This window comes from Bradyrhizobium sp. AUGA SZCCT0105, assembly GCF_018129565.1.
Lineage (GTDB): Bacteria > Pseudomonadota > Alphaproteobacteria > Rhizobiales > Xanthobacteraceae > Bradyrhizobium.
In genome coordinates, this window is the sequence record NZ_JAFCMK010000001.1 from 1,594,427 (window position 1) to 1,707,863 (window position 113,437).

Genomic DNA, 113,437 nt, shown 5'->3' on the forward strand with positions numbered 1-113,437 from the left:
CGCTCATAGGTGTCCTTGCAGGCCTGCAAATCGGTCGGCTCACCGCCCGAGATGTCGTCGCGCAGGTTGATGATCGACCGCACCGTCGACCATGACAGGCCCGAGACCTTGGCCAGGATCATCACGCCCTCGGCGCGGGTTTCGATCATCATGTTCTCGGCGATGCTGACCGAGACATTGGCGAGCGCGGCAAGCGAGGCATTGGTCTCGTCGAACTTGCCGGCCTCGGCGAAGGCTGCGAGCTGGAATTCGTCGAGCCGGCCGTCCTGGTAGAGCGACTTGACCAGCGCATGCGCGATCGTGGTGTCCGGCGTCACGGCGGCGGGCGCCGAGCGCGCGCGTCGCGTCGCCTCCTTCACCGCGATCGGAATCTCCTTGGCCTGCTGCGGATTGGCAGCCTCGAGCCGCTGCCTGACCGTGTCCGAGGCCTTGGCGACCAGCTTGAGATAGAGATGCCGCGGGATGCTTGGGCGGAGCCCGACGCAGGTCGACAGATTGTCGTCGCCCTCGGCGCGGCTGACCAGCCGGGTGAAGCCGCGCTCGGTGAATTCCGCGCCGGGATTGTTGACCGCGCTCTGGATCACCTCGTCGTTGCCGCGCAGCACCAGCACGTCGGTGACGGCGCCGCTCAGCGTCTTCCGGTTGGAGATCGCGAGCAGATGCGCCTGGCTCTTGCTGCGCGCCGTTTCGATCAGGGTGTCGTCGTCGAGCCGCGGCGACAGCGTCAGCACGGGGCCTGCGACCTCGATCAGGTCGTCGAATGCAAGGGTACGGATGGTCTGCGGCGGCGCGGTCTCGATCGGGGCGAGGCGGTTGGCGAGCAGCGCCTTGGCCGAGTTTTCGATGTGCTCGAGCAGGCATTGGAAAACGTCGTCGAACAGCACGATCTGCTGGTCCGAATAATTAACCGATCCGTTGATGAAGAGGTCGGTCACGCGGCGCAGCGTCTCGACACGGCGTGCGACGGTGCCGTGTGCGAGCGTCGTCTGCAGCTCGTCGAGCAGACTTTCGGGGGCGGTCTCGGGCTTCGAACTCATGACTCTGTCCTGGAGCGGTGGCGACGGATTCTCCGGCGCCGAATAGCGAAATAAAAGGTTGTTAGGCACTGGCGATGCGGTTGCGTCCTCTCGCCTTGGCTGCGTAAAGCGCGCCGTCGGCGCGGGCGAGTAACGTGTCGGAGTTTTCGTGCGGCTTGAGCGTCGTGACGCCTGCGGAGATCGTCACCTGCATGCCGGGCGAGAATGCACTCCAGTCGAGACCGGCGATGATCGCGCGCAGCCGCTCGAGCGCGCGCATCGCCTGATCCTGCGACAGGTCGGGCAGCACCAGCAGGAATTCCTCGCCGCCGTAACGGCCGAAGCGATCGATGCTGCGGAGATTGGCGAACATGCCGATGGCGAAGGTGCGCAGCGCCTCGTCGCCGATCGGATGGCCGTAGACGTCGTTGATGCGCTTGAAATGGTCGAGGTCGATCAGCGCCACCGCGCAGGAGCTGCCGTTGCGGGCGCAGCGCGCGATCTCCTCCTCGAGCGTGCGCATGATGCTGCGGCGATTGGAGGTGCCGGTCAGCTCGTCGAGCTCGGCGAGCTCCTCGATGCGCCGGTAAGCCTCCCTCAGCTTCACCCCGCTCTGATACAGCGATTGCTGCATCGAGCTCGAGAAGATGCCGAGACACATGCAGCGCCCGATCGTCAGCGCGAACACCAGCATGGTGGCGAGGCGGTCGATCCTGGTGCCGGTCGGCATCCCGATCGCCTTGTCGGTTCCGAGGAACAGCGCGGCGAGGCCCAGCACCATGATGGTCCAGACGATCGCAGTCTGGCGCGCCGAGGTACGCAGCGCACCGAAGCCGAACACCACGAACAGGTTGCAGAGGAACAGCACGCCGACTTCCGGCGCGATGTAGGTGAACACCAGCAGGTTCACCATGTTGACGGCCGATTGCGGCGCGACCAGGTAGTGGTCGCGGAAGCGCTCGTGAAAGCCGCGCTCCGAAAGCAGCACATAGATGGCGACGAGGGAGAGGCCGGTCAGGGCATAGCCCGCCGCCACCAGGACCGACGTGGTGCCGGCATGCGCATAGATCAGCAGCACAACGGCATCGAGCACGAAGCAGGCGGCGATCATCGATTGGATCTGGCGGCGCTGCCTGGCCCGGCGCGCCAGGCGCTCGCGCGTCAGCCTGGGACGGCCGCTTTCCGATGCACCCGCGATCGGGCTGGGAAGTGACGACGCAGCGCTGCCCATGGTCTCGCCATTGCTGAAATCCGGCGAAAATCTAAGTGGGAAAGCCTTTAGGTTTGGTATCTTTTGGAACCGAATCTGCTCCGGTGAAACCCGGTCATCACCCTTGTTTCGTAAGGGGAATCCGTTCACGGAGGCGGGTCGGAAGCGGTCGGGACGGGGGCTTCCGGCGGCGCCCGCTTCGCGACAGCGCTGGCTTGCCGGCAAAGCCTTGGTATGGTCGCGCCGGATGGTGCGAGTCCGTGAGAGTTTTCACTATTATGATACCGCTTACCGAGTCTCCGACGATTTTTGCTCATTGGGATCGTCGACTGTGTCATAGATCACACATGCGGTGCGCACATTGCCGTAATGTGAAGAATCTTGCCTCTCGCGTCGAACCACGCGCCACCCCCCTCAGACCAACTTTGCGAGACGGCCATTGAGCGCGACACAGGCGGCTTCAGACGAGGTTCTGATCGCTCGGATCGCTCAAGGCGACCGGCTCGCCATGCAGGTGCTGTACGGACGGCATCATGTCAGGGTGTACCGCTTCGGGCTTCGGCTCGTGCGGGACGAACAGGTGGCGGAGGACCTCATTAGCGAGGTCTTTCTGGACGTGTGGCGTCAGGCGGGCAAATTCGAGGGACGATCCGCCGTTTCAACCTGGCTTCTGGCGATTACCCGGTTCAAGGCGTTGTCTTCGCTGCGGCGAAGGAAGGACGCCGAACTGGACGATGAGGCCGCGAACGCGATCGAGGACACGTCCGACGATCCGGAAACGGTGGTGCAGAAGAAGGACACGGGTGACACGCTGCGTAAGTGCCTGACGGGACTATCGGCGGAACACCGGGAAATTGTCGATCTTGTCTACTATCACGAGAAATCCGTGGAAGACGTCGCAGAGATCGTCGGGATTCCGGAGAACACCGTGAAGACGCGCCTGTTCTATGCGCGCAAGAAACTTGCCGAGTTGCTGAAGGCAGCCGGTGTCGAGCGAGGTTGGCCATGATGGCTGCGAGCAACAAGAAGGTGCAGGGTCAAGATCCTGACGATGTCGAGATGCTGCTGCCCTGGCATGCGGCCGGCACGCTGAACGCGCGTGACGCGCGCCGCGTCGAGGACGCACTCGCTTCCGATCCGGAGCTGGCCAGGCAGTATGCCGTCATCCGCGAGGAATATGCCGAGACCATCGGCCTCAACGAGAGCCTCGGTGCGCCGTCTGCGCGTGCCATGCAGAAGCTGTTTGCCGCGATCGATGCCGAGCCGGAGCGCAAGCCGTCGGCGGGTGCGCGCATGTCGGGCTCCGTCGCGGAGTTCTTTTCGAAATTGTCGCCGCGGACGCTGGCCTGGTCGTCCAGCCTCGGGGCGATCGTGGTGCTGCTGCAGGCCGGCGTGATCGGTGCGGTGCTGATGCGCAGCGAGCCGGCCTCGTTCCAGACCGCCTCGCTTGATGCCGCCGAACAACGCAGCGCCCCCAGCGCACCGAGCGCGGCCGTCGCACCCAGTGCGCCGATCACCCGCGACCTCGGCGCCAGCGTGGCGGCCGCGCCGACGCGGCTGTTGGTGCGCTTCACGCCGGATGCCAGGGTCGCCGACATCACGTCGCTGCTCGACAATTACCAGGGCGCGATCATCGACGGGAAGGGCGGGATGTTCCTATTGCAGTTCCGCGCGATGGACAAGGATGGCGTCGCATCGCTGATTGCCCGTTTGCAGAAAGAGAAGATCGTCAGCCTCGCGGTCGAGACGCCGTAAACGGTAGCTGACGGTCCTGCGCCGAGTTGAGGTCACCATGACCGCCAACGGCCGGACCAGATCGACGAACCGAGCGGCCATTGCTGCCGCCGTGTTGTTGCTGGTGTCTGTTGCCGGCTCGGCCTACGCCCAGAATTTCGTGAGATCACCGATCGGCGGCAGGCCGCTCTCCATCGGGCCGCGGGTCAATCCCGGCATCGGCGGGGCCGGTGGCGGGCTGGCTGACCGCGCGCCGCTCCACGGTCCGGCTACGTCGTGGACCGGCGATGGACCGCGATCGGGCATGCCGCCGCCCCGTGTGCATGACGCCCCCCGTTTCTCTGCCGACTGCGATGACGGCACGCGCCAATGCTCCGGCCGGCCGGTCTCCGTGAACGGTGGCGGCAAGGGCGCTGCGAGGAAGGGAAGGGCCGGCGGTGGCGGCAGCAGCCGCGCGCAGGACGTGGCGGCCACGCGAACCGTGCCGAACGAGCTCGTGGCGGAGATCGACGGCGCATTGACCGAGACCCAGACCGACGCGCTGGCGCGTCGCCATGGTCTGAGGCGGATCGCCTCGCAGAACATCCCGCTGCTCGGCGCGACGATCGGCCTGTTCCGCACGGCCGGCAATCGCTCCGCCGACGCCGTGGCCCGCGACCTCGCCAGCGACAGCAGCGTCCGCTCCGTGCAGCCGAACTACCGTTACGCGCTGCAGGACCAGAAGCCGGCGGCGGGCGGCAGTGATCCGGCGCAATACGCCCAGACGCAGCTGCATCTGCCCGAGGCGCACCGGCTGGCGCGCGGGATGAACGTCACCATCGCCGTCATCGACTCCGGCATTGATGCCGCGCATCCGGAACTGGCCAACACGGTCGCGGATACGTTCGATGCGCTCGGCAGCAAGGATGGCCCGCATGCCCACGGCACCGCCGTCGCCGGGGTGATCGCGGCGCGCGTCAGGCTGACGGGGAGTGCGCCGGAAGTGCGGATCTTGGCGATCCGCGCCTTCGGCGCGGCCGCCGGCGGCGCCGAGAGTACGTCCTATGTGATCCTCAGGAGCCTCGATTACGCGGTGGCGCACGGCGCGCAGATCGTGAACATGAGCTTTGCCGGACCGCAGGACGCACTTGTCGCGCGCGCCGTAGCCGCCGCCGCGGCGAGGGACATCGTGCTTGTTGCCGCGGCCGGCAATGCCGGCCCGAAGTCGCCGCCGCTGTATCCGGCCGCCAATCCCGATGTGATCGCGGTCGGCGGCATCGATGCCGGCGAGCGGCTGATGGCGGCCTCGAACCGCGGCAGCTACGTCGCGTTGGCGGCGCCGGGCGCCGATCTCCTCGTGCCGGTGCCGGACGGCAAATATCAGCTGATGTCGGGCACCTCCTTTTCGGCCGCGTTCGTTAGCGGCATCTCGGCGCTGGTGCTGGAGCGCAATCCGGCATTGAAGCCCGCCGAGGTGCGCAAGGTCCTGACCGGCACGGCCCGAGATCTCGGGGCATCCGGACGTGATGATCTGTTCGGCGCCGGGGAGGCGGACGCGCTTGCTGCGGTGACGGCGGCGACCAGCGCGCCGGTCGCGGCCACTGTGGACGAACCGCCGCAGCCTGCAAAGGCAGCGGACGGCAATAACACTTCCGTGAGCCGCGCGTTGAATGAACCCGCGCCGTCGATCGCAGCGGACGATTCCGCGGCAAATCACCGTGCTGCGCAGTGATTTCCGGTGCCGGACGCCCGCAGCGGTGCGATGGAACCGGGCGGCGAAAAGGTTAAAAAAATCGCCGGCGATTTGAACGTCCGCCGTCCTCTCACGACTTATGTGTGTGGGAGCGGTTTATCCCTCCCCGGCTGTATCAGGCGCGAGCGCCCATCCACCCCAAGCGCCCATATGGCTTTGACCCGTCCGGTTGTCCCCCCGGACGGGTCTTTCATTTTGGGGGCACCCTTGCATGACGGACTGGCCGGACGCGGTCGCGCTGCGTGATCGCGGTGGGATGCGCGCTGCGGCCGCGGCTGTTTGCTGTGGATCGTTCGGCTGCGCAGCGTTCGGGAGCGACGCACATCGCCACCATGCAAGTCGATGACGTGACGATGCTTCGGGGTAGAAACTCCGTAGTCGAGCGGACTTCCTTCATCGCCCGTCCGCGATTAGGAATTTGGTTAGACTTTATTTACCTTTTCCACAGAATATCAGTGTCGCGTCCAGTTGATTCGGTTCGGTTGCGTCTGCGTCCGTTTCTTTCCCTGCGGGCAAGTTGAATGACACATCGGACCGACGTGGCCAGAGGCCAGGAGATCGTTGCACGCTGGTGCAACCTTGCCGAGCAAAGGCTGGAGCACCTCAACGAGCTGTTCGAAACCGGACGCTGGCGCCGCTATCACAGCGAGCAGGCCTTTCTCGAGAATGTCAGGGAAGCGCGGGCCGCGGTCGACATCTGGCGCGAATTGCTGACCCGCGAAGCTTCGCTCGACAATTCGCCGGTCGATCTGTCCTGGCTCGGACGCGGCAAGTCGAAGCTGCCGCCGCCGCGCGATCTTTCGCCGGCGCAGCAGCGCCGCTCGGAGGCTGCGACATTGGCGGAGGCGGCGATGACCGCGGTCGCGGCCGCGATGGAAACGGCGGCCGAGGTCCTGGAGCAGCCGCCCGTTGTGGCCGACGCGCCGCCGCTGGAGATCCCCCCTCCGGTCATGCCGCCGCCGGTGCTCGATCTCGACACCATCCAGCGGCGCTATCCGTTGCTGCGCAACGCGCTGTAGGCCGAAGGTTAGCGCCGCACCGCGTTGGCGCCGACCACGAGCTGCGCATATTGCTGGGCGCCGCCCACTGACAGGTCGGTGGTCACAGGGCGGGCGTGATCGAGCCCGACCACCGCGCCGCGCGGGGTTTCCGAGATCATGTTGTTGTTGATCAGCGCGGTGCCGGCGCCTGGCACCACCGAGACGCCGATGCCGACGAACGCCTTGCGCACGACATTGCCTGAGATCGCGACGTCGCGCAGATACTTGCCCCAGCCCGCGACGATGCCGAAGGTCGGTGCGTTCTCGATCACATTGCCGGTGACGGCGCTGTCGGCCTCGACATAGATGCCGATGCCGGCGCCGTCGTTCGGGTCGGTGCCAACAGGGCGCTTCGGCAGCAAATTGCGGATGATGTTGCCCTGGACCACCGCGATGCGGCCGCCTTCGTTGAAATTGCACACGGAGACGCCGATCGCGGCGCCGTCGACGGTGTTGTTGGCGATGACCGCGGCCTCGAACGCGAACTCCGAATAGAGCGCGACCTCGCGGACATTGCTGACGCTGTTGTCGGTGATGTGGATGTTGGAGGCCGAATTGCCGCGCACCGCCGAGAAGTCGCAGTTGCTGATGCGGTTGCCGCGCACGATCACATTGCCGGCGCGGAAGGCGTTGATGGCGTTGCCGTACTGCCCGGAGCCGCCGGGACCGGCCTTGATGTCCTCGATCCGGTTGTCGGTGACGATCGAGCCGTCGTCGCCGATCGCGGTGCGCAGGATCTCGATGCCGTTGTCGTTGGTGCCCTTGATGGTGTTGCGCGAGACGATGAGGCCGAGCGCGTCGAACGACACCAGCGCCGTCGACGCGATGCCGGTGAAGATGTTGTTGCTGACGTCGCCCGACATCTGCTCGAACCAGATGCCGCAACCGCCGCTGTCGGTGAACTGGCAATCGGTGATGCGGATGTCGCGGCCGGACAAGCAATGGACGAGGCCGCGGCGCGCCGGCAGCGGAACGTTGCCGCCGTCGAAGGTAAGGCCCATCAGGACGATGCCGCCGGCGCCTTCGCCTTCCAGCAGCGAGGCGCCGCCGTTGAAGACAAGCCGGCTGGCGCCGCGGACGCCGATCAGCTGGCTGCCGGGCGCAAGCCGCAACAGGCCGGTGCGATAGGTGCCGGGCGGGAACGCCAGCGGCACCTGCGCGCGCGCGGCATCATCGATCGCGCGCTGCAGATTGCGGGTCTGGTCGTCGGGGCTGCCGGGACGGACGCCATATTGCGTAACGTCGCGGCCGAGCGAGCCGGCAGATTGCGCGGCAGCGCGCGCAGCATCCGGCGACATCGCAAGCGCGCCGGCGACGGTTGCTCCGATCAGATGGCGGCGGTTGACGTCCATGGGCATGGCCCTCGCTGAAGGCGCGAGCAGTGACCTTCGTTGCCGATTAGGTAACGCGAAATGCGCCGCTGCCTGGTGAACATGCCGACGCAGCCGGCTGTTTGTTGGCGGTAGGGTTAATCTCGGGTGCAGCAGGTCAGCGCGCGTCGTTAACGAGAGGTGGCCTGCCTCGCAACTGCGGGTGGTGGCGAAGGAATTCCCGGCCGCAGCCGTGCGCTGCCAAAATATCGAAAACAACCCCATGCAAAGTAGGCTGCGGCTGCCGGCGTTCGACGAGGCAACTTGACACGTCGGGCAACTCAGGGATATTCTTCCAATATTCCGAAATCATGCACGCTCCTCACGCGCGACGGGTTGTGCGTGGAGGTTCCGCTATGCGTCGACGAGGATGCGCAGTTGTCCGCAGCCCATGAACCACTCGAACCCGGCACCGCTCATATTCCTCGCTATGATCCCCATGGGCGTGGTTTTGTTTGGGGGCTTGCAGCTCTTTTCCCATTACCTCTGCGAGGTTAGGTTAGGAGCCGCGGCCGTCGAATTTGTCATCCTCAAAAGATTTGTTGTTTGGGCGATCCCGCGCGATGAGATCATGAGATTTGAAAAGATCTCTTTTTGGGAGGCAGGTTTCACCTGGACCATTAATCTCGTGAACCGTCCGTTCGGGCCGTATGTTCTCCTTCATCGCGACCGGGGCATTTTTCGGAAAGTCATTGTGACGCCGAGGGATGCGGACGCATTTTGCCACGCGTTTAGAGAGCAGTGGGCAACAACAGCTTGAGCCACGTTGGCGCTTACGGTCTTGTCACTCCGGCACTTCGCAAGGGGCGAGCGCCGGTTACCAATATCCTCAACATGTCGCGCCTGACCGTCGTGCCGGGAATCCGAGCTAACCCAACGAGCGCTTCTCCAGAGCCACCGCGATCTTCTCCAGGGCGGCGTTCTTGCGCTGCATTTCGGCGACCTCCTGTTCGCAAATCTCGACCATGGTCCGCCCGGAGAACCGTCCGCGCGCCTGCATGCCTAGTCGGCGACAGAGCCATGCCGCGGCCGCTAGAAAGACAGCAGTAGCAAGCCATGACGACACCTGACCCGGATCGGAGTCCGCGATGGCGTGACGGAAATCGCCCTTTGACCAGTACGCCTTGGCGCGATTGCTGCGGGCGTCGTTGTCCTTCGGATCGAGCGCGGTCATCTGATCGTAGTCGGCGATGGCGCGCTCAAGGTCCCCCTTGGCTTGGTAAGCGTAGGCGCGGTTATAGTAGGCGTCCCTGTATCTTGGTAGGTCCAACGAGGCGCATGCTATCACTGGTTGATCGACGTTTCCCATGCCTGGCGGGGCAGCCGTTGCCGTGTGGTTAGCCGTTCGTTGCAAGATCGATGAAAAGCTGTTCGAGGTCTGTCCGCGCTCACGCGCGTGCGGCGTGCCGCGTCAGTTTCACCAGCTCCAGCAGCATGGCTTCGCCGGCATCGACGAGCGCTTTCAGCGTGATGGATGATTTGCCTGATGCGGCCGTGCCGTCATGGGCGAGCGGCGGAACATGGACGAATTGTGCGAGGCGTAACTCGTTGTCGTCGTCGACGGCCTCGATCGCGCGCCAGCTCAGATAGTTGCAGAGATAGCTGCCGGCATCGCGCGACATCCGTGCATCGATGCCGGTGGCCAGCGCGGCGCGCCGCAGCTTTTCGCTGTGCGGCCCGAACACCTGCGCATCGGCGCCGCCTGCGATCGATCCCTTGCGCGCGTGCTGGCGGCCGGCATCGGGGAAGCGCGTCGTCACCGCGTTGCGGGCGCGGCTTTCGATCCGCAGGTGCGAGGTGCGGCCGGCGAGGCCGAACATCAACAGCGCCTGCGGGCGATGTCGTGCGATCAGCTCGGGCAATTCGCGATCGACGGCTGCGTAGGTGACGTCGAAGATGTGGCTCGTCAGCACGACGCTGTCGAAGGCCGGCCGGCGCAACCCGGTCAGCCGCTTCACGAGCGCCATGGTCGGGTTGAACGGCGCACCCGGGAACGGCCCGAAGCCGGTCACGAGGATGCGCAGATTGCCGCTCAATGCAGCATCTCCGCGATCTGCTCGGCGGCGACCGCGGGCGAGATGCGGCCGCCGGCGACCTCGGTCTCCATCTTCTTGACCCTGGCGCGGATCGCAGCGTCCGAGCGCAGCCGCGCCATCATCCGGCCTTCCAGCATCGACCACATCCACTTCACCTGCTGCTCGCGGCGGCGGGCCTCGAATTCGCCCGAGGCGTTCATCGCGGTGCGGTGGTCGAGGATCTTCTGCCAGAGCCGGTCGAGCCCGGCGCCGGTCAGCGCCGAATAGGTCTCGACCGGCGGATGCCAGTGTTCGGAGCGCGGCGCGAGGATATGCAGCGCGCTGCGATAATCGGCGGCGGCGAGGTTGGCGCGCTTGAGGTTGTCGCCGTCGGCCTTGTTGATCGCGATCATGTCGGCGAGCTCGACGAGGCCCTTCTTGATGCCTTGCAGCTCGTCGCCGGCGCCCGGCAGCATCAGCGCCAGGAAGAAGTCGGTCATGTCGCAAACCGCGGTCTCGGACTGCCCGATGCCGACGGTCTCGACCAGCACGACGTCGAAGCCTGCGGCCTCGCACAACAGCATCGCCTCGCGGGTCTTCGCCGCGACGCCGCCGAGCGTGCCCGAGGACGGCGAGGGGCGGATAAAGGCCTGGTCGGAGACGGCGAGCCGCGCCATCCGCGTCTTGTCGCCGAGGATCGAGCCGCCGGTGCGCGCCGAGGAGGGATCGACCGCCAGCACCGCGACCTTGTGACCGCGCTCGATCAGGAACATGCCGAGCGCATCGATGGTGGTCGACTTGCCGACGCCGGGCGAGCCGGTGATGCCGACCCGCACCGCCTTGCCGGTGTCGGGCAACAGCGCCTGCACCAGCTCACGCGCCGCCGCCTGATGATCGCCGCGCCGGCTCTCGACCAGCGTGATCGCCCGCGCCAGCGCGGCGCGGTGGCCGGCGCGGAGCTGCTTGGCGAGGGCGTGGATGTCGGGAGAGGCGGGCTTCGGCGAGGTCATGGCCTTGGTTTACAACGGCTGCCGGTTGCAGGCGAGGGCGGAGTCCGCACTCGTCCCCGATCAATCGCGAGATCGGAAATCGGGTGGGCGCGCCCGCCGCCGTGCGGTTGATCAGAGCCCGTTCCGCATCACTGCGGACCAACATCCGGAGCCTGCCATGACCCGAGCCTATTACAGCACCGTCCTCGACCATCCGCTCGATACCGTGTGGTCGCTGATCCGCGACTTCAACAATTACCCCGCCTATATCGAGGGCGTCAGCGAAAGCGTGATCGAGGACGACAAGCGCGGCGACCAGATCGGTGCTGTCAGGCGCTTCTGCTATCTCGGGCTCTGGGTCAGGCAACGCCTTGCCGGCCACTCGGACACGCAGCATTCGCTGACCTATGCCAGCATCGAGCCGCTGCCGTTTCTGGCGGATGCCGGTTCGGACGCGCCGCAGCCGACCCATTACGAGGGCACGATGCATCTGCTGCCGGTCGTCGAAGGCAACCGCACCTTCATCGAATGGTCGGTCAAGCTCGACACGGCGCCTGCTGACGCCGATCGCTGGCACAGCCAGTTCCAGGCCTGGATTCCGGACTGGACCGGCTCCCTGGTCAGAGCGCTGGCGCGTCAGCCAGGCTGAGGCCCCTGCTGAAGCGGCTATTGCGGCTGATCGTCTGCGTCCGCCTTCGGCCTTGCCCCGCCGAAGATCTTCGCGCCTTCCGCCGTCAGATACGGCTTCAGCGTCTCCCACGGCAGGAAGACGACATACTGGCCTTCGGCGTAGGGGCCGACGGCATAGGGCGGGTAGTGGAAGTTGAGGCCGGAGCTCTTGCCTGACACGGTCGATGGCGCCAGCGTCACGGCGCCAATCTTGAGCAGGGTCGGCTTCAGCTCCTTGTACCACTCGGCGGTTGCGGTCTCGCCGGCACCGCGCCGCTTCTTCTCGGCGTTCAGCGCTGAGACGATCGCGTTGCGCATCGCCGTCAGGGTAGGGCCGTTGTCAGCTGTCTCGGTGAAGAAGGGACGGATGCTGATGCGCTTGTTCGCCGTCGTATCCCACAGGATGGTGTTGACGTCGGTGTTCGGATGCGCGCCGAGCGTGTCCATGTAGTCGTCGCGCAGCACGCTCACATAGCGGCCGTCGACGACGGAGCGCACCGAATATTTGCGTTCGAATGAATAGCCGCCGCGGTCTTTGAAGAGCTCACGCTCGTCCTTGCGCGCGGAAGCCGCCTCCGCGGCGTTCTTGTCGATCCATTTCCGGCCCTCGGCGAGGCAATCGGCCGCCAGCGTGCTATTTGCCTTGATCTTGTCGTCGAGATAGACGTTGGCATCGATGCTCGCGTTCTTGATCGTGGCGTCGGGCTTGGGATCGGCGGCGCGCGCAGGGAGGCAGAGGCAAGCCAGCAGGCCGGCAAGGCCCATGATGCGGGCAGGCGTCATCGAGCGAGCGGCGCGCATGAAAACTCCGAGTGAGGGAGGGCGAATGCGGCAGCGCTACTCCGCCGCCTCGCTGTGGCCGAGCCGCGTGTTGAGCTTGTGGATCAGCTCCTCGGCGGCATCCGAGATCACGGTGCCCGGCGGGAAGATTGCCTCGGCGCCGGCCGCATAAAGCGCGTCGTAATCCTGCGGCGGCACCACGCCGCCGATGATGATCATGATGTCCTCGCGGCCGTGCTTCTTCAGTGCGGCCTTCAATTCCGGCACCGCGGTGAGATGGGCTGCGGCGAGCGAGGAGACGCCGAGAATGTGGACGTCGTTCTCGACCGCCTGCCGCGCGGCTTCGTCGGCGGTTGCGAACAGCGGCCCGATATCGACGTCGAAGCCGACATCGGCGAAGGCGGATGCGATCACCTTCTGGCCGCGGTCATGGCCGTCCTGGCCGATTTTTGCCACCAGGATGCGCGGGCGGCGGCCCTCGGCTTCCTCGAAGGCGTCGATCAGCGCCTGCACCTTTTCGACCTTGTTGGACATGGCCGCTGCCTCTCGCTTGTAGACGCCGGTGATGGACTTGATCTCGGCACGGTGGCGGCCGAACACCTTTTCCATCGCGTCTGAAATCTCGCCGACGGTGGCTTTGGCGCGCGCGGCGTCGATCGCCAGCGCCAGCAGATTGCCGTTGCCTTCGCCCGCCGAGCGGGTCAGCGCGGCGAGCGCCGCATCGACGTCCTTCTGGTTGCGCTCCTTCTTGAGCCGCGCCAGCTTGTCGATCTGCAGCCGCCGCACGGTGGAGTTCTCTACCTTCAAGACGTCGATCGGCCGCTCGTTCTCCGGCTTGAACTTGTTGACACCGATCACCGCCTGGCGCCCGGCATCGATCCGCGCCTGGGTTTTCGCGGAGGCTTCCTCGATCCTCAGCTTCGGCACGCCGGCCTCGATCGCCTTGGCCATGCCGCCGAGTTCCTCGACCTCCTGGATGTGACCCCAGGCCTTGGCCGCGAGATCCCGGGTCAGCCGCTCGACATAGTACGAGCCGCCCCAGGGATCGATGATGCGGTTGGTGCCGCTTTCCTGCTGCAGGAACAGCTGCGTGTTGCGGGCGATCCGCGCCGAGAAGTCGGTCGGCAGCGCCAAGGCCTCGTCCAGCGCATTGGTGTGCAGCGACTGGGTGTGGCCCTGGGTTGCCGCCATCGCCTCGATGGTGGTGCGCATCACATTGTTGAACACGTCCTGCGCGGTCAGCGACCAGCCCGAGGTCTGGCAATGCGTGCGCAAGCTGAGCGAGCGCGGATCCTTCGGGTTGAACTGCTTCAGCAGCTTGGCCCACAGCAGTCGCGCGGCGCGCATCTTGGCGACTTCCATGAAGAAGTTCATGCCGATCGCCCAGAAGAACGACAGCCGCGGTGCGAAGCGGTCGACGTCGAGGCCCGCGGCAAGCCCGGCGCGCAGATATTCGACGCCGTCGGCCAGCGTATAGGCGAGCTCGAGGTCCTGCGTCGCGCCGGCTTCCTGCATGTGATAGCCGGAGATCGAGATCGAATTGTATTTCGGCATCCGCTGCGAGGTGTAGGCGAAGATGTCGGAGATGATCCGCATCGAGGGCGTCGGCGGATAGATGTAGGTGTTGCGCACCATGAACTCTTTCAGAATGTCGTTCTGAATGGTGCCCGACAGCTTCTCCGGCGGCACGCCCTGTTCCTCGGCGGCGGCGACGAATAGCGCGAGGATCGGCAGCACGGCGCCGTTCATGGTCATCGACACGCTCATCTGGTCGAGCGGGATGCCGGCGAACAGCGTGCGCATGTCGTAGATGGAATCGATCGCGACACCGGCCATGCCGACGTCGCCAGAGACGCGCGGATGATCCGAGTCATAGCCGCGGTGGGTGGCGAGGTCGAACGCGACCGACAGGCCCTTCTGTCCGGCCGCGAGGTTGCGGCGATAGAAGGCGTTGGAGTCCTCCGCCGTGGAGAAGCCGGCATATTGCCGGATGGTCCAGGGCTGGTTGACATACATGGTCGGGTAGGGGCCGCGCAGATAAGGCGCGATGCCCGGCCAGGTCTCGAGAAAGTCGATGCCTTCGAGATCGGCCTCGCCGTAGACGGACTTCACCGGAATGCCCTCGGGCGTCAGCCACGGCTCGGTGCTCGCTGGCGGCATCGCCGCGGCGACGGGTTGGAAGGCGACATCGGCGAAATTGGGAATGCGGGTCATTCCTTGGCTTCCTTAGTCATGGTCCGGGTGCTGATGGCTGACGATGGTCGCCATCTTCTCCGGTCCGTAATTCTGCATCGTGGTCTGGCTCGGCAGATTGGCGATGCCGACCACCCAGCCGTGGCGGGACTCGGTTCCGAATTGCTGCGTCGGGATCACCCGGTCGGGCCGGTCGAAGGCGCCAGTCATGATCTCGATACGGGGACCGTCGATCCGCCGGAAGCTGAGCGGCGTGCCGCAGGCGGCACAGAAGTCGCGCTCGGCGATCGAAGAGGATTTGAACGCCGCCGGCTTGCCCCGGGTCCAGGCGAAATCCTCTTTGTTGATGTCGGCGAAAGAGGCGAACGGCGCACCAGAGGCCTTTTGGCACATCCGGCAGTGACAGATGCTGACGCGGTTCGGTGCCGCGGACACCGCAAAGCGCACGGCGCCGCACTGGCAACCGCCGGTCAGAACGGGTTTCGCTGGTGTCTCTGCCGTCATGCCTGCTCCATCCGCCGATAGGCGTCGCGCAATGTCGCCAGCGCATCACCGCCGGCGAAGACGAACTCACCGATGCCGGCCGCCCGCAGCGCCGCTTCCTGGTCGCCGGGTCGCCCTGCCAGATAGATATGCCTTGCTCCGGCGCCGTGAAGGGCCTTGGCGGCCTCAATGGCGCTGGCGGCATAGACCTTATCAGCGGAACAAAGGCATGCCATCGCGGCGCCCGAGGCCTTGAAGGCTGCGGCAAGCGCGGCCGCGTCGGCAAAGCCCTCGCTGTCGATGGCCTCGATCCCGCCGGTCTCGAAGAAGCTTTTTGCAAATGTCGCGCGGGCCGTGAAATCCGCTGGCGTGCCGAGATTGGCGAGGAAGATCTTGGGCCGCGCGCCACGCGCCTTCAGCGCAGCGTCGGACTTGTCGCGCAGCGCCTCGAACGGTTCGGCGAGCCGCATCGGCGCGAGGGCGTCGAAGGTGACCTTGGCACCTGCCGCGGACACCGGCGCCGCCGGCTTCACATCCAGCACTGCGAGGACCGCCTCGTGCAGGTTCGGAAATTCGCTGGCGCCGGTCAGCACGTCGCGGCGCTTCGCCACATTGGCTTCGCGCTGCGCCCGCGTCGCGGCGACCTTCTGTTGCAGCAGTCCCTGCTCGAGCGCGGCGAAGACGCCGCCGGCCTTCTCGATCTCCTGGAATAGCGTCCACGCCGCCTCGCAAAGCTGCGCGGTCAGCGTCTCGATCCCGCCGGCGCCTGCCGCGGGATCGGAGACCTTGGCAAGGTTGGACTCATCGAGCAGCACGAGCTGCGTGTTGCGCGCCACGCGGCGGGCGAAATCGTCCGGCAGGCCGAGCGCCAGCGTGTGCGGCAGCACGGTGATCGCATTGGCGCCGCCGAGCCCGGCCGCAAAGGTCGCGATCGTCGCGCGCAGCATGTTCACGTTGGGATCGCGCTGGGTCAGCATCCGCCAGGCGGTCTGCGCGTTGACGAAGATCGGCTTCGGCGCGAGGCCGCAGGCCTCTTCGATCCTTGCCCACAGGCGACGCAGCGCGCGGAATTTCGCCATGGTCAGGAACTGGTCGGCATCGGCGCTGAGCCGGAACGACACGGCTGCGCGCGCCGCATTGAGGTCGAGCCCCGCGGCTTCCAGCATGCGCAGATAGGCGAGCCCGGTCGCGAGCGTGAAAGCGAGTTCCTGCACCTCGGAGCCGCCGGCATCATGCACCGGCCGGCCATCGGCCAGCACGAACGGCCCCTTGAAGCCGCGCTTGATCAGTCCGTTGACCACCTGGCCGAACGACTTTTCGTAATTGGGCCAGGCGATGGCCGCGGCACCGCGCACGGCCATCGTGCTGAGCGCCTGATAATTGAAATGCAGGTCGAGCTTGGCCGGATCGAGCTTGCGGGCCTCGACCATGTCGGCAAACGTCTCGCCGGCGTTCTCGCGTCCGATCACCGGGTTGAGCGCGATCATGATGCCGGCATCGAGATGGACGCCGCCGCAGGCCCGCGCCAGCGTCTTCTTGCTGGCATCCGAAAGACCGAAGCCGCGCGCGCCGGGACCGCCGGCGAACTCGAATTCGAGGCCGGTCGCTCCGTTCTCGAGATCCTGCAAGGCCTGCGCATTGGCCGCTGCGGCGTCGGGGTGGTCGACCCGCTGCAGGATCTGCCAGGGAGTGGCGGCGGCGCGGCCGGGAAGCGGGCTCAGATTGGTCGCGCGGCGATAGATCGGATCGATCCTCAGGCCATCATAGGTCTTGCCGACCAGTTTCTCGAACGGCGCGCCCTTCAGCACGCCGTCGACCAGCTTGCGCCAGTCGTCATAGGTCGCCGGTGCGAAATCCGAAGCCAGAGCCAAATCGTCAGTCGAGGTCGTCATCCGCCCAAATCGTCCTTCATCGGCCCCGCGACGGGGTCCCTTGATTTGGCCGGAAATTGCCACGGGCGGGCGGCCAAGCCAAACGGTTGTTTGAGGTCGTGCGTTTTTTAATCGAGGTCCGCTAGACGGAAAATACCGTCCGTCGAGACCCCAGCCAGCGCATCCGCGACGCGGCGCCCGGCGATGACGCGGTCGGGAACGATCTCGGCCAGCGGCACCAGCACGAAGGCGCGCTCGAACAAACGCGGGTGCGGCAGCGTCAGTTCCGGCTTGTCGAGTGTGACGTCGTCATAGGCGATCAGGTCGAGGTCGAGGGTGCGCGGTCCCCAGCGCTGCTCGTTCTTGCGGTCGCGGCCGAATTTGCTTTCGATCTTGTGCAGCGTGAACAGCAGCGCATGCGGATCGAGGCTGGTGTCGATCTCGATACAGGCATTGATGAAGCTGTCCTGCTGCTGCTCGCCCCAGGGCGGCGTCGAATAGTCCGACGAGCGCGCCACGAGCGCGGCCTGCGTCATGCCGCAGATATTGGCGATCGCCTTGCGAAACGTCGTGCGGACGTCGCCGACATTGCCGCCGAGTGCGATCAGGACGTCAGCCATCAGCGTTCAACCTTGGGCGTTCAACTCTGGGACGGCGGATGCCGCGAGCGGGTCAGCACCACGCCGACATCGTCGAAGATCGCGGCGATCGGCGCATGCGGCTTGTGCACGGTGACCTTGACCGCCCTGACACGCGGGAAGGTGGTCAGGATGTCATCGGCCACCGCGCCGGCGGCGCGCTCCAGCAGCTTGTAGTTGGTGTTCTTGAATGCCGATGTCGCGGTCGCCACCACGTTGGAATAGGACACCGTATCGGAGAGGCGGTCGGTGCGCGAGGATTCCGAGAGGTCGGTATAGAGCTCGAGGTCGATGACGAAGCGCTGCCCGACTTCGGTCTCATGTTCCATCACGCCATGGCGGGCATGGATGACGATCCCGGTGATGAAGATCGTGTCGGTCATTGCTGTCCCTCGATTGCCGCGGCCACCCGCAGCGCCTGAACGGTTTCGGCGACGTCGTGCGCACGGATGATGCGGGCGCCATGCTGCGCGGCGATCAGATGCGCCGCGATCGAGCCGCCGATCCGCTGTTGCGGCTCCGAGGCCACGATGGTGCTGATGAAACGCTTGCGCGAGGCGCCGACCAGCACCGGCAGGCGGAACGCATTGAGCTCGGCGAGCCGCGCCAGCGCGATCATGCTCTGCTCCGGCGTCTTGCCGAAACCGATACCGGGATCGAGCACGATCCGGTCGGGCGCAATGCCGGCGCGCGTTGCGATCTCGAGCGAGCGTTCAAAGAACGCGGCGATGTCCTGCATGATGTCGATCGCCGGATCGGCCTGCTCGCGATTGTGCATGATGATCACGGGTACGCCGCGCGCGGCGACGAGCGGCGCCATGCCGGCGTCGCGCTGCAGGCCCCAGACGTCATTGGCGATCGCAGCGCCCTGGTCGAGCGCCCAGGCCACGACCTCCGACTTCATGCTGTCGATCGAGACCGGCACGCCGAGCGCGACCACCTCGGCCAGCACCGGCTTCAGCCGCGCCATCTCGGCCTCGGCGGTGACCGGCTGCGAGCCGTAGGGGCGGGTGGATTCCGCGCCGATGTCGATGATGTCGGCGCCCTCGGTGATCAGCCTGCGGGCCTGCGCCAGCGCCTGTTCGGCTGCGATGAACTGGCCGCCGTCGGAGAACGAGTCCGGCGTCACGTTCAGGATACCCATCACCGCCGGATAGGGCCTCGACAGGAGCGCCGGCAGCACCGCTGATGCGGCCGGGCCGGTCACCGCCGATGCTATGAGCCTGGTTGCCATCATGCGCAGGCTTTGCGCTGACCGCAGCGGCAAGTCAAGGTGTGGCGATGATGGCCGGCGCCGGCGACCGCGGGCGCGGTCAAGGCAGGCCAATAGTAATGCTAGTAGGTGATTTTGAGCGGCAGCTTGCGTGCCTGTTCGATCAGCAATTCGACCGATTTCTCTGACGGCATCACACGGACGAGCTTACGCCGCACATTGGCGTCCTTCATGCTCTGCGCCAGCCGCGACGGGTTGCGCTGCGCGAGCTCCCGCACGGTAGTGACGCCGGCGGCGCGGACCAGCCCGACCTTCGCCTTGCCCATGCCGGGAATCCGCATGTAGTCGGAGATGTTGGCCCATTCGAGCAATTGTTGTTCGCTGATCCCGGTCTTGGCGGCGAGCGCCTTGCGTCCCTTGACGGTGCGGGCGGCTTCAAGCAATGCGTCGGTCGTGCGGATACCCTGCGATTTCAGTTTGGTGGCGCAATAGGCGGACAGGCCTTCGATCTCGGAGAGGGGATATGTCATGATACTCGTATGCAGGTAACAGGTAGAAGGGAGCGCGCGCAGGGGCGTTGGGAAAGTGCTTCAGGCAAACTGGCTGAGGCCCGGCGTCCCCGAGATGATCTCGCCCATTTGATCCGCTCCGATTTTGTCGCGGCCGAACCTGAAAAGTTCACGCGCGACGTTTTGAATTTCACCCATGCTCAGGCCAAGCGCCATCAGCCGGGTGCCGACAGCCATCAGGCCGCCGCCCATCAACCGCGATAGGCCACCGCTGTTGTTGGAGGCGGCGATTGCCGCTTCGGCGCCGGGGATTTGGTCGATCAGAGTCTGAACTTTGTCGGAAGGTCCCTCGTTACGGAGGAAACCCAGAACGATGCCGATGGTTTTTTCAGCGACAGCGCCGTCGATGCCGGCCTTCGCGGCCAGCTGTCCAACCAATTCATCCATCTTGCCCCGCCTCAACCGGACTTTGCCGGGTCGTTCTTGAAGATTTATCTTGAGCGCCTGTGTCACGAAATACAAGCGATCCGCGCATTTCAGTTCGTTTTCTTTTTCGATCGCGTCGTGACTGTGGCCTCGCTGCAAGAGTGAGCGGCGGATTCACACCATCTTGTCGCATTGCGCAATGCCTTTCGTCACTCGCCGGGAATAAAAATATGAGGAACTACGGGAGCGACAAATACGTCAGCATGCGCTGACGGTTTCAATCGACCGGCAAGATGCAATATGATGCCACTGGTTCGGTAGCGAACCTGGCTCTAGGTTTCGAACCGGGCTCGACGCATCGAACCGGGTTCGATGATCGAAACGATCTAAATTTGCGTGAAGAGGCGAAGTGATGGCGACCTCCGACAACAAGTTGGCCGATACCGACGAGCGAATTTTTATCGGCAAGGGTGAGGAGACGGCCTGGCTGACGCTGGCGCTGGCCAACCGGCATGGCCTCGTCACCGGTGCAACCGGAACCGGCAAGACCGTCTCGCTTCAAGTCATGGCTGAAGGATTTGCGCGCGCCGGCGTTCCGGTTTTCGCCGCCGACATCAAGGGCGATCTCTCCGGTATCTCCGAGGTCGGCGAGGCCAAGGATTTTATCCTGAAGCGCGCCCAAGAGATGGGCTTGACCTTCCAGCCCGATCAATTCTCGACCGTGTTCTGGGACGTGTTCGGCGAGCAGGGCCATCCGGTGCGTGCCACCGTTACCGAGATGGGACCGCTGTTGCTGTCGCGGATGCTCGATCTGAACGACGTGCAGGAGGGCGTGCTCAACGTTGCCTTCCGCGTCGCCGACGAGAATGGCCTCGCGCTGATCGACATGAAGGATCTGCGCGCCCTGCTGGATGCCATCGCGCCCGACAGCAGCAAGAAGGGCGCCGACGACGGCGAAGATCCGCTGGCGTCGATCCGCAAAGCCGCGCAGGGCTACGGCAACGTGTCCAAGGCGACGGTCGGAACGATCCAGCGCCAGCTGCTGGTGCTCGAGAACCAGGGCGGCGCGAAGTTCTTCGGCGAGCCCGCGCTGACGCTGAAGGATTTCATGCGGACCGACCGCGACGGCCGCGGCATGGTTAATATCCTCGTCGCCGACAAGCTGATGCAGAGCCCGCGGCTTTACGCCACGTTCCTGCTCTGGATGCTCTCGGAATTGTTCGAGGAATTGCCGGAGGCCGGCGACCTGCCGAAGCCGAAGCTGGTGTTCTTCTTCGACGAGGCGCATCTGCTATTCACCGACGCGCCAAAGGCGCTGATGGACAAGATCGAGCAGGTGGTGCGGTTGATCCGCTCCAAGGGCGTCGGCGTCTATTTCGTCACGCAGAATCCGATCGACGTGCCGGACAAGGTGCTGGCGCAGCTCGGCAACCGCGTGCAGCACGCGCTGCGCGCCTTCACGCCGCGCGACCAGAAGGCGGTTGCCGCGGCCGCGCAGACCTTCCGGCCCAATCCGAAGCTCGATACCGCGCGGGTGATCATGGAGCTCGCCAAGGGCGAGGCGCTGGTGTCGTTCCTCGAGGGCGGCGGCACGCCGTCGATGGTCGAGCGCGTGATGGTGCGGCCGCCGTCGGCGCGGATCGGGCCGATCACGCCGGAGGAACGCAAGGCGATCATGGATGCGAGCCCGGTGAAGGGCAAATACGACACCGCGATCGACGCCGAGTCCGCCTACGAGATCATCCAGAAGCGTCTCGCCGGCACGGCGACGCCGGCAGGCGGTACGGGCGGCGAAGGCGGCGGCATCCTAGGCCAGATCGGGGCCATCGCCGCCACGATCTTCGGCACCAATGTCAAGCGCGGCCGGCTCTCGACCGGACAGGTGATCGCGCGCAACGTCACGCGCTCGGTGACCGACAAGGTGGTCGGCGGCGTGGTCGCAGATCTCGGCAAATCGGTCGGTGGTTCGGTCGGCGGCTCGATCGGTCGCGCATTGGTGCGCGGTGCGCTCGGCGGAATCCTGCGCAGGTAGCATCGCGATCATCCGGCCGGAGGAATGGGCAGCCGGCTTTGCCTCCAGCGGCCGGCGCGCTACAACGTCGGCAATGTCCAAACAAAAAGGATATAAGCGATGTCCAACGCCAAGCTGCAGCCTGTCCTCGACCGCATCGACGCCGATTTCGACAACAGTCTCGAGCGGCTGTTCACGCTGCTGCGGATCAAATCGATCTCGGCCGATCCGGCCTTTGCCGATGACTGCAAGGCGGCTGCCGATCACCTCGCCAAGGATATCGCAACCCTCGGTTTCAAGACCGAGGTGCGTCCGACCGCCGGCCATCCGGCCGTGGTCGGCAAGCTGAACGGCGCGACCGACGGGCGCCCGCATGTGCTGTTCTACGGCCACTATGACGTGCAGCCGGTCGATCCGCTGAATCTCTGGCACCGTCCGCCGTTCGAGCCCGTGGTGACCGACCATGCCGACGGGCGCAAGATCATCGTCGCGCGCGGCGCCGAGGACGACAAGGGACAGCTGATGACCTTCGTCGAGGCGTGCCGGGCCTGGAAGAATGTGACGGGATCGCTGCCGATCGACATCACCATCGTCATCGAGGGTGAGGAGGAGATCGGCTCGAAGAATTTCGTGCCGTTCCTGGAAGCGAACAAGGCTGAGCTCAAGGCGGACTTCGCGCTGGTCTGCGATACGGGCATGTGGGATCCGAACACGCCCGCGATCACGACCTCGCTGCGCGGCCTGGTCTATGACGAGGTCAAGATCAAGGCCGCCAATCGCGACCTGCATTCCGGCGTGTTCGGCGGCGGCGCGCAGAATCCGATCCGCGTGCTGACGCGGATCCTCGGCGGCCTGCATGACGAGAACGGCCACATCACCATCCCCGGGTTCTATGACGGCGTGAAGGACCTGCCGCCGGACATCCTGGCGCAGTGGAAGCAGCTCAATCTGACGCCGGACAGCTTCCTCAAGCCGATCGGTCTGTCGGTGCCGGCCGGCGAGAAGGATCGGCTGCTGATCGAGCAGGTCTCCTCGCGGCCGACCTGCGACATCAACGGCATCGTCGGCGGTTATACCGGCGAGGGCTCGAAGACGGTGATCCCGGCGGAGGCGTCGGCCAAGGTCTCGTTCCGGCTGGTCGAGGGGCAGGACCCCGAGAAGATCCGCAAGGCGTTCCGCGATTACGTGAAGGCGCGCGTGCCGGCGGATTGCAAGGCCGAATTCATCGATCATTCCTCCGCGCCGGCGATCGCGCTCGACTGGAACATGAAGCCGCTGGCGGCCGCTCGCCGCGCGCTGACCGACGAATGGGGCAAGGAGGCGCTGCTGGTCGGCTCCGGCGCCTCGATCCCGATCGTCGCCGACTTCAAGCGCGCGCTCGGCCTCGATAGCGTGCTGGTCGGCTTCGGGCTCGACGACGACAACATCCATTCGCCGAACGAGAAGTACGACCTCAAGAGCTACCACAAGGGCATCCGCTCCTGGGCGCGGATCCTGGCGGCTTTCGCCGACGCCAAATAGCGCAAGGCGCGTCGAACGCCGGATGCGGTCGAAGCGACCGTGTAGCCCGGATGCAGCGAAGCGAAATCCGGGACGGTCGATCCGCGGATACGTTGCCCCGGATTGCGCTGCGCTGCATCCGGGCTACGGAAGGAGATGCTGCACGTAAAAACGCCGCCCGGAATTGGGCGGCGTTTTGATTCAGGTCGTGTAGAGGGTGTTGGCGGCTAGCTTACCCGAAGATTGTGAAATTTCAATCACGGTAGCCGGGATTGACGCGGTCGAGCTTGCGCAGCAGCGGCGGCCAGACCAGCTGCGTCGAGCGCAGCTCGGCGCGATCGGGGTTCGAGAGCAGCTCGGTGTTCTTGTCGATCGCGTGCTGGTCGACCGGATAGGCGCTCCCGCCGAGCGCGCGGGTCGCCACCTGCATCGAGCAGGCGCGCTCCAGATGGTACATCCGCTCGAAGGCGGACGCGACCGAGCGGCCGACCGTCAGCGTGCCGTGATTGCGCAGCAGCATGTGGTTCTTGGTGCCGAGATCGCGCTGCAGGCGCGGGCGCTCGTCATGGTCGAGCGCGATGCCTTCATAGTCGTGATAGGCGAGGTCGTGGGTGACGAGCTGCGCGGTCTGGTTCAGCGGCAGCAACCCATCGGGGCCGCTCGACACCGCGGTGCCGTCGACCGTGTGCAAATGGAGCACGCAGCCGGCGTCCTCGCGCACCTCGTGGATCGCCGAATGGATGGTGAAGCCGGCCGGGTTGATGCTGTAGTCGCTCTTCGAGAGCTGGTTGCCGTCGAGGTCGACCTTGACCAGGCTGGATGCGGTGATCTCGTCGAACATCAGCCCGTAGGGGTTGATCAGGAAGTGATGCTCGGGTCCGGGCACCCGGGCGGAGATGTGGGTATCGACGAGATCGTCCCAGCCATAGAGCGCGACCAGCCGGTAGCAGGCGGCGAGATTGATCCGCTGCTCCCATTCCGCCGCACTGATATTCGACGGGACTTCCTTCAGGCGCGCTTCCGCTGGCGACATGGCCGATTGCTCCGTTGATGGCTGTTGCTTGGCGTGAGCCTAGCGCCGCTGCCGGATCGCAGCAAGGCAGCGTAACGGCGTGACAGTCATGCCGGCATGCGGCCCACGACCCGAACCGCAACGGCCGGTGGGCAGCCGCAGGATCGATCTTCCAAGGCCGCGATAGGGGAGAGCATTTTCGGCTCCGATTGACGCGAACCGGCGTCTGCTTCGATCGAAAACGCGTTACGGTGCCGGGATCGCGAGCAGGCTTGAAATACTGCGGCCGCGGATATCGTAGACGCGGGCGAATACGACGTCGTCGCGCTTGATCTCGACCATCACGGGGGCGGCCAGGCCCTTGCAGTAGAACTCGCCGAGCGTCATCGCGAAGTCGGCGGCATGGCTGTCCCAGCCGATCGTGAAGTCGGGCCCGAGCGCGACCTGCGCGGGGCGCTGCGGTCCGCACACCGCGACCTTCCATTTGCGGTGCTGCGGCGGCACTTCCTGCCGCTCCGCCAGCTGCTCGCGCAGCCCGTCGGATGCCTGCTTCAGCGCCAGGCCCCAATAGTCCAGCATGAAGAAATTGTCGGCGGTCCGCACCGTGCCGGCCATGTGGTTGAAGTGCGTGTACTGATACGGATGCAGGCGGATCATTTCGCTGAGCGGCAGCAGCAGGCCGAACGCGAACACGGCGAGCGCCGCGGGCTGCCAGGCGCGGCGGTTCTCGCCGAGCCAGTCCATGCCGCGGGCGAAGGCGACGCCGCCAAGCACCGCCATCGGCGGGATCACGAAGATGAAGTGACGGATGCCGTTGTAGAGCGCCGGCCGCTTCACCATAGCGATCACCAGCGGTAGCGTCGCCGCCAGCGTCAGCATCAGCATGATCGACTTGCGCTTCGCCGCCACATCGGTGCGCGACAGCGACATGAAGGTGGTGATGACGGCCGCGCTCAGCAGCACCAGCAGCACCTCGGGAAGCTGCAGCGCGAACAGCGTCGGCAAATAGGACCACGGCATGTCCGGCACCGAGACCAGCGCGCCGTCGAACATCTCTTTCCACGGCTTCTCGAAGAAGTGCGAGAAATAGGTCACCGCTTCCAGCGGATGGCCGGGCTCCATGATCGACCACGGCCAGATCAGGCCCATCACGAGATAGCCCAGCACGAGCCCCGGCAGCAGCACATAGATGGCATGGGCAAAGCGATGGGTCGCCTCGCGCGGGCCCTGCTTGCGGAATTCCTCAATCCAGAGCGGGATGAAGCCGACCACAGCGTAGATCAAAGCGAGGCCGCCAAGGACGCGGCAGCCGATCGACAGGCCTGCACCGAGGCCGACGATCAGGATCGTGCGCGGCGAAGGCGCCGGATATTCCTCGATCAGGCGGACGAGGCCCATGATCAGGACCACCATCGCCACGGCGAACGGTGCATCCTTCGGATTCATGAACATGTGACCGTAGAAGGTCGGGCACAGCGCGAGCAGCAGCAGGGCCGCCAGTCCCGCCAGCGGGCCACCGACGCGGCGCGCCAAGCGCCAGGTTACGGCAAGCCCGATCACGCCGACGATCGCGCCGAGCAGGCGGCGCGTCTCGAACAATTCGAGTGGGATGACCTTGTGCAGCAGCGCTGCGGCCATGTCGAAGCCGCCGCCGTACATATAGAGATTGGCGAACGAGAGCGCGCCGGTGTCCTTGAACCCGGACCCGTACATGCGCAGCAGGAGGTCGGCGTATTCAGCGTGGGTGTAATCGTCCCAGCCCAGACCGTAGTCGCGGAATGTGAGGCCGGCGACCACGGCGACCACGCCGAGGACGAGGAATGCGAGATCGTCGCAGGTCTTCTCCACCGAGCGCCGTGCAGGCGCCTCGAGGGCAGACGTCGTAATCGATGACATAGCTAGTGATACCGGCGTGCCTGTGGCCCAGTTTGGCGCTTTAGGGCCTCATTCCCCGGCATCCATAGCGCAGTTCCGTTTCCGAGTAATTGGTAATTGTGGCGTAATTTCCCAGATGCATTGCAATATATTGGCAGCAATTCGTAGCCAGTAAATCTACGGGAGACGGGGGCCTGCGCGTGGTTGCAGCCGCGATCAGGAAGCGCATCAGGCCCGGTTAAGCGGGATTTTAGGGAACTCCGTCTACAATTGGCGGTTGGCGGTGTGGGCAATATGACGGTATCGTGGCGTTGGTGGCCTGCGCCGATTTTCGGTCGGGTCTCCCGGGGGTTAGTTCGATGATGGTTGGTCTGTTGATCGTCGGCGTGGGCCTGGTTGTGGCGGGCTTGGCGGCGATCGGCTTGGGAATCCCCTACAAGGAATTCAGCGTCGGCGGCGCGTTGATCACGACGGGCGTAACCGGCGTCTGCACCGGCGTGATCGTGCTGGCGCTCGCCGCCATCCTCCGGGAACTCCAGGTCATCGCCAGCCGGCTCGATCCCGTTGCCGCGGGCGCCCGGGCCGAGGTTCCGCCAGCGTCTGCAACTTCCCCGCGCAATACCCCCGAGGATCCTGTTTTCCCGCCGCCGCGTGAGCCCAAGGTTGCCGCGCCTCCGCCGCCGGTCCCGCCATCCGCGTCCACGGCGTCGCCGCCTTGGCACGACGAAATCCCCTCGCGTGGCGCGCCAGGCGAGGTGCCGCCGCCCGTGCCTGGTGGCGCGCCCCCGGAGGGCGAAGCCACGCCCAAGCGGCGCAACCTGTTGTTTTCGTCCTCGCGGAAGGAACGCGAGCGGGCCCAGAGCCGTACGGCCGAGCCGCTGACGCCGGATCTGCTGTCGCCGGAGCTGCGTCCTGATCCGGCCGCGGCGGCCGAGCCCGCACCGGCAACGTTCGACGATGCCTGGCCGAAGGCCGAGCGGCCGCGGTCGGTCGATGTCGCCCCGCGGCGCACGCCCCGGCCGTCGACCTTCGGCGAGACCCAGTCAGCCAGCGCGGCGCCGTCATCAGGCCACCCGCCGCCGCCCCAGGAGCAGCCGCCGGTGACCGTGCTCAAATCGGGCGTCGTCGACGGCATGGCCTATTCGCTCTATTCGGACGGATCGATAGAGGCGCAGATGCCGGAGGGCATGATGCGGTTTGCCTCGATCGACGAGCTCAGGTCGCACCTGGAGCAGCGGCCCTAAGGTCGGCGTCAATACTTGCGAGCGGCCGGTTCGAGGCCGGAAAAATACGGCCGTTCTTGTCAGATTTGCTGTAATCCGCTCATATTCGCAAAGTAGTACGCGATTCCATTAATGTATTGCTGCACGTGGATACTGTCCGGTGGGCGCCGGGCCGTCGAGAGCACGGGGAAGATTGAGCCATGTCCGATACGTCAGGCAAAACGCCGGTCGAGCTGACCGCAAACATCGTTTCGGCCTATCTCAGCAACAATCCGACGCCGGCCTCGGACATTCCGAGCCTGATCAGCCAGGTCCACGCGGCGTTGCTGCGGGTGTCGAGCGGGCGCGCCGACACGCCGAGCGAGCCGGCCAAGCCGGCGGTGTCGATGAAGAAGTCGATCACGCCGGAATATCTCGTGTGTCTCGAAGACGGCAAGCGCTTCAAGTCGCTCAAGCGCCATCTGCGCACGCAGTACAACATGACGCCCGAGCAATATCGCGACAAATGGGGCTTGCCGGCCGACTATCCGATGGTGGCGCCGAACTATGCGGTGGCCCGATCGCAGCTCGCCAAGAAGATGGGGCTTGGCCAGCAGGCCCGGAAGCGGAAGTAAGAGGCTTACGCGGCGGACGCCAGCGCCTCGCGCGCATCGTTGCGGATCCGATCGACCATCGAGCGGAGGCCGTTGGAGCGCTGCGGCGTCAGATGGTCGCGGAAGCCGAACTCGTCGAACAGCGCGAGCGCGTCGGTGGCGAGGATTTCCTTCGGCGTGTGCCCGGAAAACAGCGTCAGCACGATCGCGACCAGGCCGCGCACGATGTGGGCGTCGCTGTCGCCGATATAGTTCAGGCGCGGTTCGCCGTTGGCATCGCGATCGATCCGCCTCGACAGCCAGACCTGGCTGACGCAACCTTGCACCTTGTTCTCGGCCGAGTGCTCCGCCTCCGACAACGGCTCCAGCGTGCGGCCGAGCTCGATGACATAGCGGTAACGGTCGTCCCACTCGTCCAGCAGCGCAAAATTGTCCCTGATTTCGTCGATCGTCGTCATCGTGGCCCGCGTCCTATTCTCAACGGCTTATATAGGAAGGCTGGCCGCGAAAGCGACGAAAATGGAACCGGTTCCCGGTTGTTTTGACGCGTTTTCTTCACGCGAACCGGCATCCGCCTCACGCGAACGCTCGATTGGCGCTTACGGCATCGGCGGCAGGCGGAATTCAATCGTCTGATCGTCCGCCGTCAGCGTGTCGCGGGACGCGCCCGGGTCGGTATCATCCTTGCCGATCGAGCCGGTGTGGTCGGGCGGCTTCTTGTCGGTGATGATCTGGTAGAGCTTGCGCGCGCCATCGGTCGCACGCTGGCCGATCGCGGTCGCGGCCTGGCCGCCGACTTCGCAGGCGGAAGGCTGACGCTTGCAGAACTGACCCATGTCGTTGATGGTCGCCGTCGCGGCCGACACCGCGTCCGATGCGCTGATCGGCGGCGTCTTGTCCGCTTCAGGTGTTTTGTCTCTCGGCAGCAGCACGAGCACAAGCCCGAGCCAGAATGCCAAACGCAGCAGGAAGAACATGGCGCGATCCCGGTCGTCTATCTTGTCTTTTGCTTCTTGTGCGGTCGATGCCGCTATTGCCCTCACGGTTAGCATCGGTCGATAAATCGGAAGTATCTGCATTGAAGTAAATCCGTCGAAAAATCGCGGAAAATTCGCCTGAATTGATTCGCCGTAAATTTTCGATTGATGGCGGCTGACGAGTGCCGGATACCCAAGATGCGCCGCGTCCACCATTTCGAAACCATAGTTAGTCGCACCCGGAAACCAGCCGTTCACCATCCCCGACAAATGACCGGTGAATGACAGCGTCGAAGCCTCGCCAATGCACAGTGTTTGGCAGCAGGCCGCCCCACCTTAGCGTTCGCTTAAGTTCGCTCTGACACGTTGGCCTGCAATCACAAAGGAGGCGTTCCGGCGCGTCTGTCTGACGATTAAGCCGAAGCGCGAGTGCTGTGAGTAGTTTGAGTCTGATCCGCGATTGCCTGGATGCGCTGCTGCATCCGTCGGCGCAATATGATGCGCTGACGCGTGCGCGCCACCGTGCCTTCATGGCGCCGCGGCTGCTCGGCAGTCTGGCGGCGCTGGCCTCGTTCCCGGCCTTTCTGGCGATGCGCGGGGCGCCGACGGCGATCGAGGTCGCGGCCTTCGCCTGGCTGATCGCGCCGATCCTGCTGTCCTGGTTCCTGTCGCGCACCGGCCGCTATGAAGGCGCGCATGTGTTGTCGTCGCTGGCGCTCGCCGGTCTCGTGATGATGATCGCGGCGTCGACCGGCGGCATCGCGTCGTTCGCGGCGGTGTGGCTCGTCGTGATTCCGATCGAGGCGGCGCTGTCGGCCTCGCGGCGCGTGGTGGCGTTTGCGTTCGCGCTGGCGATGATCTGCGCCGCGCTGCTCAGCGTGCTTGGCCATTACCACGTGCTGCCGGTGGTCGATCCCGCGGTTGCGTCGAACAGCACGCTGGTGGGGTTCGGCGTCGTGTCGGCGATCTTCTATGCGGCTGGGCTTGCCTTCGGCGCGGAGTCGCTGGCGCGCACCAGCGTGGCGCTGCTCTACGTCGAGGAAGAGCGCTACCGCCTGCTCGCCCATAACATGAGCGACGTGCTGTCGCGACACAGCCGCAACGGCGCGGTGCGCTTCATTTCGCCCGCGGTCGAGATCATGCTCGGCGTGCCGGCATCGCGGCTGTCCGGCCACGGCCTGTTCGACCGCGTTCATGTCGCCGATCGTCCGGCCTATCTCACCGCGCTGTCGGACGCCGCGCGCGGCGAATCCCGCAGCGTCGAGTTTCGCGTGCGCCGCGACGGTGCGCGTGGCGAGGCTGCCGCCGAATTCATCTGGGTCGAGATGCGCTGCCGTGCGTTCGAGCAGGCCGCCGCCGATGCCGAGGTGGTCGCCGTGATCCGCGACGTGACCGATCGCAAGGTGCAGGAGCACGCGCTCGAACAGGCGCGCCATGCGGCCGAGCAGGCCGATGCGTCGAAGACGCGCTTCCTGGCCACCATGAGCCACGAGCTGCGGACCCCGCTCAACGCCATCATCGGCTTCTCCGAGATGATCGCGCAGGAAGACGTGCTCGGCCTCGACGCGGCCCGCCGCAAGGAATACGCGCAGCTCATCAACGACTCCGGCCAGCATCTGCTGTCCGTCGTCAACGGCATCCTCGACATGTCGAAGATGGAGTCCGGCAATTTCGAGATTTCGCCGGAGCCGTTTGCGCCGCGGCCGGCACTGCTCAATTGCTGCAACCTGGTGGCGCTGAAGGCGCGCGAGAGCGGTGTCGACCTCGTCACCCGCGTGCCAGACGACCTGCCGATCGTGAACGGCGATTCGCGCGCGTTCAAGCAGATCGTTCTCAATCTGGTTTCCAACGCCATCAAGTTCACCGAGCGCGGCGGCAAGGTAACCGTGTCGGCCGGCGTCGAGGGATCGCGGCTCTTGCTGCGGGTCTCGGACACCGGCGTCGGCATCGCCGCCGACGACCTCAAGCGGATCGGCGATCCGTTCTTCCAGGCCGGCAAGACCTATCAGCGCCGCCACGAAGGCACCGGCCTCGGCCTTTCCATCGTCAAGGGGCTGGTTGGCCTGCACCATGGCGAGATGAATGTGGAGAGCAAGGTGGGCGAGGGCACCATCGTGTCGGTCGCGCTGCCGCTGTCGTTCACCCCGCCTGCCGCGGTCGAGCCGTCCAGCAATGTCTCGACGCTGAAGCCCGCGTTGCGGTCCGGACTGCAAGAACAAACCCAACAGGTGAAGAAGAGTGCCTAGACAGACTTTGGATGACGACGAAACGCCGCGCCGTCGCCGCGGCGCCAAGGCGGTGGCCATCGCGGCCGAGGAGGAACGTGGCCTCGTCCTGCGCCTGCTGCTGCATAGTCCGAAGGATCTGGTTGCGGGCGTGCTGGCGTTGTCCGCCATTGTTGCGATCCTGATCAACGCACTGTTCCTGCAGGCTGGCCGTCATCCGTCGCCGATGTTCGGCGGCTCGGTGGTGACGCTGCCGCCGCCGGCCCCTGTTGCCGCCGCCACCAGTCCGATTCCGCGCCCGCGTCCGGCCGAGGCCGCCGCCCGATCGATCGAGCCCGCTGCCGTGGAACCATCAAGGCCGGTCGACGTGAAGCCGGTAGAGACCAAGCCCGTCGAGACCAGGTCCGTTGAAGCCAGGCCGGCCGAACCTAAGGTCGAGTCCAAGCCGGTCGATCCGATGGCCAACCTGGTGCTGAAGTCGACCGTCGCGCCGGCACCGGCCGCGCCGTCCCCGGCCGCCGCGCCGTCCGGCGTCATTCGTCCGCCGGCGCCGATCCCGACACAACATCTGAGCCCGGCCGGCAAGCGTATCGCCGCGGTCCAGCGGACGCTGACCGAATATGGCTACGGTCAGCTCAAGCCGACCGGCACGATCGGCGCCGATACCCAGCACGCGATCGCGAAGTTCGAGCGCGCGCGCAAGCTGCCGGTGACCGGCCAGATGTCCGATCGCCTGGTGCGGGAGCTCAGCACGATGATCGGGCATTCGATCGACTAGGTCTTGTCCTCTCATCATGGCCGGGTGTTACCAGGCCATGACGTTTCTCCTCGACAGTCATCAGACAGCTTCGCCCAGCAGAACGTCCCGGACCTCGTCGGAGAACAGCTTCCTGCGGCCGGCCAGCAGCACCGCTTCCGGATCGTCGCGATCCGGAATGGCACGCGGCATGCCGTGATCGAGCAGGGCCTGTGCGCAGCCGGCCCAATCGCCGCCACTGACCGGTTCGTTGCAGGACGCCCACGACAACGAGCCGGACGCGTCGTCGCCGAAGCCGTGCTGCTCGGTCCACTCCGCACCGTGCTCGAGCAGGAAGCGTGTCAGCCCGGCGTTGCCGCGGAACACCGCATGATTGAGCGCCGAGGCATCCCAATCGCCGCCACGCACCGTGATAGGCCAGCCGAGCTCGACCATCAGCCGCACCGCATCGTCGCCGCCTGCCGCGGCGAGCTCGGGGAGCAGCCGCAGCTGCTGTGGTGAAAGCGAGCCTGGAAGATCGGACCGGACGGCCTGGATCCGCCGCGCCTCGCGCTCGTTGCCGCTGCTGCACGCCGCGACAAACCGCTCATCATCGGCAAGCGTCTCGTCGCCGGTGCGTTGCCGCAGCAGTTCGGCGACCTCGGTCAGTCCATACTGCAAAGCGTAGCGGTAGGCGCTGAGACCGTCCGGTGTCGTGACGTGTGGATCCGCGCCGGCGTCGAGCAAGGCCGCGATGCAGGTCCGCGATCGCCGCCGCCGGATCGCCCACATCAGCGGCGATCCACAATCCGTCAACGGCGCGTTGCGGGCCGGCTCGTTCGGATTGCCGCCATGCCGCAGCAGCAATTCGAGCGCCGCGACGTTCTCGTCGTCGAGCACCTTGTACATCGCGTTGGTGCCCGCGATCCGTGCGCCGTGCTCGAGCAGGGCGCCGGTCGTCACGGAGCCTTCGAGCGAGTGATACAGCGATTCATTATCGTTCGGATTGGCGCCCGCCTCGAGCAGCAGCCGGGTCAACGCGAGATCGTGATTGCGCCCGGCGGCACCATACAGTGCCGACAGCGGATTACTGTCATCGGGCGCGTCGAGCGATCCGGGCGGCCAGCGGCTGCTGATGTGCTGGTCGGGATCGGCGCCGGCCTGCAGCAGCAGGCGCGCGCAGCGATGCAGGCGCGCCTGAAATTCCGGAATCTGCAGCAGGCTGGAATGCGTGACCGCAACCAGCGGCGGCAGTTTTAGGGGACCGCCGGGACGGTTGACCCATGCGGGATCATGGGCTGCAGTGCGCCGTATCGTCTCCTCGTCGCCGATGGCGCAGGCGAGATAGGGATCATCGGCCACAAGATCGGGATCCTCGGTGAGCATCCGCATTGCGACGCGCGGATGGGCGCGATCGGTGGTACCGTCGACGTCTGCGGCATAGACCAGCTGCAGCCAGCGCCGCACCCGATCGTCCCGGCTCTTGCCTGATGGCAATTGGGCTTCGACATAGCGCCGCAGGTCCGGCCACGAGGCGAAGCCGAGATCACGCGCCACGCAGGACTGCGCGTCGTGGAGCCGCAGATCAAGTGCGGCGATCTGCGCGTCGCTGCGCCCTTCCGCGGCCGGAAGCGCCTGCCGGAAACGGGCGTAAGCCTCCGGGGCCTGTCGCCGGTAAAGGCGAAGGAGCTCCTTGGCCTGCTTCTTCAGATGTTCGAGATTCAATCGCGTGGGCGATCGGTCCATGGAAACCTCCGTGCATCAATCGCCGATGGTCCACAAAACCGGCTGCACAAAGGCTTGGTTGGCCGCATATCAGGTGCAAGTGGGTTCAACCCTTCCCGTGGACCCGGGCGCGGCTTGCACCGCAGATGCGAGGATATGAGCGACGGTTGTATCGGTCAACCCGCCGGTGCGTGATGTCATCTGTGACAATTGGACGTGGCCGCGGCGCTGGCCTATAGGTCGGCGCATGCGATTGAAAACCAGCATATGGGTCGCGGCGTATCTGCGCCGCTGCCAAACCGAAGGCGTGTTCGGCGCGATCCGCAAGAAGGGCGCCGAAGAGGCCGGCGCCGTGTTCGTCAAGGTGGCGCTGATGGACGGCAACGCGATGCTGTATGCGCCGGCGCCGCAGACGTTTTATGACGACAGCCGTCCGGCCGAGCGGCTGTTCGTGCCGACGGCGCAGCAGCCGGTGTCCGAGCCTTCGGTCGAGGAGCGATTGATCAAGGAGATCCGCTTCGATCCCGACGCCTGGATCGTCGAGACCGAAGATCGCGCCGGGCGGCACTTTCTCGATCTGGCGAAGGCCTAGCTTCCAGATTTCTGGTTGCGAATGCCGGGCGCGCTGCCGGGCTGCACGACGGGTCGTGTCTGCGACGACGTCGTGCGGACGCGATGGCGCTCGTCATCATAGAGCGACGAGCGGTACTTGGCGCGCGCCACCGCCATGGTCGAGCCGCGCCACGCCGCCAGCATTACCAGCGCGGAGCGCTCGCTCAGGCGATCGTAAAGCCGCGACAACCGATAGACGTAGTTGACCGATGAGCCGGCTTCCGGATTGAGGAACATCAGGATCCGCTGGAACGCGGCGCTCGAGACGTCAAGCGCCCGCATCGCGCAGGCGAGCGGCTCGCCGCCGGGATCATTGACGACCTCCGCCGCGATCCGCGACGGCAGGATCAGTGCCTCGCCGAGTTCGAGCGTGAAGTTGTCGAGGTCCTCGGCAAACGCTGCCATCTCCAGGATATGGATCGCGCGCGCGGCGCGGGCGGCGGGAATCCGCGCCGCGGCCTTCAGCGGCGTCTCCTGCAGATTGTGCAGGATCTGCGCGCGTTCCTTCGCGCTGGCCGCAAAGAACATGTCGGAGATTTCGGCGGCATCGTTCGGCCGCATCGCAAGGCTCGCGGCCATCCGCAGCTCTGCCTCGGTCGGGATCTTGGCGGGCAGCGCGGGCGCGGGAATTGGCGCGGCGGCCGGCATCGGCTGCTCCGGACCGGCGCGGCGCAGTCCGAGCTTGTCCATGATCCGGGCGGGCGTTGCCGGATAGATCGCAAGCCGCGCGCGGACGGCGGCGCGGGTCGCGTCGTCGACCTCGTCGATCAGGCGCGACGTCAGCTCGACGAACTGGCGCTCTTCGTCGGCGGAGTGCGCGCTCGCCTGCACATACAGGTCGGTCAGGACGCGCAGCAAAGTGGGGCGGATGTCGACTCCCTCGCGGCGGGAGAGCGTCATCAGCCCATCGAAACCAGGAAATAGCGGAGCTGCGCTCATCTCGGGCGTACGCGACTTGCCAATAAGACTCGGTTTGAAAACCTTGTGGCAGCGAGCCTACGCAGGCTGTTTTAAGACGCAGTTAAGGAAAACAAGCCGTGAAGGCGAACGCTCGAATCTGCGCGTGTCCATTAAGGCACAGCGCCACATCCGTAACCGTCCGTATCGGCAGCTTAAGATGTCGTTAACCATGCGCGTTCTTAACTCGGCGAGCGCGGGGCAAATCATGTCCGTGCGGGGCCAGAGAGAACGGAACATGGGCACCATCGTTGAGTTTCCGGCGGATGCGGCTGCACGGCGGCCGAGCGTCGTCGGTGCTGCCGGCGAAGGCATGGGGACCGTGCTGATCCTTCCCGTCGTCCGGATCGAGCGAACGACGGAGGAGACCGGCGGAGGTCGCGGACCGGAGCAGGGCACTGCGCAGGGCCGTCGTCGCCGACGCCGCTCCTGATCCAATGCCGGAACTTGCGCAGCGGACCGCCGCTCGGCGGTCACTCCCAGCGCTGATCCTGCTGCTCGCGGGCTCGGCGCTCGTGGGCTGCAGCGGCGGCGATTTCGGCCGCACCCGCGCGGACTTCCGCAACGACGACATGCATCGCTGGATGGGTGCCGAAGCGACCGGCAGCGTCGGCAAGAACGCCTCGCAATTCCAGCTCACCGAACACGAACGTCAGCTGCGCGATCTCGCCTATCAATTCATCGAGCCGCCGCTGTCGCGACCGGCGTGGAAGAGCGTGTACGGCGACTACCAGCCGCTGCCTTCGCCGTGGCGGCAGAAGGTCGTGTTCGATCGCACGGCGTATGGCCGCAATCTGATCGACGAGCCACATCGCTCGTTCGCCTCGCGCTACTCGCTGCTGATCGACCAGGTCCGCGACGACATCACGCGCTTCGAGCCGTTCTTCGCCACCGCGATCCAGGTGATCGAGCTCGATCGCAAGCGGAATGCCAGCCTCAAGATGATCGCCGACCTGTCGCCGCGCGAGAAGGCAGACGCGGTCGCGCGGATGGAAGAGAATACGCTGATCGTGCAATGGGTCCAGCAAAGCCTGGAGCGGCGGATCTCGTCCTATCGCTGGGCGCTGGAGCGGCTGGTGATCCAGGCGCCCGACGGCATGGCCGCCGACGCCGAACGCCAGATCAACGAACTGGCCCGGCTCACCGCCAACGCGCCGTTCGTCTCAGGACCGGTCACGGGCCAGGCCGTGGTGTCGAAGGGCTAGGCCCGTTTCATCTTCCTTGTTGTGGATCTGACGCGGCGACTGCTCGCCTGTCGCGGCAGGCTCGCAATGAACTCCTTCAGCGCATCGGAGGGCGGGTGGGCCGAGGGGTAGGCGAGGCCGACCTGGCGCGTCACGTCGACATCGATCGGGCGCACCGCGACATCCGGATTGCCGCGCGCCACGCCTTCGGGGACGATCGCAACGCCAACCCCGGCCGCGACCAGCGCCATCGCCCATTCCTCCGATTCAGCGATCGCCACCGGCTTGCGCGGCGGCGACGTGCGCTTGAAGAATTCCTGCTGCTCGCAATGGCAGCGATCGATCATCGGAACGCCCGCGAAGTCGGTGGTCCGCAGCGTCTCCTTCAGGGTCAGGGGATGCGACGGCGGCAATGCCGCGACGTAGCGCTCGCTCCAGAGCGGGATGAAGTGCTCGCCGGCGCCGATCATGGTCTTGGCGACGATCCGCGCATCGGCCTTCTCATTGGCGCCGACCAGCCGAAGCGCGAGATCGGCATTCGCCGTCAGCGGCTTCAGCAGCGCGATCGTCCGCGCCTGATCGAGCGTGCGCAACAGGCCGAGCGTCAGCGGCTGCCTTGTCGCGGGCTTGCGAAACAGATTCCGCGCCGCGTCCGCCTCGTCGATGATCCTGCGGGCGACGCCGTGAAACTGCGCGGCGGACTCCGTCGGCGCCATGCCCTTCTTGTGCCGGATGAACAGTGTGGTGCCGAGCTCGGCCTCGAGATGGGTGATCGCCGCCGAGATCGACGGCTGCGAGATGAAGCAGCGCTTCGCCGCGGCGGTCAGGTTGCGCTCGCGGTAGACCGCGGCGAAATAGCGGAGTTCGCGGATATCCATAGATCTGTCCTATCGTACAGATAGATAGACAATATTTTACCTATGATGAGGCGGGTGGCAAGCCTGTGCTGAACTCAGCGGAGGACTGGTCATGCGCATCCACCATCTCAACACCGGCACCATGTGCCCGATCGGCAAGCGGCTCGTGAACGGCAGCGGCAGCATCTTCCAGCGGGCGCGGATGGTCTGTCACTGCCTGCTCGTCGAAAGCAACGACGGCCTCGTGCTGGTCGATACCGGCATCGGGCTCGACGACATCGGCGACCCGCCGCGGCTCGGGCGTAAATGGGTCCGGCAGACCACGCCGCGGCTCGATCCGGCCGAGACGGCGGTGCAGCAGGTCAAGGCGCTCGGCTTCTCGCCCGACGATGTGCGGCATCTGTTGCTGACGCATCTCGATCGCGACCATGCCGGCGGCGTGCCGGACTTTGCGAAGGCCAAGGTGCACGTTCATCGCAAGGAGTACGATATGGCGGTGACGCATCAGGTCGCGCCGCCCGAAGGCCGCTACATCACGGCGCAATGGAAACACGGGCCGGATTGGGCGTTCTACGGCGCCGGCGGCGAGGACTGGTTCGGCTTCAAGGGCGTGCGCGCGCTCGGCGACCGCGAGCCGGACATTCTGATGATCCCGCTGCCGGGCCACACGCTCGGCCATTGCGGCATCGCGGTACGCGACAAGGACAAATGGCTGCTGCACGCCGGCGATGCTTATTTCCACCACGCGCAGCTCGATGCCAGGCCGCGGATCCCGCTGGTGCTCGGCATGTTCCAGCGCCGGGCGGACATGGATCGCGCGACGCGCATTCAGAACCAGGAGCGGCTGCGCCAATTGAAGGCGGCGCATGGCTCTGATGTTACGATCGTCAACAGCCACGATCCCGTCGATTACGAGACCTGCCGCTGCGGCGGGCACGCGCTGGCTGCGAGCTAGCGCTTGTTGCGCGCCGCGGGCGGCGGGGCGGGAGCGGGCAGCGGCGGCGGCGCTTCCTGCTTGGCCGCGACCGGCTCGGCCTGCAGCTTGCAGGACGAGGCCGCGAGCGAGGCCTGCGCCTGCGGCATCAGGCCGGGTTCCGGCGCCAGCGCTTTCAGCAGGATCAGGCCGGTCGAGGTCGGCGAGTCGATGATCAGCCGGTCGGCCGCCGTGACTTCCTCATCCTCCGGCAGCTCGTTGTGCTGCGCTTCCGTCATCAGGTCGAGCTCGATCACCTTCTTGCCGGCGGAACGGTCGTTGATCGCGTAATAGGCGACCTCGTTGCGGGTGTAGAACGACACCGACGTATAGGCCTGGCTGACCGGCACGGTGAGCTTGAGTGGCCCGGTGGAGAGATCGTAGCGGCAGATCGCCACCGCGAAGGCCGGATCCATCAGCGGCATCGGCGAGTTGCTCGGGTCGGCCAGCGGCAGCTGCGTCACCTCGTTGAGCTTGGTCATCGGCGTCAGCCGCGAATAGGCGTCCTGCGAGGCGATCCGCGGCAGCGCCAGCACGCTGACGAGATGCACCACGCCGCCGAGCAGCACGCCTGCGAGGATCGTGAACAGCACGCGGATCATGGGCAGCCCGTCGTTGCGATCGAGGGCATCGGCGCGTCGCGCTGGGTGCGGGTCGCGACCCCGACCGGCGTGTCGTAGAGGCGCAGCATCAGCGCGTAACGCTCGATGCCGCCGGTCGGCAGCCAGTTGCCGGCGCGCGAGCGCGAGGCGATGTGGATCTCGAACGTGCCGTCGGAGGCGCGCATGATCTCCTGGCTGGTGAAGCCGTAGCGCTGCAGCGAATTGGCGACGAGGTGGCCCTTGCGGTCGAACAGCGTCAGCGTCCAGAACCGCGCCGCCGGCGTCACGCCGCTGACCACGATATCGCAGCGGCCGTCGAGCGGCTTGTTCTTGTCGTCTGATGTTGCCGAGAACGCGATGCCGTCGCCGGTGCCGATCGGCAGCTCGCCGCTGCGCGCGATCGTGGCGCGCGAATAGGGGTCGACGTCGGAGGTGCCGTTCTTCGGCCGCGCCGTCCAGGCGCCGATCTTCAGCGTGCCGAGATCGGTGCCGCGCGTCGCCGTCGCGTAGGTCAGGCCGAGGCCGACGGCCGTGGCGATGACGAGTGCCAGCAAGGTGGTGAGGAGGAGCCGCACGTCAGTTCTTGCGTGGCGCAGGTGCTGTCGTGCCGTCCGGTCCGGCCGCGGCAACGTAGTTTTCGGGGAACGCCAGCGCGCTCGAGGACTCCGGCTTGCCGGTCTTCGAGGGCTCGTTCAGCGTGGTCTTGTTGGTCGTCTTGGCGGCTTCGTCGAGCAGCTTCTCGACCCGCACCAGGATATCAGCGCCACGCTTGGTCAAGACCGGCGGCGGACCCGGCTTGGTCTCCAGCACGCGCGGCGCCGCGTTGGCCTGGGCATTGGCCTGCGCCGGCTGCGGCGGCAGCTTCTGGCCCATGCCGACGCCGACGAGTTCTTTGACTTCCACGCCCTGATGCGCGGCGACCATGATGTCGTGCCAGGTCTGCGCCGGCAGCGAGCCGCCGGTCATGCGGTTGGTCGGCGAATAATCGTCATTGCCGTACCAGACCGCGCAGGTGAAGTTGCCGGTGTAGCCGACGAACCAGGCGTCGCGATAGGCGTTGGTGGTGCCGGTCTTGCCCGCGGTCGGAATGCCGTCGAGCGCGGCGCGGCGCGCGGTGCCTTCGCTGACCACGTGGCTCATCATGCCGGCCATGTCGGCGGCGATGTTCGGCGGAATGGCTTGCCGCGGCTTCGGGCCGTCGCGGTCCCAGCGCCACACCAGGTCACCGGCGCCGGTGCGCACCTCGAGTACCGAATGCGGCGTCACCGCCTTGCCGCGGTTCGGGAAGGTCGCGTAGGCCACCGCGTGCTCGATCACCGTGACTTCGTCGGAGCCGATCGGCAGCGACGGCGTGTCGGGCAGCGGCGCCTTGAGGCCGAAGCGGCGCGCGACCTCGACGATCTTGGCGCGGCCGGCCTTCGGGCCTTCCTTGCCGCCCAGAGCGATCGAGAGCTTGACCGGCACCACGTTAATCGAGCGGGTGATCGCCTGCGTCAGCGTGACCTGACCCGAATAGGAATGGCCATAGTTCTGCGGGCACCAGTTGCCGATGCAGACCGGGCCGTCGACGATCTTCGAGTTCGGCGTGAAGCCGTTGAGCAGCGCCGTGGTGTAGACGTAGGGCTTGAACGACGAGCCCGGCTGCCGGTAGGCGTCGGTGGCGCGGTTGAACTGGCTCGCACCGTAGTCGCGGCCGCCGACCATGGCGCGGATGCCGCCGTCGAGATCGGACACCACGGTCGCGGCCTGGGTCGCGTGATAGTCGCGCCCGAACTGGCGGAGCTGGTTCTCGATCGCTTCCTCGGCCGCCTTCTGCACGTTCATGTCGATCGCGGTGCGGACCACGAAGACGCGCTCGGTGTAGGATTTCGGGAAGGTGTCGACCAGCTTGCGCATCTCGTCGAAGGCGTAGTCGAGATAGTAGTTCGGCGAGTTCTCGTCACGCCGGTCGACCGCGACCGCTGGATTGCGGCGGGCGCCGAACACTTGGCCCTCGGTCATGAAGCCTGCATCGACGAGGTTGTCGAGCACGACGTTGGCGCGGGCGCGTGCCGCGGGCAGGTTGATGTGCGGGGCATATTTGGTCGGCGCCTTGAACAGGCCGGCGAGCATCGCGGCTTCGGCGAGGTTCACGTCGCGCACCGACTTGTTGAAGTAGAAGTGCGCCGCGCCGTCGACGCCGAAGGTGCCGCCGCCCATATAGGCGCGGTCGAGATAGAGCTTCAGGATCTCGTTCTTGGTGAGCCGCGTCTCCAGCCAGATCGCAAGGAAGGCTTCCTTCACCTTGCGCTCGATGGTGCGCTCGTTGTTCAGGAACAGGTTCTTGGCGAGCTGCTGGGTGATCGACGAACCGCCCTGGCGGACGCCGCCGGCCTGCGCGTTGGTGACGAGCGCACGGGCGAGGCCCGGAACGTCGATGCCGAAATGGTCATAGAAGCGGCGGTCTTCGGTCGCGAGCGTCGCCTTGATCAGATTGTCCGGAAAGTCTTCCAGCGGGATCGAGTCATTATGCTTGATGCCGCGGCTGCCGATCGGGTTGCCGTAGCGGTCGAGGAAGGTCACCGCGAGGTCGGACTTCTTCAGCCAGTCCTCGTCGGCGGTCTCGCGGAAGGCGGGGATCGCGAGCGTCAGCATCAGGATCATGCCGCCGAGCCCGATCGTCGCGGCCTCCGACAGCGGCTCGATGAACACCCAGCGCTTCCAGCGGCCGACATAAAAGCGGTCCATGAAGGTGGAATAGCGCTCGTAGAGTTCGCGCAGGCCCTTGCCCGACGAGAACAGCGTCGAGTCGATACGCGCATCGAGGTCCAGGAAGAAATTCCGGACCTTCTGTTTCCAATGCGACGGCATGATCTGAAGGACCGGACCCTTGATCAGTTCGACAGCGCTGCGGGCGCCCGAAACGGGCACAGGCCAGCGTCTTGCTTCGATGTTGCGGCAATCCCAAGGCGCTTTTGCGTCGTTGGGGACTCGTTCGTTGTTCTATCCGAGCGGCTGCCATAAACCAATGGCGCAGCTCGTGAATTTAATGAAAGCCCTAACGCTGCCCACCGGCTTTTTCGACCCCGCAATATCACCCCCCTTGCGGAGGGAGCGCCGGCGTCCCAAGAAGAGCTTTACCGCCATGTCAGGGATATCATGACCGCACCGCCCAAGCGTTCGTCGGACCAGGAGGGATTCTTCTGGAAAACCAAGACGTTGGAAGAGATGTCCAACGCCGAATGGGAAAGCCTGTGTGACGGCTGCGCACGTTGCTGCCTGGAGAAGCTCGAGGACGAGGACACCGGCAAGATCTATTTCACCCATATCTCCTGCAAGCTGCTCGATTCCGGCCTGTGCACCTGCAAGGACTACCCGAACCGCTCCGACCAGGTTCCGGATTGCGTCCGCCTGACGCCCGAGAACGTCCGGACGCTGAACTGGCTGCCGCCGAGCTGCGGCTACCGGCTCGTGGCCGAGGGGCGTGACCTCTACTGGTGGCATCCGCTGATCTCCGGTGATCCCAACACCGTGCATGAAGCCGGGGTCTCGGTGCGCGGGCGGGTGGAGGGTACCGAACTCGACGTCAACGACGCCGATCTCGAGGATCACATCGTGCGCTGGCCGGCGCTGCTGCCGAAACGGGCGCAATTGAAGAAGCGGCCCAAGGTGCTCGACAAGACGACCAAAGGGTGACGTCGCCACAGCGTCCGCGATCACGTGATCGCGAGAAGGTCGCGGCGGGATGCACCCATGCGCTTGGGTGCCTGCCTCAGCAGCGAATTGCTGCATAAATTGCGGATCAGAGAATGATTCCATCGCGGCACGCGCCCGCGCAGCAGCATTACGCCCCAAATGAACAAGTATGAACGGCAGAGCCGGATTCCTGCCGACCAAGAGACATTGCCCGACGACATTGCCGAAGAGCTGTCCCGCCTCCCGAGCGAGGTGATCGAACTCAGCGATGCGCCGCCGCTGGCGCCGCCGGCACCGCTCAATCCGGACGAAGTCCGCACCATCGTGATCAGCCTGATGCTGACGATGTTCCTGGCCGCGCTTGACCAGACCATCGTCGCGACCGCGCTGCCGACGATCGGGCGCCAGTTTCACGACGTCACCAACCTGTCCTGGGTGATCACGGCCTATTTGCTCGCCTCCACGGCGGTGGCGCCGGTGTTCGGGACGCTGAGCGATATCTACGGCCGCCGCGTCATGATCATCACCTCGCTCAGCCTGTTCGTGGTCGGCTCGGTGCTGTGCGCGGTCGCGCCCAGCATGACCATGCTGATCATTGCCCGCGGCCTGCAGGGGCTCGGCGGCGGCGGCATCATGCCCGTGGTCCAGACCGTGATCTCCGACGTGGTCACCCCGCGCGAACGTGGCCGCTACCAGGCCTATTTCTCCAGCGTCTGGATGGCCGGCGGCATTCTCGGCCCAGTGGTCGGCGGCGTGTTCGCCGAGCATCTGCACTGGTCGATGATCTTCTGGATCAACCTGCCGCTCTCGGCGGCGGCGCTGGCGCTGCTGCTGCCGAAGATGGGCAAGATCCCGGTGTTCCACCGCAAGCGCAAGGTCGACTGGCTCGGCGGCGTGCTGCTGATGGCCTCGGCCGTCGTGCTGATGCTGGTGCTGACCTGGGGCGGCACCCGGCTCTCGTGGCTGTCGCCGACCATTACCGCGATGATCGGCGGCTCGATCGCGCTCGCCGGCGCCTTCGTCTGGCACGCGCGCCGCGCCGACGAGCCGTTCCTGCCGCTGTCGCTGCTCGGCGGCTCGGTGGTGCCGTTCGCGATGGGTGCCGGCGGCTGCGCGCTCGGCGCCATGGTCGGGCTCACCGTGCACCTGCCGCTCTATTACGAGGTGGTCTATCACCTCACCGCCAGCGAGGCCGGCCTTGCGCTGATCCCGCTCGCGGCGATCTCGACCTTTGGCGCAGCGATCGCCGGCCGGACCATGGCGAAGGCCAAGCACTACAAGCGGGTCGCGATCGTCGGCACCTCGGTCGCTGCGATCTGCGCCGTCGGGATGGCCGTGACGACGCTGCCGCTGTGGGGATTGCTGCTGTTGATGAGCGTGTTCGCGCTCGGGCTCGGCACCACATTCCCGATCAGCGTGGTGTCGCTGCAGAACGCGGTGGCGCGTCCGCAGGTCGGCACCGTGACCGGCGCGATGAACTTCTTCCGCGCGATGATGGCCTCCTTCACGGTCGCCGCCTTCACCACGATCCTGCTGATGACACTGGGGACCGACATCTCGCTCGCCGGCGAGCATCATGCCGCCTCTGCCGGCACCGTCGGCGCGATCCCGATGGCCGACATGATCACCGCGTTCCGCTACGTGTTCGGCGCCGCCGCCGTGCTGCTGACCACCGCGTCCATCTGCATGATCACGATGGAAGAGCGCCCGCTCGCCGGTCCGGCCGCGCAGCCGGTCGAGATGGCGGAGTAGGGCGGTCAGCCTCGTAAATCGCAGTCGTCCCCCGAACGAACGCGGGGACGTTTCCGTGACGACGCCAAATTCCCGCCGTCGTCCTGGCGAAAGCCAGGACCCATAACCACCGCACTCGGTGATGGATGGGATCGTGGCCCCAGCATCGCGCGACAATTCTCATTTGGGGTAATGGGTCCTGGCTTTCGCCAGGACGACGCTGAATGTGTCGGATCAAGCAAAACAAGTGGTGGAATGGATTCCGGGCTCTCGCTTCGCTCGCCCCGGAATGACGAATTGAGAGACCGGCACCCCGCGCTTTATTCCCGCGCTGCCTCATATTTATTCAGCCGCAAAACGCCGACCCACTACTTTAGTTGTCGTCCACGCATGGCGATCTGCGCGCAGTTTCACTTGCTGCGCGTTTTGTCGCAGCTATAGTCCGGCCCAAGAGCTCGAAGCAGCCGAACAAAAAGAGGAGAGAAACAGGGTGAAAAGAACATCGCGACTGCCTGTTCATGCGATGCGGCGACTTGCCGGAGCGGCCGTGTTGGGCCTTTTGGTAGCCAGCCCCGGCGGAGCGCTGGCGGCCGACACCCTCAAGATCGGCGTCATCGCCGAAGCGCAGGCGATTGCCGGGGCGTCGATCCCGCAGGCGGCGCAGCTCGCCGCCGACGAGATCAACGCCAAGGGCGGCATCGACGGCCGCAAGATCGAAATCGTCTCGTACGACAATCACTCGTCCTCGGCGGACTCGGTGCGCGCATTCCAGCGCGCGGTCAACGAAGACAAGGTCAACGTCGTCATCTCGAGCTACATCAGCGAAGTGGTGCTGGCGCTCGAGCCCTGGGCTTCGCGCCTGAAGACCCCGTTCGTCACGCCCGGCGCCGCCTCGAACGAGATCAGCAAGAGCGTCCACGCCGATTACGAGAAGAACAAGTACACCTTCCACGGCTATCTGACCTCGGCGGCGCTGGCGCTGTCGGTCTGCGACGCCGCCAAGGAGCTGCTGGTCGATCAGAAGCACATGAAGACCGCGGTCATCATGAGCGAGGATGCGGCCTGGACCAAGCCGCTCGACGTCGGCTACGAGGAATGCCTGCCGAAGATCGGGCTCAAGGTCGTCGACCATATCCGCTTCTCGCCCGACACCACCGACTTCACGCCGATCTTCAACAAGGTCGAGGCCGCCAAGCCCGACGTGATCATCACCGGCATCTCGCATGTCGGCGTGCAGCCGACGGTTCAGTGGAAGAACCAGCAGGTGCCGATCCCGATGTTCGGCATCTCCTCGCAGGCGACCAACGAGACCTTCGGCAAGGACACCAACGACGCGGCGGAAGGCGTGCTGTATCAGGGCGTGTCGGGCCCGAACGTCGCGGTGACGCCGAAGTCGGTGCCGTTCGCGGAGGATTTCAAGAAGCGTTACGGCAACTATCCGTCCTATGCGGGCTACACCGCCTATGACGAGGTCTACTACATCGCGGATGCGGTGAAGCGCGCCGGCTCGGTCGAGGCCGACAAGATGGTCGATGCGCTGGAGAAGACCGATTGGGAAGGCACCATCGGACGCGTCCAGTTCTACGGCAAGGACGATCCGTTCACCCATTCGATCAAGTACGGCAAGGGCCTGATCACCGGACTGATGCTGCAGTGGCAGGGCGGCAAGCAGGTGGCGGTCTGGCCGAAGGAGGTCGCCAAGAGCGATCTCAAGTTCCCGAGCTTCATCAAGCTCACCACGAACTAACTGATGATCATGCTCCCGGGCCGGTCCCGGGAGCATCCGTATTCAGTTCCGCGTCCTCCACAACAGGCAGCTTTGCTGCCGCGGCCGATTTGAGATGCTTGCCCTACAAATCCTGATCGATGGCTTTGCCATCAGTGCGCTCTATGCACTCGGTGCCACCGGCTTCACCCTGATCTTCGGTGTCTCCGGCGTTCTCAACCTCTCCCACGGTGCCATCATGGTGGCCGCAGCGGTCGCGGCCTGGGCCGCGGCGAGCGTGCTGCACCTCGACATCTACTCCGGCGCGTTGTTCGGTGTCGGCGTGGCGCTGATCATGGCGTTCGCGACCTATTTCGCGGTCGTGAAGCCGATCCAGAATTCCAGGCGGATCCCCAACGAGGAGAAGGAGATCTTCGTCCTCACCGGCACCCTGCTGTGGGGCATCATGATCCAGGAGCTGATCGCCTATTTCTTCACCAACAATGCCAAGACGGTGCTGCCGATCGTCGAGGGCGTCGTCGACATCTTCGGCAACCGCACGCCGCGCAATAATATCTTCACCGCGCTGGTGTGCTGTCTCGTGATCGGCCTGCTGTGGCTCTTGGTGAACCGCACGCGGACCGGCAAGGCGGTGCTGGCGGCCTCGATGAACCCGCGCGGCGTCACCTTGCTCGGGCTCGAGCTCACCCAGATCTATATCGTGGTGTGGGGCATCTACGGCATTCTGGCCGGCATCGCCGGCGTGCTGCTCGGCATGTTCCTCGGCGTCAGCTCCTACAGCGTCGGGCCGCTGACCGCGAGCGCGTTCTCGATCGTGGTGCTCGGCGGCCTCGGCAGCGTCTCCGGTTCGCTGATCGCGGCCTTCGTCGTCGGCTATCTCGAGACCATCACGGCCTACATGATCTCGCCGGCCTACCGCACCATTCCGGCGCTGCTGCTTTTGGTGTTCGTGATGTATATCCGGCCTCAAGGCCTGCTCGGGAGGCGCTGAGATGGCCAACTTCTTTACCTCGCGCCTGTTCTTCATTTCGCTGGTCTGCGTGGTGGTTGCCGCGACGCTGCCGCTCTATGTCTCGGGCTACATCCTCGGCCTGCTCACCGTCGCGTTCTATTTCGGCGTGTTCGCGATGGCCTGGGACCTCTTGTTCGGGTTCGCCGGCGAGGTCAATTTCGGGCCGACCTTCCTGATCGGCACCGGCGCCTACACGGCCGGCATCCTCAACAACCAGTTCGGCTGGTCGGTCTATGTCTGCATCCTGCTCGGCGCGCTGGCGTCGGTGGTTGCGGGCTTCGTGCTGGCGCTGCCGGCGCTGCGGGTGAGGGGACCGTATTTCGGCCTCACGACGCTGGTCGCGGTGCTGATGCTGCAGAATTTCATCGTGGTGTTTGCTGACCTGACCGGCGGCGAGATCGGTCTCACCATCCCCGATGTCATCACCATCAATGCCGGCGCCAATTACTGGATCGCGCTCGGCTTCATGACCGTGAGCGCCGCGATCCTGTACGGACTGTCGCAATCGCCGGTTGGACTCGTGCTGCAGGCGAGCGGGCAGGACCCGGTGCAGGCCGGCGCGCTCGGCTTCAACATCGTCAAGCACAAGCTCGCGGCTTTCATCGTCAGCGCGTTCTTCTCCGGATTGTCCGGGGCGCTGCTGGTGTTCTACTTCGGCACCGCCTCGGTCGGCACCGTGGTCGACGTCGCGGTCGGCGTGAACGTCATCGTCTCCGCCGTGCTCGGCGGCCGGCGCACGGTGCTGGGCGCGGCGCTCGGTGCAATCTTCCTGATCGTGGCCGGCGAATTCCTGCGTCCGACCGGCGAACTGGCAACCTTCATCGTCTCGGCGGTGGCATTGCTCGTCGTGCTGTTCTTCCCCGGCGGTTTCCTCGGAGCAGCCCTGTCACGCGAGGCGCGCTCCTAAATGGATCAGACTGTGACCACTACTCCGACACTTGCAGTTCGCGGCCTGACCAAGCGGTTCGGCGGCCTGACCGCGGTGAAGAATCTGAGCTTCGAGCTGCGCCCCGGCGAGATCCTCGGCCTGATCGGGCCGAACGGCTCGGGCAAGTCGACCGCGATGAAGAGCGTGATGGGCATCGAGCGCCCGACCGCGGGCGAGGTGCTGTTCGACGGCGAGAACGTGGCCGGGCTGCCGGCGCACAAGATCGCGCGCAAGGGGTTTGGCATGGTGTTCCAGCACTCGCGGCCGCTGAACCGGCAGACCGTGCTCGAGAACATCATGGTCGCGCTGTTGCCCGACAGCCTGTTCATGCTGTTTCCCGACAAGGCGCTGACCGAGCGCGCCAAGTGGATCGCCGACCGTGTCGGCCTGGGGGCGGTGATGGATCGCCGCCCGCCAACATTGCCGTTCGCCGACCTGCGGCGGCTGGAGCTGGCGAAAGCAATCGCGCGTGATCCAAAAGTGGTGCTGGTCGACGAGCCGTTTGCCGGGCTGACCAGCACCGAGGTCGGCGTGTTCTCGCAGCTGATCCGCAGCTTCCGCGACGAGGGACGCGCGGTGATGCTGGTCGATCACAACGTCAAGAGCGTCGCGGCGCTGGTCGACCGCGTGCTCGCGATGTATCTCGGCGAGGAGATCACGACCGGCCGCGCCGAGGACGTGATGAAGAACGAGACCGTGCGGCGAGTCTATCTCGGCGGCGCGATCGAGACCCATGCGCGGCCCGAGACCTCGTTCAAGGACAAGGTGCCGCTGCTGCAGGTCGAGAATGTCAGCGTGCATTACGGCAAGGCGCAGGCGCTGGAGAACGTCTCGATCCACGTCCATGAAGGCGAGTTCGTCTCGATCGTCGGCCTCAACGGCGCCGGCAAGACCACGCTGTTCAACACCATCTCGGGCTTCCTGCCCTACACCGGCGAGATCCTGCGCGGCGGCGAGAAGCTGCGCGGCACCGGGCCCGCGAAAATTGCACGCTCGGGCCTCGTGCAATGCCCGGAATCGCGCGAATTGTTCGGCGAGATGACGGTGCGGGAAAATCTCGATCTCGGCGGCCAGCATCTGGACGACGCGGCGAGGGCGAAGCAGCTCGCGTGGCTGTTCGAGCTGTTCCCGATCCTGAAGGAGCGTCAGGGCCAGATGGCGCAGACGCTGTCCGGCGGCGAGCAGCAGATGCTGGCGATCGGCCGCGCGCTGATGATGCAGCCGCAGATCCTGATCCTGGACGAGCCGACGCTGGGGCTTGCGCCTGTCATCCTCGAATTGCTGTCGAAGGCGCTCGAGAAATTGCGCCAGACCACCAAGATCACGGTGCTGCTCGGCGAACAGAACGTGACCTTCGCGCTGCCCCATGCCGACCGCGTCTATGTGCTGGAGCACGCGCGGATCGTCTGGGAAGGCGATCCGGGCCGGTTCGCAGCGGAGGCCGGCAGGGACTTTCTCTGACGCTCAAAGTTTGAAGAATAACAAGACAAGCAAGGGAGATCATGATGCCAGCATATTCAACCGCCACCCGCGTGAGCCTGTTGGCCTCGGCGCTGGCGCTGTGCCTCGCGGCGCCGGCCTATGCGCAGTCCAAGGACCCGATCAAGATCGGAATCATCGCCGAGGTGCAGTCGATCGCGGGCGCGGCAACCCCGGGCGGCGCGCAGATCGCCGCCGACGAGATCAACGCCAAGGGCGGCGTGATGGGCCGTAAGATCGAGATCGTCACCTACGACAACAAGAGCTCGTCGGCGGATTCGGTGCGCGCGTTCCAGCGCGCGGTGAGCGAGGACAAGGTTTCGGCCGTGATCGCGAGCTACATCAGCGAGGTCGTGCTGGCGCTGGAGCCGTGGGCCTCGCGGCTGAAGATGCCGCTGATCACGCCCGGCGCCGCCTCGAACGAGATCACCAAGGCGGTTCACAACGACTATGAGAAGAACAAGTACACTTTCCACGGTTACCTGACCTCGGCCGCGCAGGCGCAGCTCGTCTGCGACGCGGCCAAGGAGCTGCTGGTCGACCAGCTCAAGTTCAAGTCGGTGGCGATCATGAGCGAGGACGCGGCGTGGACCAAGCCGCTCGACATCGGCTACGAGGCCTGCCTGCCCAAGGCCGGCCTGAAGGTCGTCGAGCACATCCGCTTCTCGCCCGACACCACCGACTTCACGCCGATCTTCAACAAGATGGAGGCCGCCAAGCCCGACGTGATCGTCACCGGCATCTCCCATGTCGGCGTGCAGCCGACGGTGCAGTGGAAGAACCAGCAGGTGCCGATCCCGATGTTCGGCATCAGCGCGCAGGCGCTGAGCCCGACGTTCTGGGGCGACACCAACGGCGCGGCCGAAGGCGTGCCCTCCCTCGCGGTGGCGACGCCCGACGTCGCGGTGACGCCGAAGACAAAACCGTTCGCGGCCGCCTTCAAGGCCAAGTTCGGCACGCCGCCGGCCTATACCGGCTACACCGCCTATGACGAGGTCTACATCATTGCGGAAGCGATCCAGCGCGCCGGCTCGACCGATCCGGACAGGATGGTCACCGAGCTTGAGAAGACCGACTTCGATGGCACGATCGGCAAGATCCAGTTCTACGGCAAGAACGACGAGTTCACCCACGGCATCAAGTCCGGCCCGGGTGCCGTCACCGGCCTCGTGTTCCAGTGGCAAGGCGGCAAGCAGATCACGGTCTGGCCGAAGGCGATCGCGGAAGGGAAGCTGAAGTTTCCGGACTTTGTAAAGCTGTCGCAGTAATTGCGGCGCGACAGTGATCCACACACTCGTCATGCCCGGGCTTGTCCCGGGCATCCACGCCTCTGGTGCTGTCGGGAAGAAAGACGTGGATGGCCGGGACAAGCCCGGCCATGACGATTTGAGAGAGTGAGCCCCGAACTACTTCCGCGTCGGCGGTGCCGTCTGGATCGTCGGCGCGGCGGCCGCAAGCAGGGCGGCACGATCGCCGTTGCGCGGCGGATAGATGCGCTGCTGGTTGATGGTCTGCTTAGTGAGCTTGGCGGCGGCGCCTGTGGTGTGCACCTCGCGGTCCCAGCCGGTGGTGTAGAGCGCGCCCCAGGCGCCGAGATCGAGCACCGTCACATACCAATCGATAGTGAGCGGCAGCAGGGGCTCACCGAACAGATCCGCGACCACATTGTGCCCGGCAAACCGGCCCATCGGCCGTGCGAACTGGCACGACATCACGGTCGAATGCTCGCCGTCGATCAGGCAGGCGGCAACGTCGCCTGCGGCGAATACGCCATCGAGGCCCTCGACGCGCATGCAATGATCGACCGGGAGGCGGCCGAGCGTGTCGCGCTTTACCGGAAGCGTTGCGGCAAGCGGGCTCGCATGCATGCCGCCGCACCACACCACGGTTGCGGCCGGAATGATCTCGCCGCTATCAAGCGTGATGCTGTCGGTGCCGACGGCGCTGACCCCGACGTTCAGCCGCGTCTCGATGCCGAGCGCGGCCAGCGCCTCGTTGATGACGGGGCGGCCATGCGCGCCGAACGTCGCGCCGACCACCGGATTGGGATCGATCAGGATGATGCGGTGATCGCCGCTGATGCCGGCATGCGCGAGCTTGGCCGGCATCTCGGCCGCAACCTCGATCCCGGTGAAGCCGGCGCCGACCACCGCCACCGTCGCGCGGGCCGGCGAGGGCGGCTGCTTGCCGAGCGCGGCAAGATGCGCGTTGAGGCGCGTGGCTGCTTCGAAGGTGTCGACATCGAAGCCGTGTGCGGCTAGGCCCGATATGGCGGGGCGGACCAGCTCGCTGCCGGTCGTCAGCACCAGCCGGTCGTAAGTCAGCGTGTCCGCGCCGGAGCCTGTCTTGACGACGACCTCGCGCTTCGCCGGATCGATCGCCGTGATGTCGGCCACGCTATGCCTGACGCCGACCGGATCGAGCAGGTCTTGCAGCGGCAGCGCGATATCGCCGAAATCGACCTCGTAATTGCGCACCCGGATGTTGTGATAGGCGTTGCGATCGACGACGAGAATCTCGGTGTCCGCCGCCCGCGCGCCGATCTCGTCGCGCTTGCGGGCAGCACCGAGCGCCGCCCAGAGACCGGCAAAGCCGGCACCCAGCACCAGGATGCGCGCCATCTCTCCCTCCGATCTCGGGTCGGAGGGAGCTTGCCTGCGCAAGCGAGGTCAAATCAAGTGGGTGAGGGCATGTGAGGTGCCCTCACGTCCCCGGCCGCGACACCTCGGTCTCCTTGCTGGTGATGAATTCCAGCAGCACCGGCACGCCTTCCCTGGTCTTCTGGATGCCGCGCTTGATCGCGGGGATGATGTCTTCGGGCTTGGTCACCCGCTCGCCATAGCCGCCGAAGGCCCGCGCCATCGCGGCGTAATCGCCGGAGATGTCGGTCGAGCGATATTTCTCAGTCGAGATCGGCATCACCTTCAATTCGATCGCCATCGAGAAATTGTTGAGCAGGATCGACATGATCGGAATCCGCTCGCGCACCGCGGTCTCGAAATCCATCCCCGTGAAGCCGATCGCGGCGTCGCCCCAGACATTGATGCAGAGCTTGTCCGGTTTTGCCAGCTTGGCGCCCATCGCGAGACCAAGCCCGTAGCCGAGCTGCGTGGTCTTGCCCCAGCCGATATAGGACAGCGGCTCGACCGATTTCCAGAACGGCGACAGCTGGTCGCGCGGGCTGCCGGCGTCGTGGGTGATGATCGTGTTATGGATGTCGACCGTGTGCTGCAGATCCCACAGCACACGGTAGGGATTGAGCGGCGCATCGTTATGCGTGAGCTTCGGCATCCATTTGGCGAGCCATTCCTTGTGGGAGGCGGCGATCTCCTCGGCGACCGCGCTGGCGTTGCGGTCCGCGGTCACGGTCTTGCCGATCTCCTCCAGCAGCGCGTCGAGCACCAGGCCGGCGTCGCCGACGAGGCCGATCCTGGCCTCGACATCCTTGTTGATGTGGTTCGGATCGAGCGTCGAATGGATGATGGTCTTGCCCTTCGGCATCGCGATGCCGAACGATGTTTCGGTGAAGGAGCAGCCGATGCCGAAGATCACGTCGGCCTCAGCGAGGAATTTCGGCACCGCGCGCGGCACGGCAAGGCCGCCGGAGCCGAGCGACAGCGGATGCGTCTCCGGGAATGACGACTTGCCGCCGAGGCTCGTGGTGACGGGGATCGCGAGCCGCTCGGCGAGGCGCTTCAGCTGCGGCCAGGCCTTTGCGTAGTGCACGCCCTGGCCGGCATAGATCACCGGACGCTTGGCGTTGACGAGCAGGGTTGCGGCTTCCTTCACATGAACGGGATCGGCGCCGTAGCGGGTGCGCAGCACCGGCGTGTAGTTCAGGGGCTCCGGCACCTCCTCGTTCCACATGTCGGCGGGGATCTCGACGATCACAGGCCCGCCGCGGCCGTTCTTCAACTTGGTGAAGGCGCGGCGGAAGATGTTGCAGACCTCAGCGGCGATGTTGATCGGCTCCGAGGATTTCGAGAACGCCTTCATCGCCTGACTGGAATTGAAGTTCGGATCGATGTTGGCAAGCCGGCGCGCATAACCCATCGGCAGTACCAGGACGGGTACGGATTCGCCGTAGCACTGCGCGACACCACCCATCGCGTTCTCGGCGCCCGGTCCGTGTTGCATGCAGAACGCGCCGATCTTCTCGCCCGAGGTGACGCGGGAGATCGCGTCCGCCATGTGCACGCCGATGCGCTCCTGGCGCACCATCACGGGGCGGATGTCGGCACTGGCGGCGTATTCGATCAAATGGTTGACCGGGTAGCCTGTGAGGATCTCGATCCCCTCGCGCTTCATGATTTCCGCGATCGCGGTGCCGAGCTTCATGACGGTCACTCCCTTTGAATGCGGCCGGTTCGTTCCGGCCTCGTTATCGTCCTGTCCGATAAAGGAACAGGATTCCGCCGCGAGGGTAAAGCGCCGCCGGGGCCGGATCAGGTAGTCCTGATATGCGTTTACGCCCAATCGTGGCTTGCCGCCTCGCGGGGCGAGGTCACGCTACAGGCAGAACTAGCAGCGAGTTTCTCTGCAACCCTTAAGCGATCGTTCATCCTGTCCATCAATGCGCCGTCAACCAATGTGGCCTAGTTTTGCTGGAATATTACTACGGCGCGGGAGAAAAAGCCGCGGGCATCGGACAGGAGCTTTTCATGCGCGCGTTGCTTGCAAGATTTCTGCGCGATGACGTCGGGGCTACGGCGATCGAATACGCCATCATTGCCGGCGGCATCAGCATCGTGATCGTCGCCGGCGTCAGAGGCATCGGTACCACTGTGAGCGGCCAATTCACTGCCGTCAGTTCGGCATTCAAGTAGGCGCCACCAGACACGCTTCACGCTTTCTGATTCAGTCGCCTCCACCGTTTCCATTCAGCGCGCGCAGCATCGCGATGCGCGCGAACGTCAGCCACCCGCACCTCGTTCTGCCGCGTTGATCAGATGCGCATCCGGAACCTACCAGCGCGCCTGCTGCTGGGTGTGCTCCGATAGCTTGATGATGTAGCCGGCCGCCTGCTGCAGCGCCGCGACCTCAGCCCGCCTTCTTCCGCGCCGCGGTGCCTTGCGCACGCGCGGGCTTCTCGGCCTTCTTCGGCTCGGGCTTGACCGCCTCCTTGGGCTCGCGCTTGCCGCTGCCCGAGATCGGCAGCAGCATCTCGCGCTGGCCCTCGATGCGCTTCTTCGGCTTTTTGCCTTTCGCCGCCTTGGCCTCGGCCTTGGCCGGAGCGGCCTGCTTCTCGTTGGCGAGGCTCTTCTTCAGCGCGTCCATCAGGTTGATGACATTGCCGCCGGCCTTCGCCGCGGGCTTGGCGATCTTGATGCCGTTGCGCTTCTGGTTGATCAGGTCGATCAGCGCCTGCTCGTAGCGATCCTCGAAATCCTCCGGATCGAACTCGCCGGACTTCTGCTCGACGATGTGCTTGGCGAGATCGAGCATATCCTTGGTGATCTTCACATCCTGGATGTCGTCGAAATATTCCTTCTCGCTGCGCACCTCATAGGGGTAGCGCAACAGCGTGCCCATCAGCCCGTTGTCGAGCGGCTCGAGCGCGATGATGTGCTCGCGGTTGGTCAGCACGACGCGGCCGATCGCGACCTTGTCCATGCTGCGGATGGTCTCGCGGATCACCGCGAAGGCGTCGTGGCCGACCTTGCCGTCGGGAACGAGATAATAGGGGCGGATCAGATAGCGGCTGTCGATCTCGCTGCGCGGCACGAATTCATCGATCTCGATGGTGCGGGTCGAATCCAGCGCGATGTCGTCGAGCTCTTCCTTGGTGACCTCGATATAGGTGTCCGTGTCGACCTTGTAGCCCTTCATGATGTCGTCGGTGGAGACTTCCTCGCCGGTCTCCGCGTCGACCTTGGCGTATTTGATCCGGTGGCCGGTCTTGCGGTTGATCTGGTTGAAGGAGACCTTCTCGGTATCCGACGTCGCCGGGTACAAGGCAACCGGGCAAGTCACGAGCGAAAGGCGCAAAAAGCCCTTCCAGTTGGCGCGGGGGGCCATAGGGAAAACTCCGATTACGCAACCGACGGAACGGTCAAGGATAACACCGGGAACCCCGGTTTGAAACAACGCGGCCCGGTGAATCTGGCAACGGCGTTAACCGTGGCCTCGAGCCTCCGCCCGTTTGACGCGGCGGCTGCGTTGTCCGTTGGCCAGCCGTCAAGCGGCCCGGAACACCACGCGTTGGCCTTCAGAAGGGGGCGGCAATCGCCGGAATTTCAGGCACTTAACCAAAGAGGTCGCCACGGCAGCGGAACGACACGGTCAGATCATCGAAACCCCGACCGAGGCGCGCCAGGCCGAGCCCGGATCTTCGGTTCCCGCGCTGCTCACGGCCTCCACTGGGCTCGCAGTCTTGATCCCCGGAATTGTCTGGTTCGCCTTTCCCGGGTGACGCTGCGATCGCGGCCTCTCGCATGCGAGGTCTTGATTGTTAAACTGAGATACACGCAGAGCGGCCACCATGCGCTTGCGGGGTGTGCGGTCGATCACGCATGCGTCTCGCCACGGCCGTCGCGCGTGCGGTCGCAGGGCAGTCGCCGCCCATTCTCTGGCTCGACGGTCGGTTTGACGCGCGACGCGCATCCGCGGCGCAGATCGCAACATCACGCAACTGAAAATTCCGGCGCGCGGACTGCTGAGGTCGCGGGAGCCGATCACTGACCACGTCACGCGGAATTTTCTTGAGCCAAGACTTTGTCAGCCAAGACTTTGTCAGCCAGGACGTGAGCCAGGAATCGTCTTCGATGGCCCGCGCCTTCACGAGATTTTGCAACCGAGATCTGTGACATGCGAAGCGAATTGCTGCCGTGACGCGTCATGAGATCATCGAAATTGGCTGCTAGCTGATTTGAATCAGATGCGTCTTGAGCTTGAGATGTTCTATCCGCAAGAAGAAAAAAACTCGCTGTTGGCGCGCCTCAAGGAGAAAAGCGTTTCAGGTGCCTTCGTTGGATTGACGCTGCTGGCGATGGCGGGGTGGATCTATCTGCTCAGCTCGATGTTCCTGAAATTCATGCTGTGGTGGTTCTCCTGAGGCGCCTCGCGCGCGAGAACAACCGATGTGGGGGCGCCGGGTCATTATTGCGCCGTTCGATTGCACAAAAAATTCCAGCGGCTGAACATTCTTTCGGCGCGCGCAATCATGATGTCGTCACAACTCCGAATGTTAATAACACCGAATCTAACATGGACGAATGTGATGCTTTCCCCTGTCCTCATCCTTGCGGCGGCGTTCGTCGCCGGCTTCTTCTCCGGTTTCGCCGCGCGCGCGTGGCGATCGCGCAAGCGCCGCGCGCAATATCGGATCTATGCGCCGTATGTGGCGCCGCCAGCCGCCAAATCGGCGAGGCGGGAACAGCCGCTCACCGCATTCGGCCACATGCGCCGCGCGTTCTAGCGGGCTAGCCCGGCAGAGGTAGCGCGACAGTGGCGTGAGTTGGGGTTGGCGGGCGACATGCAATCGGTCATCTTGTCTTCGTTGCGGCAGCCGGGCTGGGTTCGCGTGCCGGCGGGGTGTTGCCGCTGGCCCGCGCATCGTGAGGGAACTTGCACGCATGAGTGATCTCAGGGGGCATTCGCCAAGGCGGTATGTCGTCGATGTCAGTGGACGGCGCGTGCTGGTCGGTCTCACGCTTGAAGAGACGTCGGAATTCGAAGGACTGGACGCCTCCCTGCCGGTGCTGGGCGGGCAAGCCCACGGTGCGGAGCTGATGCCATCAGCCGTCGAGGGACGGTGGGTCGAGCTCTATGACAAGCACGACAAGGCCTGGATCAAGTGGAAGGCCGACCTGAGGGCCGGGCAACAGGATAATTCACTCTTTTTTAACTAAGACCGGGCGATTTTGAGCGATACTGCCTGAGTGGGCCCGAACCGGATACTGATAGATGTTTCAGCTGTTTCTGCGGGCTCGCGCGCATGACCTGATCAGGTCGCGGCGGAGCGAGGAAGGTTTTAAGGCACGCTCGGCCGAGCGCGATGCCGAGACCGATCGCGCCCGAATCGGATCGATCATGGCCGCGATCGAGGCCGCGTTGCAGGCCGCCGAAAGCGAGCAATCCGGCCTTGGCCGCCGTGTCGACGATGTTCTGGCCCGCGCGGCGGTGACGCTGGGCAACGGCACCGACGAGTATCTGGAACGCGAGGCGCTTGACAACTATCATCAAGACCTGTTTGACGCCGAGATCTCCAACGGCCAGCGTCGGCTGAAGGAATTGGCGACCGAGATTGCGCACTTCAAGTTCATGAAGGCCGCGGTACTGAGCCGCTTTCCGGACTACAAACCTCCGGCCGCCAGCAACTGACGCGCCCCGCGGCCGCAGCGCGAAGCCAGAATCTGCGGCCCGCACCTGACGGCGTATGCGGCCTGGTCCGGCGCAAGGCGAAAGGCACAGGCGAAACGTGGTGATCGCAGGCAATTTACTCGTCACGGGCTGTGCCGGCTTTATCGGCTTCCATCTGGCGGAGCATTTGCTGCGGGCAGGGCAGCCGGTCATCGGCATCGACAATCTGAACCAGTATTATGATCCGGTGCTTAAGCACGCGCGGCTCGATCTGCTCAAGCAGCACCGTGGCTTCACCTTCCTGGAACTCGACCTCGCCGACCGCGCCGGGATGAAGGCGCTGTTCGAGCGCTATCGCTTCGAGGTCGTGGTGCATCTCGCTGCCCAGGCCGGCGTGCGCTACTCCCTGCAGAACCCGCAGGCCTACGTGGATTCCAATCTGGAGGGCTTCGTCAACGTCCTCGAGGGCTGCCGGCATACTGCGTGCCGCCACCTGCTGTTTGCGTCGTCATCGTCGGTCTATGGCGCCAACACCAAGCTGCCGTTCTCAGTCCACGACAACGTCGATCATCCGGTCAGCTTGTACGCGGCTACCAAGAAGGCCAATGAGTTGCTCGCCCATTCCTACAGCCACCTCTATCGCATCCCGACGACGGGGCTGCGGTTCTTCACCGTCTATGGGACGTGGTATCGGCCGGACATGGCGCTCTATGCGTTCGCGGACGCGATCACCAAGGGGAAGCCGATCCAGTTGTTCAACAACGGCAACATGCGGCGCGACTTCACCTATGTCGATGACGTGGTCGAGGCGATGGTGCGGCTGATCGGGCGCGCGCCCGAGGGCGACGTCAATTGGTCGGGCGTGCATCCCGATCCGGGTTCGAGCAAGGCGCCGTGGCGCGTCTACAATATCGGCAACTCCAGGCCGGAAGAACTGATGCATGTGGTCGCGCTGCTCGAGCAGGGCTTCGGCCGGCAGGCCGAAAAGCAGTTGTTGCCAATGCAACCTGGGGATGTTCTGGAGACCTCAGCCGATGTCTCCGATCTTGAGCATGAAATCGGCTTTCGGCCGCAGACGCGGATCGAGGACGGCATTGCTAAATTTGTCGTTTGGTACCGGGCTTATCACAACGTCGATCGGACGTAGCGCGCTCGTTAGCGAATTCCGGCTCGAGAAAAACCTGGCTCGGCGTGGAACGGAGTGCGGCACTGAGAGTTGTCAGTGGTTTTGCGTTCGCGTCAGCCGTGATCATCATGTCCAGTGCAATCGTTCCGGCGCACGCGATCGACGCCCAGGTCGCACGCGCCTGCGATGCCTTGGTCGCGAGGGCGTTTCCGCCGCGAGAGCCCGGCAACTCTGCTTCCGGCAGCGCGAGGGGCGGGGCGAGGGATCAGCGCGACTATTTCAACCCATGCGTCGCCAATGGCGGCAAGATGGGCGACCACACGCCTCCCAAATCGAAATAGCGCACGGTCGCGATGCGCGTTGCGAATTAGCGATGCTTATGGCGGTTGGTCGAATCCGCTGCTGTCCGCCGTGGCAATCGTGCAAGCGCCTGTGAGAAAGTGAAGGCATTCGCTGCCTCTGCTGAAGCCGAAATGCCTCATTACCGCTCATTTCGAATTCGAATAGCATTGTCGCATTCGGCCAGGTCGAGGTGGATATCTTGCATGATCGAACGTGTGGCGTTGATTCCCTCCGCCGCATCGTCAGGGCGGATCAGAATGCTCAGATCCGCGGCCTCGAGATCCGAAACGGATCGAAACATTCTGCGATCAATGCAGACGACGCGGAGTCGGTTCGCTGCATCCATGCTGCTCGGTTCAACCTGTTATGCGCGGCGAAAAAACTGATTGATCGAAAGCAGCAGATTTAGTGTGTGCACGCGGTGTTTGGTGGAATATCTGGTTCGAGGCTGGAACACCTCATCACGTCCCGAGCCATTGGCGCGGCGACATTGTGATAGCCGGCAAGCGTGTCGCCGGTTTCGACGCCGATCGCTGCGATCAACGATCGTCAAATGATTTCATGCTCTTGCTCGCGCCTCACGGTCAGTGCCGGCTGCGCTCTTTGGCCGCGCGCCGCGTCGCTGCCGCTGACATCCCATCGCGACGACACATATAAGGCCATCGATCGAACGTTTCGCGATCAGGTTGTGGAACCTGATTGAGAAAATTTAACGCGGAGCCACGTTCGTCGCAAACCTGCCCCATTAACCGCATTCCATATGTGTGAACTAAAACTCTGTCATTGAAACTTCAATCACATCGCTCATACCCTTAACCGCAGAGCGAGGGCGCGCCATGAAGCAGCACAAAGTACAACATTCGCATCAGCCAATCGAAGAGGCGTTGCTCGCGACCAATCAATCGCTGCGCAACGAAGTCGTTGCGCTGATGCTTGATATCGCCGCGTTGCGTGAAATCCACGAGCGCCCAGCTGCGTCTCGTTCGTTCGGCATGTCGCGTGAGCAGAACGCTCCGCGCGTCGCATTGCGCCGGGTTCACCACAGCTGAAGTCCGTCAGCCTATTTCTCACTGAGCAGAATTTGCGGCCACATCCAAGCCAGTCCGGCGAGGATGTCGGCGCCTGCTGCTATGGACAATTCAATTTTAAATTGAATGTTGTCCCGCCCGATCCTCGTTTTGGGCGATCTGGCGCGATCTAGCTGTGGTTGCCGTGTGGACAGTTTGTGGTCGTGAGGGCAGGGCAGTCAGTGCTCTTGCCGCACCGGCTTGTGCGCCACGACGTAGGACAGGCGCTCGCGCAGGATCCACGTCTGCAACACCAGCTCGACGGCGGTATGCCGGAGCTCGGAATTCTCCGCGACGAGGCGTTCCAAGGCGTCGGTCGCCTCGCTGGACGCGGATTGCTTCCCCTCGAAGACCTTGAGACGCGCCATAGTGTCGATCCTCGTAAGATGTGTCGATCAGAGGCTGGCTCTGACAAGCGTCAGCACAGAATAGTTCGCGGATTGTCGGGCGGTCGTGGTTCCGCCTGATGGCCTCGGGTGGGAAAGCGCCTAATTGATAATTCGCGGATCGAGCTATGAGTGTTAGGTTTCCTGAAAATGATCCTCAAATATGTTGAAACTCTCATGACACTTAACGTCCTAGTAACTACCGCTGCGCGTGCGTGCCCGCAAGCTGCCGGACGCGAAGGTCGCGGGATTAATTTGTTAGAATGTTGTGAAACTCTCGCTTTATCGGCGGCGTAGCTATCGCGGAGAGGCATGGTGCACTCACAATCTGTCGCAGGACCGATTGGATGTTCTCATTTGCTTCTCATTCAGGAATGCAAACGGTGCGCCAATTATCCCGATCAAATTGTCATACGTAGAAAGTCGTATAACTTTTTATGTGAGATCGTCTTCCGGCGGGAATATTGCTCATATATTCCGGTAAACACCTTGCAGCTTCGGTGTTTCTTCGCACAATGCGGCGCTGCCTACGGCAAGTTCGAGGCTCCCGAAGGCCCCCCGGGAAATCCTCAATTTGAATTTCCTGTTGCATTTACATAGCTTATAGGCCATGCGATGATTGCTAATCTAGGGGGCAATGAGATGACCAATGAGGCGTCATTCAACTGACGAGATCAGTTCCAAGGTCAAACAAGCCGAGGAACTCATGGCGCGGGGGCAATCACAAGCCCAGGCGTGCAAGGTGCTGGGCGTTAGCGTGATGACATTTCACCGCTGGCGCAAGCAGGAGGCTGCTCGCGGCCATCACCCGAATGGTACTGTGACCGAGCTTGCCGCTCGTTCCGATGATCGAGATGGTATTCCCCACGTCCACAACCGTATTGACGAATTGCGGCTGGAAAATGAACGGCTGCGTCGGATTGTGACCGACCTGCTGCTCGAGAAAATGAAGATCGAGGAGAAGCTTGCGCTCAGATCCAGCGGCGGAAACGGTTTGCCTCGCCGTGGTGAAGTCCAGAGCTGACGTAAGCTGACCCGCTAGTGGATACGCGAGGGCCTGGGAGCCAGCAGCAGCTGGTCGCTCAGATGCGCTTTCTCCGATCTTGCGCGCAGCTCCTCGAGGATCGGACGCAGTCTCGCCTGTGCGAGGTCCAGACCTTTGACAATGTCCTGATTCGGCATTTCGGCCGGAAAACGGGCCGAACGCAGCTTTGTTTCGACCGCCTTGACCAGCAACTCGACGTCGTCGCGGTGCTGGCCGGCGACCAGTTCGGCGCCCATCAGGCGGATGAGATGGAGCAGGGCCAACAGCGCGGCCTCGGTTTCGCCAGCCGATGAACTCATGGAAGCTCTCTGCATGATATTGCCGGCAGGTCTTGCGAGCTCACGACCTGCCTGATATTAAACATGTGAATTGTTAACACGAATGTTAATTCCCGATGACGGACCTTTCGGACGCTCGAATAGCGAAGGTACCGGTTAGCTTCGGCGCCTTCTCGTTCGCTTTTGCCTCGCTCGAGGCGTTTGCTGTCGTCGTCGAGATGATCATCGTCGTGCTGTCCAGTATCATTGGCGGCGCGGCCTATCACCTGTTTTACTACCACACGGTTTATAGCAACAGCTTCGAGGGTTTTCTAGGGATCGGGGTCCTCGCCGCAATCCTTCACATGTTCGTGGCGAAGTCGCAGGGCCTCTACAATGCGCAGGTGCTGGCCGGTCTCGATCGGCGCTGGAGCAGCCTGCTCGGCGGGTGGCTGCTGGTGGTCCTGCTGATGACCCTGATCATCTTCCTTCTGAAGGTTGGCTCCGGCGTCTCGCGCGGGTCGGTGATGTCGTTTGGCCTGATCGGCGGCCTTGGGCTGGTGACCGGACGGATGCTGCTGCAGGCGCCGCTGCAACGCGCGATCGACCGCGGCATGCTGGCGACGCGCCGCGCGATCGTGGTCGGGATGGCGGACGAATTGTCCCGGGTGCGGCAATCGAGCCTGCTGCGCGATTTCGGCCTCAGCGAGGTGCGACGGATCCAGTTGTCCGGCCTGTCCGACAACGCGGGCGACCGCGCCGCCGTCGCGTCGGCCATCCGCGCGGCACGGGAGTGCGGCGCCGACGAGATCACCCTGGCGATGCCCTGGCAGGAGGAACCGCGCATCCAGTTCCTGTGCGATCAGCTGCGGGCGTCACCGCTGCCGGTGCGGCTGCTGCCGGATCGGACGGCGGAGCGATTCCTGGCGCTGCGGATGGTGGCGTCCGGCCCGATACCGACGCTGGAAATGCAGCGCTCGCCGCTGACCTCGGTCGAGCGTGCCGGCAAGCGGCTGTTCGACATCGTGGCATCGAGCGGCCTCCTGGTGCTGTTCGCGCCGCTTTTGATCGGGACGGCGATTGCGATCAAGCTCGACTCCAGGGGGCCGGTCCTGTTCCGGCAGCGCCGCAACGGGTTCGATGGCAAGCAATTCACCATCCTCAAATTCCGCTCCATGCATGTGCTCGAGGACGGCGATGTCATCACGCAGGCTCGCGCGAACGATCCGCGGCTGACCGGGATTGGCGCCACGCTGCGCCGCCGCAGCATCGACGAGCTGCCGCAGCTGGTGAACGTGCTGCGCGGCGACATGTCGCTGGTCGGGCCGCGGCCGCATGCGCTGGCGCATGACGACAAATATTCGAAGCTGATCGCAAGCTATGCGCAGCGCCAGCACGTCAAGCCGGGCATCACCGGCCTCGCACAAGTGCAGGGACTGCGCGGCGCGACGCCCGCGATCGAGGACATGCAGCTGCGCGTCGCGCACGATCTCATCTACATCAAGAGCTGGAGCTTCGTGCTCGACCTGCGCATCCTGTTGCGCACCGTCGGCGCGGTGCTGCGGCACAAGGGAATCTAGCGGGTCGGGCATCCGGCGGCTGCCCGCGTGCCGGCGCGCGCTACTCCGGAATGCTCTGGCCGGCGTCCTTGAATTCCGCCTCGATGATGCGCCGGTTGGCATCGATGGCCACGCGATAGGCCTGGCCGAGCGCGCCCTTCAGCTCCGGCGCACGGGTGAGGATCAGGCGGATCTGCCGCTGCAGCAGATCGACCAGCTCCACATCGCGCGTGGTGTCGACCTGCGCCAGCAGGATCAGCCGCGGCGCGATCAGGTCGCTGCGGTTGAAGCCGGTGTAGTAGGACATCTTCAGCGCCTTCGATGCGGTCGGGTTCAGCCAGTCGAACCGCCCGGTCGCCGAGGCGAGGCCGAACCAGCCGCCGGCGTCCATCGGCGAGAGCCGAAGCGCGCGGGTGAAGGCGGCTTCGGCCGCCTCGGGCGAGGTCTGCAACTCGCTCCAGCCGTCGGCGAGCCAAAGTTCGCTCCTGACCACGCCGACATCGGCGGCGAGCCAGGGTTTGCCGCGCAATGCATCGGCGGCCAGCCACCAGATCGACAACGCCAGCGTCGCGGCGCCGATCGCTGCCGCGGCCGGCACGAAGGCCGGCGACAGCTGCCGTGCGTCTGCCTTCGCGCTAGCCATGGCGCGCTGCCCGGTTGCCGGTCATCAGCAGGGTTCGCTGCGCGCCCTCCAGCTTGACGCAGGTCAGGCGGCCCGTCGCATAGGCGCCGGTGTCGACATTGATGCGGTTGCGCAGCAGCTCGGCTTCCTGCACCGGCGTGTGGCCGTGGACCACGACCTTGCCGAAATCATCTTCCGACACCAGGAAGTCGTCGCGGATCCAGAGCAGGTCCTCCTTGCGCTGTTGCTTCAGTGCGACGCCGGGCCTGACGCCGGCATGCACGAAGAAATAGCGGCCGCGGGAATAGCTGATCGGCAGCGAGCGCAGGAAGGCGAGATGGGCCGGCGGCATCTGGCGGACCAACTGCCCGGCGAGCGCCCTGCGTTCCGCGGCGTCGGGATTGAGCGAGGGCGTCAGTCCATAGGACATCAGCGTCTGCAGGCCGCCGAATTGCCGCCATTGCGAGAGCATGTCGGGATTGACGAGAAACTCCAGCAGGCAAGCCTCGTGATTGCCGAGCAGGCAGACCAAACTTTGGGTCCGGCGGCGTTGATCGAGCATCGCGATCACATCGCGCGAATCCGGTCCGCGATCGATGTAGTCGCCAAGGAAGACCTGGATCGGCCGCGCGGGCCGGAACTTGCGGATATCGGCGTCGATCCGTGCGCAGATCTCGTGCAGCAGGTCGGCGTGTCCGTGGATATCGCCGACGGCGTAAATGCAGGTCTCGTCGCCCTCGTCATGTTCGAGGTCGCCGGTCTGGCCGACCATACGCCGGAGGAGGCTGCGCATCTGCGGTCTAGCCCGCCTGCAACGGTGAACGGCTGATCCGCTGTGCCAGTCCTGTTCCGATCACGGCTCCCAACACGATCACTCCGGGCAGCGCCGGCAATTCCGGCAAGGTAAAGGCGGCGAGCGCCAGCATCAGCAACACGGCTGCCGCCGCCGCTGGATAGGACCAGTCACGGCCGCGATTGCGTGCACCGGCCATGAACGCAGCGATGCCCACGATCGTAACCGCGAGTGAAGTCCAGAACATGGCGGAACCGAACTGCGCGATCAAGGCGGCGGCACTGGTCGCCACCACAGGCCGCGTGGTTGCGCCTTGCCAGTCCATGTAGGTCGATGCCAGCTTTGCCGTGGTGCCGGCGCCGCCGCCGAGCGCGGGCAGGTCGGCGAGCAGATTGTGGGTCGACTGCACGAGCTCGTCCGGCGCATGGGTGAAGGCTATGGCAAGCGCCACGTCGGGATGACGGTTGGCGATCGCCGTTAACAGCGCGATCAGCGCGATCGCAGCCGCAGCGGCAGCGCTGCTCCAGCGACGCAGATGAAGTTTTCGCGCGGCGAAGGTCATCAGGACGAGCACGATGCCCGCTGCGATTGCGATCGCGGCACCGCGCCTTCCGTACCAGCAGGCGCTGGCGGCGCAAAACAGCGCGCTGGCGGCGAGCAGCCGGCGCAATCGGGCCGACTGGGCGGCCGTGCGGCCGCCAATATGTCCGCCGACATCGAGCGCGCGCGCAAGGCTGAACGGGACGCCCATGAGAACGACGACGAGGAATCCGTTTGCCGTCCCGTCGTGCGCAGCGTCGGCCGCGCCAAGCCAGGCTTTGATCGGATCGCTATACAACAGCAGGATCAGCGCCGCGACGGCCGCGGTCGCTGCAATGCTGCGGGCCACCATGTCGGCGCGGCGGGCATCGATTGCGATCGCCGCGGCGGTGATCATGACCGAGAGGAGCGACAGCCAGAGCAGCAGCGCGCCAAGGCTTGCACCGGTATCGATCGTGATGCTGCCGCGGAGCGGTGTCTCCAATGTTTCGCCGGCGAACTTCCACACCGGATGCGCCCAGAACGTCAGCGGAAGCATCTGCAGGATGATCCAGAGCATCGGCACCAGCGCTGCCGCCACGGCGGGCCCGGCGACCCGCTTCAGGAAAGACAGTTCACCTGGCCGGATCGCCATCAGGCTTGCCAGCAGTCCGAGCGACGTTGCGGCGCCGACCAGGCCAATGGCGAGCGACGCATCGATGAGACCCACCGGTATCGACGCCCCGATCAAGATGCAGATGAAAGCCGTGACGTTCCACACGGGAGGGGCAAATCCTTGGGAAACAGGTCCTGCGGAAGATCAGAACGCAAGGCAGCGGGATGCCCCGGGCTCGCCGCAAGGTCAATGGAAATCGGGCGGGCCAGATCGCACGACCGCGTAGCGCGCTACTGCGGACGGCGCGCGGCGATGAGCGGCGGCGAGGTGCGGGACCGGAGCAACGGTGTGAGGGCGCTCGCCAGATATCCGCCCTGCAGCGATACCATGGCGATGATCATGAGCAGCGCAGTCTCGGACCACGAGAGGCGCGCTACACCGATGGCGGCCAGCAGCATCAGTTCGGCAAGCATCACCGGCACCAGCACCAGACAGTGCTGGCGCAGCCCGAGCACGGCGCCGCCGATCAAATTGCCAAGCAAAACAAATAACATAACCAAACCCTGTGCCCGCATATTATCGGGCCGGGTCCTAAGCCGGGGTTAACCCGGTCGTCGCAAATCGTCGGAAGGTCACACGAAATCAAAGCCCAAGATCAAAGCCCAGGCGATGTCGCGCGGGGCCGCTTGCCTCACGGCGCCGCGCCGGTGCTGCTGAATTGCCTCATCTTGCTAACATTTTTTATCAATTGCGTGCAATATATCGCGGATTATTGTGATTGTGGCAGTCGGCGCGTTACGGCTCCGCCGGAGTATTTGAATGTCGCGTGCGCATTTCATTCGAGCAATGTCATGCATCAGATCCGTAACGCTGAACGGTCCGATCGTGGCCGCCTACAACGCAACTTTACTTCGTAATTCAATCAAGCTTGCGCCCTGATACTGGGGCGTGAGCCGGCCCGGCCGGCTTCATGACACGCTTACGATCACCTTCCGGCTCACGCGGGGCGACGGCATTGCCGTGGCCGGTGCGATGGTCGTCATGGCTGTTCTGCGCCGTCGTCGCTTTGGCTCCACTGCCGCTCGGCTCGGTCGGCGGCGTCGCGTCCGCGATCTGGTCGGTTCTGCTCGGAATCGCCTTGCTCGGGGTGCTGCCGATGCGTTTGCGCGGCAGCCAGCTCGCAATCCTCGCGATGACGGCACTGCTGACGGCGCTCGCCATGCTGGTGTTGCACGAGCAGTCGGCGGTGCGGCCCTGGTTGGGCGTGGCGCCGAACGCGCTGTGGGCGGAGGCCGGCAAATTGCTGCCCGCCGAGCTTCCGCCAGCCGTGACGATCGCGCGCGATCAGCCGTTCTATTCCGTGGGCGTCGGGATCGTCTGCCTGCTTAGCTTTGCGATCGGGGTCGTGCTCGGTGCGAACCGCGCATTGGCGCGCGGGTTGCTGCGGGCGGTGGCTGTAGCCGGCCTGGTCTATGCGATCCTTGGCATCGTCACCTTCGTGATCGATCCCACCCGGAACTACCTGCTTTACGAAAAGCAGGCTCATCTGGAGTGGTTGACGTCTCCCTTCGTCAACCGCAACACGGCGGGCATCTATTATGGCTGCTGTGCGCTGATCTGGCTGTTGTACGGCTGCGAATTGATCGAGCGGCATTGGCCGTCGCGTCGGACCAGTCTGCCACGCCTGTTGACGCGCTTCGATATGCCGGCACGGCGCCGGCTCGCCGGCCATGCATTCGGCTGGCTCACTTGCCTGCTGGCGATGTTTCTGACCGGATCGCGCGGCGGCGTCGGGATCTCGCTGCTCGCTGCGGTCGTAGCCGCTGCGATCTTCTTTCGTAACCGGATGCCGCGCCGCTACGGCCTGATCATGGCGCTTTGCCTCGGCAGCCTGGTCGCGCTGGCGCTGCTGCAACTGCTCGGTGGCGGCGTCGGCGCGCGCTTCAGCACGATCGGCCTGTCGGATGAGGGACGATTCTCGACCTATCGCGCGACGGTGCGGATGATCTGGGATCATCCCTGGCTCGGCGATGGTTTCGGGTCCTTCGAATGGGTCTATCCGGCCTATCGCACCGACGACATCTCGTTGCGCGGGACCTGGAACCGGGCCCACAACAGCTGGCTCGAGCTGGCGTCCGACGGCGGAATGTTAATGGCCGGCGCGGTCATGATCGCGCTGCTCGCAGCCTTCGGCGTGCTCGCGCATGGCGTGCGGACCCGCCGCCGCGACGTGATCGTGCCGCTCGCGGCGCTCTGCGCGTCGGCTGCCGGCGCACTCCATGCGATGATCGATTTCCCGCTCCAGATCACCGGCTACGCCGTTGTTATCGCGGCTTTGCTCGGGGCAGGCCTGTCACAATCGTTCCGCTCCGGCAGGACCACAGGCAGTGGTCGCGGCGAGAATGACGCCTGTATTGTGGCGGGTTCGCCAATTAACGTTGAATTCGCGGGCCGGCCCGGGGGCGCGGCGGGGCAGGGGTTTTGATTGGCGCGATAACTCTGACTATGCTAACGAACTGTTAGTATTCGTTAGGGAGATAGCAGTGTTCACATTTGAGCGGTCCGGCGGTCTTCCCGCTCCGCGCCTGGCGGTATTGGCACGCGCGGCGCCCGGCGGCGGCGCGCTCGAGGCCATCAATGGCAACAACGTGAACACCGGCATTTTCAGCTTCACCTCGTCGGTCACCGGATCCGGCAACGGGGCGACAGGTACGACCGCGGGCCGCACCACGCTTCTTTCAACAGTTACTCTCTGAGCGGGCTTGCGATCGCCAATGGAGAATTCCCTGCAGCAACGCGCTTCGGTGTCAGCGGCGGGACGCTTCCCGGGATCATTGGAGGGCGCGAGGGCAGGCATCCTGCCGGCGCGGCGATAGGACGGAGATGCTTCAGCGCAACCAGATTTCGCCGGCTGTCGATCTGAGAAATCGTCCGGCCGAACTGCCGTCGCTGGCGGAAACCTTCGACGCCTTCGTCACCTATCTGCTGCGGCAGTATTTGGTCATCCTCGGGACTGCCGGCCTCTGCCTGTTCGGCGGCATCTGTTACCTGATGACGGCAGCGCCGAGCTATACCGCGCTCGCCACGATGATCATCGACATGCGCAAACTCCAGGGCGCCCAGCAGCAATCGCCGGTGAATGACGCCCCGGTCGATTCCTCCGCGGTCGAGAGCCAGGTCGAAATCCTGAAGTCGGAGAACGTGGCGCTCGCGGTGATCCGCGACCTCAAGCTCAACGAGGATCCGGAATTCATCGGCTCCGGGGCCGGCGCGGCGGGAGCGGTGCTGGATTTCGTGTCCGGTCTGTTTGCCGGCAGCGCGCCGCCCAACGAGTTCTACCGGACCCGGCGCGCGGTCCGCACCTTCGAGAAGCAGCTCGACGTTCGCCGCCGCGGCATGACCTATGTGATCGAGGTCTCTTTCCGCTCGCTCGATCCCGAGCGCGCGGCGCAGATCGCCAACGCCGTTGCCGACGCCTACATCGTCGAGCAGCTCGATTCCAAGTATCAGGCGACCCGCCGCGCCAGCGTCTGGCTGCAGGACCGCATCCAGGAGCTGCGCAGCCAGGCATCCAATGCCGAGCGCGCCGTGCTCGACTACAAGAAGACCAACAACATCGTCACGTCCAGCGGCAAGCTGCTCAACGAGCAGCAGCTCGGCGAGCTCAACACCCAGCTGCTCCATGTGAAGTCGCAGGTCACCGACGCCAAGGCCAGGCTCGACCGCATCGAGGCGGTGGTGAAGGGAGGCGTCCCCGATGCGACGGTTGCCGATACCCTGAACAACCAGGTCATCACCAAGCTGCGCTCGCAATATCTCGAACTTGCCAACCGCGAGGCCGACTGGTCATCGCGCTACGGCTACAATCACTTGGCAGCCGTCAATCTGCGCAACCAGATGCGCGAGATCCAGTCGTCGATCATCGACGAATTGAAGCGGCTCGCCGAGAGCTACAAGAGCGACTATGCGATCGCCCTGCAGCGTCAGACCGAGATCGAGCGCGCCGTGAACGATTCGGTTTCGCAGTCGCAGTCCACCAACCAGGCACAGGTCACGCTGCGCGAGCTCGAGAGCTCGGCCCAGACCTATCGCTCGCTTTATGACAATTTCCTGCAGCGCTACATGGAAAATGTGCAGCAACAATCGTTCCCGGTCAACGAGGCGCGGGTGATCACCCGTGCCTCGCGTCCGCTCAGCAAGAGCCACCCGCAGACCCTCGTCGTGCTCGCGCTCTCGGCGCTCGGCGGCCTGATTGCCGGGCTCGCGCTCGGTGTGTTGCGCGATCTCTATGACCGGGTGTTCCGCACTGCTGACATGGTCGAGACCATCCTCGATGCCGATTGCGTCGCGATCGTTCCCCGCCTCTCGCCAAGCCAGCTCAAGGCGCCGGTGGCCGGTCGTCCGAACCTGCCGGTCGGCGCGCGCCTGATCCAGCGCGGCGACGAGCCGGTGCTGTGGGCGGCGATCGATTCACCATTCTCGCGGTTCTCGGAAGCGATCCGCTCGATCAAGGTCAATGCCGACCTCAACGTCACCAAGCCGTCGAAGATCCTTGGCCTGACCTCGGCGCTGCCCAACGAGGGCAAGTCGACGCTGGCCTTCGTGTTCGCGCAGCTGGTCGCCCAGAGCGGGGCGCGCGTGCTCCTGATCGATTGCGACCTGCGCAATCCCTCGCTCAGCCGCAAGGTTGCCGCGAACGCCGAGCGCGGCATTCTGGATGTATTGTCGAACAATGCGACATTGCAGGACACGCTGTGGCGCGATCCCGAGACCGGCCTTGCCTTCCTGCCGGGCGCCACACGGTCGCGCATCGCGCATTCGCACGAGGTGCTGGCCTCCGACCAGATGAAGGATTTCATCGACGGGGTCCGCAGCCATTATGAATACGTGATCGTCGACTTCCCGCCGCTGACGCCGGTGGTCGATGTCCGCATCACCGCGCACTTCGTCGATTCCTTCGTCTTCATCGTGGAATGGGGCAAGACCCAGGTGCAGGTGGTCGAGCGGGCACTGCGCAGCGCGCGTGCGGTCAACGAGAACCTGCTCGGTGTCGTGCTCAACAAGGCCGATATCGCCGCGATGAGCCGCTATAGCGGCTATGGCGGCAAGAACTACTATTACAACTCGCATTATGGGCGATATGGTTACACCGAGTGAGACGCACGGTGGGATGCCCCGGCGTGCCGCCATCTGGCTTGCGCGCGGCTTCCTGGCCGCGGTCGCGTGCTCGTCGGTCGCCTGGGGTGCGACCACTCTGCCGGTCTTTGTCGACCAGAGCCGGCTCGATGGTGCCAGGGACCTGATCCTGCGCAACGTGCCGATCAGCGACGCGGAGCTCGGCGACCTCGGCCCGCTGCTGTCGCGCGCCGCGGCCCGACCGGATTGCTTGCCGGCGATCGATCGCAGCGCGGCGGTGATCCGGCTGCGGCTCGCCGAGAACGCGCTCGCATCGGGCGACCGGGTAGACGCCCGGATGGGCGAGCTCGACGCGGCCGTCCGCAAGTCGCTCGGCTGCGCGCCGGCCGATCCTTATCTCTGGGGCGTGCTGTTTTGGCTGCGCAACATCAGGCAGGGTTTGAACGACGCCAATTTCGACCTGCTGCGGATGTCTTACCGGCTCGGACCCAATGAGGGCTGGATCGTCGTCAAGCGCAGCGCCATGGCGCTCGCCATGCTCGATGGCCTGCCGCCCGACCTTTCGGACGCGGTCGTGGCCGAGTTCGCGCGCCTCGTGAAGACCGAATTGTACACCGAGGCGATCGACCTCCTGAAGGGGCCCGGCTGGGTGCATCGGGACAGGCTGCTGGCTGGTCTGGCAGCTGTCCCGCAACGGAACGTCGACATCCTGACCCGCACCATGGCCGACATCGGATACGATCTCGACCGCCGCTCGCCGGCAGAGCGACGCAATCCGGAGCGCAAATCGAACGACCGCCTCGACGAGCTTGTCCGAATGCCGCCCGCAGCGATGGCTAGACCATGACGATGGAATTCAGCATCGGACAGCACAACGCGCATTATGAGGGCGTCTATTCGGCGCAGGAGCGCGACTGGCGCCGCGTCTGCTCGGTCGACAAGGCCGACCATATTGCCGGCTTGCTCGGTGCCTCCGCCGCCGGTGTCGGCAATGTGCTCGAGGTCGGCTGCGGCACCGGCGCCGTGCTGGCGCGGCTGTCCGCGATCGGCATCGGTCGTGATTTCACCGGCATCGACGTCATCGATCCCGCAACCAATCTGGAGACCGACGGCGCCGCTTCAGCGCCGTTCCGCTGGTCGAGCTATGACGGTGCAACGATCCCGTTCGCCGACGGATCGTTCGACCTCGTCTATGCCAGCCACGTGCTCGAGCACGTGCCCGAGCCGCGCGCGTTCCTGCACGAGCTGGTGCGGGTGGCGCGGGATTTCATCTATCTCGAAGTGCCGTGCGAGCTGCACGCGCGGACCAATCGCCGGGCGCTGCAATCGACGCTCGACATCGGCCACATCAATTTCTACACGCCGGACACGTTCCGCCTGGTGCTGGAGACCGCGGGGCTGCATGTTGTCGGCTTCGGTATCTATGATCACAGCCTGCCGGTGCACGCCTTTCACTCTTCGCGGGTCAAGGGGCTTGCCAAGAGCCTTGTGCGGAAGTCGCTGTTGTCGGTCAGCCCCGAGCTTGCGACCCGGCTTGCGACTTATCATTGCGGGGCGCTCTGCCGGCGCGCCGAGGCGCCGCCGCCCCCGCGGGACCGATAAGCCATGGCGCCGCGCGTGGTCGTCTTCAACAACATGATCACACCCTACACCAACCGGCTCTACAACGAGCTGGTTGACCGTGGGCTGGATCTCGCCGTGCTGTCCTGTACCGCGCAGGAGGCCGATCGCTCCTGGGCGGGATCGTTCACACCGCGCTACACGACGCGCACGCTGCCCGGTGTCTCGATCCCGCTGTCGCGGTCGCGTCACACCCATCTCAATATCGGGATCGGGCGCGCCCTGAACGCGCTGGCACCCGACCTGCTGTTCGTCAACGGCCTCTATCCATCGATGCTGGCCGGCGCGGCATGGGCGCGCGCCAACGGCAGGGCGCTTGCGCTGACGATTGACGGCTGGCGCGAGACGATGCCCAACACGGCCTATCATCGCCTGGCGCGGCCATGGCTGCTGCGCCAGTGCGGCGCGGTCGTGTGCTGCGGCGACAAGGGCAGGGCGTATTTCCGCGGCGAGGGTGTCGGCGACAACGATCTGTTCGTGGTGCCGCTGGTGCCGGCATGGGATCCGCCGGAGACCGTCCCGGGTTTCCACGATCGTCCATTTCACCTGCTCTGGTGCGCCCGCATCAACGACGACGCCAAGAACGCGATCTTCTTCGAGAACGTCGCCATCGCGCTGGGCCGGGTTTTGCCCGGCCTAAGGGTTTGCGTGGTCGGGTCAGGCGCTGCCGAGCAGCGCATGCTGGCGCGGCTCGGTGGCGCCGGCATCGATGTCAGCCACGACAGCTATGTGCCGTGGCAGGCGATATCGAAGGTCTATCTGCAATCACGGCTGTTGCTGCTGCCCTCGTTGCTGGAACCGTGGGGTCTGGTATGCAACGAGGCCTTGCAGTGCGGGGTTCCCTGCCTGGTGTCGCCCCATGTCGGGGCGGGCGGCGAGTTGGTGCGCGACCATGACAATGGTCATGTTTGCGCGCTCGATGAGCAGGTCTGGGTCGAAGCGGCGCGCGGCTTGCTGGAACATCCCGCGCGCTGGGCGACGATGTCGCAGCAGGCCCGGCACAGCGTGCGAAAGGACGCACTTGATGATGCCGCGGCGCGCTTTGCGGCCGCGGTCGATCATCTCTCGAGGGCGCCGGCCCGGCAGGAAGCCGCTCAATGATCGGCAGATGGTGGTTTCGAACCGAGGTCTTTCTGCACGCCTATCTGGTGATGGTGCTCGGCTGCATCTATTTCCTGTTCAATTTCATCGAGGGCATCTCGTTCGCTGAACGGGCCGGGGAGTCCACGCTGTTCCGCGGCGCGTGGCTGCTGCTTTACATCCTGCTGATGCTGCACATTGCGGTCGATCGGAAACGCTTCGGCCTGCTGATGCTGCAATCGCATCTCTATCTGACGTTCATTGCCTTCGCGTTGGTGTCACTGGCGCTGAGCGCCGACCCCGCGGGCGCGTCGATCAAGTTCGCGATGTACCTCCTGACCACGTTGTTCTCGGCCTGGATCGTGATCAGCTGCCCCGTCGATCGGCTCGTCGACACCCTGTTCCGGATCGGGATCGTGGTGCTGATCGTTCACGTCCTGCTGTTTCCGGTGATCGGCTCGCAATGGGACTACGACCCGCTGCATCGGCCGACCGTGCTCGGGACCCAGGCCTATGCCGGCGTGTTCGGCCACAAGAATCTCGCGGGCGCCTTTTTCGGTCTCATGGTGCTGATCTGCTTCGTGCGCATGCTGGCGGGGCCGCGGCGGCAATTCGGCTGGTCGCTGTTGCTGATGGGGTGTCATCTTTTTGCGCTCGCCGCGGCCGGCGCCGCAGGACCGCTGATCAGCATGTTGACGGCACTCGCCGTGACTTTCGGGCTGCTGCTGGTGGTGCTTGGGCACAGGGGAGCCGCCTCGATCTACTGGCTCGGCCTCGCCTTTGTTGCGCTTGTCATGTTCGCCGTGCCGAGCGACGAGTTGTACGGGCTGGTCGGCCGCAGCGGAAACCTGACCGGCCGCTCGTTCCTCTGGGCGGTCTGGCCGCACTTCTTCTGGCAACACCCCTGGCTCGGCTACGGCTTCTCCGGGTTCTTCAACGAGTTGCCGAACTCGCCCGTGAACGAGCTGACGAGCATGGCGCCATGGAACACCGAGTTCGGCTCGTTCGAGAATTCCTATCTCGATGCCTTCCTCCAGTTCGGCCTGCTCGGCGGCGCGTTCTATATGCTGCTGCTGGCGCGGGCGTTGTGGAACACCATTGTCTTCACGTTCGAGCGGCGCGGGATGTACTGGCTGGCACCGTTCGCGATGCTGCTGTTCGTCGTGATCGCGTCAGCCAACGATTCGAGTCAGTTGCTGCATAATTATTTCGGCTGCGTGCTGGTGTTCTGGTGCTATTTCGGCCCGGAAGCCAGGCTGCAAATGGCGCCGCGGCGGGCGTTCACCAGACTGCGTGTGAGTGAGGCGTGAGTGCGTTGACCGAAAGGCTGGATCGAATGGCGGCCCAGACCAGGGTCGCCGGAGCCGCGCGCGGAGCGCTCGGCCGGCTGCGGCGCGCCGGGGGCAATGTCGCGCTCGGCCTGATCGATCAGGCGCTGCTCAGCGGCTCGGCCTTCGTGCTGACGATCGTGCTGGCCAATGTGCTCGATATCAATTCGTTCGGCCAATTCAGCATCGCCTGGTCGTTCTCGATCCTGATCGAGGCGGTGTTTCTGCGCGGGTTGTTCGACGACGGGCTGCCGGCGACTGCGCATCGCATCCCGAAATCGCTGTGGCCGCAGCTGCGGCTCGGCCTCTATCTGTCGTCGCTGCTGCTCTCGGCGGCGCTTGGTCTGCTGCTGGTGGTTGCCGGCCTCGTGATCGGTGCGGGCGGCGGCGTCGCGGGCGGGCTCGTGATCGCAACCGGGCTCGCGATCCCTGCGGTTCGGCTGCAAAGCATGTTCCGCCGCATCTGCTATCTCGATGGGCGGCTGCCGCGCGCGGTCGTGTCGTCGCTGACCTATTGCGTGGCGCTTGTCGTCTCGGCCGGGCTGATGATCGCGCTCAAACTGACCGGCGCTGCCGCGGCGATGGCTTGCATCGCGATCTCGGCGGCATTCGCCGGCAGCCTGCTGCTTCTTTACACGAGCGAGTTAGCCTGGCCGCACACGAGGATCTTCCGCGGCTCGCTGCAGCGGCTGTTTCGCAACGGCCGCTGGTTCGTCGCGACCTCGCTCACCTACTGGATCGGCAGCATCGGACTGATCCCGGTTTGCGGTTTCCTGATCGGGCTGGACGCGAGCGCGTCGCTGCGGATCCTGCTCCTGGTGTTCGCACCGCTCAGCCAGTTCTGCGCGACGATGTTCTCGGTCCGCCTGCCGGAAATTGCAGCTGAGCTGCGCGCCGGCCGGCGTAGCGCGGTCGCCGCTGCTGCGCGCGAGAATGCCGTGCTGCTCGGCTCGATCGCGCTCGCCTATGGCGCGGTGGCCGTGCTGCTCGGACAGCGCATGCTCGCCCTCGTCATCCACGGCCAGAGTTTCGAGATCGGCACCGGCAGCATCGCCTTGATGGGGGCCGCGATGGCGCTCGACGCGGTGTGGCTCGGCCTCGCGCTGCCGCTGTTTGCGACCGGCAGGCCGCAGCGGTTCATGCTGAGCCGGATCGCTGGCTTCGTCGCGCTGTGCTGCGTTCTGCCGCTTGCCGCGGAGGCCTGGCAGGTGACGGGCGCGGTTGCAGCGATGGTGGCCTCCAGCGCGGCGTCGGTGATCGTGGTTGTGCTGACCAATTCGGTGCGGGAGCAGACATGACCGACGACGCATCTGGCCGCTCGCTGCAGCGGCTGCATATCGGCGCCTTCAATTGCGGCATCGCGGGCTGGATCAACACCGACATCACGATGCATCTGTGGATCGCGCGCCTGCCGCTCGCGGCGAAAGCGTTGCATCTCGCCGGCCTGCTGAGCGACGCCCGCTATGCCGAGCATCGCCAGGGCAAGTTTGCCGGGCTGCGCTACATGGATCTGACCAAGCCGTTGCCGTTCGCGGATGGCAGCCTCTCGGCGGTGTTCAGCGCGCATGTCTTCGAGCATCTGTTTCCCGACGAGGTCGAGCGGCTGGCGCGTGAGATTGCGCGGGTGCTGGCGCCGGGCGGGGTGTGCCGCATCGTCGTCCCCGACATGGAAAGGATCGTCGCGCTCTACGATCCGGCCGCACCGCAGGCCTTCCTCAAGGGGGTGTTCGAAATCGAGCGCCGCAAGGAGGCCGCGTTCGCGCATCACTGGGGCTTTACGCGCGCCTCCCTTGCGGCGCTGTTCCGCGAGGCGGGCTGTTCCGAGACCCACACCCGGGCCTATCGCGAGGGCATCTGCCCCGACATCGACCGGCTCGACAACCGGCCGGACGAGTCGATCTTCTTCGAGGCGATCAAGTGAGCGGGATCGGCAAATCGATCCACCGTTGCGTGGAGGATTGCGCGCGCCGTGCTAGACCGACGCGACCGATAGCAGGAGATTGACATTGCTGGGCGCAATCCAAGCCCGATTTTCCGGTGCAGCGCGCAAGCGGCGCGGCGAGTTCCTCGTCCGCACCGTGAACCTGCCGCTCGACGCAAGGATCCTCGATCTCGGCGGCGGCACCGGCCGGCACATTCGCGCGATCCTGCCCCGCCATACCGACATCACGGTTTGCGATATATCGGCCGACGATCTGAAGGCGGCGAGCGAACGCTTCGGGTTCAAGACGGTGCTGCTGCGGGAGACCGAGCGGCTGCCGTTCGAGGATCAGGCGTTCGATTTCTGCTTCTGCTCGTCGGTGATCGAGCATGTCACCGGGCCGAAGCAGGATGTCGTGACGATCGAGAACGACACGGCATTCCGCGATATCGCGCGCGAGCACCAGAACCGCTTTGCCGGCGAGATCTCGCGGGTCGCGAAGTCGTTCTACGTGCAGACGCCGTACCGGTACTTTCCGATCGAGAGCCATACCTGGCTGCCCGGATTCATCGTCCTGTTGCCGAGGCGACAGCAGATCTCGTTGATCGAAACATTCAACGGCTTCTGGTTCAAGCGGACCGCGCCCGACTGGCACCTGTTCGACTGGGACGAGATGACGGAGACGTTCCCGGACGCGAAGATCTATCGCGAGCGATATCTCGGCATGACCAAGTCGCTGATGGCGATCAAGGCGTGAAGCAGGTAACTGCCCGCTGCATCAATTGTCGCGGCGGGCGAGGATATTGATCAGCGTGCCGACCGCGGGCCGGCGATCGAGCGCCGGCGGCAGCGGGGAGCCGGCAAAGCTGGCGCCGAGCATCGTGAGAGCATGTTGCCGCAGCAGGTTCTGCATCACGGCCGGCGTGGTGTCGAACTTGGAAAAGGCGAGGTAGCGGAACAGCGGCCGCGCCGACACGCGCGACGAAGCCGCATGCGCGAGCTTGTAGCCCTGGCGCAGCAGCGATCCGCGGTTGGGGATCGAGAGCAGCAGCAGTCCGCCGGGCCTGAGCACGCGATGGATCTGGGCGAGGCACTGCGCCACGTCGGGGACATATTCCAGCACGCTCGCGCAGAGCACGCCGTCGAAGGATCGATCCGCAAACGGCAGGCTTGCGATGGTCGGAATCTGCCGAAATGTGAGCCGTTCGGCCGGCGTGGCGTCGGCGGGACGGCCGCGTGCCGCCGCAATCATCTCCGACGAGGCGTCGACGCCGGTGACATCGCAGCCGCGCGCGGCGAGCAGGCGGGAGAGCGTTCCGGTGCCGCAACCTGCATCCAGCCAGCGCTGGCCCTCGAGGTCCGCGTTCCCGAGCAGATCGAACATCGCGGCCGTGCGCGCCTTGAAGGTGCGGCTCCGATGCAGCGTCTCCCACTCCGACGAGATCTCGTCGTGAAAGCGGATTTCGGGTCGGTCGCGGGTCTGGGCCATGGTGGCCATGGTGTTCCCTACCAGTGAAAGCCGCTCACTCTGGCCCGCACCTCGTCGGGCAATCCGATATCAGACAGTTCGAGCACCACCTGGTCGGGCCGGGTTACCTTCAGCGCCGCAACGAAACGCGGATCGGCCGTCGTCAGCACGATGATGTCGGCCCATTCGATTGTCGCCGTCACGTCGTCATGCAGCAGACCGACCAGCTCCGGGTTGCGCATCATGAAGTCCCGGTTGGCGCCGATCAGCTGCGACAGCCGAACGTTGGGGTCGTAGATCCGGATGTCGCGCCGCTCGCCGCGCAGGCTTTTGACCAGTTCGACGAAGGGGCTGTCGCGAACATCGTCGGTGCCGGCCTTGAAGCTGATGCCGAGAAATGCGATGCGGCGGCCGTCATGCGACAGGATCCAGTCGGCGCCGCGCGACATGATCATGTCGTTGCTCGGCAGGATGCTTTCGAGCACCGGCGTCGACAGTCCGCGGCTGTGCGCGAGGTGTTTCAGCGCCTTGACGTCCTTGGGCAGGCAGGAGCCGCCGAAGGCAAAACCCGGCCGCAAATAGGCCGGCGAGATGTTGAGCCTAGTGTCCTGCAGGAAGATGTTCATGACGTCGCGGCCGTCGATGCCGAGCGTCTTTGCGATGGTGCCGATCTCGTTGGCAAAGCTGACCTTCAGCGCGTGCCAGCTGTTGTCGACATATTTGACCAGTTCGGCGGTCTCGACCGGCGGCGTGATCTTGGCGCCGGGCAGATCCTTGTAGAGCGCCATGACGCGGTCGGCGGTTTCCTGGTTGAAGGCGCCGACCACGGTCTTGGACGGCGCGTTGAAGTCGGCAATCGCGCTGCCTTCGCGCAGGAACTCCGGATTGAAGGCGAGGTCGAAATCGCGTCCGATCTTGTTGCCGGAGGCTTCCTCGATCAGCGGTCCGACGGTGCCGCGGGTGGTGCCGGGCAGTACGGTGGAACGGATCGTCACGGTATGCGGCGCGTTCTTCGCGCGCAGCCCGCGGCCGATCTCGATGGCGACCTCTCGGATCGCGGTCAGGTCGAGATTGCCGTTGCCGGACGACGGCGTGCCGACGCAGACCATCGATATGTCACTGTTGACGATCGCCTCGGTGGCATCGGTGGTTGCGGTCAACTGACCCGTCGCAACCGCATGCGCCACCTTGTCCGAGATGCCGGGCTCAATGACCGGCGATCGGCCCTCGCGGATCAGGTCGACCTTCGCGATGCTCTTGTCGACGCCGATGATCTGGTGGCCAAGCTCGGTGAAGCAGGCCGCGCAGACCGTTCCGACATAGCCGAGGCCGAAAATGCTGACGTTCATGCTTCGACCTTCGACAATCCAGCGACCTGTGCGTGACCGCGTCGTGTTTCGCGTGAGTGAGGCGGCGGAGCGTTCAACGCGATGCCCGCCCGGCAGCTGCATTGGCGTTGACACCAGACGCCTGCGCGGTCGGCCGCTCCGCGGTGGTGGTCGCGCGTGGGGCGCGGCTCTGCCAGGGAAGCTTTCTGGCGAACAACGCCTCATAGGCGGCGAGCAGCTTCGGCTCCTCGTGCGTCCAGGACAATTCGCGCTCGACGCGGCTGCGGCCAAATGCCCCCATCGTCTGCCGCAGCGACGGATCATCGATCAGCGTGATGATCTTGCCGGCGAAATCCTGCGGGTCGTTCTGCGCCGCATAGAGCGAGGCGTCGAGCGCGGAGCGGCGGCCTTCGCGAACCTCGAACTGAACGATCGGCCGTCCGAGCGCCATGTACTCCATGATCTTGTTCATCGTGGAAATGTCGTTCATCGGCGTGACGCGGTCCGGATTGACGCAGACGTCGGCGGTCGAGAGCATCGTGAACAGCGCGTCATCCGCGACGGCGCCGGTGAAGTTCACGTAATCGGAGAGCTGCATCTCTTCGCAGAGCTTGACCACCGCATTCCACTCCGGCCCGGTGCCGGCGATGTTGAACTGGATGTCGGTGCGGCCGAGATCGTGCACGATGTGGCCGATCGACTGCAGCAGGAGATCGATGCCTTCCGACTGGCCGATCACGCCGACATAGCCGACGCTGTAGCGCCGGCCACGGCGCCAGGCCGGATCGGCGGGGCGGGAGCGCACCCGGTCGAGATTGGGGCCGGAGCGCACCACGAAGACCCGGTTGGCCGGCATGCGGCCGCGGGCGATCGCGATCTCGCGATAGGATTCGTTGGTTGCGATCGAGATGCTTGCGGTCTTGAAGGTGAGATACTCGACCAGCCGCAGCAGATGCCAGAAAAAGTCCCTGCGGCCGAATTTTGCTTCGTAGAGCTCGGGATTGACATCGTGATGATCGAACACGAAGCGCTTGCCGCCGAGCTTGAACAGCAGGCCGACCAGGAAGATCAGGTCGGGCGGATTGCAGCCATGGATCACGTCGAAGCCGTGCTTCCACGCCACCTTGATCGCAAGCCACGTCTCCCAGAACAGCGCGACCGGATATTCGATGAGATAGGCGGCGACCCCGCGCGCTTCCAGCGGCATCGGATGACGGTAAATGTGAATGCCGTCGAGGCATTCGTAGGATTCGTCATGGCCGCGGCCCTTCGGGCAGATCACCGAAACTTCATAGCCTGCCTGGCGCAGCGACGTTGCCTCGCACCACACCCTGCGATCGAAAGGAACCGGAAGGTTCTCGACGATGATCAGGATCCGCCGCGGTGATGGTTCAGCTCTCGACATCTGCGATGATCTATACCATTGACCTAACAACATCACAATCCGACTAACATCGGCATTAACATGCGCAGCTTCCATTTTGCAATCCCGCCGCGGATGTGACGGCGACGAGACACGGACATGGCAGGTAAAGTGAGGGATTGGGCACAAAGGGCGTCGATCGCACTGGTTTTGAGTGCGCTGGCGCCGCTGGCTCACAAATGGCCGCTGCAGTGGGCCGGTGCGGCGGCAAACGATGTGCTCAATGTGAGCCATGTGAACGTGGTGATCCCGCCGACGCTTTTCGGCATGACGATCAATGCGATCGGGCAGTCGCAGCCATGGCCGGCGCTCAAATTTGACGGCGTCCGCCTGTGGGGCGCGATCTACTGGGCGCAGATCAACCCGGCGCCCGGCATCTACAATTGGGCGCGCTTCGACGCCATCCTTGCGGCGGCGGAGCGCGAGCACGTCGATATCGTCCTCAATCTCGCCTTCACGCCGCGTTGGGCCGCGTCGGTGAAGGATGCGCCGCCGGCATTCACGCCCGGCGCAAGCTCGCCGCCTGCCGATCTCACATCATGGGATGAATGGGTGCGTGCGGCTGTTACGCGCGCCGCCGGCCGCATCAAATACTGGGAAATCTGGAACGAGCCCGAGGATCCCAAATATTACTCGGGCGATATCGCGACCATGGTCCAGATGCAGAAACGGGCCTACGAGATCATCAAGGCCAGCGATCCCGCCCTGACTGTGCTGACGCCGTCGTCCAACGGCACGCCGGACGGCTATCGTTGGCAACAGGCCTTCATGGCGCAAGGCGGCGGACAATATGCCGACGTCTTCGCCTTCCACGGCTATACGAGCGAACCCGAAGCGGTGATCGAAATCATCGCCCGCTTCAAGCAGATCCTCGCCGCGCACGATCTCTCCACAAGGCCGATCTGGGACACCGAGGCCGGCTGGTCGTCCCACGAGGACAACCCGGATGGCTGTCTGGCGCGCGCCTATATCCTGAAATGGATCAGCGGTGTCGACCGGTTCTATTGGTACGAATTCGCCGGCGGGGGCAGCGACTTCGGCAAATTGTGGGACCGGGCGCGTGGGCTGCTTCCGAGCGGAATTGCCTATCGCACAGTCCAGTCATGGTTGGTCGGCGCCAGCGTCGTGGCGGCAGACAGGACGTCGCCGTCGACCTGGCGCGTCGAACTCCGCATGCCGGATGGCCGCAACGGCTTGATCCTTTGGACCACCAGGGGGCGGTCGGTACATCGGGTCGACCCGCGTTTTAGCCGTTACCAGGGCCTCGACGGCGGCGAAGGAGCTGTCGCCAACGGTGAGGTCGAGATCTCGCCCAAACCGGTCCTGTTGCTGGAATGATAACGATGTTAAACCCCGGGTGATGAGATAACTATGACGATGTTCCCGGCCTCATTGCGGGCGGCGGACGCGATATAACGGGCACTGTTAACTTGAGGCGATTGAACCGACCGTGAAGCAGATCGCGCAAAACTATAAGAGCGGCGAGCTCAAGCTGATCGACGTGCCGGCGCCGCGCTGCCGCGCCGGCGGGGTTTTGGTGCGCACGGCATTCTCGGCGGTGTCGACCGGCACCGAGATGATGAAGTTCACCGAGGGGCGCCTGTCGCTGCTCGGCAAGGCGCGTGCGCGCCCCGACCAGGTTGCCAAGGTGGTGCGCTCGGTCCGCCAGCAGGGATTGCTTGCGACTTATCAGAAGGTGATCAACCGGCTCGATTCCTACACGCCGCTCGGTTACTCGCTGTCGGGCACCGTCGTGGAAGTCGGCGAGGGCGTCGGCGGCTTCTCGGTCGGCCAGCGGGTCTGCTGCGGCGGCAATCAATATGCAACCCACGCTGAATACAATTGGGTGCCGGTGAACCTCTGCGTGCCGCTGCCGGACAGTGCCGCGCTCGACCAGGCCGCGTTCACGACGATCGCCTCGATCGCGTTGCAGGCGATGCGCCAGTCGGAAGCCGGGTTCGGTGAGACCGCCTGCGTGATCGGCCTCGGCCTGATCGGGCAGATCATGGTGCGCCTGTTGCGCAGCGCCGGTGTCGTGGTCGTCGGGCTCGACAGGCTGGAGCCGCGCTGCCGTCAGGCGGAGGCGGCGGGCGCCGCGCTCTGTGCGGTCGCATCGGATGATACCGCGGCCGAGTTTCGCGCCCGGATCGATCAGCTGACCGCAGGCAACGGTGTCGATTGCGTGTTCATCACGGCGGGCAGCGACGATCCGGAGCTCGCGTCGCGTTCGGCCGCGTTGCTGCGCGACCGCGGCCGCATCGTCGACATCGGCAAATGCACGCTGAACCTGCCGTGGAACGAATTCTACGACAAGGAGCTCGACGTTCGCTTCTCGCGCTCCTACGGCCCCGGCCGCTACGACCCGCTCTACGAGGAGGGCGGCATCGATTATCCGATCGGCCATGTGCGCTGGACCGAGAAGCGCAACATGGAGGCGATCGTCGCCCTGCTCGCCGACGGGCGGCTCGATTTTTCGTCGCTGATTTCCGAAGTGGTGCCGCTTGAGCAGGCGACGTCGGCATTCGAGCGCATGAGCCGGGGGGAGGTCGGTCTCGGCATGGTGTTCGCCTATCCGGACGCCGCTCCCCGCGCGATGCAGATGGTCTATCGTCCGGCCGTTGCGCTGCGCAGCGGCCGGGTCCGGCTCGGCGTCATCGGCGCGGGCAATTACGCCTCCAGCATGTTGTTGCCGCAGCTTGCAAATAACGCCCGCGTCGATCTCGTCGAGGTCGCCACCAATACCGGCCTGAGCGGCGCTACCGCTGTGCGCAAGTTCGGCTTCGCGCGTGCCTCCACGGATGCGGCCTCGGTGCTCGAGGCCGACGACATCGATGCCGTGCTGATCGCGACGCGCCACGCCTCCCACGCCGACCTCGCGGCGCAGGCGCTGCGTGCCGGCAAGGCGGTGTTTGTCGAGAAGCCGCTGGCGATCGATGCAGATGCGCTCGATCAATTGGAGCAGGTGATCCGCGAGACCGGCAACAACAGGCTGATGGTCGGCTTCAACCGCCGCTTCTCGCCGCTGCTGCAGGGCATGCGCGCGGCGTTCGCGCCGGCAGGACCGCAGATGTTGCAGTATCGCGTCATCGCCGGCCCGCTGGAGAAATCATCCTGGTATCTGCAGGCCGAGAGCGAGGGCAGCCGCTTCGTCGGCGAGGGCGGGCATTTCATCGATGTGTTGTCCTGGTGGCTCGGCGCCCAGCCGGTGCGCGTCTCGGCGCGTACCGCGGGTAAGGATGTCGACAATCTCGTCGCCACGTTCGACTTTGCCGACGGTTCGGTTGCGAGTCTCAGCTATCTCACCGGCGGCGATCCGCGTGTGCCGAAGGAGGCGCTCGAAATATCGGCAAGCACCGGCTTTGCCGCCTTGGACAATTTCTCGGGCTTCGAGGTCTGGCACGCCGGACAGCGGACGGCGAAGAAAGCGCGGCTCGACAAGGGGCAGCGGCCCATGCTGGATGCCTTCGTTGCGTCAGTCGCATCGGGGGCCGCGATGCCGATCGGGCTCCCATCGCTGCTTGCGACCACCCGCGCAACGCTCGCGGTGCAGGAGAGCGCAGCCGCCGGGATGCCGGTCGATCTGACGATCGGCGCAGCGGAGCAGGGCGTCGCACGCGCCTTGACCGGCGTGAGATGAACCCGGCCTGGTATCTGCGCAGGCTGCAGCGCATGGAGCCGTCCGAGCTTGCGGGCCGGGTGAACGACCAGCTGCTGCGCCTGCTCTGGCGCATCACTCCCCCCGATATCGCACGACACGCCAGCGCCAGGCTTGCCCCAGGCCCGCGACAGCCGCGGCTGAAGCCGCTGCCCTTGCCGGCGTACGCTCCGCAGCAGGCCACCGGGCGGCTGATCCATGCTGCCGACCGGATTCTCGCCGGACATTGGCGGGTCTTCGCCAGAGTTCATGATGCCCTGGGCGAACGGCCGGACTGGTTCGTCGATATCAGAAGCGGCAAGCGGGCGCCTGCTGACATGTACGCGTTTGTGGTGCCCTATCGCGACGAGGCCGCGGTCGGGAACATCAAATACATCTGGGAGCCGTCGCGTCACCACCATCTCACGGTGCTCGCGTCGGCGTATTACCTGACCTCGGACGAACGCTACGCCAGGCGCGTGGCCGCGCATCTCACAAGCTGGTGGCGCGAAAATCCGTTTCCGCGTGGCCCGCACTGGATCAGCGGCATCGAGCTCGGCGTGCGGCTGATCTCGTGGGCCTGGGTGCGCCAGCTGCTGCAGAACTGGCCCGGCGCGCCTGCATTGTTCGAGGACAACGAGCAGTTCCTGACGCAGCTTTACGCGCATCAATACTGGTTGTCGCAGTTCCCGAGCCGTGGCTCCTCCGCCAACAACCACATCATCGCGGAGGCTGCCGGGCAGTTCGTGGCGGCCTGCGTGTTTCCCTTTTTCCGCGACAGCGCGCTGTGGCGCCAGAATGCCGCCAGGACGCTGGCAGACGAAGCTGTTGCGCAAACCTTCGCCTGCGGCAGCAATCGTGAGCTCGCGACCGATTACCACGGCTTTGTCCTCGAACTGCTGCTGGCCGCGGCAGTGCAGGGCGAAGCGTCCGGGCACCAATTGGACGAAATGGTCTGGACCACGATGTGCCGCATGAGCGACGTCATTGCCACCATGCTCGACGACCGCGGTCATCCTCCACGTCAAGGCGATGGCGACGAGGGCATTGGCCTGCTGCTAGACGATCACACCGGCAATCGCTGGCTCGGTTTGCTCGGCACCGGCGCGCGCCTGTTCGGTGATCTGCCGTGGTGGCCCAAGCTGCCGGAGTCCGATCTGCGCACGTTTTTTCTGACCGACGGCATCAAGGCGCGTGCGATCGCCGCGCGGCCCGCGGGCCGCCCGCATTTGCTTGATGAGGCGGGACAGACCTTTCTGGTCGATCCCGGCCGAGCGGTGTGGTGCCGCTGCGATCACGGCCCGCATGGCTTCGGCCGCATTGCGGGGCATGCCCATGCGGATGCGCTGTCGCTCGAATGCAGGATCGGCGGCGTCGATATCCTCGCCGACCCCGGCACCTATTGCTATCACGGCGATCCGCGATGGCGTGCCTATTTCCGTTCGACGCTGGCGCACAACACGCTCTGCCTGTTCGGGCGCGACCAGTCGGTGTCGGGCGGGCCGTTTCTCTGGACGCGGCATGCGCAGAGCCGGCTGATCGCATCGAGCGGCCTGGACGATCGTGATGCGGACGCAAGCTGGGTCGCGGAGCATTCGGGATATCAGGACACAGCAGATCGTCTCGTGCATCGCCGTTCGGTGCAATTGCAGCGTCTGGCGGCGCGGCTCGTCGTCACGGATATTGTGCTTGCCGATGAGGGACTTGCGGTGCCGGCGAGCCTCAGCTGGCATCTTGGTCCCGACGTCGAATGCGAGCTCGAGGGGCGTAACGCGCGCCTGTCATGGCCGGGCGGACGCGGCGAGCTCGAGCTGCCGGCGGCGCTCGGCTGGACGCTGTATCGCGGTGACGAAACCGTGCCGGCCGGCTGGTATTCGCCGTCGTTCGATCTCAAGGTGCCGGCGACGACGCTGATCGGCTCCGGAACGCTGGCCGCCGGCCAAAGCCTGGTGACGGAGCTGCGCTGGTTTCCCGAGCCGGCGCGCCGATCATGAAGATCCTGGTCGCTCACAACAGGTATCAGGGACGCGGCGGCGAAGACGTCGTGTTCGAAGCGGAAGTCGACCTGTTGCGCGACGCTGGACACAGCGTTGAGACGCTCACGGTCAGCAACGAAGCGATCAATTCGCTTGCCGCGCGGATCGCGACGACGCTGTCGATCGCCGATAATGCGGAGGGAAGACGGGCCATGGCGGAGGCGATCGGCCGCTTTCGCCCCGACATCGTCCACGTCCACAATTTTTTCCCGCTGCTTTCGCCCGCCGTGTTCGATGTCTGCCGGCAACAGCGCGTGCCTGCGGTGGTGACGCTGCACAATTATCGCAGCATCTGCACCGGCGGCATGCTGCTGCGCGACGGCCGCATCTGCCACAAATGCCTGGACCGCGGCCATCTCTGGGGCGTCGTGCACCGCTGCTACCGCGGATCGCTGCCGGGCTCGCTGGCCTCGGCCTACATGATCGCGCGGCACCAGCGCCGCGGCACCTGGACGCGTCCCGGTCTGCGCCTGATTGCGCTGACGCAGTTTGCCCGAACGTTGTTCACGCAGGCCGGCTTCGATGCCGGCCGGATCGACGTGAAGCCGAACTTCATGGCCGATCCCGGTGCACCCGATCCGGCGATGCCGCGCACAGGGCTGCTCTATGTCGGACGGCTGAGCCGCGAGAAGGGCGTCGGCGTATTGCTCGCCGCTGTTGCGGGGACCGGCATGCCGTTGCGGATCGTAGGTGAAGGACCGGAGCGCGCTGCGCTTGAGGCTCGGGCGCCCGCCAATGTCAGGTTCCTCGGCGCGCGCTCGCGTGCAGACGTCCTTCGGGAGATGGCGAGTGCCCGGGCATTGGTCGTGCCGTCACTATGGTACGAGGGATTTCCGATGGTCGTGGTCGAAGCCTTTGCGCAGGGTACGCCGGTGATCGCATCCGAGATCGGCGGACTTGCCGAGGTGGTGAGCGCCGGCAAGACCGGCGCATTGGTGCCGCCGGGCGATGCGGCCGGGCTCGGACAGCGGATTGTTGAACTTCTGGACGCCCCCGATCGCGCAACGGCATGGGGGCAGGCTGCGCGGACCGCCTATCTCGAGCGCTACGCGCCGGACGAGAATCTGCGGCTGCTCGAGGCCATCTACGCGCGCGCGGCCGCTGGATGATTGCCACAGACGGATGCCTTGCCCGTGATCGGTCGCCGTCTTGCCGGTTGCCGCGCTCTTGTCCCTAACGGGTTCCGACGAATCTAATGTTAATTTGTTATATTGGGCGCTTGATCTGGGTCCGCTTCGGCTTTAGCCGGGCGGCCGAATTGCCCGATTCTGTGATCGATTTCCCGGTTTTCGCCCGCTTGCCGCTCGCAGCCTGCAACCGGAGCCCGGCATAACGCCGCTCCGCTTGCCGGCCGGTTGTGAAGTTTGACGCTTTTCTGAAAAAGCTCACACGCGGCGCAGAAATATTTTTTCAGACCAGAAAATCCCGTCGAAGCGCGCGCAAAGGCTGCGAAATTCCGCGCCCTGGCGCCATCTTGGGACCGGATGAAACCCCGTATAATCACTACCCTTTTTTGCATCGCGGCTAACATTTGTGAGCTGCCTGCGCTGAATGTTAGTCAGCGACCGAGGCGCCGCTAAGTCTCACATAAGTCTCATGGAACCAGACGTTAATAGCGCATTGCTGATTGACACTCCGGTATTGCGGACTTAACAATGGACTTAACAAGTTCGTAACGTGTGTCCACATTTGAGCTGCGTCGCAACAAACTGGTTGTGATTCAACAGCTTACGTGCGGGCGAGCGGCTTGAATCCTCGTATCCCAAGCAGGGGCTACATCGATGGCGACTTACAATCTCGACCAGACTGACCTCAAACATGCGATCAACTCCACGATCGATCACGCGACCCAGCAACAGATTCTTGACTATCTGATCAACGCAGGCATCGGGTACACCAGCCCGGATGACGGCAGCTCGATCCCGGTGCAGGTAGGCGCCGGCATCAGCAACCCCGATCCGAACGCCAACGTTCTCGTCGAAACCAATCCGAATAACACTGTCACCACCGACGCCAACCTGAAGGCGATCATCGAGGCCACCAACAAGGACGTGACGCTGACGGTGAACGGCAGCACCCCGGTGCTGGTCGCGACCGGCAACGGCAACGATCAGATCTTCCTCAACAACACCGGCGACACCACGGTTTTTGCCGGCAACGGCAACGACACGGTCTTCGGTGGTGCGGGTCACGATTCGATCGACGGCGGCAACGGCAACGATGTGCTGATCGACAACGTCTCCGGTCACAGCACGCTCGATGGCGGCAAAGGCAACGATCTGCTGTTCGGCACCGGTGCCGACACCTTGAACGGTGGCTCCGGCAACGACACGCTCTACGGCGGCAGCTCGTCCGAGCTGAATGGCGGTACCGGCAACGACGTGCTGGTGTCCGGCAGCACCGCTGGCAATTCCAGCACGCTGGATGGCGGCAAGGGCAACGATGCGCTGTACGGCGGTGCCGGCAATGATCGCCTGTTCGGCGGCGACGGCAACGACACACTGACCGGCGGTTCGGGCAACCAGGTTCTCGAAGGCGGCAAGGGCAATGACGTCCTGATCGGCGGCGCGGGCAACAACCAGCTCTACGGCGGTGCAGGCAACGACGCACTTTACTCGAACTCGGATGCCTCGCACGGCTCGATCCTGGACGGCGGTGCCGGCAACGACTCGCTGTACGGCGGTGCGGGTGCCGACACGCTGTATGGCGGCGCCGGCAACGACCTGCTGGTCGGCGGTACCGGAACTGTTGCCGAGTACGGCGGCAGCGGCAAGGACGTGCTCTACTCGGGCAGCGATGCCTCGCATGCGACGTCGCTCTACGGCGGTGACGGCAACGACTCGCTCTATGGCGGTGCCGGCAACGACACGCTGTATGGCGGCTCCGGCAGCGACACGCTGGTCGCCGGCTCGGGCAACCAGACGCTGCTCGGCGGCGGCGGCAACGACTCGTTCGTTGGCTCCGCCTCCGGTACGGCCTCGATGGTCGGCGGCTCTGGTCAGGACTACTTCTACCTGTCGAACCTCCACAGCAGCGACACCATTGACGGTGGTGCCGGCAACAAGGACTCGCTGACCTTCCTGGATCACGCCTCGACCGATGTGACCGGTATCACCGCGGGCAAGGATGGTTCTCTGGACGTCAACTTCAGCAATGGCCAGGTGACGCAGATCAGCAACATCGAATACCTGATCTTCAACGATGGTCACTCGACCAAGCTGTAAGATCCCAGGTCTGCACTAGACTAGTTCTGCACTAAGCAAGGGCGCCGCCTCAACTCTGGTTGAGGCGGCGATTTTTTGCGATTACAGGTGGTGCTATCAAACGCTGTCTGATAATGTCGCAGTGTTGCTGCCTGCTCCAATTGTGAACCACCGAGATCATTTGAGTATTTGCTTAGAGATGATGTAGCGCGTCGAAGCAGGGGCTCCATCGATGGTGACGCAAAACCTGAACCAGACGGGGCTCAAGGTCGCGATCAGCTCCACGATCGATCACGCAGCCCGGCAACAGATTCTCGACTATCTGATCAGCGCGGGGATCGGTTACACCAGCCCCGATGACGGCGCGACGATCCCGGTCGAGGTGGGCGCCGGGATCAGCAACCCGGATCCGAACGCCAATGTTCTGATCGAAACCAATGCCAACAATACGATCAAGCTTGACCCCAATCTGAAGGCGATCATCGAAGCCACCAAGAGCGACGTGACGCTGACCGTGAACGGCGCCGCCCCGGTGGTAGTCGCGACCAGCGACGGCAACGACGATATCACCATCAACAACAACCGCGGTACCACGGTTCTTGCCGGGGCCGGCAACGATACGGTGTACGGTGGCGGCGTGGGCCACACCCAGATTTACGGCGACGCCGGCAACGACTGGCTTTATGGCAGCGACTGGTCGGACCTGCATGGCGGTAGCGGCGACGATACCCTGCTGTCCGGCAGCTCGCTGGACTCACTGGACCGGATCAACACGCTGGACGGCGGTAGCGGCAACGACGTGCTGTTCGGTGGCTGGGGCAATGATCGCCTGTATGGTGGCGCCGGTGACGACTGGTTGAGCGCGGGTTTCTACAACGAGACTCTCGACGGCGGCGCGGGCAATGACACGTTGGTCGCCGGCACGTACAGCGATCAGCTCTACGGCGGCGCCGGCGACGACCTGCTCTACGCGAACTTGTTTGCGTGGTACGGCTCGTTCCTGTCGGGCGGTGACGGCAACGACACGCTGGAAGGTGGTGCCAGTGCCGTTGCCGACACGCTGGATGGCGGCGCCGGTGATGACCTGCTGAAGGGCGGCGTCGCCACTGCTGCGGAGTACGGTGGCAGCGGCAACGACGTTCTCTATTCAGGCGCCGGTTATGGGCTCGGCACGTTGCTCGATGGCGGTGAGGGCGACGACACGCTGGTTGCCGGTGCAGGGTATAATCCTGCCAATATCGGTTCCGACACGCTGGACGGCGGTGCCGGCAACGACCTGCTGATCGGCGCTGCCGGGACTGTTGCGGAGTATGGTGGCAGCGGCAACGACGCGATCTACTCGCACTCCGATGCGGCGCACGGCACGATCCTGGACGGCGGTGCGGGCAACGACTCGCTCTATGGCGGTACCGGTGCCGACTCGCTGGATGGCGGCGCGGGCAGCGACCTGCTGGTCGGCGGTATCCGCACTGTTGCCGAATACGGCGGCAGCGGCAACGACGTGCTCTACTCGGGCAGCGATGCCTTGCACGCGACTTCACTCTACGGCGGTGACGGCAACGATTCGCTCTATGGCGGTGCCGGTGCCGACTCGCTGGATGGCGGCGCGGGCAGCGACCTGCTGGTCGGCGGTACCGGCACTGTTGCGGAATACGGCGGCGCAGGCAACGACGTGCTTTATTCGGGCAGCGATGCCTCGCATGCGACCTCGCTCTATGGCGGTGACGGCAACGACTCGCTCTATGGCGGTGCCGGCAACGACACGCTGCATGGCGGCTCCGGCCACGATACGATGGTCGCCGGCTCGGGCACGCAGACGCTGATCGGCGGCAATGGCGGTTCGTCGTTCGTCGGCTCCGCCACCGGCACGGCCTCGATGGTCGGCGGCTCGGGTCAGGACTACTTCTACCTGTCCAACCTCCACAGCAAGGACACCATCGACGGCGGCGCCGGCAGCAAGGACTCGCTGACCTTCCTGGATCACGCCTCGACCGATGTGACCGACATTAGTGCGGGCAAGGACGGTTCTCTGGACATCAACTTCAGCAATGGCCAGGTGACCCAGATCAGCAACATCGAATACCTGATCTTCAACGAGGGTCACTCGACCAGGTTGTAAACATCCCAGGCCTTCACGAAGTGAGGGGGCCGCCTCGACCTCGGTTGGGCGGCCCTTTCGTCGGTGTGCGAACACGGTGATCGGAACTTGTCGATCATTCGGCGTCGGATCGGGCGAGTTCCGTCTCAAGTTCCGCTCCAGGCATTCCGTTAACGGACGTTAGAACGTTAGTTCGTCACATTCGGACCACGTAGCTTTTGTAAAGGCGTGTGGCTCGCTCGATTGAGTGGTGCCGTGGCCTTTCCCGCGGCGCCGGCAACTTTGGTCAAGACGAGCGATCGCTGCAGAAATCAGCCGCTTAATGCGCGAACCGCGGAGCTCTCGAATTGGCCAAGAAGAAAATGCTGAACGCCGGTGCTGGATCGACGGTTGCCAAGCGGATCCAGCCGCTCCTGACGTCGCATGAGTGGGAGGAGGTTCGCCTCGATGTCGACGGCAGCGTGTCTCCGGACATCGTCGGCTCGATTACCGATCTCGCCAAACTGTGCCGGCCGGCCTCGTTCGACGCGATCTGGTGCTCCCATCTGATGGAGCATCTCTATGCCCATGAGATACATCCCACATTCGTCCAGTTCCGCGAGGTTCTCAAACCGGACGGATTCGCGCTGATCATGTCGCCCGACCTGGAGGCGGTGGCTCAGCACATGCTGACCCAGGGTCTCGGTGCGGTCGCCTATGTCTCGCCGGCCGGTCCGATCCGGCCACTTGATATGATCTACGGGCATTCCGGCGCGATCGAGCAGGGACGTCACCACATGGCGCACAAGACCGGGTTTTCGTGCGACCGGATGGGAAACCTGCTGCTGAGCGCCGGGTTTCCGACGGTGTCCGTTCGCAGCGGGAACTTCGAGGTCTGCGCCTTGGCGCTCATGCCGGAGGCCGAGGAGAGGCGGATCCGGCCGCAGCTCGAGGCCTGCGGCTTCGACTTCCGGGAGACGGAGATCGCCGCCCCGTGATCGTCGATGTTAAATAATGTTATAATGGTTCCGTGGTTAAACCACCGGTAGCAATGGCCGGAACTGGCTTCTGTGCTTGTTGCGACACATATCTTTTCGGAACCATGCGCTGAAAATGCTGCGTTAGCGAACTAACAGTGATAAGTTATATCTCGCTAGGGACCGGATCTTGCGCAGTCGAAACCTCGAGGCTTCCATGACCAAACACCTCTCGCTCGTCGGCGCACCTTCGGTGGAGGCGCTGCCGCCCTCGGGTCTCGCCTGTCTCGTCATCGTGGCAAGACAGCATGGTTTGCACCTGACCCCGTCCCAGCTCATCCATGATAATCTCCTGGGCGACCAGGAAGTCACGCTTGCCGAGCTTTTGAAGTGCGCGAATTCCTCGGGCATGACGGCAAAGGCCGTCACGCTGGACTGGAAGGGGCTGAGCCATCTCAAGCGGGCGCTGCCGGCAATCGTTCGCCTGCGCGATGGCAGCCACATGGTCTTGCTGCGCCTCGAAGGCGATGAAAACAGCACCCGGGTGGTCTTGCAGGATCCGAACGCGAGTGAGGATGCGCTGCTCGTCATCGATCAACCGCGCTTTGAGGACATCTGGTCGGGTGACGTCGTCATGGCCAAGCGCGATTACGAGATCTCCGACGAGACCCAGCCGTTCAGCTTCGGCTTTGTCACCGCATTGCTGTTCCGCGAGCGGCGGATCCTGCGCGACGTCGCGATCGCGGCGCTGATCCTGGGCTTCATGGGCCTGGCACCGATCATGTTCTGGCGGCTGCTCTCCGACAAGGTCATTTTCTACAAGGCCTACAACACGTTCTACGTGCTGTGTATCGCCATGTTCGTGGTCATCATGTTCGAGGCGGCATTCACGTTCCTGCGGCAGTATCTGGTGCAGCGCTTGACAGCCCGCCTCGACGTCAAGCTGTCGACCTACGTGTTCGAGAAAGTGCTCAATCTGCCGATCGACTACTTCGAGCAGAACGCGGTCGGCCTGATCTCGCGGGACATCCGCGAGGTGTTTCGAATTCGCGGCTTCCTCACCGGGCAGTTGTTCGGGACCGTTCTCGATTCGACGACGCTGTTCTTCTTCCTGCCGGTCATGTTCTTCTTCAGTCCCATCATGACGCTGATGGTTCTTGCCTTTGCCGGGGTGATCGTAACCTGGCTTGTCCTGATGCTGCCGACCTACCGGAAGAAGTCCTCGGCAACCCTGGCGGCCGAAGGCGCACAGGGCGCGTTCCTGATCCAGAGCCTGAACGGCATGCGGACCATCAAATCGCTGGCGCTCGATACGCGGCAGCGCCACATGTGGGATGTGCTTGTGGCGCGCGTCGCCAAGGCGCGTCTTGCCGAAGGCCTGACCGGAACCGCCATCCAGACGGTGGTGCGCCCATTGGAACGGTTGGCGGTGAGTGCGCCCTATGCGTTCGGTGTCTACCTGGCCGTGTCGAGCGGCGATCCGGTCTATGTCGGCGCGCTGTTTGCCTTTCTGATGCTGTCGCAACGTGTGGCCGGCCCGCTGATGCAGATGGCCCAGCTCATCAACCAGTACGACGAGGCCCGCACGGCGGTCACGATCGTCGGCAGGCTGGTGAATCAGCCGCCCGAGGAGGGACGTTCCGGCCATGGCGTGAGGGTCCCGCTCAAGGGACTGGTCGAATTCTCCGGCGTCACGTTCAAGTACAAGGGAGCGGTGTCGCCGGCGCTGAACAACGTCTCGTTCGAGATTCCACTCGGCACGACGCTGGGCGTGATGGGCAAGAGCGGCTCAGGCAAGACCACGATCACGCGGCTGTTGCAGCGGCTGCACTCCGACTACGGCGGCTTGATCAAGGTCGACGGCATCGATGTCCGCGAATACGATGTCGACCATCTCCGGCGCAACGTCGGCGTCGTGCTGCAGGAGAACTTCCTGTTCAGCGGCACGATCCGCGAGAACATTTCAGCCGCAAAGCCCGATGCGACCTTCGACGACATTGTCAGGGCGGCGCGTTTGGCCGGTGCCGAGGAGTTCATCGACAAGCTGCCGCGCGGCTACGAGACCTATATCTACGAGGGATCCACGAATCTTTCCGGCGGGCAGCGTCAGCGCCTCGCGATCGCACGCGCGCTGATCGTCAATCCGCCGATCCTGATCCTGGACGAAGCGACCAGCGCGCTCGATGCCGAGAGCGAGACGATCGTGAACGCGAATATTTCGCGGATCGCCCAGGGGCGCACGCTGATCATCATCTCGCACCGGCTGTCGTCGCTCACGAAGGCCGACGCGATCCTCGTGCTCAATCGCGGCGTGGTCAACGATATCGGGCGCCACGACGAGCTTCTGGAGCGAAACGACATCTACAGCTCGCTCTGGTACCAGCAGAATACCCATCTGGTGCCGGCGGGCCGCAACGAGAAGAACTTCAGGAGTCCGACCCTTGTCTCCTAATCAGGCTTCGCTCGCGACCGTTCGCCAGTTCCAGTCCGAAACCGATGCCATCCGCGAGGCGGCTGAGCCGTTGCTGGCCCGCGCGACGCTGTTCGTGCTGTCGGCGTTCATGGTCTCCATCGTGGCGATCATGTGCTTCACGCGCGTCGATCGGGTCATCACCAGCGTGGGCGGCCGGATCGTTCCGGTCGATCAGATCAACGTGCTGCAGGCCCTGGACGCGTCGATCATCAAGACGATCGATGTTCGGGAAGGTGAGCAGGTCGAGACGGGTCAGCTGCTCGCAACCCTCGACTCGACCTTCACCGTGGCCGATGTGACGCAGTACAAGCTGCAGATCGCAAGCCTTGACGCACAGGTTGCCCGCGACGAGGCCGAATTGTCCGGAAAGCCGCTGACATTCGGTCAGTCCAACGATCCGGAAGCCACCCGGTACAACGCCTTGCAGAAGGCGCTCTACGACCAGCGCGTCGCCCAGTACAATGCGCAGGTGAACAGCTTCGACTCCAAGATCAGTCAGACCGAAGCGACGATCCAGAAGTCGAAGAAGGACGACGAGCGCTACAGTCAACGTGCCGAGATCGCCGGCAAGATCGAGGACATGCGCTCGACGCTTGCCGAAAGCGGCAGCGGGTCCAAGCTGAACCTGTATCTGTCACAGGATAATCGCCTGGAGTTGTTGCGTCAGATCGACAACACTCACAACACCTTGCTGGAAGCGCAACATCAGCTGGAATCGTTGAAAGCCGATCGCAAGGCCTTCACCGAGCAATGGAATGCGCAGCTGAGCCAGGATCTGGTCACGACGCGCAACAGCCTGGATACCGCCCGCTCAAACTATGACAAGGCCATCAAGCATCAGGACCTGGTGCGATGGACGGCGGCCGAGCCCTCGGTCGTCCTGACCCTCGCCAAGCTTTCGGTCGGGTCGGTGCTGAAGCCGGGCGATCCCTTCATCACGCTGATGCCGCTCAAGACGCGGCTCGAGGCGGAGATCCAGATCCTGTCGCGCGACGTCGGCTTCGTCCGGCCGAACGACCCCTGCACCATGAAGGTCGATGCGTTCAACGCGGCGGAGCACGGTACGGCGCAGGGCAAGATTCGCTGGATCAGCGAAGGCGCCTTCACGACCGATGATGACGGAAAGCCGGTCGATGCCTACTACAAGGCGCGATGCTCCGTCGACGAGACCAACTTCAAGGATGTTCCGAGGAATTTCCGCCTCATTCCCGGCATGACGTTGCAGGGCGATGTCAATGTCGGCACCCGATCGGTGGCAATGTATCTGCTCGGCGGCATGCTGCGCAGTGCAAAAGAAGCAATGCGCGAGCCATGATGGTATCGACGCGATCCCTTCTCGACTTGCTCCGGCCCGGTTCCTCCCGTTCAGACTCTTCGCAGTTTGAACGGGGACTGGAGGCTTACGAGAACCGGCAATATCTCGAGGCGCTGCGCTTGTGGCGGCTTGCGTCGCGAGCGGGCAACCCGGAGGCGGATTACCGGATCGGGCTGCTCTACGCGAGGAACGAGGGCGTCATCGGCAACATTCCGGACGCGGTCGCATGGTATGAACGCGCCGCCCTGAACGGACACACCGAAGCGCAATTCCAGCTTGGCTTGATCTACTTCCACGGGTTTCAGGCCGCGCTCGGACCGAACAGGCCCGAGATGTGGCGGCAGTCCACCGCAGCGCGGCTGGGTGACAAGGCCACCAACCTCCACGATCTGGTGTTCCCGAACGGGATCGGCGTGCCGAGGGACCTCGACGCCGCCTTCCTCTGGATGTCGGTGGCGGCGGAGGCCGGCAAGGCGGACGCACAGGCGCTCCTGGGCGACATGTACGCCAACGGGCAAGGCTGCGCCAAGGATCACGCTGTTGCCCTGCGCTGGTACGAGGCCGCGGCCGAGCAGAAGGCGGCGGCCGGCGAATTCGCGCTCGGTGACGTGCATTATCAGGGACGCGGCGTTCCCGTCGATTTTGCGCAGGCCGCGATCTGGTATCAAAAAGCCGCGGAGCGTGGGCATGTCCGCGCGCAGGTGGCGCTCGCCTTCATGTGCCTCAAGGGCACCGGACTTCCCGAAAATGTCGAAGAAGCCGCGCGGCTGTTCCAGAGTGCCGCTGCGCATGACGATACCATCGCGCTCTACAACATCGCGCTGTTGCGGCTGAGCGGCAAAGGGGTGGCCAAGGACCTCGACAAGGCCGAGACCGCGCTGCGCAAGGCGGCACGGAAGGATTACCTGCCGGCGATCCAGGCGCTGGCCGAGTTCTATGCGCTCGGCACCGCAGCCGAGCCGGATCTGCGCGAGGCGGCGTACTGGTACGAGAAGGCGGCCGAGCGCGGCGACGCGCAGGCGCAGTTCTTTACCGGGCGCTTCTACGCCACCGGCACCGGCGTTCCGCCGAGCATCCGCCAGGCTGCGAAATGGTTCGAACGCGCCGCCGAGAGCGGCCATGCCACGGCGGCCCACAACATCGCGGTGTTCTATCTCAACGGCAACGGCGTGACGCGCGATGTCGCGGCCGCGATCAAGTGGTTCGAGCGCGCGTCAGAGGGAGGCATCAGCGCCGCAGGCGTGCAACTCGGCCGGCTCTACGCGGCGGGCAACGGTGTGCCGCGCGACCAGGTACGCGCTGCCGAATGGCTCAGCAAGGCTGCCAAGGGCGGCGACGCCGATGCAAAGACGGCCTATGCCCTGTTTCTCATCCAGCAGGAGCCATCCGAAGCCGGTCTTGCGCAGGCACGCACGCTGCTCACCGATGCCGCCGAGGTCGGTCATTCCGCCGCGGCATTCCAGTTGGGCGGGCTCCACATGGGAAGGTCCGGTGGCGCCGTCGATCTACCGGCCGCGGCGCAATGGTTCAAGCGCGCGGCAAGTGCCGGCCATGTCGAGGCCCAGCACACGTTGGCGTTGCTGTATTCCGATCCCAAGAGCGCCCTCAAGGATCCGCAGGCGGCCGCCGGCTGGATCGTCAAGGCCGCCGAAGGCGGCAGCGCCGCAGCGCAGTTCAAGCTCGCGGTGATGTATTGCACCGGGCAGGGCATCGAGCAGGATCTTGCCCAGGGCGTGAAATGGTATGAGGCCGCGGCGCGCCAGGGCCACACCACCGCGCAATACAACCTTGCCGTGATGCTCGGACGAGGACAGGGCCGCTACGCCGATCCGGCGAAGGCGGCCGAGTGGTTCGCGGCAGCTGCGGAGCAGGGCATGGCCGAAGCCCAGCTCGCCATTGGCGATGCACTGCGTGCCGGCAACGGCGTCGCGCAGGACCGCGATCAGGCGCTGCGTTGGTATCGACAGGCGGCGCAGCAGAACAACGAAGGTGCGCTGCGTCGTCTGCAGGCGATGGGCGAGAGCGCCGGCTGAGATTGTTGGAGGCGGACATCACGTCGCGCGCAAGCAATGACAGAGACGGTGAACGGCTTTGTTTTTGGGCGCGAAGGCACGGAAGCGTGCATGTCCGCGTGACAATCTGGGCAGAACTAACAATGGCTTTCATATCGACGATAGAGAGATTGCGTTAATGTGGGTTCGCGGAATAAATGCTCATTGCACCTCTGGTTGTGTGAAGATGATCGATAAGAACCGAGAGGTCACGATCTGGAGCGTGTCAGGCAATGTGATCCCGGGATCGAACGTCCGCGTGACCGGGAAAGAAACTGGAGCCGGCGTTAAACGTTGGCAGGAGATTGAGTGGCAATGAACAAGATGGTCGAACGGAGCGTCAGGGATACGAAGGATATGTTGCCCGTTGCCAGTCCGGTTCAACAGGAAGATCATCCGCAGAGCCTGTTCCTGGATCCCGATATCAGCGATCTCCAGTCGGGATCGCGGTTGCGTGGCGCGATCCTCGAATATTCAGGGCGGGGAATCTCAGGCTGGATTGTCGATGCCCAGTCGCCAGCTTCAACGGTTTCGATAGCGCTCTTTGTCGCTTCCCACTGTGTCGAAGAAGGACGCACCGGCCGATCCATGCCGGCCCGCATCGGTCCGCGGAGCGTGATTGGACGTCCCGGATTCCGGATCGATCTATCCACGCCGGGTGTGCGCCGTCGGCTGGCGCGCGCCCTGCGAAACACGCTCGTGGAGCCCAAGCATGCGCAGATCTATCTGCGCATCAGCCTGAACGATGGCGAATACTACGAGATACCGCTGTTCGAGAATTTTACGCCGAGCGAAGTGGTCGTAGCGTTAGGCTTCTCGATCGAAGACTACGACGATCTGCTGTTTCCGAACAACGACAACAGGACAATCGCCGGACCGGCGGCCGCCGCCACCAAAGAGGTGCGCTACATTTGCTTCTACCTGCCGCAATTCCATTCATTTGAAGAAAATGACAGGTGGTGGGGACCGGGGTTCACCGAGTGGACCAATGTCGCGCGCATGCGTGCCCAGTTTCCGGCTCACGAATCGCCATGGTTGCCGGCCGATCTTGGATTCTATGACGTCCGTCTGCCGGAGACGCGCCGTCAGCAGGGTGACCTCGCGCGCAAATACGGCATCGATGGATTTTGTTACTACGTCTACTGGTTTCAGGGGCGAAGGCTGCTGGAAAAGCCGCTTCAGCTGCTGCTCGAGGACGGCGAGCCGAACCTGCCGTTCTGCCTCTGCTGGGCAAACGAGAACTGGTCCCGCCGGTGGGACGGCTCCGATGCCGAGCTCCTGTTGGGACAAAATCACTCGCTCGACGACGATGTCCGCTTTATCGACGACATGGCCGACCTGCTGCTCGATGAGCGCTACATCACTGTCGATGGTCGAAAGATCATCGTCGTCTACAGGCCGTCATTGTTGCCGGACAAGCAGCGTCTGTTCGAGATCTGGCGCGAGAGGGCCAGAGAGCTTGGAATCGGCGAGCTGCTGATTTGCAATGCGATGACCTTCGGAGAGTTCGATCCGCGTGACGTCAATTGTGATGCTGCGATTGAGTTTCCGCCGCACACAGTCTCGACGCGGGAGGTGCCGCCGGCCGAAGTCGATGCGCCGCCGACCTTCGCCGGAAAGGTGTACGACTACGTCGATGCGATGCGATCGTCGATCGGCAAGACCTACGATTTCCCGTTCTTTCCTGCCGTGATGCCGCGCTGGGACAATACGCCTCGCAAGGGCGCGCGCGGTCACGTCTTCACCAGGTCCAGTCCGGAGGCGTTTGAGGTCTGGCTTCGCGACGCGACGTTGCGCGCCAAGGGCAACAGCTTCTCCGAGTCGTTGGTGTTCATCAATTCCTGGAACGAGTGGGCAGAGGGGGCTCATCTCGAGCCGGATTCGCGTCACGGACGGGCATTCCTCGACGTCGTGCGAAGGGTGGCTTCGGCCGAGCCGATTTCGGCGCAGATCCGGAATAGCCCGGATCTGCTGGATTGCCTGAGCAGGCAGGAGCTCGAGTGGGCGGTGAAGGAAGCCTCGACGCATGTCGAAGTGCTGGCAAACCTGCACCGATCGGGTCTCACTCATTCGGGCGTGCAGCGCGTCAGAAGCGGCACGCCGGTCGAGGCAGAAGGCGCGTCCGACAATCCGGCAGGTTCATTGCTGGTCATCGAGAACATCAATTCGCAGACGGGCGAGCGGGTGATCGTTGATCCGCGCTTCGAGATACTGGTGCGGGGATGGATCTGCGCGGGCAATACGTTCGAAGCAAGCCGGCAACGAACGGGATTCCTGGTGCTGTCGGCGTTTGCGCCGGATAGCGCGGTCAATAGCGGGTACTGCCTGATCGTTGATTGGCACGAGCGCGTGGACGTGAAGGAGTATATGAAGGCCGAAAGCAAGGACTGCTATTTCGGCTTCCAGCTGTCCTTCTCGATTCGGGATTTGCCGGATGGTGAATATCAGCTCGCGGTCCTGGAGGTCGGCGACGGCGCCAGCGCGCTGGTGCGGTCCCGCCATTCGATCATCGTGAGACGTTGAGGTCGCGGCCGATGCTCGCAAGTGTCGTCATCGCGTGCTACAAGCACGAGCAGTATCTCGAGGAATGCCTCGAGACTGTCTATCAGCAGACTTTTGCCGACATCGAGCTCGTCATCGTCGACGACCACTCGCCGGACAAGAGTTTTGAAGTCGCGCAGAAGGTGATCAAGAAGCGGTCGTTCGGAAAGCGCTTTGTCTCCTGCAAGCTGCTCAAGAACCCGCAAAACCTCGGCGCCCACTACACCTGGAACAGGGCATTGTCGCTGACGAGCGGCGACATGATCTTCCTTTTGAACTCGGACGATGCCTTTTCGACGGAGCGGGTTCGGCAGTTCGCGGATCAATATGCCAATGAGCGGCTGTTCTTCGGCTTCTCGGCCGTCGAGCCGATCGACGAGCACGGCAGGTCGATCAGCAACTACCAGTTTCCCACGCGCCTGCGCTATGCAATCGATCGGGCCCAGATCGCAGGTGCGCCGCTATCATGGACGTTCCTGGATTCCCAGATTGCCGCGTCGACCGGAAACTTCGTCTTCAGCCGTGAGCTGCTGCGGCAGGTGGGCTGGCTCGCCGACCTCAAATACTGTCACGACTGGGACTTCGCCCTGCGCGCCGTCACCAAGGTCGAGCCGACCTATCTCGAGACCGATCGCTATCTGTATCGACTTCACTCGACCAACAGCTTCCGAAGTCTGAGCAAGGTGGCGGAGAGCGAGACGAAGGCTTGCATGGAGTCGTACTGCTTGAATGCGATCTCGTCGCGGCCGCAAAACAAGACCTGCCTCAGCCCGTCCAATTTCGGCGATTCGTTCTATGACTTCGTGAAGCTGCACCCGAACTTCAATTATTGGGTCAAGCAGATCTACGCGCCCTATCATCCGGAGCATAGGACGGTGGAGTCGAACGATCGCACCAGGCCGCTTCGCTGGCGCTGATCGAGGGCAAGCCTGCCTTGTCCGTTCCAATGCAATCGGAACGGAGCCCTGATTGAGCGTGCGCCGCGGCTTCACGCAGGCCGCGACACACGTCTTTAGAACCGACCTAGCAGAGGTTTTTCGACGCCGTCTTTGCGGTCGTCTTGAGAACTTCGCGCAGCGCTTCCAGGCGATCGGTCTGGCAGGGCACGGTGGGGACCAGCCAGCCACCTTCGTCATTTTCGTTCCAGGCGTAGATCAGCACCGCGGGGGCCCGACGATCGGGCGCACGGCTGTTCACCCAGCTGATCGATTGCGCCAGATGGCCGGCCAATTCCTTCTTCGTCGGCGCTGCATAGAAATTGGCGACGCCATCGCCGGGACGCTGCGACTTTTCCCAGGGGACCGGACGTTCGATGCGCGGGCGCCTGTCCCATCCGGTCATCACCGTGGGCACCACCGGGACCTGGCTTGCGGAAAGATCATTCCAGCCCTTTTCGGCATACTTCGCGAGATCCGCAAAGCTGCCGCGGCCGTTGCCGGTTGTGATCGCATATGACCCCACCGCGTCAGCGCCCAGATTGGCGGCCTCCTGGCTCAGGAATTTCGTGTCTCCTGCCAGCACGATGTAGGGATCGGCAAGTCCGGCTCCGTTCGCGTCGGATTTGAACTTGCCGAGCTGGGCGCGCAGACCTTGCACACCGCCCCAGCTTCGCTGCACATCCGCACCCTTGATGAAGCCCAGGAAGTACAGCGGCCGATCATTCTCCACCCTCAGATAGTTCTTGTCCGCCATGAGGCCGATGTGCTCCTGGGGCAGTGAGGATAGCTTGGCCGCCGATCCCCATCGCCCGAGCTCGGTGAACATGCAGTATCTCAGTTCGGCCGCCTTCGGCCGGGCTCTGAACGCGTACAGGGCTTTCGACATCGGGTGGTTTGCGCCGTAGGCGGCAAACGCCCAATAATCCAGTCCTGCAAAGATGGCCTGGTCGATCTCCTTGTCCATCTCGGCCACGATGGAAGCCGAAAAATCAAGCGCGTTGGGATCGCGGTTCATCTGCGTTCCGAAGAAGGGCGTTCGCCAACGATATTTTTCGGGACCGAGCGATTGCTTCATGGCTTCCGTCGGCTGCGAGCCCGGCGAATACCAGGCGTCCCATCGGATTGCTCCGACCAGAGGCCGGGAAGCTGCCGCGGCCGCAGCAGGATGGCCGGAACCCAGCACGCTGAGCGAGCCGGGCAGGAGGCTCGCGGATAACGATGTCAAAAACATCCGTCTTGTAAGCGCGAACGGCTTACGGACTGCTTCGTTCCCATTGTCCATTGGCGATCTCCGATCGTTCCCGTCCGGTGCGACGGTTTCGTGCAAATGACAGTAAGCCCCTCTGCTCTATTGTATTGATTTTCCTCGAAATAACCTTACAACAGTTAAAATGTGAGCGCTGCGTGTTATAGCCTTATTCTTGTAGGATAAGTGCGCTAATAGGGAATTCGTGGTGCGAACCAATGGTAATTGCTTGTTGATCTCGTGGGGAGCGGCTCAGGTTGGACATGGAAATTCCTGCATTGTCTAGTTTCAGCTCAGGCGTGAATCTCGATACGCTTCCAGCAAGTGAGATCGAGACAAGGCTTAGAGATTTCTTTTCCGGGCGGATCGCGAATCCGAAGCCCGACGAGCTCATCCAATCGGTCGAGCAGTTGGAGCAGCAATACGGCCACTACAAGGAATTCCAGTTTGCAAAGGCGGCAGCGCTTGTGCAGGCATGTGATTTCGCCGGAGCGCGTGCAATCCTTCTCGACCTCGTCAAGCAGCTGCCATCCGACTCGCGGGTGTTGCATCGCCTTGCGATCGCGGATCTCAACATGGGATCAGCCCAAGAGGCGCAGGATGTCTATCTTTCCGCGCTCGCTGCGGCCCCGAAAAGTGAAAATCTGCGGCGAGAGTTTGCCGGCCTCCTGCGCGTGATGGAGGCGAAGAAACTCTATGTCGGGGTCGATCGGAAGAAGCACGGCCTGGCCGCCGTGTGCGCCATCAAGAACGAGGGCGACGACCTCTTGGAATGGCTGCACTTTCACAGACTGGTCGGAGTCGATCACTTCTACCTCTATGACAACGGCAGTACCGACAACACGCGCGACGTGATCGAATCCTTCCCGTGGCCCGAAATGATCACCTATCATTTCGTGGAGGGGGAATTTGGCCAGATGCGCGCGTTCTCTCATGCGATCGACAGCTATCGCAATTGCTCGGAATGGTGCGCCTTCATCGATGCCGATGAGTACCTGTTTCCGACCAAGGCCGGCAACATCAAGGACGTCCTGGCGGAGGTTGGATCAGCGCCGGCGGTGGCGGTGCATTGGCTGAACTTCGGATCGAATGGTCACGACGCGAAGCCGGCCGGCTTGTGCATCGAGTCCTTCACGCGTCGCGCTCCGGACGACTTCCCGGATCATTTCATCATGAAGTCGATCATTCGGCCGGACACCATCGTGTCCTACCTGCATCCCCATCAATCGCTCGTTCTGGGCTGCTACGTCCAGGAAGACGGCACGCCCGTTTTCCCGATCGGCGGGCGCTGTACGGCTCCCAAGCGGGACAAGCTCGTCATCAATCACTACTACACGAAGTCGCGGCAACAATTGCTGAAGAAGCGTGAGCGCGGCAGGCCGTTGGCCGATGGCGATCCCGAGAAGATCCGCGCGATGGAGTTCTTCACATTGCGGGATCGCAACGATATCGAAGACGCGACGATCCAGCGGTTTCTGCCGGAGCTGAAGAAGCTGGTCCAGAGCTGAATCCGGGGGAAACAAGAAGGGCGCGCCAATTGGCGCGCCCTTTTGTTTCGTGCGTTGAACCGATCGTCGACCGTAGCGGCCGGCTACAGAGGCTCTGGTCGGCTATAGCGGCTCCAGGCGGTATTTCGCGAGCAGGGCCTGTGCGGCATCGACGTCGATCCTTGGCGGCCTTTGGAAGACGGACATGTTGTTGGCCCGCGCGATTTCCCGCGCGACCGTCCGTACCGAATGGTAGTGGGGACGGTTCTCGAAGTCGTGAATTGCGATGAAGGCTCCCGGCGCGGCGTGCAGCACGCACTGCACGAAGCAGGCTACGCGAAACCGGCCGTCGACGAAATACAAGTCCGCAGTCCTGCTTTCCGGACGCTCCCAGATGCGTTCGTGATAGTCGGGCCAGGAGCTCTCCTTCTCCTTCTCCACCGGGTAGCCCCACTCGCGCAGCTTGCCGATATCGACGTGCAGCAGCTGTGGCTGGGTGCTCGCACCGCGCGTGGCGTCGGCGACCTTGGAGAGCCATTCCGAGGAGGAATCGATGGAGATGACCCACTCCTTCTTGGTCTGGCAGGCGAGCCAGGTGCTGCCGCCCGACCCGAATTCCAGAAAGCGCGTCGAGAGATCCACGAAGCTTTTGAACAATGTCTGTTCCTGACCGTCCATTGCGATGTTCATGGCGGGATCCCTTGGTTTCTCGATTTGATGTGTGGCGGGTGGTTGCCAATCCACCGTCGGAAGGCGGTCGCGGCTCGTCAAGCCGCGATGAGATCCGGTTGAATCGTCATCGCGCTTGCCGGCTTCCTGTTCGCTGTCCACGCCGATGGCTTGGAGAGAGCGACGATTACTGGTTCAGCCCGACGCGCTCCACCTTGTAGCCGCGCTCCAGGATCGCGCGCCACCAGGGTTGCTCGTCGACATACCAGCGCACTGTCTTGGCGATGCCGGTCTCGAAATTCTCCTCCGCGCGCCAGCCGAGCTCGGTTTCGAGCTTGGTGGCGTCGATCGCGTAGCGGCGGTCGTGGCCGGGCCGATCGGCAACGAAGTTGATCAGCTGGCGCCGCGGGCCGGCCGCAGCCGGCGTGACCTCGTCGAGCAGGTCGCAGATGCTTTCCACGACGTGCAAATTGGTGCGTTCGTTGCGGCCGCCGACATTGTAGGTCTCGCCGACCTCGCCGCGTTCCAGCACCAAGGTCAGCGCCTTGGCGTGATCCTCGACGAACAGCCAGTCGCGGACGTTCTGGCCGTCGCCATAGACCGGCAGCGGCTCGCCGGCGAGCCCCTTGATGATCATGTGCGGGATCAGCTTTTCCGGGAAGTGATAGGGGCCGTAATTGTTGGAGCAGTTGGTCACCAGGGTCGGCAGCTCGTAGGTCTCGCGCCAGGCGCGCACCAGATGATCGGACGATGCCTTGCTGGCCGAATAGGGCGAGTTCGGCGCATAGGCCGTGGTCTCGGTGAACAGGCCTTCGTCGCCGAGCGACCCGAACACCTCGTCGGTCGAGATGTGCAGGAAGCGGAACTGGTCGCGCTTCTCGGGCGACAGCGTACGCCAGTGGCGCAGCGTCTCCTGCAGGATCGTGAAGGTGCCGACGATGTTGGTCTGGATGAATTCGCCGGGGCCGTCGATCGAGCGGTCGACATGGCTCTCCGCGGCGAGATTCATCACCGCATCGGGCTGATATTTCTCGAACAGCCGGCGCAGCACCTGTGCTTCGCAGATGCAGGCCTTTTCGAAGGTGTAGTTCAGGCTCTCGGTCGAGCCGGGCAAGGAGGCCAGGTTTGCCGCATAGGTCAGCTTGTCGATGTTGACGACGCGGGCGTGGGTGTCTCGCAGCAGGTGCCGGACCACGGCGGAGCCGATGAAGCCCGCGCCGCCGGTGACGAAAATCGTCGATCCCTTAAACCGCATGTTTGAATACCTCGGCAGTGCGGGGCTGACCATGGAATGAGCGGTAGACCGACAGCAGATACTCGCCGTAGCTGCTCTTGGCGGTCTTCTGTGCCACCCTCGCGAAGGCTTCCAGCGAGATGTAACCCTGGCGCAGCGCGATCTCCTCGGGGCAGGCGATGCGCAGGCCCTGGCGCTGCTCCAGGATCTGGACGAAGTGGCTGGCTTCGACCAGCGAGGAATGGGTGCCGGTGTCGAGCCAGGCGAAGCCGCGGCCGAGCACCTCGACATAGAGATCGCCGCGCTCGAGATAGGCCTTGTTGACATCGGTGATCTCAATCTCGCCGCGCGGCGATGGCTTGATGCCGGCGGCGATGTCGACCACGTCATTGTCGTAGAAATAGAGACCGGTGACGGCGACGTTGGACTTCGGCCGCTTCGGCTTCTCCTCGATCGAAAGCGCCCGCCCGGTGCCGTCCAGCTCGATCACGCCGTACTGTTCGGGCGCGTTGACGACGTAGCCGAACACGGTGGCGCCCTTCTTGCGGACCGAGGCGGCCGACAGCATGCTCGGCAGGCCGTGGCCGTAGAAAATGTTATCACCTAACACAAGGGCGACCGAGTCATCGCCGATGAACTCGCGTCCCACGATGAAGGCGTCGGCGAGGCCCCGCGGGGTCTCCTGCGTGGCATAGGCGAACCGGACGCCCATCTCGCTGCCGTCGCCGAGCAGGCGCTGGAACAGCGGCTTGTCCTGCGGCGTGGAGATGATCAGGATATCGCGGATTCCGCCGAGCATCAGTGTCGACAGCGGATAGTAGATCATCGGCTTGTCGAAGACGGGCAGCAGCTGCTTGGAGACGACGGTGGTCACGGGGTAGAGGCGCGAGCCGGTGCCACCGGCAAGGATAATGCCTTTCATGGTCCCTCACAATTTGATTATCAGAACATAACATATAGCGTGCGCTGCACAAGTTTGTTATGAGGGAGAAATTAACATTTCGGGCGCGTCAAACTGGAACAAATGTTAAATGAACGTCATCAAGACCGAGCTTCCTGAAGTTCTGATCGTCGAGCCGAAGCTGTTCGGCGACCAGCGCGGCTTTTTCCTCGAGACCTACCAGTCGCCCCGTTATGTCGAGCACGGCATCACGCGTCCCTTCGTGCAGGACAACATGTCCCGCTCGGCCTATGGGGTGCTGCGCGGGCTGCATCTGCAAAACCCGCTCACCCAGGGCAAGCTCGTGACCGTGCTGCGCGGCAAGGTGCTGGACGTTGCCGTCGATGTGCGTGTCGGCAGCCCGAACTTCGGCAAGCATGTCGCGGTTGAGTTGAGCGAGGACAACCGCCGTCAGCTATGGGTGCCGCGCGGCTTTGCCCACGGCTTCGTGGTGCTCTCGGAAACCGCCGACTTCTTCTACAAGTGCGATGATTTCTACAGCCCCAAGGACGAGCTCTCGATCCGGTGGAATGATCCGGCGATCGGGATCAAATGGGGCGTCGATAAGCCACAGCTGTCGGCCAAGGATGCGGATGCGCCGCTGCTCGCCGACGCCAGCAATCTTCCGACCTATGGACAAATCTGATGCGGATTCTTTTGACGGGAACGCGCGGCCAGGTCGGCAGTGCGCTCAAGCCTCTGCTGGAAGGCCACGGCACCATCATCGCGCCGCCGACCGCGGAGTTCGACCTCGCGAAGCCGGAGATGTTGACGGGCGAGCTTGAGCGACTGAAGCCCGATCTCATCATCAATCCCGCTGCGTACACGGCCGTCGATCGCGCCGAGGACGAGCGCGAGCTGGCGTTCCTGGTGAACGCCAGGGGACCCGAAGCGCTGGCGAAATGGGCGGCGGCGAACCGTGTGCCGCTGGTGCATTTCTCCACGGACTACGTCTTCAACGGTTCGGGCGACCGGTCGTGGCGCGAGGACAGCCCGACCGAACCGTTGTCGGCCTACGGCGCAAGCAAGCTTGCCGGTGATGTCGCGATCCAGGCGGCGGGCGGGGCGCATCTGATCGCGCGCACTTCCTGGGTCTATGCCGCAAAGGGCACCAATTTCCTGCGCACCATCGCGCGGCTCGCCGGCGAGCGTAAGGAGCTGCGGATCGTGGCCGATCAAGTCGGCGCGCCGACAACGGCACGGGCGATTGCGAGCGCGGTCGCCGGCATCGTCCTGCCGAATATCACCACGCTGCACGATCAGCTCGCGCGCAAGGGCGGTGTCGTCAATCTCGTTTGCGCTGGCGAAACCAGCTGGCACGGCTTTGCAACCGCCATTGTCGGCGGGCTGAGGTCGCGTGGCGTCACGCTCGCGGTCGACAACATCGTTCCGATCGCGACGGCCGATTTCCCGACCAAAGCGGTACGTCCGGGCAATTCACGGCTGGATCTGACGCGGCTCAAGACGCAGTTCGGGGTCGCGATGCCGACGTGGCAGGAAGCGCTCGCACGCGAGCTGGACTCGTATGTCCAGCTCGGCGCGCTCGCCCACGCCTAGAGCCCGAAGTGCGGAGCGGATTTTCCTGCGGCAAATGCCAGGCGTTTGCGCTGAGTTGATCGTGAGACAACAAGCAAAAAGCGCGATGAGGATTCAACCTCATCGCGCTTTGGGTTAGACGGCGCCGGCGCGGCCGCTTAGCGCGGCCGGCCAATGCTGTCGTAGGTGAAGCCGTGCGCGGCCATCTCGTCCGGACGGTAGATGTTGCGCAGGTCGACGACGACCGGATGCTTCATCTCCTGCTTGATGCGCTTCAGATCGAGCGCGCGGAACTGACGCCACTCGGTCACGATGACAAGCGCATCCGCCTGGTGAGCGCATTCATAAGCGTCCTTGCAGTACGCGATCTCGGGCAATTCCTTGCGGGCCTGCTCCATGCCGACCGGATCGTAGGCGCGAACGCTCGCGCCGAAGTCGATCAGGCCGTTGATCAGCGGGATCGACGGTGCCTCGCGGATATCGTCGGTATCGGGCTTGAAGGTCAGGCCGAGCACGCCGATCGTCTTGCCGCGCAGCTCGCCGCCGAGCACGTTGGCGACCTTGCGCGCCATCGCGCGCTTGCGGTTGTCGTTCGCGGTCAACGTGGCTTCGACGATCTTCAGCTGGACGTCGTGATCGAGCGCCGTCTTGAACAAGGCGCGGGTATCCTTCGGGAAGCACGAGCCGCCATAGCCTGCGCCGGCATGCAGGAACTTGGTTCCGATCCGGTTGTCGAGCCCGATGCCGCGCGCGACCTCCTGTACGTTCGCCCCGACCTTTTCGGAGAGATCGGCGATCTCGTTGATGAAGGTGATCTTGGTGGCGAGGAAGGCATTTGCGGCGTATTTGATCAATTCCGCCGTGCGTCGTGCGGTATAAAGGATCGGCGCCTGGTTCAAATAGAGCGGGCGATAGACTTCGCCCATCACCCTCTTGGCCCGATCGTCCTCGGTGCCGACGACGATCCGGTCGGGATGGCGAAAATCCTGAATCGCGGCGCCTTCGCGCAGGAATTCGGGGTTCGAAGCAACCGCGAAATCCGCGTCGGGACGGGTCTCGCGGATCAGGCGTTCCACCTCGTCGCCGGTGCCCACGGGCACGGTCGACTTCGTCACCACCACGGTGAACTTCTTCAGTGCTGCGCCGATCTCCTTGGCGGCAGCATAGACGTAGCTCAGGTCCGCATGGCCATCGCCGCGCCGCGACGGTGTTCCCACAGCGATGAAGACGGCATCGGCGTCGCCGACGGCCCCGGCAAGCTCCGTCGTGAAGGTCAGCCGGCCGGCGGCGGTATTGGTCTCGACGAGCTTATCGAGGTCGGTTTCGTAGATCGGGATCTTGCCGCGCTTCAGGGCTTCGATCTTGTCGGCGTCCTTGTCGACACACACGACCTGATGGCCGAAATCGGCAAAACACGCTCCGGATACGAGACCTACATATCCCGTTCCAACCATTGCAATCTTCATGAATCCGCTCGTCGATCAGTGTGGAGAGGAGGAGTTAGCACTAGCACAATTGGAGCCGATAACGCCAAGTTTTATAGCGTATCGATTGTGTTGAAGCTCGGCGGCTTTTTGTGCAAACGGTGATCGCCTCAGTGCAGTTGAGTGCTCGCTAGTCACCCAGGGCGGGCCATGGACACATTCTCAACTTGAAATCGACCGACAATCGGGCCGCCGTTTGAGGGGTGGACATGAGCACGAAGACGATTGGCAAGCAGAGGCCCTCAGGAGCTGAATACGCGTCGTTGCAGACGCAATTCTCCAGATACGATCGCACCACGTTTTCTGGATTTGTTTATGACCGCGCCGATCCCAGCCGACGCTACGCCGTCGAGCTGCTGGTCGACGGCGAGCCATACATGTCATCATTATGTGACGAGTTTGTAACAGAGCTTGCCGATGCCGGAATCGGCGATGGTCGATTTGGCTTTACGTTCAACGTGCAGGACGAGGTCAGCTCGAACGCTGCGATCATCGAGGCAAGGCTGGCGAATATCGGAAGTCCGGTCGGTGCTCCGATTCGCTGCGATGTCGCTGCACCGGAAGCGCAGTGGCACCGAATCGGCGAGATCAAATGGGCCGGAGGCTTGCGCTTCGAGGGCTGGCTCTCGCAAGACGTCGACGAAGACATCGAGATCCTGATCGCGCAACGGCCGGTGATGACCGTGAAGCCGACCGGGTGGACCAACGTTGCGCGGGGCAGCGAGTTCGGCGTCGGCCGCCGCGTCGATTTTCATCTGCCTGAGCATTTTGCCGACGGCCGCGTGCGCGGGCTGTCCGCGCGGACAATTTCGGGACGGAGCCTGATCTCGGAGCCGGTCGCATTCGTCGCTTTCGAGCGCGGCCTGGAGCAGACCATCGCCGAGCTCGGACGCTGGGATAGCGAGCGGCTGCGCGGGCAATTGTTCGATCAGCTCCTGCCTGCCTCGGTGCCGTTTCACACCTATCGCAGCTGGAAAGAGCGCTTCTCGCCGACACCACCGCCTGACGTTCCATCCGAGGCCGCGGTCGTCCTGATCGGGGATGCCAGGGTGGACGAAAGCATCGAGAGCCTGGAGGCCCAGCGGCACGCGGCCTGGTCGGCGGTGTCTCTGCCGGCGCGGGGGTTCAGTCAGTTCGAGCCGAAAGCTGCGCGCGAGTTCGTCGACGGCGATGCCGCCAACAGTGCGTTCTTTGTCTTCTGTCTGAGCGGGACGATCCTTGCGGAAGATGCCTTGCAGCGCTTCGCCGACGTGTTCGCGTCCGAGCCCGGCTGCGATCTCGTCTATGGCGACGTCGAGGTCGCGGCCGGCGCCGGCGCGGTCTGGCCGCTGGCGTTCTCGGCATTCGACCGCGAACGTGCACTCGAGCAGGGCTATGGCGCGTATTGCTTTGCGGTGCGCCGGGAACGAGCCGTGGAAACGCTGCGATCGGCGGCGTCGCTCTACGACATCTTCATTGGCTGCGTGGATGCCGAGCGAACCTATCATCTGCCGGGATCGGTTGCGGCGTTGCCGCGAATTGATGCGTCCGCCGCAACCGCCGAGCTGGTCGCTGCAAGCCAGGCGTATTTTGCTGAGATCGGCGTCGAGGCGAATGTCGAGCCACGGAAAGCGGGGCTTCTTCCCGCTGTGCGGGTCAAGCGCGCGGTCGATTGGAACGAGCGCACCACCATCATCATCCCGACCAGAAACCGCGCCGAACTCCTCAAGCGCTGTATCGAGACGGTCCTGCCGGCCGCACATGAGACCAACGCCCGGATTCTCGTCGTCGACAACAGCTCGAGCGAGCCGGAAGCGCTGGACTATCTCGAGGGTCTTTCGGCGGACGACATCGACGTCATTTCGGTCGAAGGGCCCTTCAACTTCGCAGCCATCAACAACGCCGCCGTCGATTGCGTCGACACGGAGAACATCTGCTTTCTCAACAACGACATCCAGGCGCTCGACGACGGCTGGCTGGCGGAGATGCTGTGGCGGCTGTCCGCTCCCGACGTCGGAGCCGTCGGCGCAAAGCTGCTCTGGCCGAGCAGCGTCGTGCAGCATGGCGGGGTGGTGCTGGGGGCCAATTTCTCGGCTGCGCATGCCTTCAACGACCGGATGGATGGTGATCCCGGCTACGGCGATCTGCTCCAGGTGGCGCACGAATGTTCGGCGGTGAC

At 64.3% G+C, this 113,437-nt stretch carries 102 protein-coding genes (2 of these 102 cut by a window edge); 59 read left to right on the forward strand and 43 right to left on the reverse strand.

Annotated elements, in window-relative coordinates; genetic code table 11:
* Both JQ573_RS07215 and JQ573_RS07220 read right to left on the reverse strand, forming a co-directional pair.
* Nucleotides 1-1,037, reverse strand: partial view of a DUF2336 domain-containing protein gene (locus JQ573_RS07215; protein ID WP_092125155.1) — the 5' portion only. It extends 70 nt beyond the left edge of the window; the window shows 1,037 of its 1,107 coding nt (coding positions 1-1,037); the start codon lies at nt 1,035-1,037; the stop codon falls past the left edge of the window.
* A gap of 61 nt (nt 1,038-1,098) precedes the next feature.
* Nucleotides 1,099-2,247 (reverse strand): GGDEF domain-containing protein, encoded by a 1,149-nt coding sequence (locus tag JQ573_RS07220; protein WP_212311078.1) that lies wholly within the window; start codon nt 2,245-2,247, stop codon nt 1,099-1,101.
* A 418-nt stretch (nt 2,248-2,665) separates the two neighbouring features.
* On the opposite strand from JQ573_RS07220, the gene JQ573_RS07225 reads away from it, so the two are divergent.
* From JQ573_RS07225 to JQ573_RS07240, 4 genes are all read left to right on the forward strand, one after another.
* On the forward strand, nt 2,666-3,235 hold the full coding sequence (locus JQ573_RS07225) for a sigma-70 family RNA polymerase sigma factor (protein WP_092125157.1): 570 nt from the start codon (nt 2,666-2,668) through the stop codon (nt 3,233-3,235).
* Nucleotides 3,235-3,981 carry a hypothetical protein gene (locus JQ573_RS07230; RefSeq protein ID WP_212311672.1) on the forward strand — a complete coding sequence of 249 codons (747 nt, stop codon included), beginning with the start codon at nt 3,235-3,237 and terminating at the stop codon, nt 3,979-3,981. Before JQ573_RS07225 ends, JQ573_RS07230 begins: the two co-directional genes overlap by 1 nt.
* A gap of 37 nt (nt 3,982-4,018) precedes the next feature.
* Nucleotides 4,019-5,671 (forward strand): S8 family serine peptidase, encoded by a 1,653-nt coding sequence (locus tag JQ573_RS07235; protein ID WP_212311077.1) that lies wholly within the window; start codon nt 4,019-4,021, stop codon nt 5,669-5,671.
* A 542-nt stretch (nt 5,672-6,213) separates the two neighbouring features.
* The gene (locus JQ573_RS07240) at nt 6,214-6,711 is read left to right on the forward strand and encodes a TIGR03809 family protein (protein WP_212311076.1); all 498 of its coding nucleotides are present in this window, start codon (nt 6,214-6,216) and stop codon (nt 6,709-6,711) included.
* Between the two features lie 8 nt (nt 6,712-6,719).
* On the opposite strand, the gene JQ573_RS07245 is transcribed toward JQ573_RS07240, so the two are convergent.
* On the reverse strand, nt 6,720-8,084 hold the full coding sequence (locus tag JQ573_RS07245) for a TIGR03808 family TAT-translocated repetitive protein (protein ID WP_212311671.1): 1,365 nt from the start codon (nt 8,082-8,084) through the stop codon (nt 6,720-6,722).
* 457 nt (nt 8,085-8,541) lie between these two features.
* Here JQ573_RS07245 and JQ573_RS07250 point away from each other — a divergent pair, with 457 nt between their 5' ends.
* A complete protein-coding gene (locus JQ573_RS07250; RefSeq protein WP_212408689.1) occupies nt 8,542-8,862 on the forward strand; it encodes a hypothetical protein in 321 nt (106 codons plus the stop codon).
* Between the two features lie 108 nt (nt 8,863-8,970).
* On the opposite strand, the gene JQ573_RS07255 is transcribed toward JQ573_RS07250, so the two are convergent.
* From JQ573_RS07255 to meaB, 3 genes are all read right to left on the reverse strand, one after another.
* Entirely contained in the window at nt 8,971-9,411 is a 441-nt protein-coding gene (locus tag JQ573_RS07255; protein WP_212311074.1) for a tetratricopeptide repeat protein, read from the reverse strand.
* Nucleotides 9,412-9,490: 79 nt separating this feature from the next.
* Nucleotides 9,491-10,138 (reverse strand): pyroglutamyl-peptidase I, encoded by a 648-nt coding sequence (locus JQ573_RS07260; RefSeq protein WP_212311073.1) that lies wholly within the window; start codon nt 10,136-10,138, stop codon nt 9,491-9,493.
* Nucleotides 10,135-11,127 (reverse strand): methylmalonyl Co-A mutase-associated GTPase MeaB, encoded by a 993-nt coding sequence (gene meaB, locus JQ573_RS07265; RefSeq protein WP_212311072.1) that lies wholly within the window; start codon nt 11,125-11,127, stop codon nt 10,135-10,137. The genes JQ573_RS07260 and meaB overlap by 4 nt, the downstream gene beginning before the upstream one ends.
* 157 nt (nt 11,128-11,284) lie before the next feature.
* On the opposite strand from meaB, the gene JQ573_RS07270 reads away from it, so the two are divergent.
* The gene (locus JQ573_RS07270; RefSeq protein WP_212311071.1) at nt 11,285-11,755 is read left to right on the forward strand and encodes an SRPBCC family protein; all 471 of its coding nucleotides are present in this window, start codon (nt 11,285-11,287) and stop codon (nt 11,753-11,755) included.
* Nucleotides 11,756-11,772: 17 nt separating this feature from the next.
* Here JQ573_RS07270 and JQ573_RS07275 read toward each other — a convergent pair whose 3' ends face one another.
* The 9 genes from JQ573_RS07275 to JQ573_RS07315 form a co-directional block, all read right to left on the reverse strand.
* On the reverse strand, nt 11,773-12,576 hold the full coding sequence (locus tag JQ573_RS07275; RefSeq protein ID WP_212311070.1) for an RsiV family protein: 804 nt from the start codon (nt 12,574-12,576) through the stop codon (nt 11,773-11,775).
* Between the two features lie 36 nt (nt 12,577-12,612).
* Nucleotides 12,613-14,769 (reverse strand): methylmalonyl-CoA mutase, encoded by a 2,157-nt coding sequence (scpA, locus tag JQ573_RS07280; protein ID WP_212311069.1) that lies wholly within the window; start codon nt 14,767-14,769, stop codon nt 12,613-12,615.
* Between the two features lie 12 nt (nt 14,770-14,781).
* Nucleotides 14,782-15,252 (reverse strand): GFA family protein, encoded by a 471-nt coding sequence (locus tag JQ573_RS07285; RefSeq protein ID WP_212311068.1) that lies wholly within the window; start codon nt 15,250-15,252, stop codon nt 14,782-14,784.
* The gene (locus tag JQ573_RS07290; RefSeq protein WP_212311067.1) at nt 15,249-17,123 is read right to left on the reverse strand and encodes a methylmalonyl-CoA mutase family protein; all 1,875 of its coding nucleotides are present in this window, start codon (nt 17,121-17,123) and stop codon (nt 15,249-15,251) included. Before JQ573_RS07290 ends, JQ573_RS07285 begins: the two co-directional genes overlap by 4 nt.
* A 107-nt stretch (nt 17,124-17,230) precedes the next feature.
* Nucleotides 17,231-17,722, reverse strand: coding sequence for a 2-amino-4-hydroxy-6-hydroxymethyldihydropteridine diphosphokinase (folK, locus tag JQ573_RS07295; RefSeq protein ID WP_212311066.1), 492 nt, complete (start codon nt 17,720-17,722; stop codon nt 17,231-17,233).
* A 20-nt stretch (nt 17,723-17,742) separates the two neighbouring features.
* Nucleotides 17,743-18,123: a dihydroneopterin aldolase gene (gene folB / locus JQ573_RS07300; protein ID WP_092125171.1), complete on the reverse strand. Its 381-nt coding sequence runs from the start codon at nt 18,121-18,123 to the stop codon at nt 17,743-17,745.
* Entirely contained in the window at nt 18,120-18,977 is an 858-nt protein-coding gene (gene folP / locus JQ573_RS07305; protein ID WP_409334638.1) for a dihydropteroate synthase, read from the reverse strand. The genes folB and folP overlap by 4 nt, the downstream gene beginning before the upstream one ends.
* Before the next feature lie 98 nt (nt 18,978-19,075).
* On the reverse strand, nt 19,076-19,483 hold the full coding sequence (locus tag JQ573_RS07310; RefSeq protein WP_092125172.1) for a DUF4332 domain-containing protein: 408 nt from the start codon (nt 19,481-19,483) through the stop codon (nt 19,076-19,078).
* Between the two features lie 60 nt (nt 19,484-19,543).
* Nucleotides 19,544-19,909, reverse strand: a complete 366-nt coding sequence (locus tag JQ573_RS07315) for a DUF2267 domain-containing protein (protein ID WP_212311065.1) — start codon at nt 19,907-19,909, stop codon at nt 19,544-19,546.
* A gap of 391 nt (nt 19,910-20,300) precedes the next feature.
* Here JQ573_RS07315 and JQ573_RS07320 point away from each other — a divergent pair, with 391 nt between their 5' ends.
* Both JQ573_RS07320 and JQ573_RS07325 read left to right on the forward strand, forming a co-directional pair.
* Entirely contained in the window at nt 20,301-21,920 is a 1,620-nt protein-coding gene (locus tag JQ573_RS07320; RefSeq protein ID WP_212311064.1) for a helicase HerA-like domain-containing protein, read from the forward strand.
* 99 nt (nt 21,921-22,019) lie between these two features.
* Nucleotides 22,020-23,420 (forward strand): M20/M25/M40 family metallo-hydrolase, encoded by a 1,401-nt coding sequence (locus JQ573_RS07325; protein ID WP_212311063.1) that lies wholly within the window; start codon nt 22,020-22,022, stop codon nt 23,418-23,420.
* Nucleotides 23,421-23,652: 232 nt separating this feature from the next.
* On the opposite strand, the gene JQ573_RS07330 is transcribed toward JQ573_RS07325, so the two are convergent.
* Nucleotides 23,653-24,432 (reverse strand): class II aldolase/adducin family protein, encoded by a 780-nt coding sequence (locus JQ573_RS07330; protein ID WP_212311062.1) that lies wholly within the window; start codon nt 24,430-24,432, stop codon nt 23,653-23,655.
* Nucleotides 24,433-24,657: 225 nt separating this feature from the next.
* Nucleotides 24,658-26,307 (reverse strand): glycosyltransferase family 39 protein, encoded by a 1,650-nt coding sequence (locus JQ573_RS07335; protein ID WP_212311061.1) that lies wholly within the window; start codon nt 26,305-26,307, stop codon nt 24,658-24,660.
* Between the two features lie 338 nt (nt 26,308-26,645).
* On the opposite strand from JQ573_RS07335, the gene JQ573_RS07340 reads away from it, so the two are divergent.
* On the forward strand, nt 26,646-27,530 hold the full coding sequence (locus tag JQ573_RS07340) for a DUF308 domain-containing protein (RefSeq protein ID WP_212311060.1): 885 nt from the start codon (nt 26,646-26,648) through the stop codon (nt 27,528-27,530).
* Between the two features lie 179 nt (nt 27,531-27,709).
* Nucleotides 27,710-28,123 carry a MucR family transcriptional regulator gene (locus JQ573_RS07345; protein ID WP_092125178.1) on the forward strand — a complete coding sequence of 138 codons (414 nt, stop codon included), beginning with the start codon at nt 27,710-27,712 and terminating at the stop codon, nt 28,121-28,123.
* Between the two features lie 5 nt (nt 28,124-28,128).
* Here the strand turns inward: JQ573_RS07345 and JQ573_RS07350 are convergent, their stop codons facing one another.
* Both JQ573_RS07350 and JQ573_RS07355 read right to left on the reverse strand, forming a co-directional pair.
* Nucleotides 28,129-28,560: a SufE family protein gene (locus tag JQ573_RS07350; RefSeq protein ID WP_092125179.1), complete on the reverse strand. Its 432-nt coding sequence runs from the start codon at nt 28,558-28,560 to the stop codon at nt 28,129-28,131.
* A gap of 141 nt (nt 28,561-28,701) precedes the next feature.
* Nucleotides 28,702-29,079: a DUF5330 domain-containing protein gene (locus JQ573_RS07355; protein WP_212311669.1), complete on the reverse strand. Its 378-nt coding sequence runs from the start codon at nt 29,077-29,079 to the stop codon at nt 28,702-28,704.
* Between the two features lie 434 nt (nt 29,080-29,513).
* On the opposite strand from JQ573_RS07355, the gene JQ573_RS07360 reads away from it, so the two are divergent.
* Together JQ573_RS07360 and JQ573_RS07365 are read left to right on the forward strand one after the other, a co-directional pair.
* Nucleotides 29,514-31,325, forward strand: coding sequence for a PAS domain-containing sensor histidine kinase (locus JQ573_RS07360; protein ID WP_212311059.1), 1,812 nt, complete (start codon nt 29,514-29,516; stop codon nt 31,323-31,325).
* The gene (locus JQ573_RS07365) at nt 31,318-32,082 is read left to right on the forward strand and encodes a peptidoglycan-binding domain-containing protein (RefSeq protein ID WP_312011374.1); all 765 of its coding nucleotides are present in this window, start codon (nt 31,318-31,320) and stop codon (nt 32,080-32,082) included. The genes JQ573_RS07360 and JQ573_RS07365 overlap by 8 nt, the downstream gene beginning before the upstream one ends.
* Nucleotides 32,083-32,142: 60 nt before the next feature.
* On the opposite strand, the gene JQ573_RS07370 is transcribed toward JQ573_RS07365, so the two are convergent.
* Entirely contained in the window at nt 32,143-33,786 is a 1,644-nt protein-coding gene (locus tag JQ573_RS07370) for an ankyrin repeat domain-containing protein (protein WP_212311058.1), read from the reverse strand.
* A gap of 226 nt (nt 33,787-34,012) precedes the next feature.
* On the opposite strand from JQ573_RS07370, the gene JQ573_RS07375 reads away from it, so the two are divergent.
* A complete protein-coding gene (locus tag JQ573_RS07375) occupies nt 34,013-34,357 on the forward strand; it encodes a DUF1491 family protein (RefSeq protein ID WP_212311057.1) in 345 nt (114 codons plus the stop codon).
* Here JQ573_RS07375 and JQ573_RS07380 read toward each other — a convergent pair.
* Complete coding sequence (locus tag JQ573_RS07380; protein ID WP_212311056.1) at nt 34,354-35,316, reverse strand: DUF2336 domain-containing protein; 963 nt, start codon at nt 35,314-35,316, stop codon at nt 34,354-34,356. The genes JQ573_RS07375 and JQ573_RS07380 overlap by 4 nt on opposite strands.
* A 256-nt stretch (nt 35,317-35,572) precedes the next feature.
* Between JQ573_RS07380 and JQ573_RS07385 the strand changes: the two genes are divergently transcribed.
* Entirely contained in the window at nt 35,573-35,767 is a 195-nt protein-coding gene (locus JQ573_RS07385) for a hypothetical protein (RefSeq protein WP_212018878.1), read from the forward strand.
* Between the two features lie 4 nt (nt 35,768-35,771).
* The gene (locus JQ573_RS07390; RefSeq protein ID WP_212311055.1) at nt 35,772-36,539 is read left to right on the forward strand and encodes a hypothetical protein; all 768 of its coding nucleotides are present in this window, start codon (nt 35,772-35,774) and stop codon (nt 36,537-36,539) included.
* On the opposite strand, the gene JQ573_RS07395 is transcribed toward JQ573_RS07390, so the two are convergent.
* Complete coding sequence (locus JQ573_RS07395) at nt 36,536-37,396, reverse strand: LysR family transcriptional regulator (protein ID WP_212311054.1); 861 nt, start codon at nt 37,394-37,396, stop codon at nt 36,536-36,538. The genes JQ573_RS07390 and JQ573_RS07395 overlap by 4 nt on opposite strands.
* A 91-nt stretch (nt 37,397-37,487) precedes the next feature.
* On the opposite strand from JQ573_RS07395, the gene JQ573_RS07400 reads away from it, so the two are divergent.
* A complete protein-coding gene (locus tag JQ573_RS07400) occupies nt 37,488-38,330 on the forward strand; it encodes an MBL fold metallo-hydrolase (protein ID WP_212311053.1) in 843 nt (280 codons plus the stop codon).
* On the opposite strand, the gene JQ573_RS07405 is transcribed toward JQ573_RS07400, so the two are convergent.
* From JQ573_RS07405 to JQ573_RS07415, 3 genes are read right to left on the reverse strand one after another with little or no spacing between them, the layout of a single operon-like run.
* Nucleotides 38,327-38,950 carry a DUF1254 domain-containing protein gene (locus tag JQ573_RS07405; protein ID WP_212311052.1) on the reverse strand — a complete coding sequence of 208 codons (624 nt, stop codon included), beginning with the start codon at nt 38,948-38,950 and terminating at the stop codon, nt 38,327-38,329. The two genes, JQ573_RS07400 and JQ573_RS07405, sit on opposite strands and share 4 nt — an antisense overlap.
* A complete protein-coding gene (locus JQ573_RS07410) occupies nt 38,947-39,525 on the reverse strand; it encodes a DUF1214 domain-containing protein (protein WP_029082050.1) in 579 nt (192 codons plus the stop codon). Before JQ573_RS07410 ends, JQ573_RS07405 begins: the two co-directional genes overlap by 4 nt.
* A gap of 1 nt (nt 39,526) precedes the next feature.
* The gene (locus tag JQ573_RS07415) at nt 39,527-41,800 is read right to left on the reverse strand and encodes a transglycosylase domain-containing protein (protein WP_212311667.1); all 2,274 of its coding nucleotides are present in this window, start codon (nt 41,798-41,800) and stop codon (nt 39,527-39,529) included.
* A gap of 288 nt (nt 41,801-42,088) precedes the next feature.
* On the opposite strand from JQ573_RS07415, the gene JQ573_RS07420 reads away from it, so the two are divergent.
* The 7 genes from JQ573_RS07420 to JQ573_RS07450 all read left to right on the forward strand — a co-directional run bounded on the left by JQ573_RS07420 (nt 42,089) and on the right by JQ573_RS07450 (nt 50,769).
* Entirely contained in the window at nt 42,089-42,625 is a 537-nt protein-coding gene (locus JQ573_RS07420) for a YcgN family cysteine cluster protein (protein WP_212311051.1), read from the forward strand.
* 159 nt (nt 42,626-42,784) lie between these two features.
* Nucleotides 42,785-44,377 carry an MDR family MFS transporter gene (locus JQ573_RS07425; RefSeq protein WP_212311050.1) on the forward strand — a complete coding sequence of 531 codons (1,593 nt, stop codon included), beginning with the start codon at nt 42,785-42,787 and terminating at the stop codon, nt 44,375-44,377.
* Between the two features lie 502 nt (nt 44,378-44,879).
* Nucleotides 44,880-46,103 carry an ABC transporter substrate-binding protein gene (locus tag JQ573_RS07430; RefSeq protein ID WP_212311666.1) on the forward strand — a complete coding sequence of 408 codons (1,224 nt, stop codon included), beginning with the start codon at nt 44,880-44,882 and terminating at the stop codon, nt 46,101-46,103.
* Between the two features lie 94 nt (nt 46,104-46,197).
* The gene (locus tag JQ573_RS07435) at nt 46,198-47,073 is read left to right on the forward strand and encodes a branched-chain amino acid ABC transporter permease (RefSeq protein ID WP_092125194.1); all 876 of its coding nucleotides are present in this window, start codon (nt 46,198-46,200) and stop codon (nt 47,071-47,073) included.
* 1 nt (nt 47,074) lies between these two features.
* Nucleotides 47,075-48,001 carry a branched-chain amino acid ABC transporter permease gene (locus JQ573_RS07440; RefSeq protein ID WP_207836524.1) on the forward strand — a complete coding sequence of 309 codons (927 nt, stop codon included), beginning with the start codon at nt 47,075-47,077 and terminating at the stop codon, nt 47,999-48,001.
* Entirely contained in the window at nt 48,002-49,483 is a 1,482-nt protein-coding gene (locus JQ573_RS07445; RefSeq protein ID WP_212311049.1) for an ATP-binding cassette domain-containing protein, read from the forward strand.
* 41 nt (nt 49,484-49,524) lie between these two features.
* A complete protein-coding gene (locus JQ573_RS07450; protein ID WP_212311048.1) occupies nt 49,525-50,769 on the forward strand; it encodes an ABC transporter substrate-binding protein in 1,245 nt (414 codons plus the stop codon).
* Nucleotides 50,770-50,907: 138 nt separating this feature from the next.
* Here the strand turns inward: JQ573_RS07450 and JQ573_RS07455 are convergent, their stop codons facing one another.
* Together JQ573_RS07455 and JQ573_RS07460 are read right to left on the reverse strand one after the other, a co-directional pair.
* A complete protein-coding gene (locus tag JQ573_RS07455; RefSeq protein WP_212311047.1) occupies nt 50,908-52,122 on the reverse strand; it encodes an NAD(P)/FAD-dependent oxidoreductase in 1,215 nt (404 codons plus the stop codon).
* Nucleotides 52,123-52,204: 82 nt separating this feature from the next.
* The gene (locus JQ573_RS07460) at nt 52,205-53,839 is read right to left on the reverse strand and encodes a thiamine pyrophosphate-requiring protein (protein ID WP_212311046.1); all 1,635 of its coding nucleotides are present in this window, start codon (nt 53,837-53,839) and stop codon (nt 52,205-52,207) included.
* Nucleotides 53,840-54,102: 263 nt separating this feature from the next.
* Between JQ573_RS07460 and JQ573_RS07465 the strand changes: the two genes are divergently transcribed.
* Nucleotides 54,103-54,327 carry a Flp family type IVb pilin gene (locus tag JQ573_RS07465; protein ID WP_409334639.1) on the forward strand — a complete coding sequence of 75 codons (225 nt, stop codon included), beginning with the start codon at nt 54,103-54,105 and terminating at the stop codon, nt 54,325-54,327.
* A gap of 214 nt (nt 54,328-54,541) precedes the next feature.
* Here JQ573_RS07465 and JQ573_RS07470 read toward each other — a convergent pair whose 3' ends face one another.
* The gene (locus JQ573_RS07470; protein ID WP_212311045.1) at nt 54,542-55,519 is read right to left on the reverse strand and encodes a Ku protein; all 978 of its coding nucleotides are present in this window, start codon (nt 55,517-55,519) and stop codon (nt 54,542-54,544) included.
* 877 nt (nt 55,520-56,396) lie between these two features.
* Here JQ573_RS07470 and JQ573_RS07475 point away from each other — a divergent pair.
* From JQ573_RS07475 to JQ573_RS07500, 6 genes are all read left to right on the forward strand, one after another.
* Nucleotides 56,397-56,555 carry a hypothetical protein gene (locus JQ573_RS07475; RefSeq protein ID WP_171948113.1) on the forward strand — a complete coding sequence of 53 codons (159 nt, stop codon included), beginning with the start codon at nt 56,397-56,399 and terminating at the stop codon, nt 56,553-56,555.
* Between the two features lie 165 nt (nt 56,556-56,720).
* A complete protein-coding gene (locus JQ573_RS07480; protein WP_212311044.1) occupies nt 56,721-56,918 on the forward strand; it encodes a hypothetical protein in 198 nt (65 codons plus the stop codon).
* Nucleotides 56,919-57,075: 157 nt separating this feature from the next.
* A complete protein-coding gene (locus JQ573_RS07485) occupies nt 57,076-57,351 on the forward strand; it encodes a hypothetical protein (protein WP_212311043.1) in 276 nt (91 codons plus the stop codon).
* A gap of 55 nt (nt 57,352-57,406) precedes the next feature.
* Entirely contained in the window at nt 57,407-57,823 is a 417-nt protein-coding gene (locus tag JQ573_RS07490; RefSeq protein ID WP_092125202.1) for a hypothetical protein, read from the forward strand.
* Nucleotides 57,824-57,878: 55 nt separating this feature from the next.
* Nucleotides 57,879-58,949: an NAD-dependent epimerase gene (locus JQ573_RS07495; RefSeq protein ID WP_212311042.1), complete on the forward strand. Its 1,071-nt coding sequence runs from the start codon at nt 57,879-57,881 to the stop codon at nt 58,947-58,949.
* Nucleotides 58,950-59,056: 107 nt separating this feature from the next.
* Nucleotides 59,057-59,269 (forward strand): hypothetical protein, encoded by a 213-nt coding sequence (locus tag JQ573_RS07500; RefSeq protein ID WP_249131250.1) that lies wholly within the window; start codon nt 59,057-59,059, stop codon nt 59,267-59,269.
* 140 nt (nt 59,270-59,409) lie between these two features.
* Here the strand turns inward: JQ573_RS07500 and JQ573_RS07505 are convergent, their stop codons facing one another.
* Nucleotides 59,410-59,616 (reverse strand): hypothetical protein, encoded by a 207-nt coding sequence (locus JQ573_RS07505; protein ID WP_212311041.1) that lies wholly within the window; start codon nt 59,614-59,616, stop codon nt 59,410-59,412.
* A 490-nt stretch (nt 59,617-60,106) separates the two neighbouring features.
* Here JQ573_RS07505 and JQ573_RS07510 point away from each other — a divergent pair, with 490 nt between their 5' ends.
* Entirely contained in the window at nt 60,107-60,319 is a 213-nt protein-coding gene (locus tag JQ573_RS07510; RefSeq protein ID WP_176532503.1) for a hypothetical protein, read from the forward strand.
* Between the two features lie 197 nt (nt 60,320-60,516).
* Here the strand turns inward: JQ573_RS07510 and JQ573_RS07515 are convergent, their stop codons facing one another.
* Entirely contained in the window at nt 60,517-60,705 is a 189-nt protein-coding gene (locus JQ573_RS07515; RefSeq protein WP_212311040.1) for a hypothetical protein, read from the reverse strand.
* Nucleotides 60,706-61,372: 667 nt separating this feature from the next.
* Between JQ573_RS07515 and JQ573_RS07520 the strand changes: the two genes are divergently transcribed.
* A complete protein-coding gene (locus JQ573_RS07520; RefSeq protein ID WP_092125207.1) occupies nt 61,373-61,747 on the forward strand; it encodes a helix-turn-helix domain-containing protein in 375 nt (124 codons plus the stop codon).
* Between the two features lie 14 nt (nt 61,748-61,761).
* On the opposite strand, the gene JQ573_RS07525 is transcribed toward JQ573_RS07520, so the two are convergent.
* The gene (locus JQ573_RS07525) at nt 61,762-62,067 is read right to left on the reverse strand and encodes a hypothetical protein (RefSeq protein WP_194455378.1); all 306 of its coding nucleotides are present in this window, start codon (nt 62,065-62,067) and stop codon (nt 61,762-61,764) included.
* A gap of 95 nt (nt 62,068-62,162) precedes the next feature.
* Between JQ573_RS07525 and JQ573_RS07530 the strand changes: the two genes are divergently transcribed.
* Entirely contained in the window at nt 62,163-63,605 is a 1,443-nt protein-coding gene (locus JQ573_RS07530) for an undecaprenyl-phosphate glucose phosphotransferase (protein WP_249131251.1), read from the forward strand.
* 40 nt (nt 63,606-63,645) lie between these two features.
* Here the strand turns inward: JQ573_RS07530 and JQ573_RS07535 are convergent, their stop codons facing one another.
* The 4 genes from JQ573_RS07535 to JQ573_RS07550 form a co-directional block, all read right to left on the reverse strand.
* Nucleotides 63,646-64,227 carry a hypothetical protein gene (locus tag JQ573_RS07535; protein ID WP_212311039.1) on the reverse strand — a complete coding sequence of 194 codons (582 nt, stop codon included), beginning with the start codon at nt 64,225-64,227 and terminating at the stop codon, nt 63,646-63,648.
* Nucleotides 64,220-64,999 (reverse strand): metallophosphoesterase family protein, encoded by a 780-nt coding sequence (locus tag JQ573_RS07540; RefSeq protein WP_249131252.1) that lies wholly within the window; start codon nt 64,997-64,999, stop codon nt 64,220-64,222. The genes JQ573_RS07535 and JQ573_RS07540 overlap by 8 nt, the downstream gene beginning before the upstream one ends.
* A 7-nt stretch (nt 65,000-65,006) precedes the next feature.
* Nucleotides 65,007-66,248 (reverse strand): hypothetical protein, encoded by a 1,242-nt coding sequence (locus JQ573_RS07545; protein WP_212311038.1) that lies wholly within the window; start codon nt 66,246-66,248, stop codon nt 65,007-65,009.
* A 176-nt stretch (nt 66,249-66,424) separates the two neighbouring features.
* A complete protein-coding gene (locus JQ573_RS07550; RefSeq protein WP_212311037.1) occupies nt 66,425-66,709 on the reverse strand; it encodes a hypothetical protein in 285 nt (94 codons plus the stop codon).
* A gap of 440 nt (nt 66,710-67,149) precedes the next feature.
* Between JQ573_RS07550 and JQ573_RS07555 the strand changes: the two genes are divergently transcribed.
* The 10 genes from JQ573_RS07555 to JQ573_RS07600 all read left to right on the forward strand — a co-directional run bounded on the left by JQ573_RS07555 (nt 67,150) and on the right by JQ573_RS07600 (nt 77,976).
* A complete protein-coding gene (locus tag JQ573_RS07555; RefSeq protein WP_249131253.1) occupies nt 67,150-68,619 on the forward strand; it encodes an O-antigen ligase in 1,470 nt (489 codons plus the stop codon).
* Nucleotides 68,620-68,677: 58 nt separating this feature from the next.
* Complete coding sequence (locus JQ573_RS07560; protein WP_212311036.1) at nt 68,678-68,890, forward strand: hypothetical protein; 213 nt, start codon at nt 68,678-68,680, stop codon at nt 68,888-68,890.
* Nucleotides 68,891-69,017: 127 nt separating this feature from the next.
* Nucleotides 69,018-71,291, forward strand: coding sequence for a polysaccharide biosynthesis tyrosine autokinase (locus JQ573_RS07565; RefSeq protein WP_212311035.1), 2,274 nt, complete (start codon nt 69,018-69,020; stop codon nt 71,289-71,291).
* A 13-nt stretch (nt 71,292-71,304) separates the two neighbouring features.
* Entirely contained in the window at nt 71,305-72,117 is an 813-nt protein-coding gene (locus JQ573_RS07570; RefSeq protein ID WP_212311034.1) for a hypothetical protein, read from the forward strand.
* Nucleotides 72,114-72,872, forward strand: coding sequence for a bifunctional 2-polyprenyl-6-hydroxyphenol methylase/3-demethylubiquinol 3-O-methyltransferase UbiG (locus JQ573_RS07575; RefSeq protein ID WP_212311033.1), 759 nt, complete (start codon nt 72,114-72,116; stop codon nt 72,870-72,872). Before JQ573_RS07570 ends, JQ573_RS07575 begins: the two co-directional genes overlap by 4 nt.
* A 3-nt stretch (nt 72,873-72,875) precedes the next feature.
* Nucleotides 72,876-73,991: a glycosyltransferase family 4 protein gene (locus tag JQ573_RS07580; protein ID WP_212311032.1), complete on the forward strand. Its 1,116-nt coding sequence runs from the start codon at nt 72,876-72,878 to the stop codon at nt 73,989-73,991.
* Entirely contained in the window at nt 73,988-75,280 is a 1,293-nt protein-coding gene (locus tag JQ573_RS07585; RefSeq protein ID WP_212311031.1) for an O-antigen ligase, read from the forward strand. Before JQ573_RS07580 ends, JQ573_RS07585 begins: the two co-directional genes overlap by 4 nt.
* A gap of 26 nt (nt 75,281-75,306) precedes the next feature.
* The gene (locus JQ573_RS07590) at nt 75,307-76,596 is read left to right on the forward strand and encodes a polysaccharide transporter (RefSeq protein ID WP_249131254.1); all 1,290 of its coding nucleotides are present in this window, start codon (nt 75,307-75,309) and stop codon (nt 76,594-76,596) included.
* Nucleotides 76,593-77,219 carry a methyltransferase domain-containing protein gene (locus tag JQ573_RS07595; RefSeq protein WP_212311029.1) on the forward strand — a complete coding sequence of 209 codons (627 nt, stop codon included), beginning with the start codon at nt 76,593-76,595 and terminating at the stop codon, nt 77,217-77,219. The genes JQ573_RS07590 and JQ573_RS07595 overlap by 4 nt, the downstream gene beginning before the upstream one ends.
* An 85-nt stretch (nt 77,220-77,304) precedes the next feature.
* Nucleotides 77,305-77,976, forward strand: a complete 672-nt coding sequence (locus JQ573_RS07600; RefSeq protein ID WP_212311028.1) for a class I SAM-dependent methyltransferase — start codon at nt 77,305-77,307, stop codon at nt 77,974-77,976.
* Nucleotides 77,977-77,997: 21 nt separating this feature from the next.
* Here the strand turns inward: JQ573_RS07600 and JQ573_RS07605 are convergent, their stop codons facing one another.
* The 3 genes from JQ573_RS07605 to JQ573_RS07615 all read right to left on the reverse strand — a co-directional run bounded on the left by JQ573_RS07605 (nt 77,998) and on the right by JQ573_RS07615 (nt 81,420).
* The gene (locus JQ573_RS07605; RefSeq protein ID WP_212311027.1) at nt 77,998-78,717 is read right to left on the reverse strand and encodes a bifunctional 2-polyprenyl-6-hydroxyphenol methylase/3-demethylubiquinol 3-O-methyltransferase UbiG; all 720 of its coding nucleotides are present in this window, start codon (nt 78,715-78,717) and stop codon (nt 77,998-78,000) included.
* An 8-nt stretch (nt 78,718-78,725) separates the two neighbouring features.
* Nucleotides 78,726-80,036 (reverse strand): nucleotide sugar dehydrogenase, encoded by a 1,311-nt coding sequence (locus tag JQ573_RS07610; protein WP_212311026.1) that lies wholly within the window; start codon nt 80,034-80,036, stop codon nt 78,726-78,728.
* A gap of 73 nt (nt 80,037-80,109) precedes the next feature.
* Nucleotides 80,110-81,420, reverse strand: coding sequence for a glycosyltransferase family 4 protein (locus JQ573_RS07615; protein ID WP_212311025.1), 1,311 nt, complete (start codon nt 81,418-81,420; stop codon nt 80,110-80,112).
* A gap of 117 nt (nt 81,421-81,537) precedes the next feature.
* Between JQ573_RS07615 and JQ573_RS07620 the strand changes: the two genes are divergently transcribed.
* The 12 genes from JQ573_RS07620 (at nt 81,538) to JQ573_RS07675 (ending at nt 102,662) form a co-directional block, all read left to right on the forward strand.
* Nucleotides 81,538-82,776, forward strand: coding sequence for a glycosyl hydrolase (locus JQ573_RS07620; protein ID WP_212311024.1), 1,239 nt, complete (start codon nt 81,538-81,540; stop codon nt 82,774-82,776).
* 112 nt (nt 82,777-82,888) lie between these two features.
* Nucleotides 82,889-85,075, forward strand: coding sequence for a bi-domain-containing oxidoreductase (locus JQ573_RS07625; RefSeq protein WP_212311023.1), 2,187 nt, complete (start codon nt 82,889-82,891; stop codon nt 85,073-85,075).
* Nucleotides 85,072-87,066, forward strand: a complete 1,995-nt coding sequence (locus JQ573_RS07630; RefSeq protein WP_212311022.1) for an alginate lyase family protein — start codon at nt 85,072-85,074, stop codon at nt 87,064-87,066. Before JQ573_RS07625 ends, JQ573_RS07630 begins: the two co-directional genes overlap by 4 nt.
* Nucleotides 87,063-88,217: a glycosyltransferase gene (locus JQ573_RS07635; RefSeq protein WP_212311021.1), complete on the forward strand. Its 1,155-nt coding sequence runs from the start codon at nt 87,063-87,065 to the stop codon at nt 88,215-88,217. The genes JQ573_RS07630 and JQ573_RS07635 overlap by 4 nt, the downstream gene beginning before the upstream one ends.
* 672 nt (nt 88,218-88,889) lie before the next feature.
* A complete protein-coding gene (locus JQ573_RS07640; RefSeq protein WP_212311020.1) occupies nt 88,890-90,332 on the forward strand; it encodes a calcium-binding protein in 1,443 nt (480 codons plus the stop codon).
* Nucleotides 90,333-90,543: 211 nt separating this feature from the next.
* Entirely contained in the window at nt 90,544-92,430 is a 1,887-nt protein-coding gene (locus JQ573_RS07645) for a calcium-binding protein (protein ID WP_212311019.1), read from the forward strand.
* Between the two features lie 341 nt (nt 92,431-92,771).
* On the forward strand, nt 92,772-93,386 hold the full coding sequence (locus tag JQ573_RS07650) for a methyltransferase domain-containing protein (RefSeq protein ID WP_212311661.1): 615 nt from the start codon (nt 92,772-92,774) through the stop codon (nt 93,384-93,386).
* Nucleotides 93,387-93,582: 196 nt separating this feature from the next.
* Entirely contained in the window at nt 93,583-95,817 is a 2,235-nt protein-coding gene (locus tag JQ573_RS07655; protein WP_212311018.1) for a peptidase domain-containing ABC transporter, read from the forward strand.
* Nucleotides 95,807-97,153, forward strand: coding sequence for an HlyD family type I secretion periplasmic adaptor subunit (locus JQ573_RS07660; RefSeq protein ID WP_212311017.1), 1,347 nt, complete (start codon nt 95,807-95,809; stop codon nt 97,151-97,153). The genes JQ573_RS07655 and JQ573_RS07660 overlap by 11 nt, the downstream gene beginning before the upstream one ends.
* The gene (locus JQ573_RS07665) at nt 97,153-99,186 is read left to right on the forward strand and encodes a tetratricopeptide repeat protein (RefSeq protein ID WP_212311660.1); all 2,034 of its coding nucleotides are present in this window, start codon (nt 97,153-97,155) and stop codon (nt 99,184-99,186) included. Before JQ573_RS07660 ends, JQ573_RS07665 begins: the two co-directional genes overlap by 1 nt.
* Nucleotides 99,187-99,519: 333 nt before the next feature.
* The gene (locus JQ573_RS07670) at nt 99,520-101,727 is read left to right on the forward strand and encodes a glycoside hydrolase family 99-like domain-containing protein (RefSeq protein ID WP_212311016.1); all 2,208 of its coding nucleotides are present in this window, start codon (nt 99,520-99,522) and stop codon (nt 101,725-101,727) included.
* Between the two features lie 11 nt (nt 101,728-101,738).
* Nucleotides 101,739-102,662: a glycosyltransferase family 2 protein gene (locus JQ573_RS07675; RefSeq protein ID WP_212311015.1), complete on the forward strand. Its 924-nt coding sequence runs from the start codon at nt 101,739-101,741 to the stop codon at nt 102,660-102,662.
* Between the two features lie 106 nt (nt 102,663-102,768).
* Here the strand turns inward: JQ573_RS07675 and JQ573_RS07680 are convergent, their stop codons facing one another.
* Nucleotides 102,769-103,758 carry a hypothetical protein gene (locus tag JQ573_RS07680; RefSeq protein ID WP_249131256.1) on the reverse strand — a complete coding sequence of 330 codons (990 nt, stop codon included), beginning with the start codon at nt 103,756-103,758 and terminating at the stop codon, nt 102,769-102,771.
* Between the two features lie 434 nt (nt 103,759-104,192).
* Here JQ573_RS07680 and JQ573_RS07685 point away from each other — a divergent pair, with 434 nt between their 5' ends.
* Nucleotides 104,193-105,437: a glycosyltransferase family 92 protein gene (locus JQ573_RS07685; protein WP_212311658.1), complete on the forward strand. Its 1,245-nt coding sequence runs from the start codon at nt 104,193-104,195 to the stop codon at nt 105,435-105,437.
* Nucleotides 105,438-105,539: 102 nt separating this feature from the next.
* Here the strand turns inward: JQ573_RS07685 and JQ573_RS07690 are convergent, their stop codons facing one another.
* The 3 genes from JQ573_RS07690 to rfbA are packed head-to-tail and all read right to left on the reverse strand — an operon-like array spanning nt 105,540 to nt 108,241.
* On the reverse strand, nt 105,540-106,247 hold the full coding sequence (locus JQ573_RS07690; protein WP_312011375.1) for a hypothetical protein: 708 nt from the start codon (nt 106,245-106,247) through the stop codon (nt 105,540-105,542).
* Between the two features lie 25 nt (nt 106,248-106,272).
* Nucleotides 106,273-107,340, reverse strand: coding sequence for a dTDP-glucose 4,6-dehydratase (gene rfbB, locus JQ573_RS07695; protein WP_212311014.1), 1,068 nt, complete (start codon nt 107,338-107,340; stop codon nt 106,273-106,275).
* On the reverse strand, nt 107,330-108,241 hold the full coding sequence (rfbA, locus tag JQ573_RS07700; protein WP_212311013.1) for a glucose-1-phosphate thymidylyltransferase RfbA: 912 nt from the start codon (nt 108,239-108,241) through the stop codon (nt 107,330-107,332). The genes rfbB and rfbA overlap by 11 nt, the downstream gene beginning before the upstream one ends.
* Nucleotides 108,242-108,350: 109 nt before the next feature.
* Between rfbA and rfbC the strand changes: the two genes are divergently transcribed.
* The gene (rfbC, locus tag JQ573_RS07705; protein ID WP_016841672.1) at nt 108,351-108,905 is read left to right on the forward strand and encodes a dTDP-4-dehydrorhamnose 3,5-epimerase; all 555 of its coding nucleotides are present in this window, start codon (nt 108,351-108,353) and stop codon (nt 108,903-108,905) included.
* A complete protein-coding gene (gene rfbD / locus JQ573_RS07710) occupies nt 108,905-109,816 on the forward strand; it encodes a dTDP-4-dehydrorhamnose reductase (RefSeq protein ID WP_212311012.1) in 912 nt (303 codons plus the stop codon). The genes rfbC and rfbD overlap by 1 nt, the downstream gene beginning before the upstream one ends.
* Nucleotides 109,817-109,953: 137 nt before the next feature.
* Here rfbD and JQ573_RS07715 read toward each other — a convergent pair whose 3' ends face one another.
* Nucleotides 109,954-111,261, reverse strand: a complete 1,308-nt coding sequence (locus JQ573_RS07715; protein ID WP_212311011.1) for a UDP-glucose/GDP-mannose dehydrogenase family protein — start codon at nt 111,259-111,261, stop codon at nt 109,954-109,956.
* 227 nt (nt 111,262-111,488) lie between these two features.
* On the opposite strand from JQ573_RS07715, the gene JQ573_RS07720 reads away from it, so the two are divergent.
* Nucleotides 111,489-113,437, forward strand: the 5' portion of a protein-coding gene (locus JQ573_RS07720) for a glycosyltransferase family 2 protein (protein ID WP_212311010.1). 391 nt of this gene lie beyond the right edge of the window; only the first 1,949 of its 2,340 coding nucleotides appear in the window; it begins with the start codon at nt 111,489-111,491; the stop codon falls past the right edge of the window.

Bases quoted from the DNA above. Each gene is read 5' to 3' on its own strand.
- JQ573_RS07220 (WP_212311078.1), bottom strand. From the start codon at position 2,247: ATGGGCAGCGCTGCGTCGTCACTTCCCAGCCCGATCGCGGGTGCATCG.
- JQ573_RS07230 (WP_212311672.1), top strand. From the start codon at position 3,235: ATGGCTGCGAGCAACAAGAAGGTGCAGGGTCAAGATCCTGACGATGTC.
- JQ573_RS07235 (WP_212311077.1), top strand. From the start codon at position 4,019: ATGACCGCCAACGGCCGGACCAGATCGACGAACCGAGCGGCCATTGCT.
- JQ573_RS07240 (WP_212311076.1), top strand. From the start codon at position 6,214: ATGACACATCGGACCGACGTGGCCAGAGGCCAGGAGATCGTTGCACGC.
- JQ573_RS07245 (WP_212311671.1), bottom strand. From the start codon at position 8,084: ATGGACGTCAACCGCCGCCATCTGATCGGAGCAACCGTCGCCGGCGCG.
- JQ573_RS07250 (WP_212408689.1), top strand. From the start codon at position 8,542: ATGGGCGTGGTTTTGTTTGGGGGCTTGCAGCTCTTTTCCCATTACCTC.
- JQ573_RS07255 (WP_212311074.1), bottom strand. From the start codon at position 9,411: ATGGGAAACGTCGATCAACCAGTGATAGCATGCGCCTCGTTGGACCTA.
- meaB (WP_212311072.1), bottom strand. From the start codon at position 11,127: ATGACCTCGCCGAAGCCCGCCTCTCCCGACATCCACGCCCTCGCCAAG.
- JQ573_RS07270 (WP_212311071.1), top strand. From the start codon at position 11,285: ATGACCCGAGCCTATTACAGCACCGTCCTCGACCATCCGCTCGATACC.
- JQ573_RS07275 (WP_212311070.1), bottom strand. From the start codon at position 12,576: ATGCGCGCCGCTCGCTCGATGACGCCTGCCCGCATCATGGGCCTTGCC.
- scpA (WP_212311069.1), bottom strand. From the start codon at position 14,769: ATGACCCGCATTCCCAATTTCGCCGATGTCGCCTTCCAACCCGTCGCC.
- JQ573_RS07285 (WP_212311068.1), bottom strand. From the start codon at position 15,252: ATGACGGCAGAGACACCAGCGAAACCCGTTCTGACCGGCGGTTGCCAG.
- JQ573_RS07290 (WP_212311067.1), bottom strand. From the start codon at position 17,123: ATGACGACCTCGACTGACGATTTGGCTCTGGCTTCGGATTTCGCACCG.
- folK (WP_212311066.1), bottom strand. From the start codon at position 17,722: ATGGCTGACGTCCTGATCGCACTCGGCGGCAATGTCGGCGACGTCCGC.
- folB (WP_092125171.1), bottom strand. From the start codon at position 18,123: ATGACCGACACGATCTTCATCACCGGGATCGTCATCCATGCCCGCCAT.
- folP (WP_409334638.1), bottom strand. From the start codon at position 18,977: ATGATGGCAACCAGGCTCATAGCATCGGCGGTGACCGGCCCGGCCGCA.
- JQ573_RS07310 (WP_092125172.1), bottom strand. From the start codon at position 19,483: ATGACATATCCCCTCTCCGAGATCGAAGGCCTGTCCGCCTATTGCGCC.
- JQ573_RS07315 (WP_212311065.1), bottom strand. From the start codon at position 19,909: ATGGATGAATTGGTTGGACAGCTGGCCGCGAAGGCCGGCATCGACGGC.
- JQ573_RS07320 (WP_212311064.1), top strand. From the start codon at position 20,301: ATGGCGACCTCCGACAACAAGTTGGCCGATACCGACGAGCGAATTTTT.
- JQ573_RS07325 (WP_212311063.1), top strand. From the start codon at position 22,020: ATGTCCAACGCCAAGCTGCAGCCTGTCCTCGACCGCATCGACGCCGAT.
- JQ573_RS07330 (WP_212311062.1), bottom strand. From the start codon at position 24,432: ATGTCGCCAGCGGAAGCGCGCCTGAAGGAAGTCCCGTCGAATATCAGT.
- JQ573_RS07335 (WP_212311061.1), bottom strand. From the start codon at position 26,307: ATGTCATCGATTACGACGTCTGCCCTCGAGGCGCCTGCACGGCGCTCG.
- JQ573_RS07340 (WP_212311060.1), top strand. From the start codon at position 26,646: ATGATGGTTGGTCTGTTGATCGTCGGCGTGGGCCTGGTTGTGGCGGGC.
- JQ573_RS07345 (WP_092125178.1), top strand. From the start codon at position 27,710: ATGTCCGATACGTCAGGCAAAACGCCGGTCGAGCTGACCGCAAACATC.
- JQ573_RS07350 (WP_092125179.1), bottom strand. From the start codon at position 28,560: ATGACGACGATCGACGAAATCAGGGACAATTTTGCGCTGCTGGACGAG.
- JQ573_RS07355 (WP_212311669.1), bottom strand. From the start codon at position 29,079: ATGTTCTTCCTGCTGCGTTTGGCATTCTGGCTCGGGCTTGTGCTCGTG.
- JQ573_RS07370 (WP_212311058.1), bottom strand. From the start codon at position 33,786: ATGGACCGATCGCCCACGCGATTGAATCTCGAACATCTGAAGAAGCAG.
- JQ573_RS07375 (WP_212311057.1), top strand. From the start codon at position 34,013: ATGCGATTGAAAACCAGCATATGGGTCGCGGCGTATCTGCGCCGCTGC.
- JQ573_RS07380 (WP_212311056.1), bottom strand. From the start codon at position 35,316: ATGAGCGCAGCTCCGCTATTTCCTGGTTTCGATGGGCTGATGACGCTC.
- JQ573_RS07385 (WP_212018878.1), top strand. From the start codon at position 35,573: ATGGGCACCATCGTTGAGTTTCCGGCGGATGCGGCTGCACGGCGGCCG.
- JQ573_RS07390 (WP_212311055.1), top strand. From the start codon at position 35,772: ATGCCGGAACTTGCGCAGCGGACCGCCGCTCGGCGGTCACTCCCAGCG.
- JQ573_RS07395 (WP_212311054.1), bottom strand. From the start codon at position 37,396: ATGGATATCCGCGAACTCCGCTATTTCGCCGCGGTCTACCGCGAGCGC.
- JQ573_RS07400 (WP_212311053.1), top strand. From the start codon at position 37,488: ATGCGCATCCACCATCTCAACACCGGCACCATGTGCCCGATCGGCAAG.
- JQ573_RS07405 (WP_212311052.1), bottom strand. From the start codon at position 38,950: ATGATCCGCGTGCTGTTCACGATCCTCGCAGGCGTGCTGCTCGGCGGC.
- JQ573_RS07415 (WP_212311667.1), bottom strand. From the start codon at position 41,800: ATGCCGTCGCATTGGAAACAGAAGGTCCGGAATTTCTTCCTGGACCTC.
- JQ573_RS07420 (WP_212311051.1), top strand. From the start codon at position 42,089: ATGACCGCACCGCCCAAGCGTTCGTCGGACCAGGAGGGATTCTTCTGG.
- JQ573_RS07425 (WP_212311050.1), top strand. From the start codon at position 42,785: ATGAACAAGTATGAACGGCAGAGCCGGATTCCTGCCGACCAAGAGACA.
- JQ573_RS07430 (WP_212311666.1), top strand. From the start codon at position 44,880: ATGCGGCGACTTGCCGGAGCGGCCGTGTTGGGCCTTTTGGTAGCCAGC.
- JQ573_RS07435 (WP_092125194.1), top strand. From the start codon at position 46,198: ATGCTTGCCCTACAAATCCTGATCGATGGCTTTGCCATCAGTGCGCTC.
- JQ573_RS07440 (WP_207836524.1), top strand. From the start codon at position 47,075: ATGGCCAACTTCTTTACCTCGCGCCTGTTCTTCATTTCGCTGGTCTGC.
- JQ573_RS07445 (WP_212311049.1), top strand. From the start codon at position 48,002: ATGGATCAGACTGTGACCACTACTCCGACACTTGCAGTTCGCGGCCTG.
- JQ573_RS07450 (WP_212311048.1), top strand. From the start codon at position 49,525: ATGATGCCAGCATATTCAACCGCCACCCGCGTGAGCCTGTTGGCCTCG.
- JQ573_RS07455 (WP_212311047.1), bottom strand. From the start codon at position 52,122: ATGGCGCGCATCCTGGTGCTGGGTGCCGGCTTTGCCGGTCTCTGGGCG.
- JQ573_RS07460 (WP_212311046.1), bottom strand. From the start codon at position 53,839: ATGAAGCTCGGCACCGCGATCGCGGAAATCATGAAGCGCGAGGGGATC.
- JQ573_RS07470 (WP_212311045.1), bottom strand. From the start codon at position 55,519: ATGGCCCCCCGCGCCAACTGGAAGGGCTTTTTGCGCCTTTCGCTCGTG.
- JQ573_RS07475 (WP_171948113.1), top strand. From the start codon at position 56,397: ATGTTCTATCCGCAAGAAGAAAAAAACTCGCTGTTGGCGCGCCTCAAG.
- JQ573_RS07480 (WP_212311044.1), top strand. From the start codon at position 56,721: ATGCTTTCCCCTGTCCTCATCCTTGCGGCGGCGTTCGTCGCCGGCTTC.
- JQ573_RS07485 (WP_212311043.1), top strand. From the start codon at position 57,076: ATGAGTGATCTCAGGGGGCATTCGCCAAGGCGGTATGTCGTCGATGTC.
- JQ573_RS07490 (WP_092125202.1), top strand. From the start codon at position 57,407: ATGTTTCAGCTGTTTCTGCGGGCTCGCGCGCATGACCTGATCAGGTCG.
- JQ573_RS07495 (WP_212311042.1), top strand. From the start codon at position 57,879: ATGCGGCCTGGTCCGGCGCAAGGCGAAAGGCACAGGCGAAACGTGGTG.
- JQ573_RS07500 (WP_249131250.1), top strand. From the start codon at position 59,057: ATGTCCAGTGCAATCGTTCCGGCGCACGCGATCGACGCCCAGGTCGCA.
- JQ573_RS07505 (WP_212311041.1), bottom strand. From the start codon at position 59,616: ATGGATGCAGCGAACCGACTCCGCGTCGTCTGCATTGATCGCAGAATG.
- JQ573_RS07510 (WP_176532503.1), top strand. From the start codon at position 60,107: ATGAAGCAGCACAAAGTACAACATTCGCATCAGCCAATCGAAGAGGCG.
- JQ573_RS07515 (WP_212311040.1), bottom strand. From the start codon at position 60,705: ATGGCGCGTCTCAAGGTCTTCGAGGGGAAGCAATCCGCGTCCAGCGAG.
- JQ573_RS07520 (WP_092125207.1), top strand. From the start codon at position 61,373: ATGAGGCGTCATTCAACTGACGAGATCAGTTCCAAGGTCAAACAAGCC.
- JQ573_RS07525 (WP_194455378.1), bottom strand. From the start codon at position 62,067: ATGAGTTCATCGGCTGGCGAAACCGAGGCCGCGCTGTTGGCCCTGCTC.
- JQ573_RS07530 (WP_249131251.1), top strand. From the start codon at position 62,163: ATGACGGACCTTTCGGACGCTCGAATAGCGAAGGTACCGGTTAGCTTC.
- JQ573_RS07535 (WP_212311039.1), bottom strand. From the start codon at position 64,227: ATGGCTAGCGCGAAGGCAGACGCACGGCAGCTGTCGCCGGCCTTCGTG.
- JQ573_RS07540 (WP_249131252.1), bottom strand. From the start codon at position 64,999: ATGCGCAGCCTCCTCCGGCGTATGGTCGGCCAGACCGGCGACCTCGAA.
- JQ573_RS07550 (WP_212311037.1), bottom strand. From the start codon at position 66,709: ATGCGGGCACAGGGTTTGGTTATGTTATTTGTTTTGCTTGGCAATTTG.
- JQ573_RS07565 (WP_212311035.1), top strand. From the start codon at position 69,018: ATGCTTCAGCGCAACCAGATTTCGCCGGCTGTCGATCTGAGAAATCGT.
- JQ573_RS07570 (WP_212311034.1), top strand. From the start codon at position 71,305: ATGCCCCGGCGTGCCGCCATCTGGCTTGCGCGCGGCTTCCTGGCCGCG.
- JQ573_RS07575 (WP_212311033.1), top strand. From the start codon at position 72,114: ATGACGATGGAATTCAGCATCGGACAGCACAACGCGCATTATGAGGGC.
- JQ573_RS07580 (WP_212311032.1), top strand. From the start codon at position 72,876: ATGGCGCCGCGCGTGGTCGTCTTCAACAACATGATCACACCCTACACC.
- JQ573_RS07585 (WP_212311031.1), top strand. From the start codon at position 73,988: ATGATCGGCAGATGGTGGTTTCGAACCGAGGTCTTTCTGCACGCCTAT.
- JQ573_RS07590 (WP_249131254.1), top strand. From the start codon at position 75,307: ATGGCGGCCCAGACCAGGGTCGCCGGAGCCGCGCGCGGAGCGCTCGGC.
- JQ573_RS07595 (WP_212311029.1), top strand. From the start codon at position 76,593: ATGACCGACGACGCATCTGGCCGCTCGCTGCAGCGGCTGCATATCGGC.
- JQ573_RS07605 (WP_212311027.1), bottom strand. From the start codon at position 78,717: ATGGCCACCATGGCCCAGACCCGCGACCGACCCGAAATCCGCTTTCAC.
- JQ573_RS07610 (WP_212311026.1), bottom strand. From the start codon at position 80,036: ATGAACGTCAGCATTTTCGGCCTCGGCTATGTCGGAACGGTCTGCGCG.
- JQ573_RS07615 (WP_212311025.1), bottom strand. From the start codon at position 81,420: ATGTCGAGAGCTGAACCATCACCGCGGCGGATCCTGATCATCGTCGAG.
- JQ573_RS07620 (WP_212311024.1), top strand. From the start codon at position 81,538: ATGGCAGGTAAAGTGAGGGATTGGGCACAAAGGGCGTCGATCGCACTG.
- JQ573_RS07630 (WP_212311022.1), top strand. From the start codon at position 85,072: ATGAACCCGGCCTGGTATCTGCGCAGGCTGCAGCGCATGGAGCCGTCC.
- JQ573_RS07635 (WP_212311021.1), top strand. From the start codon at position 87,063: ATGAAGATCCTGGTCGCTCACAACAGGTATCAGGGACGCGGCGGCGAA.
- JQ573_RS07640 (WP_212311020.1), top strand. From the start codon at position 88,890: ATGGCGACTTACAATCTCGACCAGACTGACCTCAAACATGCGATCAAC.
- JQ573_RS07645 (WP_212311019.1), top strand. From the start codon at position 90,544: ATGGTGACGCAAAACCTGAACCAGACGGGGCTCAAGGTCGCGATCAGC.
- JQ573_RS07650 (WP_212311661.1), top strand. From the start codon at position 92,772: ATGCTGAACGCCGGTGCTGGATCGACGGTTGCCAAGCGGATCCAGCCG.
- JQ573_RS07655 (WP_212311018.1), top strand. From the start codon at position 93,583: ATGACCAAACACCTCTCGCTCGTCGGCGCACCTTCGGTGGAGGCGCTG.
- JQ573_RS07665 (WP_212311660.1), top strand. From the start codon at position 97,153: ATGGTATCGACGCGATCCCTTCTCGACTTGCTCCGGCCCGGTTCCTCC.
- JQ573_RS07670 (WP_212311016.1), top strand. From the start codon at position 99,520: ATGAACAAGATGGTCGAACGGAGCGTCAGGGATACGAAGGATATGTTG.
- JQ573_RS07675 (WP_212311015.1), top strand. From the start codon at position 101,739: ATGCTCGCAAGTGTCGTCATCGCGTGCTACAAGCACGAGCAGTATCTC.
- JQ573_RS07680 (WP_249131256.1), bottom strand. From the start codon at position 103,758: ATGAAGCAATCGCTCGGTCCCGAAAAATATCGTTGGCGAACGCCCTTC.
- JQ573_RS07685 (WP_212311658.1), top strand. From the start codon at position 104,193: ATGGAAATTCCTGCATTGTCTAGTTTCAGCTCAGGCGTGAATCTCGAT.
- rfbB (WP_212311014.1), bottom strand. From the start codon at position 107,340: ATGCGGTTTAAGGGATCGACGATTTTCGTCACCGGCGGCGCGGGCTTC.
- rfbA (WP_212311013.1), bottom strand. From the start codon at position 108,241: ATGAAAGGCATTATCCTTGCCGGTGGCACCGGCTCGCGCCTCTACCCC.
- rfbC (WP_016841672.1), top strand. From the start codon at position 108,351: ATGAACGTCATCAAGACCGAGCTTCCTGAAGTTCTGATCGTCGAGCCG.
- rfbD (WP_212311012.1), top strand. From the start codon at position 108,905: ATGCGGATTCTTTTGACGGGAACGCGCGGCCAGGTCGGCAGTGCGCTC.
- JQ573_RS07715 (WP_212311011.1), bottom strand. From the start codon at position 111,261: ATGAAGATTGCAATGGTTGGAACGGGATATGTAGGTCTCGTATCCGGA.